This window comes from Mycobacterium sp. UM_CSW (genome assembly GCF_000455205.1).
GTDB lineage: Bacteria > Actinomycetota > Actinomycetes > Mycobacteriales > Mycobacteriaceae > Mycobacterium.
On record NZ_AUWQ01000010.1, the window covers coordinates 1 to 115,343 of the forward strand.

A 115,343-nucleotide genomic window follows, 5' to 3' on the forward strand; every position below is an offset into this window, starting at 1 on the left:
GGTCGCCACCATCGGGGCTCAGTCCGGTGCGGCCCGGTGGTGCGCGGAGCGCCTTTCCAGCCCCTCCAAACCCCGAGCCAGCCGCAACACCATGTCGGAGAACAGGGCGTCGGTGTCGATGTCGTCCATGACGCCGGTCATTTCCAGCAACACGAAGCCGTGCATCGCGGACCAGAACTCCAGCGCGGCGTGGAACGCCTCGACGCCGTCCAGACCGTAGGACGCCAGCACGGCGATCACCGGGGCGGCCGCGCCCCTGGTGGCGGCCGCGTACTCGGGGTCGTCGCCGCCGAGCGGCATCCGGGTGAAGGCCGAGTACCGACCGGGGTGGTGATGGGCGTAGCTGCGGTAGGCGGCGGCCATGACGAGCACCGCGTCGTCGCGGGCGCGCCCCTCCCCGACCCGGTTCAGCATCGTGATGATGTCGTCGATGACCCGGATCCGGACCGCCCGGCGCAGGTCTTCCAGGCTGTCCACGTGGTTGTACAGCGACGGCCCCTTGGTGCCCAGCTGCGTGGCCAGCGCGTTGATGGTCAGCGAGTCCCAGCCCTCCCGGTCCAGGAAGGTCAGCGCGCCGTCGACGATGCCGTCGCGGCTCAGTTTGGCCGGGCGGGACCCCGACTTCCCGGCGCGCTGGCGCCCAGCCGCCGACGGCGGTTCCGGAGCTGCCATGCGATCGCCCTTCGATTGATCCCGGGTGGGGTTAACTAATGACTCTAGTTGACGGGGGCCGGGAAACTCGTAGGCTCATTCGAGCGGATTCACCCGTGTTAAGAGGGGGCGTGCAGTGAACTGGACAACCGTCGCCGGGCCGCTGGTCACCTGCGCCGTCATCGTCGCCGTCCCCGCGCCGGCCGCGGACGCCAAGAACGGCGACACCCACGTCACCGGGCAGGGCGTCGACCAGACGCTGGACTGCAACGACGCCACCCTGATCGTCAACGGCACCGGGAACACCGTCAACGCCAAGGGAAACTGCTGGGCCGTCACGGTGATGGGGTCGGGCAACACCGTCATCGCGGACTCGGTCACCCACGACATCACCGTGTACGGATACGACGAGACCGTCTTCTACCACGGCGGCTCGCCGATCCTGTGGGACCGCGGGCGCGAACTGGGCATGACCAACCGGCTCCAGCAGGTGCCGGGCTGAGGCACGGCACCTTCAACTCCGGAATCGAGGATCCATGCGCGACCACACCACCGACCGCTCGTCCAGGCTGGCCGCGCTGGCCCTCGCGGCCTTAGTGCTGGCGGGCTGCAGCTCGACGGCCAATCCGCCCGGCGGCACCACCGCGACCACGACGAAGAGCACCGCCACCACGACGAGCGGCGCCGCGGCGCCGACGAGCTCGGGTGGGGCGAGCACGACCGCCTCCGTCGAGATCGGGAACTCGTTGAACTACGGGTCGATGGGGACCACGGCCACGCTTGATTGCGCGAACGGCAAGTCGCTCAACGTCGGTGGCTCTAACAACACGCTGACCGTCACCGGCACCTGTGTGACGGTGACCATCGGCGGTGCGAACAACAAGATCACGATCGACAAGGTCGACACGCGCATCAGCGTGGTGGGGTTGAACAACACCGTCACCTACAAGGACGGCGAGCCGAAGGTCGACAACCTCGGCTCGGGCAACTCGATCAGCAAGGGCTAGGGCTGCCAGGCTAATTCGCCGCCGCGCCGTGGCGCCCGGCCCCCGCGGCGAACCTCCCGGCCCCTTCGGCCGCCTCCGCGGCGACGCGCGCGATGCTGGCGAATTCGAAGTCGATCGCCTCCGATTCCGGCCTGCCCCACTGCGCCAGCGCCGAGAGCCGATCCGACCGCAGGCACTGTTGCGGCAGGGCCGCGAGCTCTGCCGCCAGTTCTTCGGCCGCTTGGCGCGCTTGGCCTTTGGGCACGACGCGGTTGGCCAGCCCCATGGCCAGCGCCTCGTCGGCCTGGACGCCGCGGCCGGTGAGGATCATGTCCATGGCGCGGCTCTGCCCGATGAGCCGGGGCAGCCGCACGGTGCCGCCGTCGATCAGCGGGACTCCCCAGCGCCGGCAGAACACGCCGAACACGGCGTCCTCCTCGGCGACCCGCAGGTCGCACCACAGGGCCAGCTCCAGGCCGCCGGCGACGGCGTAGCCGCTCACCGCGGCGATGACCGGCTTGGACAGCACCATCCGCGTCGGCCCCATCGGCCCGGGGCCGGTGCGGTGCACGGCGTTGGCGTCGGGCGTGCCGAAGGACTTCAAATCGGCTCCGGCGCAAAAGGTTCCGCCGTCGCCCCACAGCACCGCCACCGATGCGGCGTCATCGCGCTCGAACTCCTCGAACGCGGCGAAGAGCGCCGCCGCGGTGGGGCCGTTGACGGCGTTGCGCGCCGCCGGCCGATCGAGGATGACCGTGGTCACCGGACCGTTTCGCTCGATACGCACCGGGTCGCTCATTTTGCCTCCACTAGTCGGGGTAGGTTGCGTCGCTGCGCCAGCTCGGTGGCGAAGTCGTGGTAAGCGTCGCGCAGCCGCTCGCCGGGCCAATCGGCGGGCAGCAGTTCGGCCGGCAACATCGGATCGGTGAGCAGGTGGCGCACGATCGCCGCGGCCGCGAGGAACCGGCCCGGAATGTCCGACGCGGTCGCCATCTCACCGAGCAGCCGATGGCCGGTTTCGGCCCACCCGGGCAGGTCCCACAGCTCGCCGGCCAGCTCGGCGGGTGCGTCGTCGCGGGCCCGGAGCGTCCGCACCCGGGCCGCGACATCCGGGTCCAGCTCCGAGGCCAGGTTGTCGGGCCGCAGCCAGACGCCTTCGCGGAGCTCGCCAAAGCGGTTGTCGTGCATGGCGGTTCGCAACGCCGCCCGGGTGCGGGCGTCGCCGCCCACGCTGGTCACGATCAGCACCAGCCAGTCCCCGCGCCACGGCCGGGTTTGGGGGCGCATGGCATCGTCCTGCCGGCGTTGGCGCGCCAGCAATCGATCCGAGAGCCGGTAGCCGTCGGCGGACCGGATCAGGTCGCCCGCGCCGACCATGCGGGTCAGCGCCACCCGAAGCGCGGTCTCCTTGATGCCGAAATCGGCAGTGAGACCGATCAATTCGCCGGCCGTGGCGCACGCGGGGTGGGCGCCGAGCAGGACGCTGAGCACCACCGAGCGGGCCGTCATGTCCGGCATGGCTTACACCTGTGACGCTTCCCGGCCGTGGTCGCCGAAGGGCTCGTCGCGATGCCGGACCGCCTCCCGGAAGCCGTGCTCGACCGCATCGGCCACGAAGGCGTGCCCCTCGGGGGTGTGCCGCGCGACCCCGTCGAACACCGTGCTGACCATCCTGCTGGTGGCCACTCCCTGTTGCAGCAGAGCCGAATTGAGCGAGAGCTTGACCATGATCAGCTGGTTGACCGGCACGGCGGCGATCCTTTCGACCAGCCGCTCGGTCCGCTCGTCGAGGTCCTCGGGGGCCGGGGCCTCCACCGCCAGGCCCCACTCGGCGGCCTGCGCGCCGGTGATGCAATCGCCGGTGAGCAGTAGGCGTTTCGCGCGCTGGTCGCCGAGCCGGTGGGCCCACAGACCGGCCGCCGGGACGCCCCACACCCGGGTCGGCGGGTAACCGATCTTGGCATCGGCAGCGGCGATCACCTGGTCGGCGTGCAGCGCGATGTCGGTGCCGCCGGCCACGCAGTACCCGTGAATCTTGACCACCGTCGGCTTGTCGGCGTGCATCAGGCTGGAGAACCCGCGCACGAAGCGGCTCATCATCTGGTAGTCGATCATCGGGTCCCACGGCTGATTCGGCAGGTGGTTGATGCCTTGGGTTTTCCCGTCCAGCACGGTGCCCTGATAAGCGCCGGTCCCCCCGGCCGACCCGGTGCGATCGGCGTAGGCGGACAGGTCGAAGCCCGCGCAGAAGCCCTCGCCGCGCCCCGACACGAGGATGACGTGGACGCTTGGGTCGAGATCGGCGCGCTCCACCAACGCCGAGAGCTCGAGCGGGGTGTCCGCGACGATCGCGTTGCCCTTTTCCGGCCGGTTGAAGGTGATGCGCGCAACCCGATCGGTGACCTCGTAGGTCATCGTCTTCAGGTTGTCGAAGTCGACCGGCCTGATGGCGTGAGTCATGCGCGCCGCTCCTCCTCATCGCTACGCTCTGCATCGTCGCTGGCGCGAGTCATGTTGTGGCTCAGCCCTTTACGAGGGCACGCTCGAGAATCGGTGCGAGGTCGAGGCCCGTGGGCATCGTGCCGAATGCGCCGCCCCACCGGCCGTCGAGCCGGGTCGCCAGGAATGCCTCGGCGACGGCGGGGTGGCCGTGGCGCACCAGCAGCGAGCCCTGCAGCGCCAGGCAGATGTCCTCGGCGACCTTGCGGGCGCGGTAGGCGATGTTGTCCAGGTCCGCCAGGTGCTGACGCAGCCTTTCGACGTGGCCGTCCAGCCGGCGATCCTGACCCGCGGTTTTGCCCAGCTCGCCGAACAGCACCTCGACGCACTCCGGGCGAGTTGCCATGGCGCGCAACGTATCCAGCGCACTGACGTTGCCCGACCCCTCCCAGATGCCCATCAGCGGCGCCTCGCGGAACAGTCGCGGCATGCCGGAGTCCTCGACGTAGCCGTTGCCGCCCAGGCATTCCAGCGCCTCGGCGGCGTGCGGGGTGGCGCGCTTGCAGACCCAGTACTTGCTGGCGGCCAGGCCGATCCGGCGCAGCAGGGCCTCGGTCGCATCGCCCCGGATCGCGTTGTCGGTGGCGCCGGCCATCCGCATCGCGACGATCGTGGCGGCCTCGGCCTCGACGGCCAGGTCGGCCAGCACGTTGCGCATCAACGGCTGGTCGATCAGGTAGGCGCCGAACGCCTTTCGGTGCTGGGCGTGATGGATGGCGCGGGTCAGGCCGGTGCGCATGCTGGTGGCAGAGCCGAGCGTGCAGTCCAGCCGGGTGAGGTTGACCATCTCGATGATGGTGGGGACGCCGCGGCCCTCTTCACCCACCAGCCACGCGACGGCGCCGTCGTACTCCACCTCGCTGGAGGCGTTGGCATGGTTGCCGAGCTTGTCCTTGAGCCGCTGCAGGAACATCCGGTTGCGGGTGCCGTCCGGGAGGATGCGCGGCAGCAGGAAGCAGGACAACCCGCCCGGCGCCTGCGCCAGCACCAGGAAGATGTCGCACATGGGCGCCGAGGTGAACCACTTGTGGCCGGTCAGGCTGTAGCTGCCGTCACCGTTCGGGGTCGCCTGGGTGGTGCCCGCGCGCACGTCGGAGCCGCCCTGCTTCTCGGTCATCGACATGCCCGCGGTGATGCCGGCCTTCGTGGTGGCCAGTTTCAGCTCGGGGTCGTACTCGCGACTGGTCAGCAACGGCTCGTAGACGGCCGCCAGTTCGGGGTTGTAGCGCAGGGCCGGGACGACGGCGTACGTCATCGAGACGGGGCAGGTGTGTCCGGGCTCGACGTTCCAGACCGACATCTTGGCGGCGCGCACCACGTGCGCGCCGGGGCGCGCGTCCGCCCAGGGCGCCGCGTGGATGCCGTGGCCGATCGCCGCGCGCATCAGCTCGTGGTAGGCCGGGTCGTACTCGATCTCGTCGATGCGGTGCCCGTACTGGTCGTGGGTGTGCAGCACCGGCCGGTTGCGGTCGGCGAGCTCGCCCCACCGCTGCGCCTCGCGGCTGCCGGCGAGCGCCCCGAGCTCGTTCACCTCTTCGGCGCCCCACTGCCCGCCCTCGCGGATCAAGGCCTCGACAAGAACGGCAGACGTGGCCGGGTTGTAGTTCTCCAGGGGCGGAACCTGGTTGGTCACGACATGGGTATCAGGCATGGGTTCATGTTACATTTTTCCGACAGTCGCACAAGAGCTGTAATGATCAGCGTGGGTGCGCCGCGAAGAATTGCCAAAGCGTCTGGGTCGCGAACGGCGGCCACTCGTGGCCGCCGCGGTCGACGGTGACGAGGACGACGCCACGGTTGTCCGCGCACGACGCCGCCGAGGTGGTGACGGGGCCGCTGGTGGTCGCGGTCGCGGCGCCGCATTGGTCGAGGTTGCGCCAGAACGCGTTGACGTCGGGCACCGACGGGCCGTTGATGACGCTGAAGCCCTGCCCGCCGGCGTACGGGACGAGCCGATCGGCGGTGCCGTGAATGTGGACGACCGATGTCGGGCGCGGGCTGCGGCACGTGTTCAGCTGGGTGCCGGCAACCGGGCCGATCGCCGCGAAGATGTCCGTGGTGCACGCCAGCGTGAACGACATGATGGCGCCGTTGCTCATGCCGGTGGCGTAGACCTTGGCGTGGTCGATGCCGACGTTGCGGGCGATGTCGGCGACGACCGCGCTGATGAAGGCGACGTCGTCGACGCCTTCCCGGCCCGGCCGGCCGCAGCAACCCTCCCCGTCGACGTTCCAGGCCCGGTCGAGCCCATCCGGATAAGCGACGACGAATTTTGCCGAATCGGCCAAACCGTCCCAGTCGTAACCCCTTTCGGCTTGCGCGGCGCTGCCGGAATAGCCGTGCATGACGACCACCAGCGCGGCCGACGCGGGCGCTCCCGCGGGCTTGTAGAGCCGATAGTCGCGATCGTGGCCGCCGACGTTGAGGTGGTGCAGGCTGGTGCCGGTGACGAAGCCCGACGGGAGCTCGCGCCACGGCGCGCAACCGGCGACCAGCAGGACCACGCCGAGAAGCGCCGTGAGCCGACCGCGCATGGGCTCGCGGATCAGCCGCCGGTGTTTTCCCGCAGGAACGCGATGTCGTCCTTGCGGCCCTCGTCGGCGGTCTCGCAGATCACCGGCGCGTCGGCGGCCTTGACCACCGCGACCAGCAGGTCGGGATCGATCTGACCAGTGCCGAAGTTGGCGTGCCGGTCGGCGCCCGAGCCCGCGGCGTCGCGCGAGTCGTTGCAGTGCACCAGGTCGATGCGGCCCGTCAGCGCCTTGATCCGGTCGACCGCGTCGATCAGCTCCTCACCCGCGGCCCACGCGTGGCAGGTGTCCAGGCAGAAGCCGATCCCCTTGTCCCCGATGTGATCCCAGAGCCTGCCGATGGTGTCGAAATAGCGGGCCATGGCGTGGTCGCCGCCCGCGGTGTTCTCCAGGTACACCTGCACATCGGATTGGAGGTAGTCCAGCGCCTTGACCCAGCGCTCGAACCCGGCCTCCATGTCGTCGTCGTCGGCGTGACCGCCGTGCACGATCACCGCCGTCGCGCCGATCTCCGCCGCCGCGTCGCAGGTGTCCTGCAGGATCTTGCGCGACGGGATGCGGATGCGGTTGTTGGCCGAGGCCACGTTGATGAGGTACGGCGCGTGGACGTACAGCGGGATGGTCGACGCCTTCAGCGCCTCGGCGTCGTCACGCGGCTTGGGCTTCTTCCAGCTCTGCGGGTTGCCGAGGAAGAACTGCACCGCGTCGGCGCCGTCGGCCTGCGCGGCGGCCAGGGGGTCGTCGGAGTGGACGTGCGAACCGATGAGCACGAGGGCCAGTGTAGTAAGCGCGGCCGACGCGAGCGTCACGCCAGCGTGACATTGGGACGCCAGAGCCACGCTGGCGTGACACTCGGCGGGTACGAAAAAGCCCCGGGCCGAAACCCGGGGCTTTTTCTGTGTGGACTAGCGGTAGTCGGAGTACCCGTAGTCGTCCAGCGGAACCGCGGCTCCGGTGGCCTGGCCGAAGTCCGGGCTGTAGTAGTGATCCTCGTAGGACGGGATCGTGTACGCCGCGGCGCGGGCCTCCTCGGTGGGCTGCACCTGGATGTTGCGGTAGCGGTTGATGCCGGTACCGGCCGGGATCAGCTTGCCGATGATCACGTTTTCCTTCAGACCGTTGAGCTTGTCGCTGCGGCAGTTGATCGCCGCATCGGTCAGCACTCGCGTGGTCTCCTGGAACGACGCCGCACTCAGCCACGAGTCGGTGGCCAACGACGCCTTCGTGATACCCATCAGCACCGGACGGCCGGCGGCGGGCTCGCCGCCCTCGGCCACCACCCGGCGGTTCTCCGCCTCGAACTCCGCGCGGTCAATCAGCGAGCCGGGCAGGAACTCTGTCGAGCCCGAGTCGATGATGGTGACGCGGCGCAGCATCTGGCGAACGATCACCTCGATGTGCTTGTCGTGGATCGACACACCCTGGGCGCGGTAGACCTCCTGGACCTCGCGGACCAGGTGGATCTGCACCTCGCGCGGGCCCTGCACGCGCAGCACCTCGTGCGGGTCGGCCGAGCCCTCCATCAGCTGCTGGCCCACCTCGACGTGGTCGCCGTCGGACAGCACTCCCTCGGACCCGTCCTCGTGCTTGTACACACGCAGTCGCTGCCGCTTGGAGAGCTTGTCGTAGACGACCTCCTCGCCGCCGTCGTCGGGAACGATGGTGATCTTGTAGAACCGCTCACCGTCCTCGAGGCGAACCCGGCCGGTGACGTCGGCGATCGGCGCCTTGCCGCGCGGCACGCGGGCCTCGAACAGCTCCTGAACCCGGGGCAGACCGCCGGTGATGTCCTCACCGACACCACCCTGGTGGAAGGTCCGCATCGTCAGCTGGGTGCCGGGCTCGCCGATGGACTGCGCCGCGACGATGCCGACGGCCTCGCCGATGTCGACCAGCTTGCCGGTGGCCATCGAGCGTCCGTAGCACGTCGCGCAGACGCCGGTGCCGGTGGTGCAGGTGAGCACCGAGCGCACCTTGACCTGCGTGATGCCGGCCGCCAGCAGCGCGTCGATCTCCGGGTCACCCAGGTCCTCGCCACGCGCGACGACGACGTTGCCCTTCTCGTCAACCGCGTCGGTGCCCAAAGTCCGCGCGTACGCCGAGGTTTCGATGTACGGGTCGCGGATCAGCGTGCCGTCGGGCTGACGCTCGGCCAGCTCGACGACGATGCCGCGCTCGGTCTCGCAGTCGTGCTCGCGGACGATGACGTCCTGGCTCACGTCCACCAGACGACGGGTCAGGTACCCGGAGTCGGCGGTACGCAACGCGGTGTCCGCCAAGCCCTTTCGAGCGCCGTGGGTGTTGATGAAGTACTCCAGCACCGTCAGGCCCTCACGGAACGAGGACTTGACCGGACGCGGGATGAACTCACCCTTCGGGTTGGTCACCAGGCCCTTCATGCCGGCCAGCGTTCGGGTCTGGGTGAAGTTACCCGTGGCACCCGAGTCGACGATCGTGATGATCGGGTTGTCGGCCGGGTAGTGCTCGCGCAGCGCCTGACCGACCTCGTCGGTGGCTTCCTTCCAGATCTCCACCAGCGCCTCGTTGCGCTCGTCGTGGTTCAAAGCGCCACGCTGGAACTGCTTTTCGACCTTGTCGGCGCGCTCCTCGTACTGGTCGAGGATCTCCTTCTTGCGCGGCGGCACCAGCACGTCGGCCATCGAGACCGTGACACCGCTGCGGGTCGCCCAGTAGAACCCGGCGTCCTTGAGCTTGTCCACGGTCTGCGCGACCACGATCATCGGGTAGCGCTCGGCCAGGTCGTTGATGATCGCGGCCTGCACCTTCTTGTGCATCTGCTTGTTCACGAACGGGTAGGCCACCGGCAGCAGCTCGTTGAACAGCACCCGGCCCAGCGTGGTCTCGGCCATCCAGGAGTCGCCCGGCTGCCAGCCATTGGGGAACAGCTCCGCCTCGATCTCGGCGGGCGGGCGCAGCTGGGTCAGCCGCACCTTGATCTTGGCCCGCACCGACAGCACACCGCGGTCCGACGCCATGATCGCCTCGGCGGGCGAGGAGTACACCCCGACCTCCGGCTGGTCCTTGGCGGCCGGTGAGTATTCGCCGGTGTCGCCGTCGACCTCGGTGGTCAGGTAGTACAGCCCGGTCACCATGTCCAGTCGGGGCATGGCCAACGGGCGGCCGGACGCCGGCGACAGGATGTTGTTCGACGACAGCATCAGGATGCGGGCCTCGGCCTGCGCCTCGGCGCTCAAAGGCAGGTGCACCGCCATCTGGTCACCGTCGAAGTCGGCGTTGAACGCCTCACACACCAGCGGGTGCAGCTGAATCGCCTTGCCCTCCACCAGCATCGGCTCGAAGGCCTGGATGCCCAGCCGGTGCAGGGTGGGGGCGCGGTTCAGCAGCACCGGGTGCTCGGCGATGACCTCTTCGAGCACGTCCCACACCTGGGGACGCTGGCGCTCGACCATCCGCTTGGCGCTCTTGATGTTCTGCGCGTGGTTGAGGTCGACGAGCCGCTTCATCACGAAGGGCTTGAACAGCTCCAGCGCCATCAGCTTGGGCAGGCCGCACTGGTGCAGCTTGAGCTGCGGGCCGACCACGATGACCGAACGGCCGGAGTAGTCGACACGCTTACCGAGCAGGTTCTGGCGGAACCGGCCCTGCTTGCCCTTCAGCAGATCCGACAGCGACTTCAGCGGACGGTTGCCCGGCCCGGTGACCGGGCGGCCGCGACGGCCGTTGTCGAACAGTGCGTCCACGGACTCCTGCAGCATCCGCTTCTCGTTGTTGACGATGATCTCGGGCGCGCCGAGGTCGATCAGCCTCTTGAGGCGGTTGTTGCGGTTGATCACGCGGCGGTACAGGTCGTTCAGGTCGCTGGTGGCGAACCGGCCACCGTCGAGCTGGACCATGGGGCGCAGCTCCGGCGGGATCACCGGCACCGCGTCGAGCACCATGCCCATCGGCGAGTTGCCCGACTGCTGGAAGGCGGCGACCACCTTGAGGCGCTTCAGGGCGCGAAGTTTCTTCTGCCCCTTGCCGTTACGGATGACGTCACGCAGCGAGTCGGCCTCGGCGTCGATGTCGAAGTTCTCGATCAGCTTCTGGATCGACTCCGCGCCCATCGCACCGGTGAAGTACTCGCCGTAGCGGTCGACGAGCTCGCGGTAGAGGTTCTCGTCGACGATCAGCTGCTTGGGGGCCAGCTTGGTGAAGGTGTTCCAGATGTCCTCCAGCCGGTCCAGCTCGCGCTGGGCGCGGTCGCGGATCTGGCGCATCTCGCGCTCGCCGCCGTCGCGAACCTTGCGTCGCGCGTCGGCCTTGGCGCCCTCGGCCTCCAGCTCGGCCAGGTCCGCCTCGAGCTTTTGCGCACGCGCCTCGAGTTCGGCGTCGCGCTGGTCCTCAACTCCCTTGCGCTCGACCATCATTTCGGCCTCGAGCGTGGACAGCTCGTTGTGGCGCATCTCGTCGTCGACGGACGTGATCACGTACGCGGCGAAGTAGATGATCTTCTCGAGGTCCTTGGGCGCCAGGTCGAGCAGGTAGCCCAGGCGCGACGGCACACCCTTGAAGTACCAGATGTGCGTGACGGGCGCCGCCAGCTCGATGTGGCCCATCCGCTCGCGGCGCACCTTGGCGCGGGTCACCTCGACGCCGCAGCGCTCACAGATGATGCCCTTGAAGCGGACGCGCTTGTACTTGCCGCAGTAGCACTCCCAGTCCCGAGTCGGTCCGAAGATCTTCTCGCAGAACAGGCCGTCCTTCTCCGGCTTCAGCGTGCGGTAGTTGATCGTCTCCGGCTTCTTGACCTCGCCGTAAGACCATTGCCTGATGTCCTCCGCGGTGGCCAGGCCGATACGGAGTTCATCGAAGAAGTTGACGTCGAGCACGTAACTCCCTTTCCCCTTGCGGGTTTAGATACCAAAACTAATAACTGCCAGGTCCGCTAAGCCAGATCTTCGACGGACGCGGATTCGTTGCGGGACAGGTTGATTCCCAGGTTGGCGGCGGCCCGCTCAAGGTCCTCGTCCTCGCCCTCGCGCAGCTCGATGGCCGCGCCGTCGGACGAGAGCACCTCGACGTTGAGGCACAGCGACTGCAGCTCCTTGAGCAGCACCTTGAACGACTCGGGGATGCCCGGCTCGGGAATGTTCTCGCCCTTGACGATCGCCTCGTAGACCTTGACCCGGCCGACGGTGTCGTCGGACTTGATGGTCAACAGCTCCTGCAGCGTGTACGCCGCGCCGTAGGCCTGCATGGCCCAGCACTCCATCTCACCGAACCGCTGGCCACCGAACTGCGCCTTACCGCCCAGCGGCTGCTGGGTGATCATCGAGTACGGGCCGGTGGAGCGGGCGTGGATCTTGTCGTCCACCAGGTGGTGCAGCTTCATGATGTACATGAAGCCGACGGTCACCGGGTACGGGAACGGCTCGCCGCTGCGGCCGTCGAACAGCACCGCCTTGCCGTCGCCGTTGACCAGCACCTCACCGTCGCGGTTGGGCAGCGTGGCCGACAGCAGCCCCTGCAGCTCGGCCTCCTGCGCGCCGTCGAACACCGGCGTGGACACGATGGCGTTCGGCTCGGCGTGCAACAAGTCCTCCGGCAGGTTGGCGGCCCAGTCGGGAACGCCCTTGCCGGTGTCGACCTTCCAGCCGCTGTGCGCGCACCAGCCGAGGTGCGTTTCCAGGATCTGGCCGATGTTCATCCGTCGCGGCACACCGTGCGTGTTCAGGATGATGTCCACCGGGGTGCCGTCCGGGAGGAACGGCATGTCCTCGACCGGCAGGATCTTGCCGATCACGCCCTTGTTGCCGTGCCGGCCGGCGAGCTTGTCGCCGTCGGAGATCTTGCGCTTCTGGGCCACGTACACGCGGACCAGCTCGTTAACCCCGGCCGGCAACTCGTCGTCGTCCTCGCGGGAGAACACCCGGATGCCGATGACCTTGCCGGACTCGCCGTGCGGCACCTTCAGCGAGGTGTCGCGGACCTCGCGGGCCTTCTCACCGAAGATCGCCCGCAGCAGCCGCTCCTCCGGGGTCAGCTCGGTCTCACCCTTCGGGGTGACCTTGCCGACCAGGATGTCGCCGTCGCGAACCTCGGCCCCGATCCGCACGATGCCGCGCTCGTCCAGGTCGGCGAGGACCTCGTCGGAGACATTGGGGATGTCCCGGGTGATCTCCTCGGCGCCCAGCTTGGTGTCGCGGGCATCGATCTCGTGCTCCTCGATGTGGATCGAGGTCAGCACGTCCTCTTCGACCAGGCGGTTGGAGAGGATGATCGCGTCCTCGTAGTTGTGGCCCTCCCACGGCATGATCGCCACCAGCAGGTTCTTGCCCAGCGCCATCTCACCGTTCTCGGTGCAGGGGCCGTCGGCGATCACCTGGCCGGCCTCGACGCGGTCGCCCGCGTCGACGATCGGCGACTGGTTGGCGCAGGTGCCGTGGTTGGAACGGGCGAACTTGCGCATCCGGTAGGTGTGCCGGGTGCCGTCGTCGGCCATCACGGTGATGTAGTCCGCGGAGACCTCCTCGATCACCCCGGCCTTCTCCGCGACGACGACGTCGCCGGCGTCGATCGCGGCACGCAACTCCATGCCGGTGCCCACCAGCGGCGCCTCGCTGCGCACCAGCGGAACCGCCTGGCGCTGCATGTTGGCACCCATCAGGGCGCGGTTGGCGTCGTCGTGCTCGAGGAACGGGATCATGGCGGTGGCCACCGACACCATCTGGCGCGGCGACACGTCCATGTAGTCGACCTCGGACGACGGCACGTACTCGACCTCGCCCGCCTTGCGGCGGACCAGGACGCGCGGCTCGACGAACCGGCCGCTTCCGTCGATCGGCGAGTTGGCCTGCGCCACCACGTGGCGGTCCTCCTCGTCGGCGGTCAGGTACACGATCTCGTCCGTGACCACGCCGTCGACCACCTTGCGGTACGGCGTCTCGATGAACCCGAACGGGTTGACCCGCGCGTACACCGAAAGCGAGCCGATCAGACCGATGTTCGGACCCTCCGGGGTCTCGATCGGGCACATGCGGCCGTAGTGCGACGGGTGCACGTCACGGACCTCCAGGCCGGCGCGCTCACGGGACAGACCGCCGGGGCCCAGCGCCGACAGGCGGCGCTTGTGGGTCAGACCCGACAGCGGGTTGTTCTGGTCCATGAACTGCGACAGCTGGCTGGTGCCGAAGAACTCCTTGATCGCGGCGACCACCGGCCGGATGTTGATCAGCGTCTGCGGCGTGATGGCCTCGACGTCCTGGGTGGTCATCCGCTCGCGGACGACGCGCTCCATCCGGGACATGCCGACCCGGATCTGGTTCTGGATCAGCTCGCCGACCGTGCGCAGCCGGCGGTTGCCGAAGTGGTCGATGTCGTCGGTCTCCACCGGCACCTCGACGCCGCCGGGGACGGTCATCACCGACTGCCCCTCGTGCAGGCGAACCAGGTACTCGATGGTCGCGACGACGTCCTCTTCGGTCAGCGTGGTCGTCGTGATCGGGTTCTCGGTGTTCAGGCCGAGCTTCTTGTTGACCTTGTAGCGGCCCACTCGGGCCAGGTCGTAGCGCTTCTCCTTGAAGAACAGGTTCTCCAGCAGGGTCTGCGCGGACTCCTTGGTCGGCGGCTCGCCCGGACGCAGCTTGCGGTAGATGTCCAGCAGCGCCTCGTCGGTGCCGGCGGTGTTGTCCTTCTCCAGCGTCGACATCATGATCTCGGAGAAGCCGAACCGCTCGGTGATCCGCTCGGTGGTCCAGCCCAGCGCCTTGAGCAGCACGGTGACCGGCTGGCGGCGCTTGCGGTCGATGCGCACGCCGACGGTGTCGCGCTTGTCGACGTCGAACTCGAGCCAGGCCCCGCGGCTGGGGATCACCTTGACGCTGTGCAGCGTCTTCTCGGTGGACTTGTCGATCGTCTCGTCGAAGTAGACGCCGGGCGAGCGCACCAGCTGGCTGACGACGACGCGCTCGGTCCCGTTGATGATGAAGGTGCCCTTCTCGGTCATCATCGGGAAGTCGCCCATGAACACCGTCTGGCTCTTGATCTCGCCGGTGTTGTTGTTGATGAACTCGGCCGTGACGAACAGCGGGGCCGCGTAGGTCATGTCCTTGTCTTTGCACTCGTCGACCGGCGCCTTGACCTCGTCAAAGCGGGGATCGGAGAAAGACAGCGACATCGAGCCCGAGAAGTCCTCGATCGGCGAGAGCTCGTAGAGGACCTCTTCGAGGCCGCCCACCGGGTTGGCCCCTGCCGTGCTTCCCGCGCGGGCCATTGCGCTCTCGCGCCAGCGCGGCGACCCGATCAGCCACTCAAAGGAGTCCGTCTGCACGTCGAGGAGCCCCGGAACCTCAAGCGGTTCGCGGAGCTTGGCGAAGGAAACTCGGTTGGGTGCTCCGGGCACGGAGCCATTGGTGGAATTTGAGTCTTTGGAACTCTGGTGGCGACTCTTGCTCTGGCGGGAATCTGCCAAGATGCGTCCTTCCAGCACCTCGTGCGACTCACGGCCCCGGGGAAACCGGCTGCGTTCGCCGCATCAATTTGTCGGTACGGCTGGCGAACGATCTGCCCGGATCTCACGCGCGCAACTAAATAGCTAAGCCGCGGGAGGGGGCTCAGGCTAAGACCACAGTGTCAGTGGCGGGTGAGGTGGGCAGGAGGTAGCCAGCGCAACGTCCAACAATAGCGCAGGACCGCGCATTCCTCAACTACCCACAACAATCAACCCAGGGACATCGGCGCTGGCTCGCGATCTCGACTTCCCGTGGGTACATGCTGCCCAACAGACTGACCCGTTTAGGCCCGGTCGTCAAGAGGGCGGGGCGGCAAGTTGCACCGTGTTATCGCGATATTCGGAAATTTTTACGACCCGCCGAACTCGTTGGCCTTGAACCGGTGGGTGCCTTCGAGGTCGTCGAGAATCGCCGCCTGGGCATTCTTGGGCAGAGTGTGCAGGATCTCGCGCACCCGGGCCTGGCGCCGCGCGACGGCCTTGCGCTCCGGCATGCCCGGCGTCGCGGTGATCTGCGGCGGCACCCCCTCGATCTCCTCGACGCCGCCGGCGTGGTGGCCGGCATCCAGCAGGGCCTGCTCCTCGGCCATGGTGGCCTCGTCCTTCTCCTCGGACATGCCGATCGGCCCGATGCGCCGGCCGTTGAGGAACTGGCGCACGACGGGCTCGTCGCTGGTCAGCAGCACCTCCCGCGGCCCGAACATGACCAGCTTGCGACGGAACAGCATGCCCATGTTGTCCGGCACCGTGCGGGCGATGTTGATGTTGTGCGTCACGATCAGGACGGTGGCGTCGATCTGGGCGTTGATGTCGAGGATCAGCTGGCTCAAATACGCGGTACGAACCGGGTCCAGACCGGAGTCGGGCTCGTCACACAGGATGATCTGCGGGTCCATCACCAGCGCCCGGGCCAGGCTGGCGCGCTTGCGCATACCACCGGAGATCTCACCGGGGAACTTCTTCTCATCCCCGCCGAGGCCCACCAGGGTCAGCTTCTCCATGACGATGTCACGGATCTCGCTTTCCTTCTTCTTTGTGTGCTCGCGCAACGGGAACGCCGCGTTGTCGAACAGGTTCATCGAACCGAACAGCGCGCCGTCCTGGAACATGACGCCGAACAGCGTGCGAATCTCGTAGAGCTCCTTGGCCGAGCACTCGAGGATGTCGGTGCCGTCGATCATGATCGAGCCGCGCTCCGGGCGCAGCAGACCGATCAGCGACTTCAGGAACACCGATTTGCCGGTACCCGACGGCCCGAGCAAGACGCTGACCTCCCCGGCGGGGATATCCAGCGTCACGTCTTCCCAAATCCTCGAGGGACCGAACGACTTCGTGAGTCCCCTCACCTCAATTGCGACGCCCATGGGGAATCCTTCCGTCGACGCTCGTGCCCGCCACCTGCCCTTTTGTGTGGCATCAGTCACTGTAGCGCACGTCAGGCACCCCGCATCAGGCTTGGATCGGACCGCTGACAAAAATTGCCCGACCTGAGACTCGGCTCCTCGCCCCTATTCGACGCGAGTGTTAGCCGGAGGGCGCCCAGTTGCCGTGGAAGCCCATCGGGACCCGCTGCGGCAGGTGCACGGTAGCCACCGATTCGAGGGTCTGCGCATCCAGCAGCACCAGCTGCCCTTCGTCGCGGCCGCGGTGGTAGCCGTAGCCCATCAGGATGCCGTCGTCCTCCGTGGCCGCCGCGGGGTTCGGCACGAATGACATCTCGCCGAGCAAAAGCTCGGGATCGAGTGGGGCCACCGTGGCCGACCCCGTGACGTAGTCGTGCTTGTACAGCGGTGCCTCTGCGCCCTGGAAGGACGCGCCGACGGTGTAGCCGTAGCGGTGCCGCCCGCCCAGCAGAGTCTCGTTGATCCTCGGGAATTCCTGGGGCCGGTCGTCGCGGCATTCGGTGGCCACCGCGCCGGTCGCCAGGTTGATTGTCCAGCGGTCCAGCCTGGGCGCGGTGTCGCCGGGGCCGCGCCGGTCGCGGTCGAACATCCGCGCGTAGCGCACCACGTCGAGCACCAAAACCTCTGCGCCGTCGTGCATTTCGGAGTAGGCGTTGAGCGGGTGGTAGACGTAGCAGGGTTCGATGTCGAACCAAAGGACGTCGGAGTTGGTGCCCTCGCGGGGCATGACGCCGATGCGCGCCGGGTAGTTGGGGTTCCAGGCGTACGGCATCCGGTCGTCGTGCTTCGGGTTGCGGTTCATCATCGCGGTGATCGGGCCCGGCACCCGGACCCGCCCGATCAGCGACTGCAGCGCCAGCCGGGCCGGCACGCCCAGCCAGCGCGGGACGTTCGCGGGCAGCACCTGCACCGGGTCGAACGTCACCGGCAGGTCATAGAGCACGACGTATTTGTCGGTCAGCGAGAAGTCGTGCATCATCGGCGACCCGGACACCTCGATGTCGACCGTGCGGCGGGCCCGCCCGCGGTTGTCGATCACCGAGTACTGCACGGTGCGCCCGCGCGCGAAAGAGTAAGACACGGCGTGCAATTCGCCGGTGTGCGGATCGCGGTGCGGATGGGCGGCGTACCCGCCCTCCAGGGTGCCGTCGAAGTCGCAGGTTCCGATGGTGTCGAGCTCGTCGGTCAGCTCGTAGTTGGCGGCGCCGCCCTCGACCAGCGCCAGGGTGCGGCCGGCGTGTGTCAGCACGTTGGTGTTGGCGCCGAAGGACAGCATGCCCGCCCGCGGGTTGAGGCGGTCCGGCGCCGGCTCGCCGAGGGTGGCGCACACCGAGAGGCTGCGCACCCAGCGGTTGCGGTACCACTGGGCCTTGCCGTCGCGCAGCGCGACCCCGTGCACCATGCCGTCGCCACTGAACCAGTGATAGGTGGCCGGGTCGACCTCTTCGGCCGGGTTCGGCCCGTTGCGCAGGTAGCGCCCGTCGAGGTGCTCCGGGATGTGCCCGGTGACCTCCAGGTCGGTCGCGGTCACCTCGGCGCCCACCGGCGCCAAAACGCCCTCGAGGTAGGGATTCGCGGACGTGACGGTTTCGGTCGTCGTCATTGCTGAGCTCCTATAACATTGTTATTTCAGCGTTATTGTGACCGTACGCGCCCGATGAGAAGATGGCAACAATGACTTCAGAGCTTGAGCCCGCCGTACGCGGCGTCCGCGACGAGTTGCTCGACGCCGCCGTCAGACTGCTCGACGAAAACGGGCCCGACGCGCTGCAGACCCGCAGGGTGGCCGGTGCAGCGGGGACCTCGACGATGGCGGTCTACACCCATTTCGGCGGGATGCGCGGGCTGATTGCCGCGGTCGCCGAGGAGAGCCTGCGCCAGTTCGACGCCGCGCTGGCGGTGCCCGAGACCGACGACCCGGTGGCGGACCTGGTGGCCATCGGCAGGGCCTATCGCGGCTACGCGATCGACCGCCCCCACATGTACCGGCTGATGTTCGGCACCACCAGCGCCCATGGCATCAATGCTCCGGCGGGCAACGTCCTGAAACTGACGGTTGCCGAGATCGAGCGGGACATCCCGAGCTTCTCGCATTTGGTGCGTGCGGTCCGCCGGTCGGGGCTGACGGGCCGGATCAACGTTGGCGGCGCCGACGACGAGTCGGTGGTCGCCATAGCGGCCCAGTTCTGGGCACTGATGCACGGTTTCGTGTTGCTCGAACTCGCCGGGTTCTACGGCGACGACGGCACGGCGGTGCGGCCGGTGCTCGGCGCGCTGTTCACCAATCTTCTTGTCGCGCTGGGAGATTCGCCCGAACGGATTCGGCAGTCGTTCCGCGCGACGTTCGGCGCGGGCTGAGCGCACGAAACCCCCGGGACCGCAGTCCCGGGGGTTGTCGCGACGCAGAACTACTTGACGGTGACGGTGGCGCCGGCGGCCTCGAGCTTGGCCTTGGCCTCGTCGGCGGCCTCCTTGGCCACCTTCTCGAGCAGCGGCTTGGGCGCGCCGTCGACGAGGTCCTTGGCCTCCTTGAGGCCCAGGCCGGAGACGATCTCGCGGACCACCTTGATGACGCCGATCTTCTTGTCACCGGCGGCCTCGAGGATGACGTCGAACTCCGACTGCTCCTCGGCGGCCTCGGCGGGCGCGCCACCCGCGGCCGGACCACCGGCGGCGGCGACGGCGACCGGGGCGGCGGCGGTGACCTCGAAGGTCTCCTCGAACTTCTTCACGAAGTCCGAGAGCTCCAGCAGGGTCATTTCCTTGAACGCGTCGAGCAGGTCGTCGCTAGAGATTTTGGCCATGGTGTGGGTCCTTCCTTGTTTTCCTAAGTTGCGGGTTGGTTGTTATTCGGCTTCGGCCGATGCTTCGGGGGTTTCCTCGGCGGGCGCCGCGGGTGCCTCGGGTTCCGCGGGTTCCTCCGCAGCCGCTGCGGCAGGCTCCGGCGCAGCGGCTTCGGCGGGCTTCTTCTCCTGCAGGGCGGCCAGCAGCCGGGCCATCTGGGAGGCCGGGGCGGCGAACAGGCCGGCCGCCTTGGCCAGGTTGCCCTTCATCGCGCCGGCCAGCTTGGCCAGCAGCACCTCGCGGGACTCCAGGTCCGCGATGCGCTCGACTTCGGAGACGCTCAGCGGGTGGCCATCCATGTAGCCGCCCTTGATGACCAGCGCCTTGTTCTCCTTGGCGAAGGTCTTGATCGCCTTGGCGGCGTCGACCGGCTCGCCGCTGACGAACGCGATGGCCGTCGGGCCGGCGAACAGCTCGTCGAGGCCCTCGATGCCGGCGTCGGCGGCGGCCCGCTTGATCAGCGTGTTCTTGGCCACCGTGTAGGTGGCCGATCCCGCCAGCGAGCGGCGCAGCTCGGCCAGGTTGGCCACTGTCAAACCGCGGTACTCGGTGATCAGGGTGGCCGTCGAGTCCTTGAACTGCTCCGCGATGTCTGCAACGGCGGTGGCCTTGTCAGCCCTGGCCATGCATGCCTCCTGAGGTCAAAGTTGTCGGTGATTCACCGGCGAACGCCTCGAAACGAAGTACGCCCCGGCGCAGGAAGCGGCCGGGGCGTGAATATGCACCGGCGTGCGCCGGTGTACTGCCTCGTCCTCCTGCGCGGGCCGCCGGGATGTTCCCGGACCTTCAACCGATTGCTCGGTGACCGACGGTCTTCGGTGGATCGGCCACCAGGATAGCCCGACGCCCCGCGGTCAGCCAAAACGGCTACGCGAGCCCGGCCAGCCTGGCCGCGCCGATCAGGCCGGCCTCGCCGCCCAGCGCCGCGGGCACCACCCGCAGGCCGGCCAGGAACTGCAGCCCGGCGTACTCGGCCAGCGCCGCCCGCAGCGGGCCGAAGAGCAGGTCCCCGGACTTGGCCACACCGCCACCGATGACGACGAGGTCGAGGTCGCAGACGGCTCCCACGGACGCGATCATCGCCGCGAGCGCGGTGGTGCCCCGGCGAAACGCCCGCTGCGCCACCGGGTCCCCGGCCGCCGCCGCGGCGGCCAGGTCCCGGGCGCCGGCGCCGGGCGGCGCGGCCCACCCGTTTTCCCGCGCCCAGCGCACCATCCACGGTCCGGACGCGACGGTCTCGACGCAGCCGCGCCCGCCGCACGCGCACGGTTGGCCGTCATCCTCGACCACCACGTGACCGACGTGGCCGGCGTTGCCGGTGCGCCCGGTGTACGGAACGCCGTCGAGCACCAGTCCCCCGCCCACGCCGGTGGACACCACCATGCCGAGCATGAAGCGGGCGTCGCGGCCCGCCCCGAGCCAGTGCTCACCGAGCGCCATGCACACGCCGTCCCCACCGAGGCGCACGGGCACGCCGGGGACCTCGGCCGCGACGCGGTCGCGCAGCGGGAAGCCGCGCCAGGCCCGGATGTTGACCGGGCTGACGGTTCCGGCGGGCAGGTCGATGGGGCCCGCCGAGGCGATGCCCACCGCGGTGACGGCGCCGTCGGCGACGCGCAGCGTGTCGGCGACGATCGCCGCGACCTCGGCCCACACCTCCTCCGCGGAGCCGCCGGGCGGGGTGGGCCGGATGGCGGTGTGTACCAGCGCGCCGCCCGGATCGATCAGGCCGGCGGCGATCTTGGTGCCGCCGATGTCGAGGCAGAGCGTGAGGGCGGCCATCAGTGGCGGTGGGTGTTGTCGGGTTGGCGTGGGTCGCCCGGGTGCTCGTAGCCGGGGGCGAGGCGGACGAGCTCGGCCCGTCGCGCGTCCAGCCACACCCGGAAGGCGCGCCGGCGCGCGGCGCCCCGCAGGTTCTCGGCGATCGCCGCGCGCACCTCCGCCAGCGGCGGCGCGGCCTGCGCGGGGGCCCGCCAGCCGTGGGGTCCGGGGAGTGGCGCGGCGAAGCGCAGCGGGTTGCGGGCGTGGTAGTCGGCCACCTCGTCGTCGCCGACCCCGATCGCGGCGGTGACGTCGGCGAACAGCGCGCGCGCCAACGGGTCTGCCAGCGCGGCGGCGGCCACGCTGCCGATCTCCAGCCGCGCGGTCGCGTCGGGCAGCAGCTCGGCCTCGGCGGGCGCGCCGGCGGCGGTAAGGCCGCGGGCGGCGGCCTCGGCGGCGACCACCCGCTCGGTCACGATCAGTTGGGTGAGCCAGCGCCGCAGCTGCCTGCCCTCCGAGGTGCCCCTCGCCGGCAGCGCGGCCGCCCCACGCCCGCGGCGCAGCTGTGCCTCGGCCGCGTCGACCTCGTCGACGGGCACCGGGTCGCCGGCCACGGTCGCCACCGAACCGGCGCTCATGTCACCGTCACCCGCACCGCCGGCGAGTACACCAGCCGGCCCGCGCAGCCCACCCGGACCAGCGCCCACCACTGGCCGGAATCCAGCCACGGCGGCGGGCTCAGCTCGAAGCCGAGCTCGACCGTGCCGCGGGCGGGCAGCACGGCGCCGAGCGCGGCGGGCCCCATCCACTCCCAGGTGCCCCAGGGGCTGATCAGGTGCGCCTCCAGCGCCAGCGCGGCGCGGGCGTGGGTGCCGACGGTCACGGTCAGCCGGGCGGTCTTGCCCGCCGCGAGCTCGACGTCGCGCGGCCCGTCGACCAGGTACACCAGCTCGCGCCCATCGACGTCGGCGTGCGCGCCGACCTGCACCACGCACACGTCCTCGACCTCCTGTCGCCACGCCGCCGGGACGTCCCCGGTCAGGCACAGCCGGGCGCGCAGCGGGTAGAGCCCGGGCTGCGCGCGCGCCGGGATCCGCACCGCCACGTCGGCCTCGCGGTGGTCGCCCGCGTGCAGCGTGAACGGCAGTTCCGCCGGAGTGGCCGACCAGCCGTCCGGGCACAGCACCGTCGCCTCGCCGTCCAGCGTGGCGTCGGTGCAGTCGCCGGCCACCGTGAGCCGCAACGCCACCTCGCCGCCCGGTTCGGCGGTCACGCGCTGCGGGTGCAGGTGTGCGACGGCCGGCAGCCCACCAAGCGGCGCGGGTCCGCGGTTGTGCAGCCAGTAGCGCGCGTAAAGCGGCTGGGCGGCCTCGGCTTCCGGCGCCAACCGCTCGAAACCAGTTGCTGCGCTTTGCGTTTCGAGGCGGGCCAGCACGGTGGCCACCTGATAGCCGTGCAGGTCGACCGGTTCCGCGCGTCGGTGCCGCTCCTCCAGCAGGTCGGCGTAGGCGAGCCCGCGCACCGCGGCCACCTCGGAGCCGAGGGTGACGCGGGTGCGCTGCCCGGTCGTCTGCACCAACCTCAGGGCCACCGCGCTCGGATCGACGGGCCGGTCACTGCCTGCGGCCAGCGGGTTGCCGGCCGCCTTGAGGGCGGCCAGCTGGACCGAGCCGGCGGGCTCGACGCTCAGCAGCGACCCGGTCGACGGCAGCACACCCTTCCCTTCGCCGGGGACGACTGCGAGCAGCGGATGGCCGAATTCCGCACTGCGCGCCGGGATCTCGGCCTCGCGCCAGTCGCCGTCGCCGCAGGCCAGCGCGTAGTCGAAGACGTGGGTCCAGTGCTGGAGCTGGAAGTTCGAGCCGTCGGGCGCGGTGCGGCGCGGATCGTCGATCCAGGTGCCCGACGGCCAGCCGGTGCAGGACCGCATCAGCGCGGTGTGCAGCGTCCCGTCGGTCTCGACGGCGAAGCTGGGCACCCCGCGGTTGAGCAGTGCGACGGTACGGGATTCGAAGGGTTCCAGGCCCGACGGCAGCCGCTGGTTGACCGCGATCTCGGCATCCTCGAGGTCGTCGACCAGCGACGCAATCGCGGCGGCCAAGCCGTCCTCGTCAGCCGCGTCGACCACCAGGACCGGCAGCGCGCGGGGCGCGCGCAGGTCCGCGCCGGGCACCCAGGCCGCGGCCAACGGCGTGGCGGCCGGCACCCAGACCCTGGCCCGCCCCGTCTCCGCCAGCTGGCGCTCGAGTTCGGCCGAGTATTCCGGGTTCGCTTGCACCAGAACGGCTTTGGCAAACGCGTTGCGGTCCGGCCCGCCCAGCGCGATCCGGACGTCGGGCAGGTTCGAGTCGACGTCGAGGCAGCCGTAGCGCGGCTTGTCGGCGCCGCTGCAGGTGGCCGTGACGCCGGCGCGCACCAGCGCGACCATCAGCTCGCGCGCCAGCGGCCCGGACACCGCCTCCGCCGGCGACACCACCTCGGCCACCGACACCGCACGAATATCGGCGCCGACCCGAATCCGGACCGCCGAGGACAGGCCGAACCAGCCGTAGGCCGGGTTGTCCAGCGTCCACAGGTGTCGCGCGGTGTCCACCGAGCGCGCCCCGTCATGCAGCAGCGCGAAGCCCCGCCCGACGACGGCGTCGCCCACCTCGCTGACCGGCATGGCGCCCGGCACCGGGCACGGCCAGCGCAGCCGCAACAAGCGGTCCTCGCCGGTGAATTCGTCGATGGCCGTGCGGCAGTCGAGCCGCGCCAGCCCGTTCCACAGCGTCAGGGTTTGCGTGTAGCGCAGCTGATCGCCGATGCGGCCGTGCACCACCAGGCGCTGACCGAGCGGGCCCCGGTAGGCCCGCACCCGCGCCGGCGACTCCGAGGAGCACACCACCGGCCCCTTGGGCAGCAGGTGCCAAGGACCCTCCCCCTGCCTGGGATGCGACGGGTATTCCTCGTAGAGGTCCAGCTCGTTGCCGAGGCGGCCCGCCGCGATCAGTTCCCGGTCGCCGGAAACCAGTGACACGATCCCCCCGCCGCGCGCCGGGTCGGCCCGAAGCCGGGAGTGCTCGTTGCCGATTTCGTCGCCGGGCATCGGTTCCCAGCCGGCGGCTTCGCCCGCCGGCACCAGTCGATAGGCCCGCCAGCCCAGCGACGGCACGTCGCGCGCCAACCAGGTGACCGACCGCCCGTCGTCCTCCACGTGCGCCGGCAGCTCGGTGCCGTCGGGATCGAGCACGCGCACCCCGGCGCTGAGCGGCGCGCCGAGCCGGGCGGTGACGATGTCGGTCCGCTTGTGCGCCAATGGGTTCCACACAACCACATCGCCCCCGGCCCGACCGTCCACTAGGGCCGACAGCAGCGCCAGCGAGTTGTCCCGGGCGGCGCGGCCCAGCTCCCACGCGTCGCGCCAGCCGGTCAGCAGGTCGAGGTAGACCTGGTCGGACTCCGAACCGGTGATGGCGTCGTGGTGCGCGCCGTAGGCCAGCTGCACCCACGCCTTGGCCAGCGCGGCCTGCGGGTACTCGGCGCCGGTCAGCAGCGCGGCGAACACGGCGAAGCGCTCGGCGGCAAGCACGGCGTTCTCGGCGGCCCGGTTGGCCTGTTTGGTGTCGATGTAGGACACGTCCTTGCCGGTGTAGATCGGGTTCATGTCCCGGGTTTGCGGCGACGGCTCGCAACCGCGCTGCGCGAGTTCGGCGCGCACCGCCGCGAAGAAGTCCCGCGGGATCGCGCACACGAACCGCGGCCAGGTGTAGCGGGCCGCCCAGTCGCGATGGATCGCGGTGACCCACTTGTTGGGCGGCGTGTAGTCGGTCCCGACGGGAAGCAGCACGTTGCGCGTCAGGGCGACCTTCTTGAGCCGATGGAACAGCGCGAGCGTGGCGCCCTCGGCCTCGGCGAGCGAGGCCGACTCGTCCATCCCCCAGCCCGCCCCGTAGTGCGCGGGCATGTAGTGGGTGAGCAGCCCGCGGCCCGACGGCGCGATCCACTCGAACTCGCTGCCGAACTGCATGGCTTCGACGTCGCCGCCCGGGCCCCATTGGTGGTGCGGTCCGCGCGCCCACGAACTGGACGTCAGGCCGGCGTCGGCGGCCAGCCCGGGGAATTGCGGGTCGTGGCCGAACACGTCGAGCTGCCACGCGGTGGCCGGGTCGGCGCCGAGGACACCGCGCTGAAAACCCATGCCGTGCACCAGGTTACGAATCGTCGTCTCCGGGCTGGTGAGGTTGGTGTTGGGTTCGTTGTAGGTGCCGCCCATCACCTCGACGCGCCCCTGCGCGATGAACCGGCGCAGGTCGGCGCGGTCCTCGGGGTGGGTGTCCCAGTACGGCTTGAGGTAGTCCACCTCGGCCAGCACGAACTTGTACTCGGGCTCGCGGCGGGCCATCTCGAGGTGCGCTCGGACCAGCGCGAAGCCGTTGGCCTGCCGCCCCGGTGGGTCTTCGGCCCATTCGCTGGTGTAGGCGCCCTGGGTGTTCCACCAGACCGGGTCGTAGTGAAAGTGACTGACCATGAACATGGTCCAGCCGGGTTCGGCGATGTCGAACTCGAATGGCCTGCTGACGCGCCCGGCGTGCGCCCGCGCGGCTCGGCGCTCGCCGACGACCGGGCGTTCGACCGCGACCGGGACCTCGACGACGTCGCTCCCGGGCCGGGCGATGGCCTCCCCGCTCAGGCCGTCGCCGTCGATGCGGATCGGTGTCGGCTCGGCGCAGCCCGCGACGCCGATGCGCGCGAGCTGCAGCGGCGCGTCCGGCGGCCCCACGAACAGCTCGGTCGAGCCCGCCGAAATCACCTGCATCCCCGCACCTTACGGCGCAACCGGCCGACGTGTCGGCATCTCGACCTAGGATCGGGCCATGCCCGCACTCGCCCCGCCCGTCACCGACGAACGCAACGCCCTGCGCGAATTCCTGGCGTTCCACCAAAGCGCCTATTTCGCCGTCTCGTACGGTCTCACCGACGAGCAGGCCCGCTCCACGCCGTCGGTCAGCGCGCTGTCGGTCGGCGGGCTGGTCAAGCACGTTACGGCCATGCAACGCAACTGGATGGCCCGCGTCGCCGCCGCGCCGGACCTGCCGCCGAAGGATCCCCGGCCGTTCGAGCAGATCGCCAAGGAGTTCGGCGACCAGCACGTGATGCGACCCGACGAGACGCTGGCCGGGCTGCTGCGGGCGTTCGAAACGCAGAACGCGGAGTCGCTGCGGCTGGTCGAAACCGCCGACCTCGACGCCACGGTGCCCGTGCCGCAGGACATCCCCTGGTTCCCGAAGGACCAGAAGGCGTGGTCGGTGCGCTGGGTGATCCTGCACGTGATCAACGAGCTGGCCCGCCACGCCGGGCACGCCGACATCGTCCGGGAATCCATCGACGGCGCCACCATGTACGAGCTGATCGCCGGGCTGGAGAATTGGCAGATCGAGGGATGGGTCCAGCCCTGGCGCAAATAGGTCAAATCGAAAGCGGCATCGCGCGCCGCGAGACGCCGCACGGCCCGGTCGAGCTCTACTACGAGGATCTCGGCGACCCGGCCGCGCCGCCCGCGCTGCTCATCATGGGCCTGGGCGCCCAGCTGCCCATGTGGCCCGACGGGTTTTGCGCGCAACTCCTCGACGCGGGTTACCGCGTCATCCGCTTCGACCACCGCGACACCGGGCTGTCGGCCAAGATGCACGGGCTGCGGGCCGCCGGCTCGGTGTACCGGCGCGTCGGGCGTTACCTGCTGGGCCGGCCCAGCCCGGTGCCCTACACGCTGATCGACATGGCCGGCGACGTGGTGGCCTTGCTGGACCATCTGGGCGTCGGCCGGGCGCACGTGGTGGGCGCCTCGCTGGGCGGGATGATCGCGCAGATCGTGGCCGCCACCGAGCCGCACCGGGTGGCGTCGCTCGGCATCATCATGTCGAGCACCGGCAAGCCGTTCGCCGCGTTGCCGGCCTGGCGCGTCATCAGGCTGGCCTTCGATCCGCCGCCCAAGGACGCCTCGCCCGAGGAGAAATTGGCCTTCGAGGTGCGCAACGTCGCGGTGTTCAACGGCCCCAACTTCCTGCCGCCCGAGGCCGAGCTGCGCGACCGGGTGCGCCAACTCGCCGACCGCTGCAGCTACCCGCCGGGCATGCTGCGCCAATTCGACGCCGTGCTGGGCACCGGCAGCCTGCTGGGTTACAGCAAGGCGATCACCGCCCCGACCGTCGTGCTGCACGGTTCGGCGGACCCGATGGTGCGGCCGCGCAACGGGCGCGCCGTCGCCGCGGCCATCCCCGGGGCGCGGTTCGTGGTGATCGACGGGATGGGACACGACCTCCCCAAACAGGTCTGGCGGCCGATCATCGAAACGCTCACCGAGAACTTCGCGCTCGGCGACTGCGCTGATAGTGGCGACCCGCTTCGCCCGGCTGCGCCGCGCTCGCGATCGCCACGCCGGTGAGCGCGCTCACAGGAATTGGGACTTGACAGTCTCGATTTGGCAGACTGCACAGATGACTACTACCAAGCACCGCGAGGTGGCCAAGCTCGACCGGGTGCCGTTGCCGGTCGAAGCGGCCCGGGTAGCAGCCACCGGCTGGCAGGTCACCCGCGCCGCCGCAAACATCCTCACCAAGCTGCCGAGCAAGGGGCCGTGGCAGCAGAAGGTGATCAAGCAGCTGCCCAACACGTTCGCCGACCTGGGTCCCACGTACGTGAAGTTCGGGCAGATCATCGCGTCCAGCCCCGGCGCGTTCGGCGAGTCGCTGTCGCGCGAGTTCCGCGGCCTGCTCGACCGGGTGCCACCCGCCGACGCCAAAGAGGTGCACAAGCTCTTCGTCGAGGAGCTGGGCGCCGACCCCGCCGAACTGTTCGCCAAGTGGGACGAAACGCCGTTCGCGTCGGCGTCGATTGCGCAGGTGCACTACGCCACCCTGCACACCGGCGAGGAGGTCGTCGTAAAGATCCAGCGGCCGGGCATCCGCCGCCGGGTCGCCGCAGACCTGCAGATCCTCAAGCGCTTCGCCCAGGCGGTCGAGCTGGCCAAGCTCGGCCGTCGGCTCTCGGCCCAGGACGTGGTCGCCGACTTCTCCGACAACCTGGCCGAGGAGCTGAACTTCCGCCTCGAGGCGCAGTCGATGGAGGCCTGGGTGTCGCACCTGCACGCCTCCCCGCTGGGCAAGAACATCCGGGTGCCGCAGGTGCACTGGGACTTCACCAGCGACCGGGTGCTGACCATGGAACGCGTGCACGGCATCCGCATCGACGACGTCGCCGCCATCCGCAAGGCCGGCTTCGACGGCACCGAGCTGGTGAAGGCGCTGTTGTTCTCCCTCTTCGAGGGCGGGCTGCGGCACGGGCTGTTCCACGGTGACCTGCACGCCGGCAACCTCTACGTCGACGATCAGGGCCGCATCGTGTTCTTCGACTTCGGCATCATGGGCCGCATCGACCCCCGCACCCGCTGGCTGCTGCGCGAGCTGGTGTACGCGCTGCTGGTGAAGAAGGACCACGCCTCGGCCGGCAAGATCGTGGTGCTGATGGGCGCCGTCGGCACCATGAAGCCCGAGGCCCAGGCCGCCAAGGACCTGGAGCGCTTCGCCACCCCGCTGACCATGCAGACGCTGGGCGACATGTCCTACGCCGACATCGGCCGGCAGCTGTCGACGCTGGCCGACGCCTACGACGTCAAGCTGCCCCGGGAGCTGGTGCTCATCGGCAAGCAGTTCCTCTACGTCGAGCGGTACATGAAGCTGCTCGCCCCGAAGTGGCAGATGATGTCGGACCCGCAGCTGACGGGTTACTTCGCCAACTTCATGGTCGAGGTCAGCCGCGAGCACCAGACCGACGTGGAGGTCTAGGGCTGCCCGATGGAAATCCGCACCGGCACCGCGATCTCGGGCGACGTCAAGCTCTACTACGAGGACATGGGTGACGTCGACGACCCGCCCGTGCTGCTGATCATGGGTCTGGGCGCGCAGCTGCTGCTGTGGCGGACTGCGTTCTGCGAGAAGCTCGTCGGCCAGGGGTTGCGGGTCATCCGGTACGACAATCGCGACGTCGGCCTGTCCAGCAAGACGCCGAAGTCGGGCGCCGGCCAGCCCATGGTCCCGCGGCTGCTGCGGTTCTGGTTCGGGCTGCGCGCCGAGGCGGCCTACGCGCTGGAAGACCTGGCCGACGACGCGGCCGCCGTGCTGGATCACCTGGGCATCGAGCGCGCCCACATCGTCGGGGCGTCGATGGGCGGCATGATCGCGCAGGTCTTCGCGGCGCGATTCGCCGAGCGGACCAAGAGCCTGGCGGTCATCTTCTCCAGCAACAATCGCCCGTTCTTGCCGCCGCCCGCCCCGCGCGCCCTGCTTGCGGTGCTCAAGGGGCCGCCGCCCGGCTCGCCGCTCGACGTGATCGTCGACAACGTCGTGCGGGTCACCAAGATCACCGGCAGCCCGCGCTACCGCGCGCCCGAGGAGCAGGTGCGCGCCGAGGCGGTCGAGGGTTACGAACGCAGCTACTACCCCTGGGGCGTCGCCCGGCATTTCAGCGCGATCATGGCCAGCGGCAGCCTGCTGCGTTACAACCGGCGCACGGTCGCGCCGACCGTGGTGATCCACGGCCGCGCGGACAAACTGATGCCACCCTCCGGCGGCCGCGCCGTCGCGCGCGCCATCGACGGCGCTCGACTAGTCTTGTTTGACGGCATGGGCCACGACCTGCCTCAGCAGTTGTGGGATCGGCTGATCGGCGTGCTGACTAGCAACTTCGCCGACGCCAGCTAGAGGCCAGGCTCGGCCGGTTTCCGGAGCGCTTTTGTGATTTCACGGACGCTCTTACCCCGTTGTACGGTATGGCGTTGGGAGGATGTCGAATAATGGCGGAGCTGGAACCGTATTACGCAGACTCGCAAGCGGCGTACGACATTTCGGACGACTTCTTCGGTCTGTTCCTTGACCCAACCTGGGTCTACACCTGCGCATACTTCGAGCGCGACGACATGACGCTCGAAGAGGCACAACTCGCCAAATTGGATCTGGCGCTGGACAAGCTGCAGCTTCAGCCCGGCATGACGCTGCTCGACGTCGGGTGCGGCTGGGGCGGGGCGCTGGTCCGCGCGGTGGAGAAGTACGACGTCAACGTCATCGGACTTACCTTGTCCCGCAACCACTACGAGCGCAGCAAGGCCAGGCTTGCGGCCATCCCAACGACACGACACGCCGAGGCGCGGTTGCAGGGCTGGGAGGAGTTCGACGAGCGGGTCGACCGGATCATCACGATCGAGGCCTTCGACGCCTTCCACAAGGAGCGCTACGGCACGTTCTTCGAGCGCTCGTACGACGTCCTCCCCGACGACGGTCGCATGCTGTTGCACAGCATCTTCACCCATCCACAGACGTACTGGCGCGAGCACGGCATCAAGGTGACGATGAGCGACCTGCGATTCTTTCGCTTTCTCGGAACGGAGATCTTTCCGGGCGGCGGGATGTGCAGCGAGGCCGACATCGTCGACAATGCTCGAGCCGCTGGGTTCACGGTCGATGAGATCCAATACCTGCATCCGCACTACGCGCGGACGCTCGACATGTGGGCGGCCAATCTGCGGGGCAATCGCGAACGCGCGATCGCCATTCAGTCCGAAGAGGTCTACGACCGCTACATGCGCTATCTCACCGGCTGCGCGAACCTCTTCCGCAAAGGCATCTCCAACGTGGGTCAGTACACCCTGACGAAGTGAGGTGGCCGGCCGGCACCGAGGGAGGAACATAACGCCATGGCCAAGGATCTGACGCCGCACTTCGACGACGTGCAGGCGCACTACGACCTATCCGACGACTTCTTCCGCCTGTTCCTCGACCCGACCCAGACGTACAGCTGCGCCTACTTCGAGCGTGACGACATGACGCTGGAAGAGGCGCAGCTCGCCAAGATCGACCTGGCCCTGGGCAAGTTGGGCCTGCGGGCGGGCATGACGCTGCTCGACGTCGGCTGCGGCTGGGGCGCCACCATGCGCCGGGCGATCGAGAAATACGACGTCAACGTCGTGGGCCTGACGTTGTCGAAAAACCAAGCGGCCCATGTGCAGAAGTCGTTCGACGCCATGGACAGCCCGCGCAGCAAGCGGGTGTTGCTGGCCGGCTGGGAGCAGTTCGACGAGCCCGTCGACCGCATCGTGTCGATCGGCGCGTTCGAGCACTTCGGCCACGACCGCTACGACGATTTCTTCAAGCTCGCACACAGAGTCCTCCCCACCGACGGGGTGATGCTGCTGCACACGATCACCGGGCTGACGGGCCCGCAATGCGCCGAGCGCGGCATTCCGCTGACGTTCGAGACGGCGCGCTTCATCAAGTTCATCGTCACCGAGATCTTCCCGGGCGGGCGGTTGCCGTCGATCGAGATGGTCCAGGAGCGTTCGGCGCAGGCGGGGTTCACGTTGACGCGCCGGCAGTCGCTGCAGCCGCATTACGCCCGGACCCTCGACCTGTGGGCCGCGGCCCTCGAGGCGCACCGGGACGAGGCCATCGCGATCCAGTCCGAAGAGGTCTACGAGCGGTACATGAAGTACCTGACCGGTTGCGCCGACGCGTTCCGGATCGGCTACATCGATGTCAACCAGTTCACTCTGGAGAAATAGCGGTACCGCCAGAAACCCGGGGCACGCGGTCGTAAATGCAAATTATGCGGCTCCGCCCGGTGTAGGGTCCCCCGGGGATGGACACCTGGTCCAGGTGTGCGTCCATCGGGAGGGCACATGTCTGACAAATCATCGGTCCCCACACGCACGCGATCCAATATCAGCGATGTCCAGGCACATTACGACCTTTCGGACGAGTTCTTTGCACTGTTTGTCGACCCAACCCGCACCTACAGCTGCGCTTACTTCGCGCGCGAGGACATGACCCTGCAGGAAGCGCAGTTGGCCAAGCTCGACCTGACGCTGGACAAGCTGGGGCTCGAGCCCGGCATGACGCTGCTCGACATCGGCTGCGGCTGGGGCTCGACGATGAAACGCGCCATTGAGCGCTACGACGTCAACGTCGTCGGGCTGACCTTGTCCAAGAACCAGCATGCGTACTGCCAACAACTGCTCGATGGCGTCGACAGCACGCGTTCGCGACGGGTGCTGCTGCGGGATTGGGCAGAGTTCGGCGAGTCGGTCGACCGCATCGTCGTCATCGAAGCGTTGGAGCACTTCGGCTTTGACCGCTACGACGATTTCTTCAAGTACGCCTACGCGGCTCTGCCGGCCGACGGTGTGATGCTGCTGCACACGATCACGGGGTTGCACGGAAGGCAGCTCATTGAGCGCGGCATACCAGTGACGATGGAATTGGCCAAGTTCATCAGGTTCATCGTGACCGACATCTTCCCGGGCGGCCGGCTGCCGACGATCGAGAAAGTCCAGGAACACTCGGAGCGGGCCGGATTCAAAATAACCCGCATGCAGTCACTGCAGCCGGACTTCGCCCGGACCCTGGATTTCTGGGCCGAGGCGCTCGAGGCGCACAGGGACGAGGCCATCGCGATCCAGTCCGAAGAGGTGTACGAACGGTACATGAAATATCTGACCGGCTGCGCCAAGGGATTCAGGACCGGCTACGTCGACTGCGACCAATTCACGCTCGTGAAGTGACCTTGGGTATCGTTGCAGGCCAGACAACGCCACGCGGCATACCTGCAGTTCAGGCGGCGAACGTGATTTCAGGAGAGCAAGACGAGAATGGCTGAGCAACCGAGCCCGACGAAGACGCGGACGCGCTTCGAAGACATTCAGGCGCACTACGACGTCTCCGACGACTTCTTCGCCTTGTTCCAGGACCCGACCCGGACCTACAGCTGCGCCTACTTCGAGCCGCCGGATTTAACCCTCGAGGAAGCCCAGCTGGCCAAGATCGATCTCAACCTGGACAAGCTCGACCTCAAGCCGGGCATGACGCTGCTCGACATCGGCTGCGGCTGGGGGACCACCATGAAGCGCGCGGTCGAGAAGTACGACGTCAACGTAATCGGCCTGACGCTGTCCAAGAACCAGCACGCCCGCAGCGAAAAGGTGCTTGGGGCGCTCGACACCGGCCGCTCGCGCGAGGTTCGCCTGCACGGCTGGGAGGACTTCACCGACCCGGTCGACCGGATCGTGTCGATCGAGGCCTTCGAGCACTTCGGGCATGAGAACTACCCCGACTTCTTCAAGCGGTGTTTCGACATCATGCCCGACGACGGCCGGATGACCATTCAAAGCAGCGTGAGCTACCACCCCTACGACATGGCCGCCCGCGGCAAAAAGATCACTTTCGAGACGGTGCGGTTCATCAAGTTCATCGTCACCGAGATATTCCCGGGCGGCCGATTGCCGTCCACCGAGATGATGGTCGAGCATGGCGAGAAGGCCGGTTTCGTTGTTCCCGAACCGCTTTCGCTGCGGCCGCACTACATCAGAACGCTGCACATGTGGGGCGATGCGCTCGAAGCCAACCGGGACAAGGCCATCGAAATCACCTCCGAAGAGGTCTACGAGCGGTACATGAAGTACCTGCGCGGCTGCGAGTACTACTTCGACTACGAGTTGCTCGACTGCAGCCTGGTGACCTACCTCAAGCCGGGTGCCGTCTCCGCCTCCTAAGTTTTCCGCGGCGACTGTCGGATCGGGGCTGCGCCGTTCGTCGAGTAGGTAGAGAGTGGAACACGGGGTTTCGCTCACTACCGGAGGTGACGACAAATGCAGTACGTAGCACTGTTGATCAGCCAGGAGCAAGACCGCTCACCTGACGACGCGGCCGCCGCGATGGCCGAATGGGAGAGCTTCCACGCCAAAGCCGGGCCCGCGATCAAATCCGGGGATGCGCTGGCCCCCGCCGCCGCGGCGGTGGTCATCACCGGTGGCGCGGACGCGCCGGTCGTCACCGACGGCCCGTTCGCCGAGGCCGCGGAGGTGGCCTGCGGCTTCTACGTGTTCGAAGCGGAAAACCTCGACGAGGCGCTGGCGCTGGCGCGCGATGTCCCGCTCGCCAAGTTCGGCGCGGTGGAGGTGTGGCCCGCGGTCCACTCGGTTGACCTGTCCCGCAAGCTCACCGGCAACGACTGGCTCGCGCTGCTGTTGGAGCCGGCCGAATCCGCACACACGCCGGGCACACCGGAGTGGGAGGCCGTGGCCGCGAAGCACGCCGATCTGCACGCGGCCGCCGGCGACCACATCATCGGCGGTGCCGCGTTGCACGACCGGTCCACGGCGACGACCGTGCGGGTGCGCAACGGCGAGGTCCTGATTACCGACGGCCCGTATGTCGAGGGAGCCGAAATCGCCACGGGCATCTACCTGCTCGGCGCCGCGGATCGCGACGAGGCCGTCAAGGTCGCGTCGATGATCCCCGCCTCGACCGTGCAGTTGCGGCAGCTGGCCGGGATCTCCGCGCTCTAGCCCAGCCGATGACAGGCCTGGACGGCGTCTTCCGCCGGGAGTGGGGTCCGGCCGTCGCCGCGCTCGCGCGGTGGTCCGGCGACCTCACGGTTGCGGAGGACGCCGTCCAGGAGGCCTGCGCCGAGGCGCTGCACACCTGGTCTCGCGACGGCGTGCCCGACAGCCCCGGCGGCTGGCTGGTGACCGTCGCCCGCAACCGCGCGCGGGACCGGCTGCGCCGCGAATCGGTGCGCCCCGGAAAGGAATTGGCGGCTGTGGTGGACGAGATTCGGGCGCGCACCGATCACACCGACCCGCACCCCGTCGTCGACGACGAGCTGCGGATGATGTTCACCTGCGCGCACCCGGCGCTGGACCGGCCGTCGCAGCTGGCGCTCACGCTGCGGTTGGTGTCCGGGCTGACCGTCGGCGAGATCGCCCGCGCGCTGCTGCAGAGCGAGGCGGCCGTCGGGCAGCGAATCACGCGCGCCAAGAACAAGGTTCGGCACGCCAACATCCCGCTGCGGGTGCCACCCGCCGAGCTGCTGCCCGAGCGCACACCGCATGTGCTCGGCTGCATCTACTCGGTGTTCACCGAGGGCTATTGGTCGACCGCCGGCCCGTCGGCGATCCGCGACGAACTGTGCGACGAAGGGGTCCGGCTGGCACAGGAGCTGTGCGGGCTGATGCCGCACGAGCCCGAGGCCCACGCGCTGGCCGCCCTTGTGCTGCTGCACGATTCGCGGCGCGCGACCCGGGTGGACGCCGACGGGCTGCTGGTGCCGCTCGAGGAGCAGGACCGCCGCCGCTGGGACCGCGGCCGCATCGCCCGCGGGCTGGACCGGTTACGGCGGGCCGAGGGATCGACCGGCCCTTACCTGCCGCAAGCGGTGATCGCCGCGCTGCACGCGACGGCGCCGTCCTGGGAGCAAACGGATTGGGTCACCATCTGCGCGGCCTACGACCGGCTGCTGTCGATGACGGACTCCCCGGTGGCCCGCGCCAACCGCGCGATCGCGATCGGCTTCCGCGACGGCCCCGAGGCGGGCCTGGCGGCGCTGGACAGGGCGGCGGACGATCCCCGGCTGGGCCGCTCGAATCTCGTGGCGACGCTGCGCGCCGATCTGCTTCGGCGCGCGGGACGGCCCGCCGAAGCCGTGCAGTGGTACCGAACGGCGTTGCAGTCCAACGGCTCCGAGCCGGGCCGCGAGTTCCTGCGGCGCCGCATCGCCGAGTGCGGCGGTTAGGCCGCCGCGAAATCAGGCCTCGCGATCGATGGTCGGCTGCGTTCGTCGGCGCCCTGAGGCGCCGACTCACTACGCCTCCGCGAAGTTGCGGGTGACGGCCGGGTCCACCGGGATGCCCGGGCCCGTGGTCGTCGACACCGTGATCTTCTTCAGGTAGCGCCCCTTCGACGACGACGGCTTGAGCCGCAGCACCTCGTCGATCGCGGCGCCGTAGTTCTCCGCCAGGCTCTTCTCGTCGAACGACGCCTTGCCGATGACGAAGTGCAGGTTGGCCTGCTTGTCCACCCGGAAGTTGATCTTGCCGCCCTTGATGTCGGCCACGGCCTTGGCGACGTCGGGCGTGACGGTGCCGGTCTTGGGGTTCGGCATCAGGCCGCGCGGACCCAGGATCCGGGCGATGCGGCCGACCTTGGCCATCTGGTCGGGGGTGGCGATCGCGGCGTCGAAGTCGAGGAACCCGCCCTGGATCTTCTCGATCAGGTCGTCGCTGCCGACGATGTCCGCGCCGGCGGCCTGCGCCTGCTCGGCCTTGTCGCCGACGGCGAAGACCGCGACCCGGGCCGTCTTACCGGTGCCGTGCGGCAGGTTGACGGTGCCGCGGACCATCTGGTCGGCCTTACGCGGGTCGACGCCGAGCCGGATCGCCACCTCGACGGTCGCGTCCTGCTTGGCCGACGACGTCTCCTTGGCGAGCTTGGCCGCCTGAAGCGGGGTGTACAGGTTGTCGCGGTCCACCTTCTCGGCGGCGGCGCGGTATGCCTTGCTGTTCTTGCTCATTGATTCATCCAATCTGGTGTTGGGTCGTGGTTAGCGGGCCGAAGCTGGCCCTCCCACGAGGTCTGATTTGTCGGATTCCTCCTCGGGCCGTACCGGCCCGCATCGTCACCCGACGAGTGGTGCTATTCGACGGTAATGCCCATCGACCGGGCGGTACCGGCGATGATCTTGGCGGCGGCGTCGATGTCGTTGGCGTTGAGGTCCGCCTTCTTGGTCTCGGCGATCTCTTTGACCTGATCCCAGCTGACCTTGGCGACCTTGGTCTTGTGCGGCTCGGCCGAGCCCTTGCCCACGCCGGCGGCCTTGAGTAGCAGCTTGGCGGCCGGCGGCGTCTTGAGCGCGAAGGTGAAGCTGCGGTCCTCGTAGACCGTGATCTCCACCGGGATGACGTTGCCGCGCTGGTTTTCAGTCGCGGCGTTGTACGCCTTGCAGAACTCCATGATGTTGACGCCGTGCTGGCCTAGCGCGGGGCCGACCGGTGGGGCGGGGTTGGCCTGCCCGGCCTGGATCTGCAGCTTGATCAGCCCGACGACCTTCTTCTTCGGGGCCATGAGATGTTTTGGTTCCTTCCTTGCTACTGGGCTGAATTCGCCCGGCTAGATCTTCGAGACTTGGCTGAACGTCAATTCGACGGGGGTTTCGCGGCCGAAGATCGATACCAGCACCTTGAGCTTCTGCTGTTCGCCGTTGACCTCGCTGATGGTGGCCGGCAACGTCGCGAACGGTCCGTCCATGACCGTCACCGATTCGCCGACCTCGTAGTCGACCTCGACGGTCGGACGCTCCAGGCCACCGGCCTCGGCGACCGTGGCGGTGCTGGCTGCGCCCTTGGCGGCCTTCTTCGCCGCCCCCCGCGGCAGCAGGAACTTCACCACGTCGTCGAGCGCCAGGGCCGACGGGCGCGATGTCGCGCCGACGAAACCGGTGACGCCCGGGGTGTTGCGCACCGCGGCCCACGAGTCGTCGGTCAGATCCATCCGCACCAGGATGTAGCCCGGCAGTACCTTGCGGTTGACCTGCTTGCGCTGGCCGTTCTTGATCTCGGTGACCTCTTCGGTGGGCACCTCGACCTGGAAGATGTAGTCGCCGACGTCCAGGTTCTGCACGCGGGTTTCCAGGTTGGCTTTCACCTTGTTCTCGTAACCCGCGTAGGAGTGGATGACGTACCAGTCGCCGGGCTTGCTGCGCAGATCCGCCTTGAGCGCGGCGGCGGGGTCGTCCTCGACCTCCTCGCTCGGCTCGGCCTGCGCCTCCTCGCCGGGGGCGTCGGTGGTCTCGAGGGTCTCGGGGGCCTCGCTGGTCTCGGCGGCCTCGGTGGTCTCGGCGACGTCTTGCACGTCGACCGCTTCACCCGCGGACGTGTCACCGTCGAAGGTAGTCACGGTTTTCGGTCCTTCCTATAACTCAAGCTCAGCCGAACACCAGCAGCACCAGTTTGGCCAGGCCGAAATCAGCCAGGCCGACCAGCGCCACCATGAACGCCAGGAACGCCAGCACCACGGAGGTGTAGGTGAGCATCTGCCGGCGGTTGGGCCAGATCACCTTCCGCATCTCCGCAACGACCTGCTTGAGGTAGTTGTAGACGAATGCGATCGGGTTGACCGAACGGGCGCCGGGCTTCTTCGCGGTCTTGGCCTTGGCCGTCCGAGCCGTCCGGCCCTTCTTGGCCTTGCCCTCCTTGGCGACCTCGACCTCGTCCGGCGACTCCGCGTCGACGGACGAACCCGAGTCGTCGGCCACGCGTTGCCGCGTCCGCTTGCCGGTCGGCCGTTGGGGCCGGGTCACCACGGCCGTCCGACCACCGCTGTCGCGGCTCTCGTCAGTGTCGCCGCCGTCGCGTGCGGCGTCGTTGGCTGCGTCGCCCTCGTCGCTCACCGCATGCTCCTTTGTTTGCTAGTTTCCTGCGAGCCGTCCCGCATGATGGGGCACTTCTTCCAGTGTCCACCATGGCACGGTCCGCATGTGTCCGTCAGCAGGGGCGACAGGACTTGAACCTGCAACCTGCGGTTTTGGAGACCGCTGCTCTGCCAGTTGAGCTACGCCCCTTCGCGGTTGGCAGGCCAACCTGCGCTTACCTGCCGGGGCTTACATGACAGGCGCGCTCCCCGATTACTCGAATCCCGGAAAGCGCGCTGATGCTGGGAAAACCCCGAGGTCCGAGTGTACATCGGCCTGGGAGTCAGATACTAATTACGCGGTTCTGACGACCTGGCCGGTTTCCTTGTCCCACCTGAGCTGGATGGAATTGTCGCCCTCGTGGCCCATCAGGGTGGTGTAGGCGAGCAGCAGCACCTCGCCATTCTCGTTTGTGCAGGTGTTCTTGGTGACGACGATGTCGGCGCCGAAACGCTCGTCCACCGATTCGATGTCCATACGACCGAAGAGCTTGTGGCCGACCAGCAAGGGCGTGTGGTACTGGAATCGCTGGTCGACCTGGACGATCTGCATGGTCTCCATGCCCACATCGACGTTCCGGAAGAAATCGTCCTGGATGATCTTCGCGAAGATCGACACAAAGGTGAGCGGTACGACCAAGGCGTCGTACCCCAACTCGGCGGCCGCTTGCTCGTCGAAACAGGCCCGGTCGGTGCACTTGATCGCCCGCGCAAAGGCGCGATTCTGCTCCCGGCCGATCTCGAAGTAGTCCGGGTATATCCACGTCATCCCTCGGACGTCGGTTTTGAGAGCCATGGATTACGCCAGCTTGGCCGACGCGATCGCCCGACCGAAGATCTTCTTGCCGCCGGTGGTGGCCGTGAGGGCGATGGTGACCGACTTGCTGTCCGGATCCACCGATTTCACCCTGCCGCTGAAGACCAGCTCGGCACCCTTGCCGTCGTTGGGCACCGGGACCACAGCCGTGAACCGCACGTTGTATTCCGTGACGGCGCCGGGGTCGCCGACCCACGACGTCACGTAACCGCCGCCGATGCCCATCGTCAGCATGCCGTGCGCGATCACCGTGTCCAGCCCGACGACCTTGGCGATGTCGTCGTCCCAGTGGATCGGGTTCAAGTCGCCGGAGACTCCCGCGTAGTTCACCAGGTCCTGACGGGTCAGTGGGTACGTCTTCTCCGGCAGCCGGTCCCCGACCTTCACCGAACTGAACTCACGCAGCGCCATCAGAAAATCCCGCCTCCCCATTTTCGCCGGCACGGCCCGCCAGGGTCGTGTAGGTCTCCTGCACGATGTCACCTGCCTCATCGGTGATGATGTTCTTGGTCACGATGATCTGGGTGCCGTGCGCCTCGCGCATCGAGTCCAACCACACATCGCAGTAGAGCTTGTCACCCGCCACGATCGGCTTCGCGAACTTCAGCACCTGGTCGACCTGGACGATCTGCGCTTCCTCGACCGAAATGTTGGCGTATTGGAAGAACGCCGACTGGGCCTTATAGCCGAAAACGCAAATGAAGGTCAGCGGGGCCACCAGGGCCTTATAGCCGAGCTCGGCGGCGGCGTCCTCCTCGTAGAACGACTTGTCGTCGTTTTGCACCGCCACCGCGTACTCGCGGATCTTCTCCCGCTCCACGACGTAGTAGTCGGGGTAGCGGTAGTGCATCCCGACGATGTCTGCGCTCAATGACACAGGTCTAGAACCTACCTAGCCAATCTCGATGAATGCCTCGGGGCTACCGCGTCTCCCGGTGGGGCTGGTGCTTGCCGCAGTTCGGGCAGAACTTATTCAGCTCCATGCGGTCGGGGTCGTTGCGGCGGTTCTTCTTGGTGATGTAGTTGCGGTGCTTGCACACCTCGCATGCCAAGGTGATCTTGGGCCGCACGTCGGTACTGGAAGCCATGTCCGTTCTCTCTCAAATCTCTCGCGTCGCACTGTTGTGCTGTTGCCTTGTAGCGATGGCCGGACTCGAACCGGCGACCTAACGATTATGAGTCGTTCGCTCTAACCGACTGAGCTACATCGCCTCTGGTCCACCCCGCTTCGGGGTGTTGGCCGCCTGCCTGCTCGGCGTCCGCCGAGCCCCCTAACGGAATCGAACCGTTGACCTTTTCCTTACCATGGAAACGCTCTACCGACTGAGCTAAGGGGGCCGTTCACCCAAGCGACGGTCCAGTCGCGGGCCAAAAAGAGGGTACAGCCTGGGACGCAACGTCACCAAACCACCGACGTGGCCCTGGTCGGCTTCCGAGACGAGTTGGCGGGCGGTGCGGTAATCGATCACCCGCCCTCGCCGTGACGGGGTTGCCACGCGCTGAGATCGCTGAACTCGTCGTACTCCTCGCCGTCCTTCTCTTCCGGGTCCGACTCACCAAGCAAGGTCCGCAACGCGAGATGAACGGCCTCGCGGGTGTCGGCCAGATGGAACCGACGTATCGCCTCTTGGACCAGCTCGTCGTCGATTTCGATCTCGACCTTCCTCATGGGCCAACAATACCCACTGAGGGTGACCGGAACCGAGCGGCGAGTCGCGGACGAGCCACTAGTCTGGTCGGGTGTCAGAGGACCGGTTGTACTTTCGCCAACTGCTCTCGGGTCGCGATTTCGCCGCCGGTGACATGTTCGCGACGCAGATGCGCAACTTTGCCTACCTGATCGGGGACCGCCAGACCGGCGACTGCGTGGTGGTCGACCCCGCGTATGCCGCCAGTGATCTGCTCGACGCGCTCGAGGCCGACGGCATGCACCTGTCCGGCGTGCTGGTGACGCACCATCACCCCGACCACGTGGGTGGCTCGATGATGGGGTTCCAGATGGAGGGCCTGGCCGAGCTGCTGGAGCGGGCGGCCGTCCCGGTGCATGTGAATACGCATGAAGCCGTGTGGGTTTCGCGGGTCACCGGGATCGGCCTCGGCGACCTCACCACCCACGAGAGCCACGACAAGGTCGGCATCGGCGATATCGAGATCGAGCTGCTGCACACGCCGGGGCACACCCCCGGCAGCCAATGCTTCCTGCTCGGCGACCGCCTGGTCGCCGGTGACACGCTGTTCCTCGACGGCTGCGGGCGCACCGACTTCCCCGGCGGGGACTCCGACGAGATGTACCGCAGCCTGCAGCGGCTCGCCGCGCTGCCGGGCGACCCGACCGTCTTTCCGGGACACTGGTATTCGGCCGAGCCGAGCGCTTCGCTGTCGGAGGTCAAGCGCACAAACTATGTGTATCGCGCCGCCGACCTCGATCAGTGGCGAATGTTGATGGGCGGGTAATTGACGTGGGCAATTTTATGGGCCGAATACCTCTACGATCGGTTCAGCGAAAATTTCCCGCCAGATCACTGTGATATAAGCGGAGGGTGGATTCAATGGGGTGGATCCAGGGCGGCTGGCACGGGGTGACAAATGTGGGGTCCAGCACCTGGTTGGCGTGGGCGGCGTGGGCCGCGATCTTGCTGGGTGTCGTCGCGCTGATCTTCACAAATCGCCAGCTCAGACTCAACCGGCGGGTGGCCGCGGAGCGGATCCGACCGCACGTCGCAATGTTCATGGAACCGCATCCCGCCGACTGGCACGTTATCGAACTCGTGGTCAGGAATTTCGGCCAGACGGCGGCCTACAACATCCGTTTTTCATTTCCGAATCCGCCGACGGTGGCCGAATACGAAAACGCCGCCGACGGCTACGCCGACGTCGCAGAACTGCAGCTTCCGAGCGAGTTGCCGGTGCTCGCGCCCGGGCAGGAATGGCGCATGGTGTGGGACTCGGCGCTCGACCGCGCCGAAATCGGAACCGGCATCGAATCCCGCTTCACCGGGACCCTGATCTATTACGACCGCCCCGACAAGCCGCGCGGTTGGCGGTTCTGGCGGGGCGAGCGACCCGCCCTGCAGACGAGCGTGGTGCTGGACTGGGATGCCCTGCCGCCGGTCCAGCGCATTGAGTTGATGACGACGCACGACCTGGCGAAACGGGAAAAGCAGAAGCTGGAGCTGTTGCGCGGGCTGCTGACCTACTTCCACTACGCGAGCAAGGAGACGCGCCCCGAGGTGTTCCGCAGCGAGATCGAGCGGATCAACGGCGCCGTGCAGGAGACGCAGGAGCGCTGGCGCACCCGGCTGCTCGACCAGCCCACCGACGTCAGCGTGCGCTGGGGCAACGCCGAAGCGGATCTGGCCAAACACCGCAGCCAGCACGTCTGACGCGGGGATAAAAGGAGCAACTTATGAGCGGCCCGGTCCACTACAGCAAGCAGGACTCCATCGCGGTCATCAGGATGGACGACGGCAAAGTCAACGCGCTGGGCCCGACCATGCAGCAGGCGCTTAACGAGGCGATCGACCGGGCCGACAGTGACAACGCCGGGGCGCTGGTGATCACCGGGAACGACCGGGTGTTCAGCGGCGGCTTCGACCTGAAGATCCTGACCTCGGGCCAGGCGCAGCCCGCGATCGACATGCTCCGGGGCGGCTTCGAGCTGGCCTACCGGCTGCTGTCCTACCCCAAGCCGGTGGTGATGGCCTGCACCGGCCATGCCATCGCGATGGGCGCGTTCCTGCTGTCGTCCGGCGACCACCGGGTGGCCGCCCACGCCTACAACATTCAGGCCAACGAAGTCGCGATCGGCATGGTCATCCCGTACGCGGCCCTGGAGATCATGAAACTGCGGCTGACACAGTCCGCCTACCAGCAGGCCGCCGGGCTTGCCAAGACGTTCTTCGGCGAAACCGCCCTCGCGGCGGGCTTTGTCGATGAAATCGTGCTGCCCGAGATCGTGGTCAGCCGCGCCGAGGAGGCCGCGCGTGAATTCGCCGGCCTGCACCAGCACGCCCATGCCGCAACCAAATTGCGCGCCCGCGCCGAGGCGCTCAAAGCCATCCGCGCCGGAATCGACGGAATAGAGGCCGAATTCGGGCTCTGAGCCGCGGGCGCTGATGAACCGAGCATGCGAACGCGGTGGCAGGTAAAAGACCTGGCCACCGCGTTGCTCGCCTCCTCGTGGCCAGTGTGACACGGACGGCGCGCGCCGTCACTTCACCTTCGTGGGTCAGTCGTCCGCCGACGTCCACTGGTAGGGAAGGAATTTCCCGTCGAATGTCACCACCACCCGGTCACCCGAGGCGTGCGGCCGCTTTTGCAGGTCGACGCTGAAGTTGATCGCGCTCATGATGCCGTCGCCGAACTGCTCGTGGATGAGTTCCTTGATGGCGCCGCCGTACACCTGGAGGGCTTCGTAGAAGCGGTAGATGGTCGGGTCGGTCGGCACGGCGGTGGGCAAGCCGCCGCGCATGGGCGGGGCCGCCAGCACGGGCACCGCCGACTCGTCGAGGCCGAGCATTTCGACGAGGACCTTGCCGAGCTCGGCGGGGATCGGGTGCTGGCCCAGCAACGCCGACGTGGTCCATAGCACCGGCCTGTCGATCGCGTCGGCCAGCTCCTGCCAGGTCAGCCCCCTGGCCAACCGCGCGACGACGACCTGTTCGGTGAGTTCGTTTCTCGTCATGCGTATCAGCATTGCACTGGTTTGGTACAGGCTCATGTCGGCGGACAACCACGCTCTGCGAATCTGATATCGCCCGCGATATCGACTTCTGCGGCGACCTATATCCCCTACCTGCCGAGCCTCACTCCGGTTTGGTGGCCGTGACGAGGCGAGTCGAAAACCAGGGGCCGCCGTACCACATGCGCCATCCCAGGTTGCGCCGCTTGATGTTTCGCCAGCCCAGCTCGCGCAGCCGGTCCGCGTGGTTGCGGGTCTCCCACAGGTCGGCGATGGCGAGCCGACCGCCGGGGCGCAGGACGCGAACCGCTTCATCGAGGGCTTTGCGCCGCCCGGCGCGAGTCGGGATGTTGTGGATCGCCAGGTTGCTCACGATGACGTCCACGCTTTCGTCGGCCAGCGGCAGCGCGGTCATGTCACCGGTGCGCACCTCGACGCGGTCGGCGACTTGTTCCAGCGCCGCGTTGGCCAGCGTGGCCTGCTGCGAGTTGTCGGTCTGGTCCGCCCGCCACAGGTCGACACCGATCGCCCGGCCCCGCGGCAGCCGCTTGGCCGCGGCCATCAACACCGCGCCGCGCCCGCACCCCAAGTCGAGCACCGTCTCGTCGCCGCGCAGCCGCAGCTCGTCGAGCACCCGGTCCCAGACGACGAACTTCCCCGAGCGCGTCGCGTAGATGTACCAGAACATCGCCACCAGCATGGCCGCGGCCGATCCCCCCGCCAGCGCCGCCCTCGCCCGCCTGCCGCGTGCCCAGCTGAGCCCGGCCCACCCGGCCAGGGCGGCGGCCTGCGCGACGACGCCGATGCCTTGGGCGCGCGCCGAGAGGGTCTTGAACGAGCCGTCGATTCCGTAGTCGCCGCGGTGATCATGCACGAGCACAAGCGTATTCGGCCGCTGCGCTCACCACCGCCCGTGGTGAACGACCTCCGTGAACGGGCGCCGATTCGGCTTGCGGATCGGGGTGAGCGGACGGTCGGCGGGATACCCGACGCCGAGCAGGAAGGCCACCTGGTGGTCGTCGGGCACGCCCAGGATGGCGCGCGCCTTGTCCTGATCGCCCACCGACGAGTGGCCCGTCCCGATGCCCAGGTCGGTGGCCGCAATCATCATCGCCATCGTGGCCTGGCCGATGTCGTAGGTGTCGGTGACCAGCCTGCGCTGGTCCGGCGGCTCGGGCACGACGATGGCGATCGCGGCCGGGGCCGCCGCGATGTGACCGGCGCCCTGCCACACCGTGGACAGCTGCTGCAGCTGATCACGATCGGTGACGATGACGAAGTCCCACGGCTGCCGGTTTTTCGCCGAGGGCGCCCGCCAGCCGGCCTCGGCGATGCGGTTCAGGTCTTCCTCCGACACCGGCTCCGGTTTGTACTGCCGCACATTGCGCCGCGCGCTGATCGCGTCCCAAGCTTCCATAACCGTTTCGAACGGCATGTCGGCGCAGAATCATCCCCGCCCGTCGGTGCGGCGTTCTATGGTGGCAGCGCAATGGCCCTCCATCTCCACCGCGCCGAACGCACCGACCTGCTCGCCGACGCTCTCGGCGCCCTGCTGGCCAACCCCCAGGCCGACCCGTTCGCCGAGGAGCTGGTGCTGGTGCCCGCACGCGGCGTGGAGCGCTGGCTTTCTCAGCGGTTGTCGCACGTGCTGGGGTCCGGGCCCGGCGGCGGCGACGGGGTGTGCGCGGGGGTGGCGTTCCGCAGTCCGGCGTCGTTGATAGCGGAAATTACCGGCACCGTCGACGAGGACCCGTGGGCGCCGGAGGCGATGACGTGGCCGCTGCTGGAGGTCATCGACTGCAGCCTCGACGAGCCGTGGTGCGTAACGCTGGCAACACATTTGGGCCACTTCCACACCGGCGAGGAGTCGGAGCTGCGCCGGGCCCGACGGTATGCGACGGCGCGCCGGCTGGCGGGGCTGTTCGCGTCGTACGCCCGGCAACGGCCGCAATTGCTCGCCGACTGGCTGGCGGGCGATACGGAAAACTTGGACGAGGACCTGCGCTGGCAGCCGGAACTGTGGCGGGCGCTGGTCGGGCGCGTGCAAGCGGACCCCCCGCACGTGCGCCACGAAAAGACCGTCGGGCGGCTGCGCGAAGGGCCGAGTGACCTGCCGGCGCGGCTGTCGCTGTTCGGGCACACCCGCCTGGCGTGCACCGACGTGCAGTTGCTCGACGCGCTGGCGACCCACCACGACCTGCACCTGTGGCTGCCGCATCCCAGCGACGAACTCTGGCGGGCGCTGGCCGGCGCCCACGGCGCGATTCCCCGCCTCGCCGACGTCAGCCACCGCGACGTGCGACATCCGCTGCTGGCGACGCTCGGGAGAGACCTGCGCGAGCTTCAACGCGGCCTACCGACGGATCCGCGGACCGACGAATATCTTCCCGGCCCGGGGCGTCCCGACACGCTGCTCGGCTGGCTGCAGTCCGACATCGCGGCCAATGCCGTTCGGCCCCAAGGGCGCAAGCTCGCCGCGGACGACCGCTCCGTCCAGATACACAGCTGCCACGGCCCGGCCCGCCAGGTCGATGTGCTGCGCGAGGTGCTGCTCGGCCTCCTGCAGGACGACCCGACGCTTCAGCCGCGCGACATCCTGGTGATGTGCCCGGACATCGAGACCTACGCGGCCCTGATCGTCGCCGACTTCGGCCTCGGCGACGTGGTGCACGGCGCGCATCCCGCCCACCGCTTGCGGGTGCGGCTTGCCGACCGCTCGCCGATCCAGACCAATCCGCTGCTCGGCGTGGCCGCGCAGCTGCTGGCGCTGGCGGGCAGCCGGGTGACCGCCAGCGAGGTGCTCGACTTCGCCGAGGCCGCACCGGTGCGCGCCTGCTTCGCCTTCACCGACGACGACCTGGAGGCCATCGCCCGCTGGGTTCGGCAGGCGAACATCCGGTGGGGCTTCGACCAGGAGCACCGGCGGCCGTATCACGTCGACTTCGTGCACAACACTTGGCGTTTCGGCATCGACCGGGTGCTGACCGGGGTCGCGATGTCGGACGACTCGCACGCCTGGATCGACGCCACCCTCCCCCTCGACGACGTCAGCAGCAACCGTGTCCAGTTGGCCGGGCAGTTGGCCGAATTCGTCTGCCGGCTGCAACACGTCGTCGACTCGCTCACCGGGGCGCGGCCGCTGCGCGAGTGGCTGGCCGCCCTCACCGAGGGGATCGCCCTGCTGGCCCGCGTCGACGATTCGGACCTCTGGCAGACCAGCCAGATGCAGCGCGAGTTCGCCCAGGTGCTGGCCGACGCCGGCACCCGCGCGGGCACCGTATTGCGGCTGCCCGACGTCCGCGCCCTGCTCGACCGGCATCTCTCCGGGCGCCCGACTCGGGCCAACTTCCGCACCGGCACGCTGACGGTGTGCACGATGGTGCCGATGCGCTCGGTGCCGCACCAGGTGGTGTGCCTCGTCGGCCTCGACGATGGGGTGTTCCCGCGCCTGGGCGTCGTCGACGGCGACGACGTGCTGGCGCGCAACCCGATGACCGGTGAACGCGACATCCGTTCGGAGGACCGGCAATTGCTGCTCGACGCCATCGGCGCGGCCACCGAGAAGCTGGTGATCACCTATACCGGCGCCAACGAGTACTCCGGCCAGGCGCGCCCGCCGGCGGTGCCGCTGGCCGAATTGCTGGACACCCTCGACATGACCGTTCCGGACGGCGTCCGCGAGCGCGTCCTCGTCGAGCATCCGTTGCAGCCGTTCGACATTGACAATGTCAAGCCCGGCGCGCTGGTGCCCAAGGTCCCGTTCAGCTTCGACAAGACCGTGCTACGCGCGGCGCGGGTGGCCGGCGGCCAACGGGGCGAGCGGCCCCCGTTCATCTCCGGGCCGTTGCCGCCACCGCCGCCCGACGACGTGATCCTCGCCGACCTCGTCGACTTCTTCAAGGATCCGGTGAAGGGCTTCTTCCGCGCCCTGGAATTCACACTGCCCCGCGACGTCGACGGGGTGCAGGACGCCATGCCCGTGGACCTCAACGCCCTCGAGGAGTGGACGGTCGGCGACCGGATGCTCGGCGACATCCTGCGCGGCATGACGCCCGACGACGCGCGCCAGGCCGAGTGGCGCCGGGGCACGCTGCCGCCGGGCCAGCTGGGCTGGCGCAAGGCGGCCGAGATTCGCGATCAGGCCGCCCTGCTCGCGACCGCAGCGCGGCGACATCGGCGGGCGGACGCACGAGCCTACGACGTCGACGTCGAGCTCGGCCCCGGGCGCCGCCTCACCGGCACGGTGTCGCCCGTGTACGGCGATCGCCTGGTGTCGGTCACCTATTCCAGGCTGGACGGCAAGCACCTGCTCGAGTCGTGGATCCCGTTGCTGGCGTTGATCGCTCACGACCCGGGCCGCGACTGGACGGCGGTGTGCCTCGGCCGCGCCCGGCGGGGCACCACCCCTCGGGTGGAGGGGCTGGGGCGGCCGGCGGGCGATCCCGTCGATGTCTTACGCGAGCTGGTGGCGATCTACGACGCCGGGCGTCGGGAGCCGATTCCCTTGCCCGTCAAGACATCCTATGCCTGGGCGGCCGCCCGGCACTGCGGTGACGACCCCGTCCGCGAGGCCGAATATCGCTGGAAATCCGGTAACTATCCGGGCGAGAACGAGGCCCCCGCGCACGTGCGGGCCTGGGGCCGCAACGCGCGGCTGGAGGACCTGATGAAGGCCCCGCGTCCCGGTGAGGAGTACGACGGCGAAGACACCCGGCTCGGCGCCTACGCCGCCCGCCTCTGGCTGCCGATGCTGCGCGCCGAGCGGAGGCCGACCTAGATGGAGCGCTTCGACCTGCTCGGCCCGCTGCCCGCCGACCGCTCGACCACGGTGCTGGAGGCCAGCGCGGGAACCGGCAAGACCTTCGCGCTGGCCGGGCTGGTGACCCGCTACCTCGCCGACGGCGCGGCGACGCTCGACCAGATGCTGCTCATCACCTTCGGCCGGGCCGCCAGCCAGGAACTGCGCGAGCGGGTGCGGTGTCAGATCGTCGCCGCCGTAACGGCATTCGAGGACCCGCGCTTGGTCGGCGACAATGAGTTGGTCGCGCACCTGGTAGACGGCACGGACGACGAGCGCGCGGCGCGCAGGCAGCGGCTCCGAGACGCGCTGGCCGGATTCGATGCGGCGACCATCGCGACCACCCACCAGTTCTGCCAGCTAGTGTTGCGCTCGCTCGGCGTGGCCGGCGACACCACCGCGAACGTGACCCTGATCGAGAGCCTCGACGAGCTCGTCACCGAGATTGTCGACGATCTGTACCTGTCCCACTTCGGCCAGCAGCGCGACGATCCGCCGCTGGCGTACCGCGAAGCGCTGCGCCTGGCCCGCGAGGTGGCCAACAACCCGTCGGCGCAGCTGCGGCCGCTGGACCCCCAACCCGGCTCGCGGGCGGCGGTGTGCGTCGCATTCGCGAAAGATGTTCTCGCCGAGCTGGATACCCGCAAGCGGCAGTTGGGCGTCCTGAGCTACGACGACCTGTTGAGCCGGCTGGCGGACGCGCTGGCCACCGGCGACTCACCCGCCCGCGTGCGGATGCACCAACGCTGGCCGATCGTGATGGTCGACGAGTTCCAGGACACCGACCCGGTGCAGTGGCAGGTCATCGATCGTGCGTTCAGCGGGCGCTCCACCGTCGTGCTGATCGGCGACCCGAAGCAGGCCATCTACGCCTTCCGCGGCGGCGATATCGACACCTACCTGCGGGCGGCCGAGACCGCGGGCGAGAAGAAGACGCTGGGCACCAACTGGCGCAGCGACGCGGCGCTGGTCGAACGCCTGCAGGTGGTGCTCCGCGGCGCCCAGCTCGGCGACCCCGCGATCGTGGTCGGCGAAGTCGAGGCGCACCATCGGGGTCACCGCCTTGCCGGTGCCCCCCACAACGATCCGTTCCGGTTGCGGGTGGTGCCGCGAACGGCGTTGGGCCGCAGGGGTTTGGCGAACATGCCGATCGAGGATTTGCGGCGGCACATCGGCGCCGACCTGGCCGCCGACATCCGAGCCCTGCTCGCGACCGGGGCGACATTCGACGGCGAGCCGCTGCAGGCCCGCGACATCGCCGTGATCGTGGAAAGGCATAAGGATGCCGCCGCCTGCTTTCGGGCGCTGTGCGATGCGGGTATTCCGGCGGTGTACACCGGCGACTCCGACGTCTTCACGTCGGACGCTGCCGAGGATTGGCTGTGCCTGCTGGAGGCGTTCGATCAACCGCACCGGCCCGGCATGGTCCGCGCCGCGGCGGCAACGATGTTCTTCGGCGAGACCGCGGAATCGCTGGCGGCCGGCGGTGATGCACTGACTGACCGCGTCGCGGAAACGTTGCGGGAGTGGGCGGGGCATGCCCGCGAACGCGGTGTCGCCGCGATTTTCGAGGCCGCGCAGCTGCTGGGCATGGCTGATCGCGTGCTGTCCTGGCAGGACGGCGAGCGCCACCTGACCGACCTGGCGCACATCACGCAGTTGCTGGGAGACGTCGCGCACCGCGAGCACTACAGCCTGCCCGCGCTGCGCGACTGGCTGCGCCGCCAGCGCGACGAACGCAGCGGCTCGACCGAACGAAACCGGCGGCTCGACAGCGACGCGGCCGCCGTGCAGATCATGACGGTCTACGTCAGCAAGGGGCTGCAGTACCCGATCGTGTACCTGCCGTTCGCATTCAACCGCAGTGTGCCGAAACGCGACATTGTGCTGTTCCACGACGACAGGGTGCGCTGCCTGCACGTCGGGGGCAGCGACAGTCCCGACTTCCCGAGGGTCGAGACGCTCGGGCGGCAGGAGGACGCCGGCGACGCGAGCCGGCTCACCTACGTCGCGATGACCCGGGCGCAGTCGCAGGTGGTCGCGTGGTGGTCGCCGGCCTACGACGAGCCCAACGGCGGCCTGTCACGGCTGCTGCGCGGCCGCCGGCCGGGCGAGTCGTTCGTCCCCGACCGCTGTGAGCCCGCCAAGATCTCCGACGACGACGCGTTGGCGCGGCTGCGGGAATGGGAGGCGGCGGGCGGCCCGGTGATCGAGGAGTCGGTGGTGGCCCGGGCCCTGCCGTCGATGCCGCCCGAGCCGGTGCCGTGGGACCTGGACTACCGCCACTTCCACCGCACCATCGACACCGACTGGCGGCGCACGTCCTACTCGGGTCTCATCCGGGTGACGGAAACCTCAGTCTCGGCCGGGGTGAGCAGCGAGCCCGAGATCACCGAGCTCGACGACGAATCCGGCGCAGTTCCGTTGTCGGAGAACGCCTCCGGGCCGCAGCTGCCCTCGCCGATGGCAGACCTGCCGACGGGCGCGAAGTTCGGCACCCTGGTGCACGCGGTGCTGGAGACCGCCGACCCGCTGGCCGCCGATCTGGCGGCCGAACTGGAGTCTCAGATTCGGAAGCACTCGGTGTGGTGGCCGGTCGAGGTGGCGCCCGAGGTGCTGGCCGGTGCGCTGGTGCCAATGCACGACACCCCGTTGGGCCCGCTGGCCGGCGGTTTGACGCTGCGGCAGATCAGACTGCGGGATCGGTTGCGGGAGTTGGATTTTGAGTTCCCACTGGCCGGTGGCGATCTGCGGGTGGCGGCACCGGAGATTCTGCTCGCGGATGTGGGGGCGTTGTTGCGCGAGCAGTTGCCCGCCGGCGATGCGCTGGCCTCCTACGCCGATCGGTTGACGGGTCCGGTGCTGGGCGGCCAGTCGTTGCGCGGCTACCTCACCGGCTCGGTCGATGCCGTGTTGCGCATTCCCGACGGCGCGGGGCATCGCTATGTGGTGGTGGACTACAAGACCAACTGGCTCGGCGATCCGGAGCGGCCGCTGACGTCCGCGGATTACGACCGGCCGCGGCTGGCCGAGGCGATGCTGCATTCCGACTACCCGCTGCAGGCGCTGCTGTACAGCGTTGTGCTGCACCGGTTTCTGCGGTGGCGGGTGGCCGATTACGATCCCGCCCGGCATCTCGGGGGTGTCCTCTACCTCTTTGTGCGCGGGATGTGCGGGGCGGACACGCCTGTCGTCGACGGGCATCCGTCCGGGGTGTTCAGCTGGCGCCCGCCCTCGTCGCTGGTTGCGGGGTTGTCGGATCTGCTCGACGCGGGCAGGGCGGCCGCGTGACGGTGCAGGCGACCGACGCCGAGGGATTACTACGGCCATTCGGCGATGCCGGCGTCTTCGAGGCGGCGGATGTCCATGTGGCGCAGCGCCTTACCGCGCTCGCCGGCGAGCCCGACGAGCGGGTGGCGTTGGCGATCGCGCTCGTGGTGCGCGCGCTGCGGGGCGGTTCGGTGTGTGTGGACCTGCGGGCGGTGGCGGCGCAGCTCGGCCTGGCCGAGCTGCCGTGGCCCGGCGCCGACGATTGGCTGACCGCGGTGCGGGCCAGCCCGCTGCTCGGATCGCCGCCCGCGCTGCGGCTGTTCGGTGACCTGCTCTACCTGGATCGGTACTGGCTCGAGGAGGAGCAGGTGTGCGCTGACCTGTTGGCGCTCTCGGTGTCCGGGTCGGTGGGCGGCGTGCCTGCCCTGGAGCGGCTTTTCCCGTCGCCACGGTACGACGAGCAGCGAACGGCCGCCGAAATCGCGCTGTCGCAGGCGGTTACGGTGCTGACCGGCGGCCCCGGCACCGGCAAGACCACCACGGTGGCGCGGCTGCTGGCGCTGCTGGTCGGCCAGGCCGAGCTCGCCGGCGTTCCGCGGCCCCGGATCGCGCTGGCCGCGCCGACCGGCAAGGCCGCGGCGCGACTGGCCGAGGCCGTGGCCGCCGAGGTCGAGAATCTCGACGACGCGGCGGACCGGGCGCGCCTGGCCGGCCTGCGGGCTACCACGCTGCACCGGCTGCTGGGCGCGCGGCCGGATACCTCGGTGCGGTTCAAGCACAATCGCGGCAACCGGCTGCCGCACGACGTGATCGTCGTCGACGAAACGTCGATGGTCTCGTTGACCATGATGGCCCGGCTGCTGGAGGCCGTGCGCCCGGACACCCGACTCATTTTGGTGGGCGATTCCGACCAGCTCGCCTCGGTGGAGGCCGGCGCCGTGCTCGCGGACCTGGTGGAGGGGCTGGCCGCCCGCCGCGACATCCGGGTGGCCGCCCTGCGCACGCCCCACCGATTCGGCGAGTCGATCGGCGCGCTGGCCGAGGCGATCCGGACCGGCGACCAAGACCGGGTGGTGGCGCTGCTGCGTGCCGGCGGGGAGCACGTCGAGTGGATCGACTCCGACCACCCGGCCGATCGGTTGCGCGACGTGCTGGTCTCCCACGCGCTGCGGGTGCGGGAGGCCGCGGTGCTCGGCGCCGCCGGGGCGGCGTTGGCGACGCTCGACGAGCACCGGCTGTTGTGCGCGCACCGGCGCGGACCGTACGGGGTGTCGTACTGGAACCGGCAGGTGGAGCGCTGGCTCACCGAGGAGACCGGTCAGCCCGCGTTCTCGGCGTGGTACGCCGGCCGGCCATTGTTGGTGACCGCCAACGACTATGGGCTCAAGGTCTACAACGGCGACACCGGGGTGGTGGTGGCCGGCCCCGACGGGCTGCGGGCCCTCATCGCCGGGGCCACCGGACCGCTGGACTTCGCCCCCAGCCGGCTGTCGGACATCGAGACCATGCACGCCATGACGATCCACAAGAGCCAGGGCAGCCAGGTCGCCGAGGTGACGGTCCTGATGCCGCCCGAGGATTCGCGGTTGCTGACCCGAGAGCTGTTCTACACCGCGGTGACCCGCGCCAAGGTCAAGGTCCGGGTGGTCGGTTCGGAGCCGTCGGTGCGCGCCGCGATCGGTCGGCGGGCGGTGCGGGCGAGCGGGCTGGCGCGCCGGCTGCAGGACGCGGCGAGATGACAGCGAGATGACTTAGCCCCCGCGAGTGTGGGCCCTACGCACGAATTCGAGGCCGATTACGTACTTAAGGCCCACACTCGGCGGCGGGGCCGGGTGCGGAAGAATTGCCAACAGCATGGTCGACAACGAGGAATCCCCACCTGTATCCCGGCGCCGCCACATCATCCGGCTCGCGGTGTTCGGCGCATTCCTGGCCACGATGTTCTACCTGGTGGCCGTGGCGCGGGTCATCGACATCGAGGCGATACGGCGCGCGGTCTCGGCGACGGGGCCGGCGGCGCCGCTGGCCTACGCCGTGGTGTCGGCGGTCCTCGGCGCGCTGTTCGTGCCGGGTTCGATTCTGGCGGCGGGCAGCGGGATGCTGTTCGGTCCGCTGCTGGGGGTCTTCGTGACGCTGGGCGCGGCAGTGGGCACCGCGGTGGTCGCGAGCCGCGTCGGCCGCCGGGCCGGCCGGGACAGCGCGCGGTCCCTGCTGGGGCAGCAACGCGCCGAGCGCATCGACGCGATGATCGAACGGGGCGGGCTGTGGGCGGTCGTGGGGCAGCGATTCGTACCGGGCATCTCCGATGCGCTCGCCTCCTACGCGTTCGGGGCTTTCGGCGTTCCGTTGTGGCAGATGGCGGTGGGCTCGCTGATCGGTTCGGCGCCAAGGGCTTTCGCTTACACCGCGCTGGGCGCCTCTATCAGGCACCTGTCGTCGCCGCTGGCGTATGCGGCGATCGCGGTGTGGTGCGTGAGCGCCATCATCGGCGCGTTCGCGGCGCGGCACGGATTTCGGAAATGGCGGGCGCATGCCCGGGGCGGTGCCGACGAAAAGGCGTAGGCGTTTCAGCCCGCCGGTCCCAGCATCTGCTGCCAGCCCTCGTCGCCGATATGGGTCGAATTCGCAACGGAATACACGACACCGTCGGGCCCGACGACCTTTCCGCTTCGCACGTCGTACAGCGCCGTGGGCAGCGCGCTCGGGGTGTAGAAGCACGGGTTGGGCTGCTGGCCGTTGCACTGGACCGTGCCCGAGCCCGGCCGCTGCAGCGGATCGCTGACCGGCGGCGGGGTGCCCGGCAGCCGGTCAGCGGGTAGCGGGTTCTGGCCGTTGTCGACCGACGGCGCCGGGATCACCTGACCCGGTTTCACCGGTTGGTCGCACCGCGCGGCCGGCGCCGGGCAGGTGAGGATCTGGTCGGGGTCGCCGTACCAGGGGTTGGTGCCGAGCGGCACATACGGCTCGGTGCTGCGGCACTCGCGCGGGGTCGCCGCCCGCTTGCCGGGCACGTCGACGCACGGGTAATTCCGCGCTCCGCGAACCACATTCGTCGCGTCCATGGGAATTTTGCAGTAGGTGCCGGCCGGGAGCGGCGCGCCGCTGGTGTCGGCCGGGGCGCGCCACTCCGACGCGGGCAGGAAGCCGGTCAGGCACGGCGGTGGCTGGTTGAGCGCGATGGCGCCGACGCCGAGCGCCGCCTGTCCGGGGGAGTTCGCGGTCACCGACTGGGCGATGGCGCCCGATTGCGGCAAGAACACCATCGCCTGCTCGACGCCGTTGTGATAGCGCTTGAGCATGTCGATGACGACCTCCAGGTTGGCTAGCGTCTGCGGCAGCGCCTCGCGCACATCGCTGAACGTGGCGTTCACCTGCTCGGCGGTGGGTGGCGCATTGGCCAGGATGCTGCGCACCGCCTGATCCTGCTGGGCGGCCTGCGCGGTCAACGTGTTCAGGTTGGCGGCCCAACGCCTGATCGTGTCTGCCGAATCGGCCTGGCTGTCGATGACGGGCGCCGAACGCGCGATGATGTCGTCAACGTCGCCGATGCTGCCCCGGAAGTCGTGGGCGATCGCTTGGGTGGCGTCCACCAACCGCCGCAGCGCGGGCCCCAGCCCGCCCAGGGCCTGTGACGCCTCGTACAAAACCGACTGCACCTTTTCTCTGGGCAACACCGCCAACGCGCGGTTGGCGGCGTCGAGCGCCGGGCCGATCTGGCTGGGCACAGTACTTTTGGTGATCGTCTGCCCGTTTCGCAGGTACGGACCGCGGTTGGCGGTCGACACCAGGTCGATGTATTGCTCGCCGATCGCCGAGACGGAGTGCACATTGGCCGACGCGTCGGCCGGTATCTGGTAACGGTTGTCGACGCTCATGGTCGCGCGCGCCCCCCGCGCGGTCGGCTCGACACCGGTGACCTTGCCGATGGTGATGCCCCGGTACGTGACGTTGGCCGTGCGGTAAAGCCCGCCGGACTGCGGCAATTCGGCATAGACGGTGTAACGGCCGACGCCGGCGAGGCTGGGAAGCCGCAAGTAGTACAAGCCCAGGACGAGGACGGCGGCCACCGCCACCCCGGCCAACACCACCAGCTGCGTTCTGACGATGCGGGGCAACATCTTTCATTCGCCCCTTTCCACCAGCGGCCCGCCCGGGGCGTCGTTGGGGTTGGGCGTGTAGCGTACGTCCGGGATCATGGTGTTCGGGTCCCGACCCCACGCCTGCTCGAGCGCCCGCAGCGCCCCGGAAAATCCCGTTCCGCTGAGCATCGCGTTGTCGAGGCTGGACAGCGTCAGGTCGAGTACGGGCGACAGGTTGACGTAGTCCCCGCGGATCACCTGCGTGATGTGGTCGATGTTGAACGGCGCAGTGAGGCCCAGTTTCAGCGCCCCAACCACGTACGGCGAAGCCAGGCCGAGCTGGCTGAGCGGCCGCTGCAGCGATTGCAAGCTCCGGTTCAGGTTGGGCCGGGTATCGGCCAGCGCCCGGTTGGCGACGTCGCTGAACCGCCCCAGGGATTCAGTGGCGTCGGCGAAAAGATTGCGGGTGTCGGCGAAATGCTGGATCAGGGGCGGGATTTCGGTGAGCACCTTTTCCAGGGTGTCGTCGCGGTTCGCGACGATGGTCAGCAGCTCGTTGGTCGAATCGATGGCGCGGATGAGGTCGTCGCGCTGGCGGTTCAGCTCGGCGACGAATGTGTCCAGCCGCGTGAGTAATTCGCGGACCTGACCGGCGTGACCGTCGAGGACATTGACAACCTCGGTTTGGATCGCGTCGAGGTTTGCCAGGCCGCCGCCATTGAGGATCACCGCGACGCTCGCCAAGGTTCGTTCGACGGTGGGGTAGGCCGACGAGTTCTTCAGGGCGATGGTGTCGCCGCTCCTCAACGGTTGCGCCGACGGGTTTTTCGGCGCGGCCAGCTCGACGTGCTGGGTGCCCAGGAGGCTCGTCTGGCCGATCTTGGCGGTCGCGTTCGCCGGCAGCCGCACGTCCGGATCGAGGTCGAGCGTCAGGGTGGCGATCCAGTTCTTCAAGGCGATGGCGCGCACCGTGCCGACCCACACGTCGGCGACCCGTACCCGGCTGTTGGTGTTGAGCGCCAGCGTGTCTGGCATTTGCACGTAGATGGTCATCCGGTTGGCGCCCGTGCCGCGCCCGACCGGCAGCGGCACGTTGGCGATGCCCTGCCAGGTGCATGAGGTCAGCACCACCGGGATCAGCAGGAGGGCCAGCACCAGCGCCAGCCCGCGGCGAACCGCGCTCACGCCGCGCCTCGCTGCCCTACGGCTCGGCTTGTCGTTCGCGCGAACCGCGCTCACGCCGCGCCTCACCGGCCCGCCCCCGACTCGTCATAGGCGTTGGGCGGTCCGGGCAGGTTGGTTCCCGGCGGCGGGGGCCCGGCGTCGGGACCGCCCATGAGTTCGGCCAGCGAGTCGGGCGTCAGCATGTCGGCCGTGAACGGCTGAACCTGCGTGCCCTGCATCCCGGGCGCGACGACCCAACCCGGTTCGTGGTTGCCGTGCGAAAACGGTGTGTCGCGCGAGAAGATCCCCGGGACGGTGGTGTCCTTGTATCCCGGCGGCGGATGCAGCCGCTCCTCGGAGTACGCCACCTCCTTGGGCAGGGTGGCCGCCGAGTTGAACGGGTTCAGGCCGAACGGCAGGTAGTTGAACTTGATGGCGTCCAGCACCGGCGCCAGATACTGCGCGCACAGCTCCGCCGAGTCCTGGTAGCCCAGGCGGCTGCCGGCCTGGATCGCACTGCAGATGAACTGAATCGGGTTGGCGAAGTTGGTGAACTCGAACAAGCCCACCAGCGAGCTGTGCAGGGGGTGGTAGAGGTTGTTGAAGTTGCCGGCGAAGGTGGGCAGCACGTGCAACGCGGTCTCCAGGCCGTCCCGCGCCTCGGGTTGCAGGAGGGTCGTGGTCACGTCGGCGAGGTTGCCGACGTCGTGGGTCAGCGCGGACCTGTTGTCGTTCACGAACTTTCGGGCGGCCGTCAGCACGTCGTCGAGGTGGGTGACCGTGTCGGCCACGTCATGGTCGGATTTGGTGAACCAGCCGGTGAACTCGGCGAGGTCGTCATTGAGTGCGACGAACTGCCGATCGTTCTGGTACAGCGCTGTGACGAACTGGGCGAGGCTTCGGGTGATCGCGACGAAGTCGCCCCTGCCCTCGTTGAGCGCGGTCAACGCCCGCGACAGGCTGTTCAGGGTTTCGTTGACCTGCTTGCCCTTTCCGGCCAGGTTGTCCGCGGCCGATTCGATGATGTCGCCGAACGGCCCCCGCGGTTGCTGGGGTGTCGGGCCGAGCTGACGCAGGATGCCGTTGATGGAATCGCGCAGCTGGTCCCATTCGACGGGCACCCGGGTGCGCTCGATCGGGATCACATCGCCGTCGCGCAGCACGGGCCCGCCGGTGTAGGGCGGTGACAGCTGGATGGTGCGCGAGGCGACCAGGCTGGGGTTGAGGATCGCCGCGGTAGCCTGGGCCGGCACCATGTATTCGTTGCTGTAGTGCAACGTGACTCGCATCTTGTCGCCGTCCGGCTCGATCTTGTCGATCGCGCCAACCCGCACCCCCATGATCTGAACTTTGTCGCCCGGGTACAGCGCGAGGGTCTCGGGGAAAAACGCGACGACGGTCGTGTTGGTCAGTCTGCGGTACAGCTGCGCTCCGGCGACGGCCGCGATGAAGACGAAAACCGCCGCCAGCGACGCGACCACCATGACCCGGCCGGACACTTTCGGCAGTTTCAGGTTGCGGATGTCGAAGATGGTGCTCATCGGGTGCCTGTCCCTTCGGTGCGAGCCCCCGGTGGTGCGTGCGCCGGAAGCGGCACCGGGGTGCCCGGAACGACCGGCGGCGCCTCCCCCGGCCGGCCCGCGCTCGGGATGCCGGGTGTGGGCGCTGGGCCGTCGGGGTTTGGCTGCGACGTCTGAACGTCCAGCGGCGCCGGGAAGCCGCCGAGGACCGGGCCGAACGGTCCTTGATCGGAAAGCGCGCACGGCAACGGATTTCCGGGCCGCGGTGGGCTGTCGGCGGCGGGCGCGTACGAGCACGGCGATCCCGGCGGGACGGCCGGCTGCGGATGGTCCGGCGTGCCCTCCAGGACCGGCGGCGCCGCCGGGGGTGCGCCATTGGGGAACCGGCCGCCGTTGGGGTCGGGCCAGCGGAACTCCGGCAGCCCGGCGCCACGCCAGAAGTTCTCCGGGTCGATGCCCCGCTTCTTGAACGCGGCGTCGACCCAGGGCTGAAGGATCTGATAGGGCAGCAGATTGGCCACGATCGCCTTGAAGTACGGACCGGAGGCGACGGCCTCGGTCAGGGACGCGGTGTACCGGCTGAGCAGCACCAGCACGTCGGCCAATTCCGTTTTGCGCTTGACCAACTCGTCGCTGACGGTGCCCAACTGCTGCAACACGCGATTGGCGTTGGGGTTTTCGTTGATCAGCGCCGACACCTGCGTCGACACGGCTGACACGTTGCTCAGCAGAACGCTCAGCGCCTGGCTGCGCTGCCGGAACGCGGCCAACAGCGTCTTGGCATTCACTAACAACCCGTCGACCTGCTGGCTGCGGTCGCCGAGCACGCGAACTACCTTGTCGGCGTTGGCCAGCAGCTGCTTGATCTGCTCGTCCCGCCCGCCGAGGGTGTCGGAGAACTTGGCGATGCCGTCGAGGGCGGCGCTCAGGTGCGGCGCCGTCTGATCGAACGTCTCGGACAAGACGTTCAGCGACCGTTTGACGGCGTCGATGTCCCAATCTGTCGCGGCCTTCGTGACGTCGACGAACGCGTCGTAGATCTGGTAGGGCGTGGTCGTCTGCCCCGACGGGATAACCCCGTTGGGCGGCAACGCATCCGCGCCACGGTTTTCGATCGCCATGTTCTTGCGGCCGAGCAGGGTGTCGGTGCGGATCGCGGCGCGGCTCTGCTTCCCGATCGTCCTTCCAGGCATCGAAAACCCGATCAGGACGCGGTCGCCGTGGATGGCGAGCGAGCGCACCAGGCCGACGTTCACCCCGGCGATCTCGACCTTGTCGCCCGAGCTGATGCCGCCGGTGTCGGCGAACTGCGCGTAATAGGTGGGCGTGGCGAACAGCATCGGCACGCTGGTAAAGCTCTGGCCGACACCGACGACGAGCAGCGTGACCAGCGCGCCCATCAGACCGACGCGGGTGCGGTTGAACTCCGTCAGCGTCCTCATTGCGGCGTGCACCTCCCGGTGGGCTGCCCGAAAAGCTTGATGGTGCGCACCGGACCGCCAGGCTGTAATCCGTTGACCTTGATCGAGATATCGCACAGGTAGAAGTTGTAGAAGTCGCCGTAGATGCCACCCGCTCGGCCGATGACGCGGAACGCGTTGGGCAGCTTGGCCAGCACGCCGTCCAGGGTGGGCAGGTCGTTGATGAGCGGCTGGGCAATGCCCTCGAGGCGCTCGAGGGTGCCGTGCAGCAGTGGCCGGTCCTCACCCAGCAGGTCGGCCAGGGTTCCGGCGGCGTCGCTGATGTGTGCCGCCGCGGCGGCCAGCGGATCGGCCCGGTTCTTCAGTCCGGTGATCAGCAGGTCGAGGTTGTCGACCGTCCGGTCGAAGTCCTTCTGATGCTTGACGGTGGTGGCCAGCACGGTGTTGAGGTTGGTGATGACCTCGCCGATCGCCTTGTCGCGGTCGGCCAGCGCCGCGGTCAGTGCGGCGGTCTGGTCGAGGATGTCGTTGATGGTGGCGCCCTGCCCCTGGAACACGGTGATGATCGACTGGGCGATGCTGTTGACTTTGTTCGGGTCCAGCGCCTTGAAAAGCGGACGGAACCCGCCGATCAGTGCGTCCAGATCCAACGCCGGCTGGGTGTGCTCGAGCGGGATCGTGCCCCCCGGCGCCAGCCGCTGTCCGCTGTCGCCGTGTTTGAGCTCCAGGTAGCGGTCACCGATCAGGTTGAGGTAGCGGATCGACGCGGTCGTGGCCCGATCGAGCGGCAGCGCGCGATCCACGTTGAACTCCACCAACACTCGGGCGTCCCGGTCGATCAGCGTCACCTTCGAGACCTTGCCGACCTCCACCCCCGACGCGCGGACGAACTGCCCGGCCCGCAGCCCGCTCGCGTCGGTGAACACCGCCGAGTACCCGGTGGTGTGGCCGAATCGGACCTGGCCGAAGACGATGATGATCATCACGGTGAACATCAGCAGCACCAACCAGAAGATGCCGAGTTTGACAGCGGTGCCGGTGGTTCTCATGGGTTGATCGTGTTCTCCCCGTATTGGCGGCCCCAGACGTACTCGGTCGCCAGTGGCTGGCCGAGCTCGATGTGGTTGTACGGCACGAGGCTGGCGCCGGTGTCCATCACCAGATACGGGGCCGGCCATAACTCCCGGGTGATCTTCTGCCAGCAGCCCGGCCGGCCCCCGGGCCCGCCGCGGGCGTTCACCCGCGGCAGATTGTCCGGGTAGACATAGGGATTCGGTGCCCCGATGAGCGACCCGGCGGCCGACAGCGAATAACCGTTGCCGCCGGCCGCTTTGGCGACCTCGGGCGCGGCGTCGTGGAAATTGCGGATGGTGCAGAACGTTTCGGGGCTGTAGGTGTCGAGCAGTTCGGCGGTGGGCACCAGGTCGGCGGCGCCCCGCGCCAGGTACGGCCCGCCCTTGGCGAAGAGCTCCTCGCCGGTGTGGCCGACGCCCACCGCCGCCAACAGTGCGGCGTCCAGGTCGCCCTGTTGCCGGGTCAGCGTGCGCGCGATGGTCACCGCGTTCCGCAGGAAGTCCCACAAGTCGGGCGAGGCGCTGGTGTACACGCCGGCCAGATCCGCCAGCCGCCGCACGTCGTAGCGGATCTGCGGCATCCGCGGATTGAGTTGTGCGAGAATCTCGTTCCCGTTGACGATCGACTCTCCGAACTTGACCCCGAGGCCGTCCAGCGCCTGCGCCAGCGCGGACAGCGTCGCGTTCAGTTCGATCGGATCCACCTTCTCGGATATCGAGGTGACCGTCTCGAACAGCGTGTTGAATTCGGTGGTCACCGAGCGCACATCGATCACGTCGTGGGGCGAGATGCGCCGCGGTGCCGGGTCTTCCGGCGAGATCAGGGACACGTATTTGTTGCCGAACAGGGTGGCCGCCTCGATGTTGGCCACGACGTTGGCCGGAATCAGGTTGAGGTAGCGGGGATTCACGTCCAACACCAGCTTGGCCGCCGGCCGGCCGTCGCGCTCGATCTCCGAGATGCCGGAAACCCGGCCGATTTCCACGCCGTTGTAGGTCACCTTCGACCCCTGCTCCATCACCAGCCCGGCCCGCGAGGCCACCATCGTCAGTTGCGTCTTCGGCGTGAAGTCGCCCCGAAACTGCAGGTACACCAGGGCGAGTACCAGCCCGCAGCCAAGCAGCAGGATCACACCCTCGACGTACACCCACGCGCGTCGGTTCTTCCGCGTCGCCGGCCGGGACATTGCAGTCATGGGCGTTACACCGTGAGATTGAAGTTGGGGTCGACGCCGTAGAGCGCCAACTGGGCCAGCAGGACGACTACCACCACCGAGACCAGTGAGAATCGCATCGAGCGACCCACCGCCTGGCCGACGCCCACCGGGCCGCCGCTGGCGGTGTAGCCGTAGTAGCAATGGGTGATCATCACGACCACCGCGATGATGACGACCTCGAGAACCGACCAGCCGACGTCCTCGGGCCGCAGGAAGGTGCGGAAGTAGTGCTCGTAGGTGCCGTTCGACTGGCCGTAGAACACCGTCGTGACGACCTGGCCCGAGGTGAACGCCATGTCGAGCGCCAGCGCGTAGAGCGGGACGATCACCGCCAGCCCGCCCAAGATCCGGGTGGAGACCAGAAACGAGATCGATTTGATGCCCATGACTTCCAGGGCGTCGATCTCCTCGCTGATCCGCATGGCGCCCAGCTGGGCGGTGGCGCCGGCGCCCACCGTGGCGGCCAGCGTGACCCCGGCGACGATGGGCGCGGCGATGCGGGTGTTCGCCAGTGCGGCAAAGAATCCGGTGAATGCCTCGACGCCGATGTTGCCCAACGACGCGAAGCCCTGGATGGCGATCAGCGAACCGCCGGACAGGGTGACGAAGCCGATGATCGCGACCGTCCCGCCGACGACGGCCATCGCGCCGGTGCCCATGCCTATCTCGGCGATCAGCCGCAGCGTCTCCCGGCGATAATGCCGCAACGCCCACCCGATCTCGCCGACGCTGATCCGGGTGAACCTCGCGAAAATCCCTATCTGCCAGAGCCTTCGGGTCGCGCCGCCGCCATAGCGGTTGAGGTTGGCGACGGTCCGTGGGTAACGGGACCGGAACACGGCTGCACCCGACACGTCAGCGCCCCGTCCCGAACCGCACGCCGATCGTGGTCAGCACTACGTTGACCGCGAACAGCGCGATCACGCACAACACCAGCGTCTCGTTGACTGCGGTTCCGACTCCCTTTGGCCCGCCCTTCGTGGTGAGACCCCGATAGCAGCCGACCAGGCCGGCGATGGTGCCGAACGTGGCCGACTTGACCACCGAGATAACCACCTCGGGCAGGCCGGTGATCAGGGTGAGGGTGCCAACGTAGGCGCCGGCCGAAATGTGTTGGATGTAAACGCCGAAGATGAACCCGCCGACCAGGCCGATGGTTATCACCGCGCCGTTGAGCAGGGTGGCGACGATGGTCGCGGCGACGACTCGAGGCACCACCAGCCGGTGGATCGGGTCGATGCCCAGCACCTCCATCGCGTCGATCTCCTCGCGGATGGTGCGGGCCCCCAGGTCGGCGCAGATCGCGGTGGACCCGGCGCCGGCGATCACCAGCACCGTGGTCAGCGGCCCCAGCTGCGTGACCGCACCCAGCGCCGCGCCCGCACCGGAGATGTCGGCGGCGCCGAACTCCGCCAACAGAATGTTGAGCGTGAAGATGATGAGCACGGTTAGCGGGATCGCGACCGCCAGGGTAGGCAGCAGCGAGACGCTGGTGATGAACCAGCCCTGCTCGATCGTCTCCCGCCACTGAAAGGGCCTGCGAAACAGTGCCTTTCCGGTCAGCACGCAGGTTCGGAAGAAGCCGCCGATCGCGTCGATGCCGGGCTGAACCTGGCCCCGCAGGTAGGCGGCGATCACGGTGTGGGTGCTCATCGCCGTTTCCCCCGGCGGTCGAGCGCGGCCGTCATCGAGGTGTTGGCGAGTTCGAGTAGGTCCTGGGCGGCCTTCTTCGCCGCGGCGGGATCGCCGGCACGGATCGCGTCGGCCAATCTCCGGTAGGCGTCCGGCCGTTTGACGTCGGTTGTCACCGCGCCGGCCAAGGCGTCGAGGGCCGGCTCGTACGCGGCGCGAAAAGCGTTGTACATCAACCGGAAAACGATCGAACCGGCTCCGTCGACCACGTGATCCCAGAATGCGAGCGTGCCGCGTTGCCACTCGACCGGGTCTTTTTCGCGCTCGAGGACGCCCAACGCTTCCTCGAGCGATCCGGCCAGTTCGAGTCCGCGTTGTTCGGCCGCCAGCTCCGCGACCTTCGGGCCGATGCGCAGCCGGGCCTCCAGCATGCTGTGGAACACGGTGAGGTCTAGCTCGCCGTTGCGAAACAGCAAGCGGGGCAGCAGGTCGAGGCCGGCGTGCCGGCGGAAATCACGCACCGTCGTGACGCCGCCCTGGCGCACCTCGACCAGGCTCGCCGCCGAAAGCCGCTTGAGCGCCTCACGCACGGCCGGCCGCGATACCCCGAAAACCTCGGCCAACCGGCGCTCACTGGGCAAGGCCTCACCCGGCTGCATCTCGCCGCTGAGCACATCCGTGGCGATCTGCTCGAACACCTCTTCCGGCACCGATCGGCGGATCACCGGCTGCAGCGCCATGGGTGAAAGTGTGACCGGGCAGAGGTCAGACGTCAAGTGGTCAGACCAGTGTGTCGCGAACTCATTCCGCTTCGCGCGCGGCGCAAAGCCGCTACGCGCGTTGCGCGGCCACGAACAAGTTCCCCGGCACCTGGTCGGCGACCTCGTCGGGAGCCTTGCGGCCGTAGGAGGCCATCAGCTCGTCGGCCGGCTTCACCGTCACGGCCCAGCCGTGGCGAGCGAACCAGTCGCCGACCTCTTCGCGCTCCTCGAAGTAGAACAGTTCCTCGTTGTTGGGGATCTGGCGCTGCGGGTCCAGCTTGGTCACCAGTGCGCGGATGCGCTCCATCCGCGCGCGACGGTTCGCGCGGAACTCGGGGTCGAGGAACTTCGGCCCCAGCGCTTCCACGGCGACCCGGCTGCCGTCGGCGGCGAGCGCGTCGACGCGTTCGAAGAGGAGGTCCTGGGCCGCGGCGGGCAGATAGGGCATCAGGCCCTCGGCCGACCAGGCGCTGGGCGCCGAGGCCTCAAAACCGGCCTGCCGCAACGCCGTCGGCCAGTCCTGACGCAGGTCCACCGGGACGGCGATGCGGTTGCAGGCGGGCTGCGCCCCGTGCTCGTCCAACGTCGACGATTTGAACTCCAGCACCCGCGGCTGGTCGAGCTCGTACACCGTGACGCCGTCCGGCCAGGGCAGCCGCCACGCGCGCGAGTCCAAACCCGCCGCCAAGATCACCGCCTGGCGGATGCCCGCCTCGCTCGCGTCGACGAAGAACTGGTCGAAAAACGCCGTGCGGCAAGCCATGTAGCCGACCATCGCCTTCATCTGCAACTGCAGACTCGGTTCGGCCTGCAGGACCTCGGCGGGCAGCTGCGACGCGGAATACCAGTTCCACAGCCCGTCACCGGCGGCGTTCAGGAAGACCCGGGCGAACGGATCGCTGATCATCGGGTTGTCGCTCTCGGTTTCCACCGCGCGCGCCGACGCCACGCCCAACGCCGTCGCCCCCACGCTTTCGGTGATCTCCCAGCTGTCGTTGTCGGTCCTTGCCACGCTCACTCCCTCTCGCTGCGCTCGGCGGCCACGAAAAGCGTCTTCGGGGCGGCGTCTTCGACGTCCTGCGGGGGCCGACGGTCGTAGCGGGCCATCAGCTCCTCAGCCGGAGTGACCGTGACGTCCCAGCCGTGCCGGCGCAGCCAGTCCCCCACGTCCTCGCGCTCCTCGAAGTACCACAGGTCCTGGACGTCGGGGATTTCGCGGTCGGGCTCCAGCCTGGCCATCAGGTCGCGGATCCGCTGCATCGTCTCCCGTTGCTTCGCGTGCGCGGCCTCGTCGAGGAAGTCCGGACCATGCGCTTCCACGGCGATCCGGCTGCCGGCGGCGCCCAGCGCGTGGACGCGCTCGAAAAGCAGCTCCTCGGCCGCCGCCGGCAAGAACGGCAGCAGCCCCTCGGCCGACCATGCGCTCGGCACCGACGAGTCAAACCCCGCCTGCCGCAACGCGGCCGGCCAGTCGTGGCGCAGGTCGATCGGGACGTGCACCAGGTTGCACGTGGGCTCGGCGCCGTGCTCGCGCAGCGTCGAGGACTTGAACTCCAGCACCCCGGGCTGATCGAGCTCGTACACCGTGACGCCATCGGGCCAGGGCAGCCGCCACGCCCGCGAGTCCAGGCCCGCGGCCAGGATCACCACCTGGCGCACGCCCGCGCGGGTCGCGTCGAGGAAGAACTGATCGAAAAACGCCGTCCGGGCGGCCATGTAGTCGACCATTCGCTTCATCCGCGGCACCAGGTCCGGTTCGGCCTCGGCGATCTCGGCGGGCAGGTCGGGCGCCGCGAACCAATTCCACATTCCCTCGCCGGCGGCGTCCAGGAAGACCCGCGCGAACGGGTCGCTGATCAGCGGGTTGTCGCTCTCGGTTTCCGCCGCGCGGGCCGCAGCCACGCCAAGCGCCGTGGCGCCGACGCTCTCGGTGATCTCCCAGGTGTCGTTGTCGGTTCTGGTCACCCTCGTGTCCCCCAATTCGACTAGCTCAACTATCTATATACCTTCGCCGACCCTACGCGCGTCTCATGTGAACAAGCTGTCCGCGAGGTTCATCCACGCTGGCGCCCAGGTATCCGGTTAAGGTCTCGACATGCGGGTTGACGGGCGCGAAATCAGCGTTTCGGGCAACCTGCTGCAACCGATCACCCGGCGAACCAACGACATCCTTCGGCTCGCCGCGACCGTGGTGTTCTTCGCGATCGTGATCGCCGGCTCGCTGATCACCCGGCCGCAATGGGTGGCGCTGGAGAAGTCCATCTCGGAGATCGTCGGGGTGCTGACGCCAACCCAATCCGATCTCGTGTACCTGGTATACGGCATCGCGATCCTGGCTCTGCCGTTCGCGATCATGATTGGTTTGATCGCCGCGCGGCAATGGAAAATGCTCGGCGCCTACGCGGCCGCGGCTCTCCTCGCGGTACTCCCGCTCTCGATAAGCGGCACCGGCATCTCGGCGCCGCGTTGGCATTTCGACCTCACGGACCGGCCCCAAACCGCCCTGGCCCAGATCCTCGACGACCCGCGGTGGATCGCGATGCTCGCGGCCGTCCTGACCGTCTCGGGTCCCTGGCTGCCCGCTCGCTGGCGGCACTGGTGGTGGACGCTGCTGCTGGCCTTCGTGCCGATCCACCTGTTCATCAGCGCCATCGTCCCGGCGCGCTCGTTGCTCGGGCTCGCGGTCGGGTGGTTCGTCGGCGCGCTGGTGGTGCTGGTCGTCGGCACCCCCGCCCTCGAGGTGCCCCTGGAGGCCACGGTGCGCGCGCTGGCCAAACGCGGATGCATGGTCTCCGAGCTTCGGGTGGTCCGGCCCGCCGGACCGGGGCCGCTCGTGCTGTCGGCGGCCTGCTGGGATTCCGATTCGGCCGCCGACGAGGCGCTGATCGAATTGTACGGCCCGCACCAGCGCAGCGGCGGCGCGTTGGTTCAGCTGTGGCGCAAGCTGCGGCTGCGGGCCAGGGAGACCGCGCCCCTGGTCGCGTCGATGCGCCGCGCCGTCGAGCATCGCGCGCTGATGGCCATCGCCGTCGGGGACCTGGGCCTGGCAAACACGTCGACCATCGCCGTGGCCCCCCTCGACCGGGGCTGGATGTTGTACTCCCACAAGCCCATTCGAGGGACGATGCTCGACCACTGCGCCATGACGACCCCGGTCGAGCGCTCGTGGGAATCGCTGCGCACCCTCAACGACCACCAGATCTCCCATGGCGACCTGCGAGCGACCACGATCACCGTCGACGACGGCACGGTCCTCTTCGGCGGGTTCGGCAACGCCGAGTACGGGGCCACCGAGACCCAGCTCCAGTCCGACATCGCACAACTGTTGGTGACGACGTCGGCGCTGTACGACGCGGAGTCCGCGGTGGGCGCGGCGATCGACACGTTCGGCAAGGACACCGTGCTCGCCGCTTCGCGCCGGCTCACCAAAACGGCTATGCCCAAACAGATCCGGCGATCGATCGTCGATGCCGGCGCCGTCATCTCCGGCGCCCGCGCCGAGGTGAAACGTCAAACCGGCGCGGACCAGATCAAGACCGAAACGATCACCCGGTTCACCCGCAGGCAGGTCATTCAGCTGGTGCTGCTGGTCGCACTGGTCTACGTCGCGTACCCGTTCATCAGCACCGTGCCGACCTTCGTTTCCCAGGTGAGTAGGGCGAACTGGTGGTGGGCTCTGTTGGGCCTGGTGATATCGGCGCTGACGTACGTGGGCGCGGCCGCCGCCTTGTGGGCGAGCGCCGACGAATCGGTGGTCTTCTGGAAGCTGTCAATAGCCCAGGTGGCCAACACTTTTGCCGCGACGACGACACCGGCCGGGGTCGGCGGCCTCGCCCTCAGCACGCGGTATTTGCAGAAGGGCGGCGGGCTGTCCGCGGTGCGGGCCACCACCGCGGTGGCGATGCAGCAAGCGGTGCAGGTGATCATGCACCTGGTGTTGCTGATCCTGTTCAGCACCGTCGCGGGCGCGTCGATGGACCTTGGGCACTACGTCCCGAGCGCCACGGTGCTGTACCTGATCGCGGGTGTCGCGCTGGGCATTGTCGGCACCTTTCTGTTGGTGCCGAGGCTGCGCCGGTGGCTGGCGACCGACTTGCGTCCCAGGGTGAAGGAGGTGGCCGGCGACCTCGCTGAGGTTGCCCGGGAGCCAAAGCGGCTGGGGTTGATCGTGCTCGGTTGCGCCGGGACGACTCTCGGTGCGGCGCTGGCGCTTTGGACCAGCGTCCAAGCGTTCGGCGGCGGCGCCTCGTTCGTCACCTGCACGGTGGTGACGATGGTCGGCGGAACGCTGGCCTCGGCCGCCCCGACACCCGGCGGTGTCGGCGCCGTCGAGGCCGCCCTGATCGGTGGCCTGGCCGCGTTCGGCATCCCCGCCGCCGTCGGCGTGCCGTCGGTCCTGCTCTACCGCGTGCTGACCTGCTGGCTGCCCGTGTTCGCCGGGTGGCCGGTGATGCGGTGGCTGACCGAGAACGAAATGATCTGACCGGGCTCAGGGCTCGTCGGGACTGCTGCGAACGAGCACGGAAACGACTGACCCCCTGACGGTTTCGCCGGCCGCAGTGCTGAGGAACACCGCGTAGTACTGGTCGGGCACCGACTGCGCCACCGCGATCTGAACCTCCGCCGTGGCCGATCCGTCGGCGCCGAATTGACCGGACGAGGGCGCCACCGTGACCCCCGCGTCGGAGGACGTGCCGGTGATGCGGTAGCGGTCGGCGCCGTCGACCATCCGTTGCAGGTCGACCTTGACGGTGCCCGTATGCCCGGGCGCGATCGCGACGATGGGTCGCGAGACGTTGACGGTCACCGCCGAGCTTCCCGCACCGAACGACGGCGGCGCGGAGGACTCGGCGGTGCCCCACGCCTTGTTCGGGTAGGCAGCCAGTGAAAACTTCAGCTCTCCCCCGTCGCGGACGACGCGCTCCGGGATCCACGTGCGGTCGGTGGCCTCCCCGTCGACGGACAGGCCACCGATGTATTTCAGGCGGTGCGGTCCGGACGCGCCCGGGGCGGAGATCCGGATGAAACCGCCTTGCGGAAGGGCGATTACGGCGCGGTCGAACAGCGGCGTGGCCACGGTGAGGATCGGCGTCCCCGGGGTGCTCGGGTACAGGCCGAGCGCGGCCCAGACGTACCAGCTGGACAGCGCGCCGAGGTCGTCGTTGCCGGGTGCACCGTCGGGCGTCGGGCCGAACAGTCCGCGGACCCGGTCGACCGTGAGCTGAGTCTTCCAGGGCTGGCCGACGTAGTTGTACAGCCAGGGCACCCCGAAGCCCGGTTCGTTGCCGGCCCACAGATACGGCTCCTTGGGACCCACGTTCAGCTCTTCGGTGAGCCGGTCGAGCCGGCCGGCGACGGTGCTTCGGCCGCCGAGAGCGGTCACCAGGCCGGCGACGTTCTGCGGCACCCACCAGAGGTACTGCTCGGCGTTGCCCTCGTCGAACCCCTCCTGGCCGAAACCCGAACCGGACTCTACGAATCCCGGGCCCGGGGGGAAGAATCCCATCGCGTTGCGGGGCGAGATGTACCGGGTGCTGGGGTTGAACAGGTTCTGCCAGTACTGCGCCCGGTACTGGAATTCGGCGGCCGTCGCCGCGTCGCCGAGCGATTCGGCGAAGCGGGAGATGGCGAAGTCGTCGACGGACCATTCGAGCGTGATCGAAGCGCCCGCGCCGAACCCCGCCGTGTCCGGTAGGTAACCCAACCGCAGATAGGTGGCGATGCCCGGTCGCTCCACGTAGCCGTCCAACCCGATGCCGCCCTCGGTCGCCGCGCGCACCATGTAGCGCAATGCCGTACGGGCGTCGAAGTCCTTGGCGCCGAAGGTGTATAGGTTCGCGATGAGCGGTACCACGCTGTCTCCGGTCATCTCGCCGGTTGCCGAATTCGCCAGCGCCCAACGGGGAAACGAACCGCTCTGCTCGGCGTCGTTGACCAGCGACTGGGCCATGTCACTGGCCTGCTTCGGGAAGAGCAGCCCCTGCAGGGCGGCCAGGCCCCGGTAGGTGTCCCAGTCGGAGAAGTTGGCGTACTGGGTGCGCCCCTTTTCCACGGTGTGGATGAGGCCGTCGAAGCCGATGTAGCGCCCGTCGGCGTCGTTGAAGGTGTTGGGGTGCAGCAGCGAGTGGTACAGGGAGGTGTAGAAGGTGTCCAGGTTGCCAATGTTGCGCCCGGCCACCGCGATACACGACAGCGTGGCATTCCATTCGGAAGCCGCGGCCGCGCGCACCTGGTCGAAGCCGGCTCCGCCCTCGGCCGCGAGGTTCGCGCGCGCGCCGTCGATGCCGACGTAGGAGATCGCGGTCCGCACCTCGATCGCCGAGCCGGGCGGGAACTCCACGTAGCCCCCGCTGTAGGGCGACGCCGCGGTGCGGGCGCCGGCGACCACCGAATAGCCGTCCCAGGCGCCGTAGGAGATGAACGGCCGGCTGAACTTCATCGCGAAGTACACCGTGTAGGTGTTCCTCTTGCCGCAGAACCCGCCGCTGGTCGCCCATCCGGTGATCGTGGTGTTGTCCTCGCCGATCTGGATGGTGGCGCGCGAGTTGCCCGCCAGCGACGCACCGCTACGCACGTGGAACAAGGCGGGTCGGCCGTTGCGCGGGTAGCGGAAGCGGCCGACGCCGGTGCGGGTGGTGGCGGTGAGTTCGGCGGTCACGCCGGTGCCGGGGAACCGAACCGTGTAATACCCGGGTTGGCCCTGCTCGGTGTCGTCGTGGGCGATCCGTTCCCACGCGTTCCACGGCTGCGCGCCGATCGGTGTGGTGGTCGGCAGCATCGAGATGTCGCCGAACGCGGCGCAACCCACCGAGGCGTGCGTCATGCTGAACCCGCTGGAGCGCGAGTTGTCGTAGTTGTAGCCGGCGTAGTTGCCGACGGTGTCCGGCGAATACTGCACCATTCCAAACGGCGCGGAGGCGCCGGGAAAGTTGTTGATCTCCCCCACGGTCTCACCGCCCGTCCCGGTACCGATGAGGGTGTCGACGTGGTCGACGGGATCGGTCACGAGCGGGGGTTCGCCGTCGTAGGCGATCGGCGGGGCCGCCGCGACGAACGTCAGGAACACGGCGCCCGCCGCGACCAACGCGATGAGGGCCCGATAACGGGCGCGTGACCGCATAGCTGTTCTCTTACTGCATGACCGCCGCTTCGCGGGTTATTTCGGCGATGCCGGGGGTTCGGAGAAATTCACTAGCAACGTTTGCCACCTTCGTCGGCTAGTCTCATTCCGCGTGGCTGGCGCTGGTACCGGCCCAATCTTCGGGAGGTTTGCTTATGAAACACTTGACCGCAGCAACCATTACCGTGGCGCTGAGTCTGGCGCTCGTAGCGTGCGGCTCTAGCAACAAATCATCGCCGTCGACGTCGACATCCACTTCGACGTCAACGTCGACTTCAACGACCACCTCGAAAACCTCTTCGACGCCGAGCGCGCAGGGCGGCCCGACGATCGCCGACTACATTCGCGACGCCCACATCACCGAGACCCCGGTGCACCACGGGGATCCTGGGCCCAACGTCGACCTGCCGGTGCCCGCGGGCTGGCAGATCAACCAGAACGCCGGCACGTCGTACGGCGGCATCGTTTTGGCGCAGCCGTCCAATCCGTCCGATCCGCCCACCATTTCGGCGCTCTATTCGAAACTGACCGGTGACGTCGACACGGCGAAGATCATCCAGTACGCCCCCAACGAGCTACTCGGACTTCCCGGCTATCAGGGCACCGGCAACGGCGCGGCGTCCACGCTCGGGGGTTTTCAGGCCTGGCAGCTCAAGGGCTCCTACCAGAGGGACGGCAAGACGCGGGCCGTCGCACAGAAGACGGTGGTCATCCCCAGCCAGGGCGCGGTTTACGTGCTGCAGCTCAACGCCGACGCGCTGCAGGCCGACGAGGCGCCGTTGATGGATGCCGCCAACATCATCGACGACCAGACGACCATCACCCCCTGATCGTCGGCCGCCTTTCGGGCCGCCGCGGCGGTGAACTCCCTACGCCGCGGCGCCCGATTGGCCTTACGGTGTTGGCATGCCAGAACAGTCGCACGCGATAGACGCCGCGCACCCCCCGTCGGCGCTACTGCGTCTCGTCAACCCCGTGCTCGGGTTCCTGCTCCGCACCCCGCTTGCCGGACCGGCACGCAAGCAGCTGATGGTGTTGAGCTTCACGGGGCGAAAGACGGGGCGGGAGTTCACAATTCCCGTGAGCGCCCACGTGATCGACCATGAGCTGTATGCGCTGACCGGCGCCCCGTGGAAGCAGAACTTCCGCGGCGGCGCGGCCGCCAACGTTGTCTACGACGGCAAGACGACGGCCATGCGCGGCGAGCTCATCCGCGACCGCACCATCGTCTCGGACCTATTCCACCGCTGCGCCGAGTCCTACGGCGTGCAGCGCGCTCAGCGAATGATCGGACTGAAGTTCCGCGACGAGCGCATCCCGACCCGCGAAGAGTTCGCCGAAGCCGTCGACCGGATGCACCTGGGGGCGGTCCGCTTCACTCCGGCCGGCTAGCCGCGCGCAGGTGGGCGGTGAGCAGCCGCTGGTCGAATCGCGAGTGCGAGGTGATGGCCTCCTTGCCCAACGCGGCGAAGTCCTCGGCGATCTGCCGCGCCAGCGGCCATAGCTTCATATTGCGCGCCTGGGAAAGCGATTTGAGCAGATTGAAAGCCGCATCCTCGTCGATGCCATAGACCAACATGAGCATGCCCTTGGCTTGGTCGATCACGCCGCGACGCTCGGCGATCGCTGCGACTTTCGCCGTGATGGCGTCCTCGGATTTTCTGGTGGGCGCCGGCGTGACGTCGATGTAGAAGCCGTGGGTGCCGATCACCTCGCCGGCGTCGTCGCAGAATTGATCGCCCACCACAACCACATGGTGGACGGCGCCACGGGTGTCGACGATGCGGTGCCGCGCGCTGAACGGCTGACGGTTCTTGACCATGTCGTCGATGGTCGCGGCCACTTGGTGACGATCGTCGGGGTGCTTGTGCGATAACACCAAGTCGGTGGTCGGAGTCACCGTTCCGGGCTCATAGCCGTGCATGCGCTGCACCTGTTCGGACCATTCCCAGCGTCGGTCTTCGAAATAGAAGCGGAACCAGCCGGCGCACTGCGGTGTACCGCCCGCCAGCGCCTGTTCGACGGCCGCCGCTTGGCCGTCTAGTTGCCAAGCCATGGCGCCCGTCCCTGCAAGAGTGCGTCACGTTGCCGCAGCCGACGCTCTGAGAGGCGACACAGTTCGCGGGATCGATCCACCTGCTGCCGCGCGCGTTGCAAGGATTTTGCGACGGAAATCTGCAGCGACCGGCTGGCCTCGGCGCTGTCCCGTGTCCCCACGAAGCTTCGCCCAACGGTTTGGCGCAGCGCGGCGGTCCGGCGGGCCGTTCGCGCCCGGTGAGCCTTCTGCCGGCACGCCGACGAGCAGTAGATCGCGTCCGACCGCCCGGAGAAACCGGCGCCGCACATCGAGCACGCACCCCTGGTCATAGCCGTTACGTTACAGCTATGGGTGTCGTAACGGCTAGCGTCACCGCTGTCGGCGGTTGCGCTCGGCCACTCTGCGGTAGGCCTGGTCGAGATCTGCCGCGGGGGCCTGCGAGCCGGCGATGCTCTGTTCGGCGGCGAGTGCGGGTTCGACGACCGCCGCCGATCCCCGCCGATAGATCTCCTTGAGCCCCCGCATGGTGATCGTCGGCACGGCCGCAATCTGGGCGGCCAGTTCGAGCGCGCGGGGCAACAGGTCGGCGTGGGCGACGACCTCGGTGACCAGCCCGATTTGTTCGGCCCGCCGGGCGTCGACGATCTCCCCCGTCATCGACATGCGGCGCGCCATCGCCGCGCCGACGAGTTGCGGCAGCCGAGCGGTCATGCCGCCGCCGGGCAGGATGCCCACCTGCGCGTGGGTGTCGCCGAAGATGGCGCGCTCGGAGGCGATCAGAAAGTCGCAGCCGAGCGCGATTTCGAGGCCCCCGGTGAACACCGGGCCGTTGACGGCGCCGACGACGGGTGTGCGCATCTCCCCAACGCGGGCGACGCAGTTATGTGTTTCGTACACCGCGAAGTAGTCCGGGCCCCTGGCCGCTGCCTCCTTAAGATCGACTCCCGCGCAGAAGGCGGGGTCGGCACCCGTCAGCACGACGACGGCCACGCCCTCGTCGTCGTCGGCGGCGCACAGCGCGTCGAACAGCGACTCAACGAGGTTGCGGCTCAACGCGTTACGCGCGTCGGGCCGGTTGAGGGTGAGCACTCGGATGCCGTCGTGGTCGGCCGATGCAAGCGGCTGCGTCACGACTCCCCCTCCGGCCCCGCGCCCGCGCCCGCGCGGGTCCGGGTGATGATCGGCCGTGGGTGACCCGCGGCGAGCGCCGTCCGCCGCACCGAGTCGGCGACCGCGTCCGCCCGGCGCTCCGGCACCAATGCGATCACGCAGCCGCCGAACCCGCCGCCGGTCATCCGGGCGCCCAAAGCGCCGGCGCCCACAGCGGTATCGGCGATGAGATCGATGTGTTCGGTGGTGATCTGGAAGTCGTCGCGCATGGAGACGTGCGAGGAGGTCAAGATGTGGCCGGCCTCGATGAAATCCGAATTGGCCAATGCCGCAACAAAATCCAGCACCCTGCCGTTCTCGGTGAGGACGTGGCGCGCGCGGCGGGCATCGATCGGGTTGCCGACGGCGCTCAACTCCGCGCGTCCGCGATCCCAGACTTCCCGCAACGACGACGCCCGCAAGTCGGCGGCCGCGCGCTCGCAGGACTTGCGGCGGGCGGCGTATTCGCCGCCGGCGTGGCTGTGCCGGGCCCTGGAGTCGATCAGCAGCAGCGCGACCCCGGACGCTTCGGGGTCGAAGGCCACCGGCGTGAGGCTGAGGTCGTGAAAGTCGATCAGCAACGCCGTCGACGGCTGCCCGAACAGCGAGGCCAGCTGGTCGAGCAAACCCGTTGGGGCGCCGACGTAGTCGTTCTCCGCGCGCTGGGCCAGCCGCGCCTGCTCTTTTTCGTCGATGCGCATGCCGGCGGCCGCCGCGATCGCACCGAGGACCGCGCATTCCAGCGCCGCCGACGAGGACAGGCCCGATCCCATCTCCACGTCGCTGGTGATCCACATCGTGCCGCCGGGTATCGGTTGGCCGGTTTGACGCAGCGCCCACACCACCCCCGCAACGTAAGCGGCCCAGTCGGTCACCTGACCGGGAAAGGTGTCGAGTGGAAATCGCACCGCGCCCTGCGCGCGCTGGCTGTGCACGGTGATTCCATCGGTGCGGTCGGGCGTGAAGGTCACCACGGTGCGCTGCGGCAGCGCGATCGGCAGCGCGAAGCCGAGGTTGTAGTCGGTGTGCTCGCCGATCAGGTTGACCCGCCCGGGGGCGGAGTAGCGGACCGTCATCCGAGCTCCCGCAGCCGCGCGGCGACGGCCTCGGGCGTGACGTCGCTGATGAACGCGTCCATCGCCGACTCGGAGGCCGCCAGGTACTTGAGCTTGGTCGCGCTGCGCCGGATCGACATCAGCTCGACGTGGAAGTAGCCGTCGTCCTGGGCGTCGGTGGCGGCGAACTGGTGCAGCGCCGAGATGTAGGGCAGCGGGGTCGCATACATCCGGTCGAACCGCCCGAGCACGTCGAGGTAGATGTGCGCGAACGCATCGAGTTCGTCCTCGCGGAGCTCGACGAGGTTGTGCACGAACCTGTTCGGATACAGGTGCACCTCGACCGGCCAGCGCGCCGCGAACGGCACGAACGCCGTGAAAAGCTCGGTGCGCGCGACGATGCGAGAGCCGTCGGCCACCTCGCGCGCCAGTAGGTCGGCAAAGAGGTTGGAGCCGTGGCGCATTCGGTGCTCGCGCGCCTGCGCCAGCATGGCGGCGGTTCGCGGCGTCGGGAAGGGGTAGCCGTAGATCTGGCCGTGCGGGTGGGTCAGCGTTACCCCGATTTCCTCGCCGCGGTTTTCGAAACAGAACACCTGCTCGATGCCCGGTGTGGCCATCAGGTCCGCGGTGCGATGCCGCCACGCCTCGATCACCAGCCGGGCGTGCGCCGGTTCCAACTCCGCGAACGACCCGGCGTGGTCGCTGGAAAAGCAGATCACCTCGCAGCGGCCGTGGCCCGGGGCGCAGACGAAGCCGTCACCGTCGGGCGCACCGACGGGCTGCCCGCCGCCGGACAAGCTCGGGAACCGGTTTTCGAAAACCACGACGTCGTAGTCGGGGGCGGGCACCTCACTGGTCAGGCCGCTCGGTCCCGGACACAGCGGGCACTGGTCGGCGGGCGGCTTGTAGGTGCGGTCCTGGCGCAGCGCGGCGACGATCACCCACTGCCCGGTCGAGCGGTCGAACCGCAGCTGCGACTGGTCCGGGGCCCGCGGCGGCAACGGCCTGCGGTCTTCGACCGGCGCCGGGCGGTGGCCGGGCAGCGCGAAGAACAGGAGGTCCCGGCCGTCGGCCAGCGTTGCCCGCGTAGGCGCCCTCACGACGTCGAACACTAGCCTGGGCCGCCCGGCGCGGTTCGGGTAACCATGGGGTGTCCGGCCGACGAGAGGGGTCATCGCATCACTGTTCTCTACCAACGGGCCCGAGACTGGTGGATCGGGTCGGATCCCGGCCTGCTGCGGCTCCGGATGGCGACGCGCACCACCGCCGCCCTCGGTTGTTCGCTGCTGATCATGTACCTGGTGACCAAGGCGGCGGGCCAGCCGTTGACGGTCGCCCTGCTCGGTGTCGTCATCACCATGGTCGCGGCGCGATCGGTCAACGAGCCCGACCCCCGTCGGCAGCGGGTCACCATGGCGCTGCTGCCGCTGCCCGCCGCGGCGTCCATCACCGCCGCCGCGGCACTTGCGCCGCACCCGGTGGCCAGCGATGCCGCGTTCGTGGCCGTGGTGTTCGCCGCCGTCTACGTCCGCCGCTTCGGGCCTCGCGGCAGGGCGTTGGGCATGGTCGCGTTCATGTCCTATTTCTTCACTCTGTATCTGCGGGCCCGCATTTCGGAGTTGCCCTGGTTGATGGGCGCGGTGCTGGTCGGGACGCTGTGCACGTTCGTCATGAGCGCGTACGTCCTGCCCGACCGGCCCGAACGCGTGCTGAGCGCCACCGTTCGGGCGTTGCGGGCGCGGATGGCGATTGTCGTCGACACCACCGCCGACGCGGTGCGCACCGGCCGGTTCGACGAACGCCGCCGCCGCCGCATGCGTGCCCGCACCATCCGGCTCAACGAGACGGCGCTGATGGTGCAGGGCCAGATCGAGGACAAGGCAGATCCTGCCGTGCTCTGGCCCGGGGTCACCAGCGAACAACTGGCCCCGTGGCTGTTCGACGCCGAGCTGGCCATCGAATGGGTCGCCACGGCGGGTCGACGGGCGGCCGCGCTCTCCGCCGACATTCCCGTCAGCACCCGCGTCGAGCTGGTCGGGGCGCTGGCACAGCTGGCGCGGGCGATCCGCACGCCGCAGGGCGACGGCCTGCGCCGGGCCGCGAGCCAGGCGCAGCGGATCCTCGACGAGTACGCGGACGTGGCCGAGGTACGCCGGCTGGCGCTGGCGATCATCAACGCGGCCAGGGCGACGGCCGAGGTCCGGGCCGTCGTCGAAGGTGCCGCCGCCGCGCGGGCGGATGCGCTGCAGCGCGCGGAGGACGTGCCGGCCCCGGCGCCGGGCGGTGCCGACCTCGGCGCCGCCGAGCGGGGCCTGCGCCCGACCACCCGGCAAGCCATCCAGGTGTCGGTCGCCGCGTCGCTGGCCATCGTCACCGGGGAGCTGGTGTCACCGGCCCGCTGGTATTGGGCGGTGATCGCGGCGTTCGTGATCTTCGCCGGCACGAACTCCTGGGGCGAAACCCTGACCAAGGGTTGGCAGCGGCTGCTCGGCACCCTGCTGGGCGTGCCCTGCGGCGTGCTGGTGGCCACGCTGTTCACCGGGAACACCACCGCCTCGCTGGTGGCGATCTTCGTCTGCCTGTTCTGCGCCTTCTATTTCATGACCGTCACGTACAGCCTGATGACCTTCTGGATCACCACGACGCTGGCGCTGCTGTATGGCCTGATGGGCCAATTCTCCTTCGGCGTGCTGATGCTGCGGATCGAAGAGACCGCGATCGGGGCCGTCATCGGCGTGGCGGTGGCCATCCTGGTGCTGCCCACCCACACCCGGACGACGATTCGCACGGACAGCCGCGCGTTCTTGACGGCCTTGTCCGCGCTGATCGAGATTTCCACCGCGACGATGTTCGGCGGCGACGAGACGGTGAGCCCGACCGAGCAGGCGCGCCAACTCGACCGGGCGCTGCAGCAATTCCGGGTCAGTGCCAAGCCGCTGCTGGCCGGGGTGGCCGGGCTCGCCGGCCGGCGAAGCATCCGGCGGGCCTTGCGGATATTCGCCGCGTGCGATCGTCACGGGCGCAGCCTGGCGCGCAGCGCCGAGCAATACCAGGATCCGATCGGATCGGAAAGCCTGGCAACGGATTTCATGGCGGCGGCGGCGCAAACCCGAAGCAATATCGATGCACTGTGCGCCGCGATCGACGGCGCCGAGGGCGTCACCGTCAACTCCGCGACCGACGATCTGGACGCCGCCGAGACCGCGGCCCGGCACCAGGACGGCGACGGCGAGCTCGGCGCCGATGCCCGGCGGTTTCTCACCGCCGTGCACGCGCTTCGCCAAATCGATCGGGCGATCATCACGGGGGCCACCAACCTCGGCGCTCGCGAGGGCTACAGCCCGGGCAGGCAGGCGGGGAAGATGCACGGCGAGGTGGGCGGGGTCTGAACTTTCCTGAGCAGATCCGCCAGGTGGACGAGCGACGGCAACAGGATCGCGTCCACCCCCGCCTTTTGATCCTGGGGCAGGTTGCGGCTGTCCAGGTCCACCTTGGTGACCTGCTGCTGCAGGCCCGCGATCCGCTGGTTTCGCTCGGCCGGGGTGAGGCTTTCCCAGCTGGCGTCGAGGTCCGCGATCTGGCGCCGCAGCTCGTCGGCCTCCGCGAAGGGATCCCCCTGAGCGGGCGGCGGGCGCAGCGGGTAGGTATGGCCGGGCGCGGGCTGAACCGGCTCGTCGGCCCGCGCGGGACTCGACGCCGCCAGCGTCCCGGCCACCAGGGTTGCCACAGCAATTGTCGTGACTCTCCTTGAGAAGAAACGCATTTGGTGTCCCCTCCGCACTACGGCGCGAACGCGCAGATCAATCCGAGCACCCGCTCGCACTCCTCGCGGGTGCGGAAGACGGGTGGGGGCGGCGGCGGGGGAGGTCCCTCGACGATGTTGTCGGGGCAGCCACCGTAGTACCCGGGTGGGCACTGCTCGTGATAGACGTGGCAGACGTTCAGGTCCCACCCGGTGGCCCGCAAACCGGGCCACACGTAGTCGCCCGGACACCAGCGCATCCCGGGACCGTGGTAGCACCCCGTCCTCGACGAGCAGTGGTCGTCGTCGGCGTGGGCGGTGCCCGCGGGCGCCCCCGCTGCGGCCACCGCCAAGCCGGCCGAGACGAGGACTCCGGCGAGGGCTCGCTTCATGCAGTTAGGTTGCGGCACACCGCTTGCCAAATTTTCGCCGATTTCTTGCGGAATTCTTGCGTTGGCCGATGACGGCGCGACTGCCGGCGCCTGACAAGATTGCGGGCATGACCGAACCGGCGATGGCCCGCGTGGCGGTCTACCTCGACTTCGACAACATCGTGATCTCGCGGTACGACCAGGTGAACGGGCGCAACTCGTTCCAGCGGGACAAGGCCGCCGGGCTCGAGCAGCATGCCGATCGGCTGGGCCGGGCCACGGTCGACGTCGGTGCGATCATCGACTTCGCGTCGTCGTTCGGGACGCTGGTGCTCACCCGCGCCTACGCGGACTGGTCGGCCGACGTCAACGCCGGCTACCGCGGACAGCTGGTGGCCCGCGCGGTCGATCTGGTCCAACTGTTCCCGGCGGCGGCCTACGGCAAGAACGGCGCCGACATCCGGCTGGCCGTCGACGCGGTCGAGGACATGTTCCGGCTGCCCGACCTGACCCACGTGGTGATCGTGGCCGGCGACTCCGACTACATCCCACTGGCCCAGCGCTGCAAGAGGCTCGGCCGGTATGTGGTCGGCATCGGGGTGGCCGGCGCGTCGAGCCGGGCGCTGGCGGCCGCCTGCGACGAATTCGTCATCTACGATGCGCTGCCGGGGGTTCCGGTGTTCGAGCCCGAGCCGGCCGGCGCCGGCACCCAGGCCGCCAAACCGAAGAAAGCAAGCGGCCGCGGCAAGGCGGACAAGCGCGAGGACCCTGAGGAGCCACCCGACCCGCAGGCCGCCGCCACCGCGCTGCTGACGCGCGCGCTGCAAATCGGGCTGGAGAAAGACGACGCCGACTGGCTGCACAACTCGGCCGTCAAAGCGCAAATGAAACGGATGGACCCGTCGTTCAGCGAGAAGTCTTTGGGATTCCGGTCATTCAGCGATTTCCTGCGTTCGCGGTCCGACGTCGTCGAGTTGGACGAGAGCTCCACGACCCGGATGGTGCGGTTGCGCGGTAAGGACTAAGCGCCTCCCCTACGCTGACGACCGTGACACGGGAAGCGATCCAACCGCGACGCTCATGGCCCGCCTGGCTCACCCGCAACGTCCGGGTGCTCTCCGGGGTGTCGTTCTTGCAGGACGCCGCCAGCGAACTGCTGTATCCGCTGCTGCCGATCTACCTCACGGCCGTGCTCGGTGCGCCGCCGTCGGTGGTGGGAGCCGTCGAAGGCGTCGCCGAGGGCGCCTCGTCGCTCACGAAACTGGCGGCGGGACCGCTGGGCGACCGGTTTGCGCGGCGCCCGCTGATCGCCACCGGTTACGGGATGGCGGCGCTGGGCAAGATCATCATCGCGGTGGCCGGGGCGTGGCCGGGCGTGCTGGCGGGCCGCGTCGTCGACCGGCTCGGCAAGGGCATTCGCGGCGCCCCGCGGGACGCGTTGCTGGTCGACGGCGTGGACGAGGCGCAGCGCGGCCGGGTCTTCGGCTTCCACCGCGCGATGGACACCTTGGGCGCCGTCGTCGGTCCGCTGCTCGGGTTGGCGGGCTACGAACTGCTCGACCACCGGATTCCGCCGTTGCTGTATGTCGCCATCGTGCCCGCCGTCCTGAGCGTGGCACTCGTCTTCCTCGCGCGAGAGCGCAGCCGTCCCGCCCCGCGACCGCAGCGGCAGTCCATGTGGGCCGGCGTGCGCACCTTGCCGCGGCCCTACTGGCGGGTCACCGCACTGCTCATCGGCTTCAGCTTGGTGAATTTTCCGGACGCCCTGTTGTTGTTGCGGCTCAACGAGATTGGCTTCTCGGTGATCGAGGTGATCCTGGCCTACGTCGGATACAACGCGGTGTACGCCCTGGCCAGCTACCCGGCCGGGTCGCTCGCCGACCGCATCGGCAAGCCGGCGTTGTTCGGGATCGGTCTGGCGTTCTTCGCGATCGGCTATACCGGGCTGGGGCTGACCACCGACCTGGTGACGGCATGGCTGCTGATCGGCGCCTACGGCGTGTTCACCGGGTGCACCGACGGCGCCGGGAAGGCCTGGATTTCGGGTCTCGCCGGCAAGGAGCATCAGGCGAGCGCCCAGGGCGTGTTCCAGGGCGCCACCGGCCTGGCCGTGCTGGTGGCCGGGTTGTGGGCGGGCTTTTTGTGGGGTTCGAACGGGCAACTGCCGTTGCTCATTTCGGGAATCGCGGGCGGTGTGTTCGCGGTCGTGCTGCTGGGCGGCCAGCTGGCCCGCGCCACGAAGCAGGGGTGACCTTCAGGCGGCAATACACCCGGCACGATTGTGTATGGCGAGCTACTGGCAAAGTTCTATTGGGCACCCGATGTCGTTGACAGCCGCGCGGCGTGGCCATACATTCTGAGAAACTCGTCGCGAGGAGACCGTCATGACCGTCGGTGCCGCTCCCCCAAGCGTTTTCGATGCCGGCCTGCCGACGCTGGAGTACGACGCCGAGGAATCTCCCGCCGACGTCTATCCCCGCCTGCAGGCGGCGCAGCGGCAGGCGCCGGTCGCGCTCGGGCCGCACGGGCCCGAGGTGCTGTCCTATCACCTGGTGCGGTCCGTCCTTCGGGACCCACGGTTCCTGATCCCGCCCGGCATCAACCTGCTCGTCCAGGGCGTCACCTCGGGGCCGTTGTGGGACAAGGTCGTCAACAGCCTGCTGTGCCTGGAGGGCGACGAGCACCATCGGCTGCGCAGCCTGACGTCCAAGGCGTTCACGCCCCGCGCGACGCTGCGCCTGCACGACACCATGGTCGCGGTGATGAACGAACTGGTCGACCAGGTCATCGACGCGGGTCGCTGCGACGTCGTCACCGACCTCGCCCGCCCTTACCCCGTCCCGATCATCTGCGCGTTGCTCGGCGCGCCGCGCGAGGACTGGCAACAGTTTTCGTCGTGGGCCGACGACGTCTTCAAGGCCTTCAGTTTCACCGTCGATCTTCGCGAAGTCGAACCGGTCGTGATGCGCGCGTGGCGGGAGCTCGACGACTACGTCGACGACATGGTCGCCCGGCGCCGGAACAGCCTCACTGACGACCTGCTGTCCGACCTCATTCGCGCCGAGGACGACGGCGACCGGCTCAACGCGGCCGAACTGCGCATGCTGGCCGGCGGCCTGCTGCTCGCGGGCACCGACACCACCCGCAACCAGGTGGCCGCCTCGGTGCACGTCCTGTGCGAACACCCCGACCAGTGGGCGCTGCTCAAGGGGAACCCGGAGCTGGCGATGCTCGCGGTGGAGGAGACCATGCGCCACTCGCCGATTGCGAGCGGAACCCTGCGGCTGGTGGCCCAGGACGCCGAGCTGGACGGCTACCTCTTCCCCGCCGGCACCATGGTCCTGGTGAATACCGCTGCGGCCAACCGCGATCCGGCGGTCTACGACGAGCCGGACCGCGTCGACATCACCCGCCAGGGGGCGCCGCCGATCCTGACGTTCGGCGGCGGCGCGCACTACTGCCTGGGCGCCAACCTGGCCCGGCGTGAGATCGCCGAGGCACTCAACGTGATCGCGGCCCGGCTGCTGAACCCGCGCATAGCCGGGCCGGTGCCGTGGAAACCGATGGTCAGTTTGAGCGGGCCGCTGAGCCTGCCCATCGAGTTCGACAGGTAGGGACGGCCTCTGCGCGAGCAGACGCAGAATCGCATGATTTCGCCCGCAGGGATGCGATTCTGCGTCTGCTCGCGGTCATTTGATTGGCGGACGAATCGACGCCCAGGGATGCGCCGATTCCAGTTGCGCCGCAACACGAATGAGCACATCCTCGCAGCCGTAGGCGGCGGCGAGCTGGACACCGATCGGGAGGCCTTCGGCGTTGCTGTGCAGGGGCAGGCTGATGGCCGGCTGGCCACTCATGTTGAACGGCGGCGTGAAGACCGCGAACTGGCCGGCGCGGCGCATGGGCGCCGTCGGGTGCGCCGGGTCGTTCTCGAATTCCGCTAGAGGCAGCGGCGGTTCGGCCACCGTCGGCGTGAGCAGTAGGTCCCAGCCGTCGGCCCACCATTGCTGCAGCGCCCTGCGGAAGCCCCACACCGCCTCCTGGGCGACGGCGTAGTCGATCGCGGTCAACCGCTGCGCGCGCTCGACGTGCACCCAGTTGACCGGCTCGATGTCATCGGCCGTCACCTCACGTCCGAGCGTCTGGCCGAACCCCCGAGCCGCCATCGCCAACTGGGTTGCCCACAACGCCATGAACTTTGTCACCAAGGAGGTGTCGGCGAGGCAGGCCGGCCAGGCCGGCTCGACAGTGTGGCCGAGGCCCTCCAGCATCGACGCCGCGGCGCGCACCGCCGAGACGCAGTCGTCGTGCAGGAAGTCACCGCGCGGGTGCACGTCGAGCAGCCCGATGCGCAACCGGCCGGGGTCGGCGCCGACCTCGTCGGCGTAGGGGCGTTGCGGCGGCGGGGCGATGACGGAGTCGCCGACACCGGGGCCGCGCACCGCGTCGAGCAACCGCGCCGTGTCGCGCACCGTGCGGCTGACGCAGAGCTCGACGCCCAGGCCGGTCTCGGCGCGGACGGGGCCCGTCGTGATTCGTCCCTGGCTCGGCTTGAGGCCCACCAGCCCGCAGCACGACGCCGGGATTCTGATGCTGCCGCCGCCGTCGGAGGCGTTGGCGAACGGCACCATCCCGACGGCCACCGCCGCCGCGGCACCGCCGCTGGAGCCGCCCGGCGTGCGGTCGAGCGCCCACGGGTTGCGGGTCGCTCCCCAGGCCAGCGGCTGTGTGGTGGGCAGGCTGCCCATCTCGGGGCTGTTCGTCCGCCCGGCGATCACCAGGCCGGCCGCCTTGAACCGGGCGACCAGCGTCGTGTCGGCCGCGTCGATCTTGGCCGCCTCTTTCAGCGCGACGTTGCCATTCGACATGGTCTGGCCGGCGAAGCTCGTGTACAGGTCCTTGAGCAGGAACGGGACGCCTTGAAACGGGCCGTTGGGCAGGTCGGGGCCGGCGGCCACGGCTCGGGCGTGATCGAACCACTCGATGACGACCGCGTTCAGCGCGGGGTTCGACCGCTCGATGCGTTCGATCGCCGCCTCGAGCAGCTCACCCGGCGTGACCTCGCCCTTTGCCACCAGCGCCGCCTGGTCCGTGGCGTCCATCCAGCGGGTCTCGTCGGCGAGGCTACTCATGGCTTTTGGTGTACCACGTGTGACCAAGACGCCCGCGCACAATTCGCGGTCGGTCCGGGCCGGCTTTACGCTCGGTGGTTACAGGAAGTTAACGGGGGTTTTGTTGATGCGTGGGATCCGGGGGCGGACTCTGCCCGCACACAGGCTTGCCCTGGCGGCGGCGGGCTGCGCCGTCGTCGCGTCCTGTTCGGCAACGGTGGACCCGCCCGCGGCCACGCCGACCACCTCGAGCTCGACCTCGTCGACCACGGCCAACGCGGCGCCCGCGCCGCCCCCGGTGACCGGCCCGTTGGAACGGGACTGGAAGAGCTACGGCGGGACGGCCTACGTGGGGTGTCCGGAGAAATTCGTTGAACGCAAGTCGGCGCTCGAGGACATTCGCCCCAAGGTGTTCGACACCAAGACGGGTCAGTACGTCGTGCCGGGCGTGCCCACGGTCCCGGCCGGCGAGACCCTGTCGGGCGGCATCTGCGCGCTGACGGGGACGGCCGACAACATGAGGGTCGTTTACGTGGTGACGACGACTAAGGCGGCGCAAGGCTCGCAGCCCGAAGTCGCCAAGGCCACGGCCTACGCTTTCGACCTCAAGACGAGCCAGCCCCTGGTGACCAAGGAGCTGGCGCCGCCGGCGCCCGACCTGAAACTGACGGCGGCGAACGAGTGGGGTCTGGCGGCGACCGCCACCGGTGTGGCGTGGGTGAACGCGTTCACCGACGGGCACAGCGCGGCGTCGCCGCCGCGGACCGTCATCCTTTCCGGGACCGATCTGTCGATGATGTGGAACGACCCGCAGCCCGGCCGGGTGTGGCAGGACGTGCTGTCGTTCCAGCGCAACACCGACGCGGCCAAGGCGTCGGGAGCGGAGCTGCGCCGGCCGAGCGGGGAAGCGATCTATCAGGACAACGACATCTGGACCGTCGACGGCGAGTTGTCGGACGGCCCGGACGCGCTGGTGAAGATCACCCACTGGGATTCCTACAACCCCCCGGTGGTGTCGACGATGTTCTACGACCTGAACGCGAAATCCCTTATCAAGGTTGGCGATTCGGATCGGGTTTCCGGCGGTGGATTGTCCGCCACGTTGTCGGACGGGAAATTATTCGTCGACGCCCTCAAATCGGACAATTCGCAGTTCGGGTTCGGGGTGTGGAACCTGCACACCCAGCACTGGGATCTGTTGAAGACGCGCGATGACGCGAAGAAGATGTCGATCGCGAAACTGGCGTACTTCCAAGACCACCTCTACATCACGAACGTCGGCAACAGGTACGCCGTCCTGGCCCTGCCCGCCCCCGATCCGGTCGCGACGACATGGTCGGTCCGGCCGTTCGCGCGGATCTCGGGCTGGACGCTGGTGTGCCGCGGCGAGAACGCCGCCGCCCTGAACGGGGACTGCAAGGACATCGTGATGGTGCAGGACCAGGACGGGCACTTCCCCGGCCCCTGGTTCTGAGTCAGCGAAAGCGGACGTTGAGCGTCGCCATCCCGAAGATCTTCTGCCCACCGGACTTCGCCGCGACCACGACGACACCGCTGCGGGTCTCCGGGTCCAGGGACTTGATCCGCCCGGTGAACTCGATGTCGGCGCCCTCGGCGGCCGACACGATCGCGGGCTGGGACAGCCGCACCGCGTACCGGGTGACCGCGCCGGGATCGCCCGTCCACGCCGAGGCGAATCCCGCGCCCAGGCCCATGGTGAGCATTCCGTGCGCGATGACGTCGGGCAGGCCGGCCAGCTTGGCGATGCCCTCGTCCCAGTGGATCGGGTTGGCGTCGCCGGCCACGCCGGCGTAGTTCACCAGGTCGCCGCGGGACAGTCGGGTGTGGTGGGTCGGTAGCTCGTCGCCCACCTTCACGTCCTCGAAGGACGGCGTGCGCGGCGTGCGGGTGGCGCCGCCTTGCGCGACCCGAACCTCACCCTCGGGGCGCACCGTCTTCTGATATCCGGCAGCGCCTTCGCCGATCGCGACGATGTCCACGTCGTGCATCATGATTTTTGGCACGGCCAGCTTGATCGCCGGATCGACGTCTTCGGCGGTGATGCCGACGACGGTGGTGTGCAGGGTGTGCACCCGCTCGCCCTCGGTGTCGGTGAAGGTGTTGGTGACGGTGATGAAATCTCTGCCGGCGGTCCTGCGCACCGACGTCAACTCGACGTCGACGAGCAGTTCGTCACCGGAAACGATCGGGCGGTGCTGCTCAAACACTTCTTCGGTCTGCAGGTAGGTGTCGTAACCGACGACCACCGACTCGAACATCCGGCGGTTGCAGGTCATGCCGGGGACCGACGTGAACGTCAGCGGCGCCACCAGCCCGGAATAGCCCAGCTCAGCGGCGGCGGCGACATCCCAGTGCGCGGGGTGATAGTCCTGCACCGCGCGGGCGTATTCGCGCACCTTCTCGCGGCCGACCACGTAGGTGCCGTCCATCTGGTAGTAGTGGCCGACCCGCGATTCCAGCGCCGGCGCATCCGCTGCTGCGGTCATGAATGCTCAACTTTCCTGCCGGCTTGTTCACTGAGGCCGGCCGGAACACCCTAGCGCGCCGGGGTCGCAGCTACGGACATTCGCCTCCGCCGTCCAGATACCTTATTATCTGCGTATGCATGCAGATAGCCATGCCCACGACCATGGTCACGAACACGCCCACGGCATTCGTGGCATCGTGGCGCAGCTCTTGGTCCCGCACAGCCACGACGCCGCCGACAGCGTCGACACCGCCCTGGAATCCAGCGCCATCGGCATCCGAGCGGTCAAAGTCAGCCTGGTCGGGCTGGGCGCGACCGCGATCGTGCAGGTGGTCATCGCCGTCGTCTCCGGATCGATCGCCCTGGCCGCCGACACCATCCATAACTTCTCGGACGCCCTGACCGCGGTCCCGCTGTGGGTCGCGTTCGCGTTGGGCACCCGCCCGCCGACGCGGCGCTATACCTATGGCTACGGCCGGGCCGAGGACATCGCCGGCCTGTTCGTCATCGGCATGATCACGCTGTCGGCGATCATCGCCGGCTACGAAGCCATCCTCCGTTTGATCCACCCCGTCGCCATCGAGCACGTGGGCTGGGTCGCGGCCGCCGGCGTGATCGGCTTCCTCGGTAACGAGGTCGTCGCCCTGTACCGGATCCGGATCGGGCGCCGGATCGGCTCGGCCGCCCTGGTCGCCGACGGCCTGCATGCCCGCACCGACGGATTCACCTCGCTCGCCGTGCTTTTCGGCGCCGGCGGCGTCGCCCTCGGCTACCCGCTGGCCGACCCGATCGTCGGCCTGGTCATCACGGTCGCGATCCTGGCCGTGCTACGCGGTGCCGTGCGCGACATCTTCCGCCGGCTGATGGACGCCGTCGACCCGGAGCTCATCGACACCGCCGAAGCCACGCTGGCCGCGCGGCCCGGCGTCCGCAGCGTGCGCAGGGTTCGGATGCGCTGGATCGGGCACCGCCTGCACGCCGACGCCGAGCTGGACATCGATCCCACCACCAGCCTCGAGGACGCCCACCGCATCGCGCACGACGCCGAACACCAGCTCACCCACGCCGTGCCCCGGCTGGACAGCGCGCTCGTGCACGCCTACCCGGCGCACACCGGCTAAGTGAAGCCGAGGGCCTGCGGCACCATGTAGAGCCCGAAGCCCATCACGACCAGGCACAGGGCCCACGCGATGTATTTGCGAGGACCGCGCATGCGCCACTCCTCGGGCAGCGCACGGGATTCCAGCGCCAGCAACAGGCCCAACACGATGGGCAGCAGCAGGGCATTCATCACCTCGACGTCGACGGCGAGGTTGACCAGGTCGACGCTGGCCAGCACGAGCGCGGCGCCGATCACGTGCGCCAGCCCGTACGTGATGTAGAACTTGGCGGTCGCCCGGTTGGGCCGCTGGTTGAGGGTGTGCTTCCAGCCGAACACCTCGGACAGTCCCCAGGCCCCGGCGAGGGACGCGACGATCGCGGCGACCAGCGCCGCGCCGAGCATGCCCAGCCCGAACAGGACGGTGCCGCCGACGCGGCCCAGGTACGGCGTGAGCGCGTTGGCGATGTCGCCGACGGTGTTCAGTGCGGCCTCGCCGCCATGGGCCCCGATCGTCGAGGCAACGGTGACCACCACCGAGATCATGATCAGCTGGGTCAGCACGGCGCCGGCGGCCGTGTCGTGGCGCGCCTGGCGGATCGTGGCCACCGACAGGTGCTTATCGACCACCGCGCCCTGCTGGTAGAACACCATCCAGGGCATGATCACGGCGCCGACGTTGGCGGCGATCAGCAGCAGATACGACGAGTTGCCCAGCGGCATCGACTTCAGGCCCTCCACAAAGGCTTTGGGCTCGGGCCGCGACATCACCATGGCGACCAGGAACGCCAGTTCGGCCGAGCCGATGATGAGGCCGATGCGTTCCACGCGCCGGTAGCTGCCGGTCAGCGCCAAGGCCAGCAGCGCGGCGGTCGCGATCGGGATGCTCACCCAGCGCGAGACGCCGAACAGCTCTCCGACCCCGGCGACGCCGGCGAACTCGGTGAGCAACGCCCCGATCGCCGACGCGAACAGAGTGAACGCCGAAATCCACGCCCAGAAGCGGCCGAACCGTTCCCGGATCAGCGCGCCGTGCCCCTTCTTGGTGACGATGCCCAGCCGCACCGTCATTTCCTGAACGACATAGAGGATCGGCATCAAGATCAGCTGCGGCAGCACCATCCGATAGCCCCACTGGGCGCCGGATTGCGACGCGGTGATCAGCGACCCGGCGTCCGTGTCGGCCAGCATCACGACCAGCCCCGGGCCCCACACCGTCAGCAGTCCCCAGCGCAGCCAGCGACCGCGGCGCGAAGCCGGTTCGGGCGGCTGGTCCGACGCGTCGGCCACCGGTGTGGTTGTTTCGGTCACCCTCGGCTAGCTCCTTCGTGCGGCGGCAGCGACAGACCCATCCAACTTAGCCTTACCTAACCAGCCGGTGTCAACGCTCCCGGTTTGCGGTTACCGTTGCCCGCTATGGGTGCATTGGACGGGCGCGTGGCGCTGATCACGGGAGCGGCAAGGGGACAGGGGCGCGCGCACGCCCTGGCACTGGCGGCCGAAGGCGCGGACATCGTCGCCGCCGATGCGCCCGGGCCGATGGTGGACCTGACCTACCCGCTCGGCACCGAGGACGACCTGCGAGACACGGCCAAGCGAGTCGAAGAACTCGGCAAGCGTTGCCTGCCAATAACTCTCGACGTGCGCGACTCGGCGCAGGTCGACGCCGCGGTGCGGCAGACCGTGACAGACATGGGTGGCCTGCACATTGTGGTGGCGAACGCCGGCATCGTCAGCACCGGCCCCCTGGAGCAGGTGAGCGACCAGGTCTGGCAACAGCTGCTCGACACCAACCTGACCGGTGTATTTCACACGCTGCGCGCGGCCATCCCGGTGATGCGACGCCAGCGCTTCGGCAGGATCGTGGTGACGTCCTCGATGGGAGGCAGGATGGGCATCCCCGAGTTGGCGGCATACAACGCCACCAAGTGGGGCATCATCGGCCTGGCCAAATCCGTCGCCCTCGAGGTCGCCAAAGAGGGTGTGACGGTGAACGTGGTGTGCCCGACGACAACCCAGACACCGATGGTTCAGCCCTCCGAAAGTGACGAGGTTCCGGACGATTTGGTGCGCCGGATGATGAGGGCCAACCCGATACCTCAGCCGTGGCTGCAACCCGAGGACGTCAGCCGCGGGGTCGTGTACCTGGTCACCGATCCCGGAGTCATCACCGGCAGCGTCCTCGAGATCGGCCTCGGCGGCAGCGCGCGCATGCATTAGTCCGATGGTGGCGACCTCCGGTCGGTTCGCCGTTTCTCAGCGCAACGAAACGCGTCGAGACAGCTGCGGCACCGCAGGTTGCGCCGAGATCGCTGTTCTCCACTCCCGGTGCGCAGCAGCCTTCACCGGGATTGAGGGAACGTTGTGAACGTCGCCCCGGGCCGCGCAAGTAGGCCCTGACCTCAGTGGCAGGTACAGGATTCGAACCTGTGTAGGCGTAAGCCGACGGATTTACAGTCCGCTCCCATTGGCCGCTCGGGCAACCTGCCGCCAGACAGGTTACAACGAACGGGTAGACAAGGCACAAACGGCTATCACGCGAGAAGGGACGGATCGAATGGCGGACTCATCGTTCGACATCGTCAGCAAGGTCGATCGGCAGGAGGTCGACAACGCGCTCAACCAGGCCGCCAAGGAGCTGGCCACCCGTTTCGACTTCCGCGGCACCGACACCAAGATCGAGTGGAAGGGTGACGAGGCCATCGAGCTGACGTCGTCCACCGAGGAGCGGGTCAAGGCCGCCGTCGACGTCTTCAAGGAGAAGCTGATCCGCCGCGACATCTCGATGAAGGCCTTCGACGCCGGCGAGCCGCAGGCCTCCGGCAAGACGTACAAGGTCAGCGGCACCCTCAAGCAGGGCATCAGCAGCGAGAACGCCAAGAAGATCACCAAGCTGATCCGCGACGAGGGCCCCAAGAACGTCAAGACGCAGATCCAGGGGGACGAGGTCCGCGTCAGCAGCAAGAAGCGCGACGATCTGCAGGCCGTTATCGCGCTGCTCAAGCAGGCCGATCTGGACGTGGCGCTGCAGTTCGTCAACTATCGATAGGTATGGACACCCCCGTCCGATCCGCGAGCCCAACGCCACTGCGAAATTTCGCGCCCTTTCTCGCAGTGTCGTTCGGCTCGCGGTGGTTGTCGAAGCGAGGTCCACGATGACGGTGACTCCGCAGCAGGTGGACCAGTTCGACGTCATCATCGTCGGCGCGGGGATCTCGGGCATCGACGCGGCCTACCGGATCACCGAGCGCAACCCGGGCGTTAGGTACACCATCCTGGAGCGGCGCGCGCAGATCGGCGGCACCTGGGACTTGTTCCGCTACCCCGGCGTTCGCTCCGACAGCAGCATGTTCACGCTGGCGTTTCCGTTCGAGCCGTGGAACCGGAAAGAGGGGATCGCCGACGGCGGCCACATCCGCGAGTATCTGAGCGCCACCGCGCGCAAGTACGGCATCGACCGCCACATCCGCTTCAACAGCCGTGTCCGCGCGGCGGATTGGGACTCGTCCACCGACACGTGGACGGTGACCGTCGAACAGGACGGGGCGAGTAGGACTTTGCGGGGGCGGTTCGTGTTCTTCGCCAGCGGCTACTACAACTACGACGAGGGCTACATGCCCGAGTTCCCCGGCATTGAGCACTTTGGTGGCACCGTCGCGCATCCCCAGCGCTGGCCCGAGGATTTGGACTACACCGGCAAGAAGGTCGTCGTCATCGGCAGCGGGGCGACCGCCGTCACGCTGATCCCGTCGATGGCCGAACGCGCAGGAAAAGTGACCATGCTGCAGCGATCGCCGACGTATCTGGTCTCGGCGTCCAAGTACGGCAAGGTCGCCCCGCTCGCTCGTAAGCTGTTGCCGCGCGGGGCTTCCCACCTGCTGCTCCGGACGCACACCGCGCTGATGGAGGCGGTGTTCGTTTTATTGTCCGGCAAGGCGCCGGGTTTCGTGAAGTGGCTGCTGCGGCGCAGGGCGATGAGCAAGCTGCCCGACGGCTATGCGGTCGACGTTCATTTCAAGCCCCGGTACAACCCGTGGGACCAGCGGATGTGTCTGATTCCCGACGCCGATTTCTTCAACGCGATCAAAGCCGGCCGCGCCGAGGTGGTCACCGACCGCATCGACCACTTCGATGCCACCGGGATCGCGCTCGAATCCGGTGCACACCTCGACGCCGACATCATCGTCACGGCGACCGGCCTGCAACTGCAGGCGCTGGGCGGGGCCGCCATCAGCCTCGACGGCGAACCGGTCGATCACCGCGACCGCTTCGTGTATAAGGCGCACATGCTGGAAGACGTGCCGAACCTGTTCTGGTGTGTGGGTTACACCAAGGCGTCGTGGACGCTGCGCGCCGACATTACCGCCCGGGCGACGGCAAAGTTGATGGCGCACATGGCTTCCCACGGCTACACGCACGCCTACCCACACCGGGGCAACGAGCCGATGGACGTCAAGCCGTCCTGGGACATCAAGGCCAACTACGTGAAGCGGTCCGGCCACGCGCTGCCCAAATCGGGCACCCGTCGGCCGTGGAACGTGCGGCAGAACTACTTCGCCGACGCCCTCGACTACCGCTTCGACCGCATCGAGGAGTCGATGGTGTTCGGCCGCGCGTCCGACCGGGCGTCGCTCGCGGGGTGAATTCGCGTCCCGCAATTGGGGCAGAACGTTTCGGCGGGGTGGTGTTCGGCCCCGCAGCTCGAGCAGAAGTGCGGTTCGGTCTCCGTCGGCGGTTCCGGGGGCTTGCGCGTAAACGGCCGGAAAGCCGAGATCCTGACCGGGGATAGCAGCGGCCGGCGCCCCCGAACCACCAGGAGTGTGAATCCCGCGCCCGCGGCAAGCACCAGCGCGACGCCACCGACGATGTACCACAACAGGTTTGCGCCGCTGAGCACCGAGAAGTCACCGTGCTGCTGGCGCAGGTTGGCCGCGCTGGTGCGGAGATCAGCCAGCCCGGGATAGTCGGGTGACATCGACAGCGTCTGGTCGAAGTCGTCGATCGCCTCGGTGTATTGGCCCGCGTAATAATGCTTGAGGCCCTTGCGGTAGTACGCGTCGGCGGGGCCCAACGTCGCCTTGACGCCCTTGCTCGCCATTATCGCGGCGAGGCCGTCGGCGGGCGCGATGAAGTTGAACGCCTGCGGTTCGCCGACGGGGGCGAAGCTGTTGATGCCGATCACCTTGCCGTTGAGGTCGACGGTCGGGCCACCGCTCATGCCCTCCGAGACCGCGGCATCGATCTCATACTCGGCGGCCGAACCCATGGTCGACTTCTTGCTGACCTTGCCGCTCTTGTTCGTCGGGTCCAGCGAGGGACCGGTGATGTTCTCGGTGCTCTGCGAAAACCCCACCGCCAGAACCGATGTGCCGATGCTGACGTCGGCGTCGGTCGCGAGCTCGGATGACGGCAGGTTGTGCTTGTCCACCTTGAGCAGGGCCACGTCGCCCTTGCCGAGCGGCCGGAAATCCACGACGCTGGCCGCGAGCTTGCCGGCGAGCTTGGTTCCGGTGCCGTACGACAGCGCCAGGCTGATTTCGGGACCCCGGTCGGGGGTCTCCCCTTCCACCCGCGCGTTCTTGCGCAGCCAGTCCAGGGTCGTGGCGGGATCCCGCGATTCGGGCGCGTCGGGGAACTGGGTGATGTATTCCTTGGCCGCGCGCTTGAGGATCAGCAGCTTGGCGCTCTCGGAATCGACGCAGTGTCCGGCCGTGGCCACCCAGCCGTCGGGGTTGACGACGAAACCGGTGCAGCTCCAGGTCGCGATGAACGGCATGGTGGTACCGGGGCCGAACTGAGACAGGATCTGGCCGTCGGGCAGCCGGACCGCGCCGTAGCTCTGGCCGGCGAGGTACATCACCGCCGGCCGGATCATGGCTGCCGCCCGTTCCTCGGGGTTGACGTGCGGACGGCCGTCGTCCGCGGCCGCGATGCCGGGCGAGCCGACCAACGCCCCAAGAACGGCCGCCGACAGCAATGCGGACACGCGGCCGCAACGGGCGCGTCCGGACATGCATCCTCCTCGTATGAACCTGTCCCTTGACGATCGGGCACGCCGGGCGGCGGAGGTAGGGGCGGAAGTCCTCTGCCGTCGGGTCCTTGGTTCCGAGAAACGCACAGTTGGTGAACTGCTTCTAAATCTCCGATGGCGGCAATACTGTGATCGCCATGGCTATGCGTGAACCGAACGTTGTCGTTCTCGGTGGCGGATCATGGGGAACCACCGTCGCGTCGATCTGCGCGCGCCGCGGGCCGACGCTGCAATGGGTGCGTTCGGAGGAAACCGCCAACGACATCAACGACAACCATCGCAACACGCGCTACCTCGGCGAGGGTGTCGAACTGAGCTCGACGCTGCGCGCCACCAGCGATTTTGCCGAGGCCGCCAGCTGCGCCGACGTCGTCGTCATGGGCGTGCCGTCGCATGGCTTCCGCGGGGTCCTCACCGAACTGGCCAAGGAGCTGCGGCCCTGGGTGCCGGTCGTCTCGCTGGTCAAGGGGCTCGAGCAGGGCACCAACATGCGGATGTCGCAGATCATCGAGGAGGTGCTGCCCGGCCACCCGGCGGGCATCCTGGCCGGGCCGAACATCGCGCGCGAGGTGGGCGAGGGCTACGCCGCCGCGGCGGTGCTGGCGATGCCCGACCAACACCTGGCGACCCGGCTGTCGGGCCTGTTCCGCACCCGGCGGTTCCGCGTGTACACCACCGACGACGTCATCGGCGTCGAGTTGGCCGGCGCGCTGAAGAACGTCTACGCCATCGCCGTCGGGATGGGCTATTCGCTGGGGATCGGGGAGAACACCCGCGCGCTGGTGATCGCGCGTGCGCTGCGCGAGATGACGAAGCTCGGGGTGGCTATGGGTGGCAATCCCGACACCTTCCCCGGGCTGGCGGGGCTCGGTGACCTGATCGTGACCTGCACGAGCCAGCGCAGCCGCAATCGCCACGTTGGCGAACAGCTCGGCGCCGGCAAGCCGATCGACGAGATCATCGCCTCGATGAACCAGGTCGCCGAGGGCGTCAAGGCCGCCAGCGTGATCACCGAGTTCGCCAATGAGTTTGGCCTGAACATGCCCATCGCCCGCGAGGTCGACGCGGTGATCAACCACGGCTCGACCGTCGAGCAGGCCTACCGCGGCCTGATGGTCGAGGTTCCGGGGCACGAAGTCCACGGGTCGGGCTTCTGATTCGTCAACCAAACAGCTCGTAACGAAATTATTTGCATTCCATATGCGCCCGCGCGGTCGGCTTGACCCGCGCTTCGTCGCGCCAATACCGTCGAACGAGGCAGCCAGGCCCTGACGGCCGGATCGCGCAGTTGTAATCGCCTGTGCGCCAACAAGCTACGCCGTCGTAGCCAAGTGCAATTACGGGGCTCGGAACATTCCCCGCTTACACCCAACGAGTGGAAAGCGACCGATGCAAGACATTCAAATGGAACGCATACGATCCATCCTCCGACACGACCTGCCCTCGTCCCTGGTGGTTTTCCTGGTCGCACTGCCGTTGTCGCTGGGGATCGCGATCGCCTCGAACGCGCCGGTGCTGGCAGGGCTGATCGCCGCGATCGTGGGGGGAATCATTGTCGGGTCCCTCGGCGGATCGCCGCTGCAGGTGAGCGGTCCCGCCGCCGGCCTGACGGTGGTGGTCGCGGGCCTCATCTCCGACTTCGGTTGGGGCGTAACGTGTCTGATCACCGCCGCCGCGGGCGTGCTCCAGATTCTGTTGGGCCTCAGTCGTGTTGCGCGCGCCGCGCTGGCGATCTCACCGGTCGTCGTGCACGCCATGTTGGCCGGAATCGGGATCACCATTGCGCTGCAGCAGGCGCACGTCTTGCTGGGCGGAAAATCCAAAAGCACGGCCTGGCACAACCTGATCGGCCTGCCCGGCCAGATCATCGATGCACATCGGCCCGGGGCGCTGCTGGGCGCGCTGGTGATCGTCATCCTGATCGCCTGGCGCTGGGTACCGGCTCGGCTGCGCTTCGTGCCGGGACCGCTGGTGGCCATCGTTGCGGTGACGGTGATCTCGCTGGTCTTGCCGTTCCATGTGCGGCGGATCGAGATCGACGAGTCGCCGCTGAATGCGCTGCGGCTGCCCGACATTCCGCACGGCAACTGGGGCGCGGTGGCCATCGGCGTCATCACCGTCACGCTGATCGCCAGCGTGGAAAGCCTGCTGTCGGCGGTTTCGGTGGACCGGATGCACAATGGCCCGCGCACCAACTTCGACCGCGAGTTGATCGGGCAGGGCACCGCGAATTTCGTGTCGGGGACCATCGGCGGCCTTCCGGTAACCGGTGTAATCGTCCGCAGCTCAACCAATGTCAACGCGGGCGCCAAATCCCGCGCCTCCTCGATCATGCACGGCGTGTGGATCCTGCTGTTCACGGTTCCGTTCGCGGAACTGGTCGAGCAGATCCCGACGGCGGCGCTGGCCGGCCTGCTGATCGTCATCGGCATTCAGCTGCTGAAGCCGGCGCACATCGAAACGGCAATGAAGCACGGGGATCTCGCCGTCTACGTCGTGACCGCGGTCAGCGTCGTCTTCCTCAACCTGCTGCACGGGGTGATGATCGGGCTCGCCCTGGCCGTCGTGTTGACCGGATGGCGGGTGATCCGGGTCAAGGTCGAGGCCACGCCGGTGGGCGACGACTGGCGGGTGGTGATCGAGGGTCCGGCCTGCACCTTCCTCGCCCTGCCCCGGCTGACCCGCGTGCTGGCGTCCATCCCGACCGGAGCCCTTGTCACGGTGGACATTTCGACTCAGTACCTCGACCATGCCGCGCATCAGGCGATTACCGATTGGCAGCGCCAGTACGAGGCGACGGGCGGCACGGTGCGGATCGAGGGGTTGGCCGAGACCGGCGGGCGCACGGGTGATCTGGTCGAGCACCAAAGGCCCGAAGCCGCCGCCTGATTGGCTACTGCTGCCCCGGCGGCCCGTCCAAGCCAAGCAAGATGCCGCCGGTCCCGCCGACTCCGGGTGACTGCTTCACTGGGGCTTGTCCGGAACTTCCGCCGACGCCGCCGTTGCCGATCAGCTGTGCATTGCCGCCGTTGCCGCCGAAGCCACCGACAATCCCGCCGACACCGCCTTCGCCGCCGGCGCCGCCGTTGCCGATCAGCGCGCCCTTCCCACCGTTGCCGCCGTTGCCGGCATTCGCGATGACGGATTCGCCGCCGGAGCCCCCGGCTCCACCATCGCCGAATACCAAACCGGCGGCTCCGCCGTCGCCTCCGTCTCCTGCGCGGCCACCTGCCCCGCCGATCCCGCCGGCGCCGCCGTTCCCGCCCAGCAGGCCGCCAGCGCCGCCGGTACCCCCGTGACCGCCGAAGGCGAAGCCGGAGGTGGTCAGAGCGGCCCCGCCGGCACCGCCGGCGCCGCCGGACGCGAGGAACCCGCCCGCCCCGCCGGTTCCGCCGGATCCGCCGACTCCATCTCCGATCGAGTTTCCGAACGAGGCGCCGCCGGCGCCCCCGGCCCCGCCGGCGGCAAACAACCCCCCGGCACCGCCCGCGCCACCGTTGCCGCCAAGGTCGAGTGCCGAGCCGCCGGCGCCTCCGACGCCGCCGCGCGCAAACGCGCCGCCGGCCCCGCCCGGGCCACCGTTTCCTCCCGAGGCGGTGTTGCCGTTCGTTGCGCCGCCGTTCCCGCCGGCCCCGCCGGCGGCGAAGAGCCCACCGGCACCACCGGCTCCGCCGCTCCCGCCACTTAACCCGCTCGTCCCGAAACCGCCGATTCCCCCGGCGCCGCCGTGGCCACCGAGCAATCCGCCCGCCCCGCCGTTGCCGCCGTTGCCGGCGGCGTTGATCGCGCTTGAGGCCCCACCGACCCCTCCGGCGCCGCCGGTGCCACCGAAGAGTCCGCCCGCGCCGCCGTTGCCGCCGTTGTGACCGGATGAGCCGGATCCGCCCGCCCCGCCATTACCGATCAACCACCCGCCATCGCCGCCGTTCGCCCCTGAGCCCGGTGCGCCGTTGGCGCCGTTGCCGATCAACGGCCGCCCGGTGAGCAGCTGGCTGGGGGTGTTGATGACGGCGAGGATGTCTTTCTCGAGGATCTGCAGCGGGCTGGTGTTGGCCGCCTCGGCGAGGGCGTATTGCGCGCCGCCGGCGTTCAGCAGCTGAGTGAACTGCTGATGAAACGACGCCGCCTGGGCGCCGAGCGCCTGATAGGCCTGCCCGTATTCGGCAAACAGCGACGACACGGCCGCCGAGACCTCGTCAGCTCCGGCGGCGAGGATGTCCGTCGTCGGCGCGGCGGCGGCCGCATGCGCGGCGTTCAGCGTGTCGCCAAGGGTTTCCAAATCCCCGGCCGCCGAGGTAAACATCTCCGGAATCGCCACTAGCAAAGACATCGTTTCCTCCGACCTTCGGGACCAGGCGAGCGCGTGAGTCAGAGGTTAGGGGCGATCGGCGCCGAGCGAATCAGGGAATTCCCTATAGTTTCGGCGCCTACCCGCGCGCCATCGCCTCGAGCCGGCGGATGCGGTCCTCGATCGGCGGGTGCGTCGAGAACATCGAACCGATCCGCTCGCCCGCGCGGAACGGGTTGGCGATCATCAGGTGCGCCTGGCTGGCCAACTGCGGTTCGGGCGGCAGTGGTGCCACCTGAACCCCGCCCGAGATCTTGCGCAACGCCGACGCCAGCGCCAGCGGGTCACCCGTCAGCACGGCGCCCGACTCGTCGGCCTGGTACTCGCGCGACCGGGACACGGCCAGCCGGACCACGGTCGCGGCGATCGGGCCAAGCAACGAAACCAGCAGCAGTGCAAAGGGATTCTCGCCCTCGCGGTTTCCGCCGCCGAAGAACATCGCCATGTAGGACAGGGCGGTGATCACCGATGCCATCGCCCCGGCAATGCAGGAGATCAGGATGTCGCGGTTGTAGACGTGCGAAAGCTCATGGCCCAGCACGGCGCGCAGCTCCCGCTCGTTGAGGATCCCCAAAATGCCCGTGGTGCAGCACACCGCCGCGTTGCGCGGGTTGCGTCCGGTGGCGAACGCGTTGGGCGCGTTGGTGTCGCTGATGTACAGCCGCGGCATCGGCTGGTGCGCAGCCGTGGCCAGCTCGCGCACAATCCGGTACATCACCGGCGCCTGCAGCTCGGAAACCGGCTGCGCGTGCATGGCCCGCAGCGCCAGCTTGTCGCTGTTGAAGTACGTGTAGGCGTTCATGCCGATGGCGAACAGCACCGCCAGCCACATCGCCGTTCGGCCGAACAGCGAGCCGACAAACACGATCAACGCGGACATGCCGACCAACAGGGCGAAGGTCTTCAGCCAGTTGGCATGCGGATGCCAGGTCATCGATGTCCTCCTAAGGCATTACCTATCGCCCATTGAACGCCCAAAGAGGCGGTCGAGGTTCCGCTGACCCGCTAACCGTGCCGGCTCACCGTGTAATCGACCAGCGTCTGAAGGGCACGCCGCCCGGGGAGATCGGGCAATAGGTCCAGCTCCCGGCGCGCCTGCGCCGCGTACTGCACCAGGAAATCCTTCGCCTTGGCCATCCCGGGTGACGCCCGTAACAGCGCCAGAGCCTCGGCCACCGCCGCGTCGTCCTCGACGGGCCCGGACAACAGCTCGCGCAGCCTCGGCGCCTCGGGTCCCGTCTCCCGCAGCGCATAGAGCATCGGCAGGGTGTGCACCCCTTCGCGGATATCGGTCCCGGGCAGCTTGCCCGACTCGTCGGAGTCGCTGTCGATGTCGATGATGTCGTCGGAGATCTGGAACGCCGTGCCGACGACGCCGCCCAGGCGGCTCAGCCGCTCGACCTGGTCGGCGTCGGCGCCGGAGAACATCGCACCGAACTGCCCCGCCGCGGCTATCAGGCACGCCGTCTTCTCGTACACCACCTTCAGGTAGTGCTCGACCGGATCCGCCCCCTCCGCCGCCCCGCGACCCTCGCGCATCTGGCCGGTGACCAGCTGGGCGAACGTCTCGGCGATGAGCCGCACCGCATCCGGACCCAGCCGGGACACCAGCCGTGACGCCGTCGCGAATAGATAGTCACCGGCCAGGATCGCGACGTTGTTGCCCCAGCGTACGTTGGCGGTGGGCGTGCCCCGACGGACCTCGGCCTCGTCCATCACGTCGTCGTGGTAGAGCGTCGCCAGGTGCACCAGTTCGATGACCGCGCCGGCGATCGTCACCTCCGGGGCGTCCGGCTTGGGTCCGAGCTGCGCCGACAACACGGTGAACAACGGCCGGAACCGCTTGCCGCCGGCCTTGAACAGGTAGGTCAACGAGTCGGTCATCACCGCGTCCGCGCTGCGCAGCTCGGTGTCCATGAGCTGCTCGATCCGCCCGACACCGTCCCGCACGGTCGCGGCGAAAGCGGCATCTCCGAAGTCGATGCCCGCCACCACCGTCGCCGGAGTACTCACGCGACCAACATACTGGTGAGCGTGAACGTCGGAGCCGACCTGGTGGTCGTGGGCGCCGGACCTGCCGGTTCGGCCGCGGCCGCCTGGGCCGCCCGCGGGGGCACCGACGTGCTGGTCATCGATTCCGCCAGCTTCCCCCGCGACAAGGCCTGCGGCGACGGCCTGACCCCGCGCGCCGTCGCCGAGCTCGAACGCCTGGGGCTGGGCGACTGGCTCGACACCCGCATCCGGCACCGGGGCTTGAGGATGAGCGGATTCGGCGGCGAGGTGGAGGTCGACTGGCCGGGCCCGTCGTTCCCGTCCACCGGCAGCGCGGTGGCCCGCCTCGAGCTCGACGACCGGATCCGCAAGTGCGCCGAGGATTCCGGGGCGCGGATGCTGCTGGGCGTCAAAGCCGTTGCCGCGCATCATGACTCGTCGAGGCGGGTGGTATCGCTCAAGCTGGCCGACGGCACCGAGGTGGGATGCCGACGGTTGATCGTTGCCGACGGCGCCCGCTCGCCGCTGGGCCGCAAGCTGGGCCGGCGCTGGCATCAGGAGACGGTCTATGGCGTCGCCGCCCGCGGGTATCTGACCACCCCCCGCGCCGACGACCCGTGGCTGACGTCGCACCTAGAACTCCGCTCCCCGGATGGCGCCGTGCTGCCCGGCTACGGCTGGATCTTCCCCCTGGGCAACGGCGAGGTGAACATCGGCGTCGGGGCGTTGTCGACCTCGAAGCGGCCGGCCGACCTGGCGCTGCGCCCGCTGATCTCGTACTACGCCGACCTGCGCCGCGACGAGTGGGGCTTTTCCGGCGAGCCGCGGGCGGTGTCGTCGGCGCTGCTGCCGATGGGCGGCGCGGTCTCCGGCGTGGCCGGGCCGAACTGGATGCTGATCGGCGACGCTGCGGCCTGCGTCAACCCGCTGAACGGCGAGGGCATCGACTACGGCCTCGAGACGGGGCGGCTGGCCGCCGAGCTGCTGGACTGTGCCGACCTGTCGCGGGTGTGGCCGTCGCTGCTGCAGGACCACTACGCCCGCGGCTTCTCGGTGGCCCGCCGGCTGGCGCTGCTGCTGACCTTCCAGCGGTTCCTGCCCACCACCGGGCCGATCGCGATGCGCTCATCGCGGCTGATGACCATCGCCGTGCGGGTGATGGCCAACCTGGTCACCGACGACGACGCCGACTGGGTGGCGCGGGCCTGGCGTAGTGGCGGGCGGCTGTCGCGGCTGATGGATCGCCGAACGCCGTTCAGCTGAGTTCGGTTCGCGAGCTGGGGGTACCTCCCGCTTGCGGGGGAACGCAAAAGTCCCCATTTCGCAGCCGAATTGGAGGCTTTTGTGTCTGTTCGCCGTATCAACCCTATTGACATGTATCAACCTGATTGATATATCTAGGGCATGACTCAACCAACCGATTTCGAATTCGAAAGCGCCTATCGCGGCGAATCACCGTTCGGTGCGGGCGTGCGTCCGCCGTGGAGCATCGGCGCCCCGCAACCCGAGCTGGCCGCCCTGATCGAGCAGGGCAGGTTCCACGGCGACGTGTTGGACGTGGGCTGCGGGGAGGCCGCGATCTCGCTGGCGCTGGCCGAGCGCGGATACACCACGGTGGGGCTCGACCTCTCGCCCACCGCGATCGACCTGGCGCAGCGCGAGGCCGAGAAGCGGGGCCTGACCAACGTCACCTTCCAGGTGGCCGACATCAGCGACTTCACCGGTTTTGACGGCCGGTTCGGCACGATCGTCGACTCGACGCTGTTCCACTCGATTCCGGTCGAGGCACGCGAGGGGTACCAGCAGTCGATCCGGCGGGCCGCCGCACCGGGCGCCTCCTACTTCGCCCTGGTCTTCGACAAGGCCGCGATCCCCGAGGGCCCCATCAACGCCGTCACCGCCGACGAGCTGCGCGACGTGGTGGCCAAGTACTGGGTCGTCGACGAGATCAGGCCGGCGCGCATCTACGCCAACCTGCCCGAGGGCGCGGTCGTGGACCTGCCGTTCGTCGACGTGCGCGACGAGCCCGACGGCCGCAAGTCGGTGGGCGCCTGGCTGCTCTCCGCGCACCTGGGCTCCTAGAACAAACCCGGTGTATAGTCCGGCTAATGAAGGCTTCGAGGCTGGCTTCTCTCATCGCCATGGCGGGCGCCGCTGTCGCACTGGCGGCGCCCGCGCAGGCCGATGACTACGACTACGTGTTCAAGAGCACGGTCAACAAGTTCGGCGTGTACGGTCCGCAGGACCAGCTCGCCTGGTTGGCGAAGATCAGCTGTGAGCGGATCGGCCGGGGCGTGGACGGCGACCCGTACAAGTCGGCCACCTTCGTCCAGCGCAACCTGCCCCGGGGCACCACCGAGGGCCAGGCGTTCCAGTTCCTGGGCGCCGCGATCGACCACTACTGCCCCGACCAGGTCGGCTTCATCCAGCGGGCCGGCAGCTAGACGCGATCCGGCTTGTACCCGGCGTGCAACGCCACGATGCCGCCGGTCAGGTTGCGCCAGCGCACCGCCGACCACCCGGCCGCTGAAATTCGGTGCGCCAGCGTCGGCTGGTCGGGCCAGGCCCTGATCGACTCCGCGAGGTACACGTAGGCGTCGGGGTTGGACGACACCGCCCGCGCCACCCTCGGCAGCGCCCGCATCAGGTACTCCTTGTAGACGGTGGCGAAAAGCGCGTTGGTGGGCGTGGAGAATTCGCACACCACCAGCCGGCCGCCGGGCCGGGTGACGCGGAACATCTCGCGCAGCGCCGCCTGCTGGTCGGCCACGTTGCGCAACCCGAAGCTGATGGTGACCGCGTCGAACACCGCGTCGCCGAACGGCAGCTTGGTGGCGTCACCGGCGACCTTCGGCACCTGGCGACCCGCCCCCGCCGCGAGCATCCCGACGGAGAAATCCGCGGCCACGCACCACGCCCCGGATTTCCTCAGCTCCACGGTCGACACCGCGGTGCCCGCGGCCAGGTCCAGCACCCGCTGGCCCGGGCCGAGCCGCAGCGCCGAGCGGGTAGCCCGCCGCCAGTACCGGTCCTGCCCCAGCGACAGCACGGTGTTGGTCACGTCGTAGCGGCGGGCGACCCCGTCGAACATCGATGCGACATCCCGGGGGTTCTTGTCCAACGCCGCGCGGCTCACCGCCCCGACGCTACCGGGTCAATATTGTCGGTACCTTCGCTGGACGTGTTCCTGGCGGACCCGGATCTGCTCTCGGCGCTCCTCGGGAGTGACGGCGCGGGTGGTCGCCGGAAGGTGTTGACGCACGTCGGCCAGCGGCACCTTGGTGACCGTCGCCTTCGGCAATTGGGGCGGGGGCGTGGAGTACGTCCACCGCAGGGCCAGAAACCCGCCGCGGTGCCCAGCGGTGTCGAGCCAGTTCGGCACGCCGGGGTCGCGGTGGGCGACCACGTAGCGGAAGGTCCCGTCCGGGTCCGGCTCGGCCTGAAACCCGTTCAGGCTGCTGATGTGGTTGGCGTAATCGAGTGACTCGCCCCAGAGGTTCGACAGGTGAAAGCCCATGTAGGCCGGCGCCACCGGGACGGCGACCTCGATGAGCAGGGCCTCGTCTTGCTCGAGGTCGAATACGCCGCCGGAGTAGACGTTGGTGCTTTGCCCGCCGCCCATGGCGAGGTTGGCGAGCGCCGGCTCGTTGAGGGCGTTGCGCGGCATCAGGGTGAACCCGTCACCGTTCTTGTCGCCGTGCGCCTCCAACACCACGTCGTAGAACTCGTTCCAGAACCTCATCTGGTTTTCCACGATCGAGCCGACGCGACGGAGGTGATCGGCCGCCGCGGCCGGGTCGAGCGGCGCCGGGCTTTCGCCCTCCTTGCCCAGCTGCACGATGTGCAGCTCGGGTGATTCCTCGCGTTCCCAGTCGTGAAAGAGTATGCGCGCGATCAGAAATCGTGCCGTTTGGGTGCCGTCGTCCGTGGCCGTGGCGATGAAGTTGCCGGTGCGGCCGGCCGGCCGCCGGGGAGCCAGCAGGATCTCGAAGCGACCGTCGTCGTCGACGACGAGGTCGGCGAGGTCCAACGATCCGGTGACGGCGCGCCCGCCCGGGACGAGCTCGGCGAGGCTGCCGGTGTCGCCGGCGTACACGGTGTGGGCCTCAAAGATGATGTACTGCGGGGCCTTTCGGCGGTCTCCGACGGCGAGCCGGCCGCGCACCCGGTAGTCCTTGGCGCCGTCGATGGCGGCCGAAAGGTACAGGGCGTCGGCGTTGTCGATGGTGGCCTTGTCGAGTGGTTGGATGGCGCGCCGGAAATACGGGAACTCGGGATCCTCGAAGAACGCCCGCTCGATGGCGCTGAACACGAAGCCGAGCAGGTAGCGGTGCCCCTCCGCCAGGCCCTGTTCGGTCGGCGGTGGCGCGTGCAGCTCGTCGGAGTCGACGGCGTCGCGGGCCCGGTTGAGGGCGTCGATCATGTCCGCCCAGGCCGCGCGGAGTTCGACCCGGGTCGATTCAGTGGACATTCGCGTCCTCTCCTTCGGTGTCCCACTGGTATTCGTCGAACAGGGCGGCCAGGCGGGTGTGGATCTCGCGGGGGTCGAGGCCGAATTCCTCGAGGCTGTAGCGGTGGGCCGATTCGTGCCCACCGCCCGCCGACCGGAATGCCTTGGCGGCCTTCGGTCCCAGGTCGAGCTCCAGTTCCCGGTAGATGCGGCGCATGGTGTCCTCGGGTTGCGCGATCAGCTCGCGATAGTCGACGACGACCGAGCGAACCTCGGGGTGCCTGGCCAGAACGTCAAGCGGGCGTTGGTAGGTGTCGAACGATTGATCGGCCAAGACGCGCAGCGACTTCGCGATCAGGCGTTCGTCGCGCCCGCGCAGGCCCCATTCGGTCTTCAGCATCTTGAGCAGGCTCGGGATCGTCTCGTCGGGATTACGCATGGGCACAATGAATCTCGCGTCGGGGAATGTCTCGATCAGGGATTCGACGCGCCCGCAGAAGGTGGGGTTCTTGCTGAGGTGTGTGCCGCCGCCGTTGAGCGCGATTTGTCGCCGGACGCATTCGGAGTAGAAGTCCATCACCCGGCGCCGCTTGCGTTCGGGCCATTGGTCGACGTGGTAGAAGTCGAGCTCACCCATGAAGGGGAATATCACGATCCAGAAGCCCGAGCACAGCGACCAGGTGAGAAAGAAGTCGTCCTCTTCGGGGACGAAGAAGCCGGTCTTGTGCATGTCGTCGGTCGCGGCGAACCGTTGCTCCTCGATCTCGTCGAGGCGGTGGCGCAGACGCCTGCCGAACACCGCGGCATCGACCCGAAACAGCAGGCGCAGCAACCGCTTTTCCAGCAGCGACGGGAAGAACAGCTCGTACATCAGGGCATAGCTGAACTGGGGGTCGGCGGCCATCAGCCGATGCAGGTAGGTCGTGCCGCTTCGGGCGTGCCCGATGCAAAACGTCGGCCCGGTCACCCGCGTGCGGCGCAGTGTTGGGAAGAGGATCGGGTCGAGGGCGAAGCACACGGCGTGGATGGCGGCGACGAGCGGAACGCCGAGGAGGAATGCGAAGTAGCGCGACCAGCGCTTCGACGCCGGTGGATCCCGGCGCAACAGCCCGAGCATCGTCCGGTAATTGGGCCAGTCGAAGTAGAAGCGCGTGCCCGGCATGAAACCTCCTCAGCGCGAGCTGATTTCGGGCAGGCTATCGCCATATATTTGACATTGTCAAGTATATCTTTGATACCGTGACGGCTGTGACGTACGCGCCCAAGCTGGACTCCGTGGATTCCATCAGCGCTGCGCTTTCGCGAGTGGTGCGGCTCAGCGTGAGTCGTTCGGCGTTCGCGCGGCAGGCGTCGGCGGCGGACACCGAGCTGTCACAGCCGTCGTACATGCTGCTGCGCGTGTTGATCGATGAGGGACCCCTGCCGATCGGGCGCCTGGCGACCATGGCGCACATGGACGTCGGGATGGCCACTCGCCGGGTGCGGGCGCTGGCCGACGCGGGGCTGGTGACGCGGCGCGCCGATCCGGGAGACGGGCGCGTATCGGTGATCGCGACGACGCCGGACGGCGAACGCGCCGCGGGATCGCTGCACGAGGTGCGACGGGAGCACCTGGCCCGGGCGCTTTCGGGTTGGTCGGCGGCCGAGCTCCAGCAGTTCGACCGGCTGTTGACGAAGTTCCTCGAGGACACGACGAAGACACCGATCAAGGCCTAGCGGCTCCGCGGGAATGGGACGCCGGTGAATGCGTTATAGGGCTGCGTGAGCGAAAAAGTTTGGTTTATCACCGGTACATCACGAGGCTTCGGACGAGACTGGGCGATCGCCGCGTTGGAGCGCGGCGACAAGGTCGCCGCGACGGCACGCAACATTGCGACGCTGGATGACCTGGTCGACAAGTACGGCGACGCGCTGCTGCCGATTCAGTTGGACGTCACGGATCGCGACGGGGACTTCGCGGCGGTCAAGCGGGCCCACGATCACTTCGGGCGCCTGGACATCGTCGTGAACAACGCCGGCTACGGCCACTTCGGGTTCATCGAGGAGCTGTCCGAGCAAGAGGCGCGTGCCCAGATCGAGACCAACGTGTTCGGCGCGCTGTGGGTGACCCAGGCGGCGTTGCCGTACCTGCGCGAGCAGCGCAGCGGGCACATCATCCAGGTGTCCTCGATCGGCGGCATCGTCGCGTTCCCGTTGGTCGGCATCTACCACGCGTCGAAGTGGGCGCTGGAGGGCTTCTCGCAGGCGCTGGCCCTGGAGGTCGCGCCGTTCGGCATCCACGTCACGCTCGTCGAGCCGGGGGGCTTCGACACCGACTGGGCGGGAGCGTCGGCCAAGCACTCCGAGCCCCTGCCGGCATACGACGAGGTTCGCGCCGCCGTCCTGGCTGAGCGCAGCAAGCGATGGGCCAGCCCTGGCGACCCGTCCGCCTCGGCGGCCGCGCTACTAAAGGTGGTGGACGCCGACGAGCCGCCACTGCGGGTGTTCTTCGGCGCCAGCCCGCTGCAAACGGCGAAGGCCGATTATGAGAGCCGGCTACGCAATTGGGAGCAGTGGCAGTCCGTCGCGGAGTTGGCGCAGGGGTAGCTCACTGCCCCTGCGCGTAGCGTTTCGCGAACATCCGCCGCCGGGCGAAGGGCGACAGCACGGCCTCGTAGTGGCCGAGCAGCTCGTCGCAGATGACCGGCCAGCTGCGCCCGAGCACGCTGCGCCGCGCGGCCGGCGCGTAGCGGTGACGTTCGGCGATCAGGTGCTCGACCGCGTCGGGTAGGCGCGCCTCGAATTCGTTGACTTCCAACAGCAGACCGGTGCGGTACGGGGCGACGAGGTCGCGCGGTCCCCCGGCGTCGGGGGCGATCACCGGCAGTCCCGATGCCAGCGCCTCCTGCACGACCTGGCAGAACGTCTCGTGCTCACCGGGATGCACGAAGACGTCCATGCTGGCGTACGCGGCGGCAAGTTCCTCGCCGTACAACGCGCCGGTGAAAACCGCTGTGGGCATGGCGGATTGCAGTTTCGCTTGGTCGACGCCGTCGCCGACGATGACGACCTGAACGGAATCGTTGGCGTTCAGCGCGACCAGCCGCTCGACGTGCTTCTCCGGGGCGAGCCGGCCCACGAACCCGACGATCGGCTTGCCGGCCGGCGACCACCGCCGCCGCAGCGCCTCGTCGCGCCCCGACGGCGCGAACCGCAGCACGTCGACGCCGCGCGCCCACCGGTGCACACGCGGGAACCTATGGGCGACAAGCGAATCCATCGTCACGCTGGACGGCGCCAGCGTACGGTCGGCCAGGCTGTGCAGGTGACGAAACCAGGCCCACGCCGCACGCGTCGTCATCGGAATGCCGTAGCTCTCCGCGAAACCCGGGACGTCCGTCTGGTACACCGCGACCGTCGGCACGCCCAGCCAGCGGGCCGCCTTCACCCCGCCGTACCCGAGCAGCGCCGGCGAAGCCAGGTGCACCACGTCGGGATCGAATCCCCGTAGCACGCTCACCATTCGGGGCATGGGAACCCCGAGCGGCAACGTGGTCACCTTGGGGAACATTCGCGACGGCACCCGATGCACCCGGATGCCGTCGTGAATGCGGTCCGCCCGCGGCTGACCCGGCGGGTTGTCGGGGGCGATGACTAGGGCTTCGTGGCCGGTGCGACGCAGGTGCTCCAGGACACGCAGCACTGAGTTACTGACGCCATTGACATTGGGGAGGAAGGACTCGGCGACGATTGCAACGCGCACGACACCACGATCTCAGCGTCGCCTGTCGATTAGGTTGCCTCCGGGAATACGTCGTGCGAAATTTGCTGGTCGGGCGCCGCGGCGCGGCGGTCCAGCCACCTGTCCAGCAGCGCAAGCCCAGTCAGCGCGGCCGCGGCGACCAGCCAGGCCACCACCGCGATGGATCCCGCGGGAATGATCGCCAGCCCGGCGTTGCGGTGCTGGACCCTAACCAGATTCGGGTCGTTCTTGTTGTATTCGACGTAGATCCGCATGCCGGTGGCCAATTCGGACGGATACAGCACGCCGAGCTCGGGCCGGTAGGTGACGCGGTCGGGTGTGACGAATTCGATGGTGGAGCGGCGTGGCCCGGCGCTGAGCACCTCCGCCTGCGCCACCCCCATGTGATGTCGGATCGCAAGGTCGTCACGCCACGCCCCGGCCACCAGTAGCAGCGACTGCAACGTCACCAGGCCGGTGACGATCAACACCGCGATCCGCAACCAGCGCAACGCAATCCTGGCCCGCGTTTTCGGGGGCGAGTCGCTGCGTCCATGAATGAGTATGTGCAGCAACGCTTTTAGTTTGATCACAGGGCAGCCTTGATGGCCGCGTGCAGTTGCCGCAGCGACGAGCGGTCCGCCTTGACCTCGAGCACCCGCATGCCCGCCGCCGGGTCGTCGAGGGCCGCGGCAAGCTCGTCGACCTCGATCTGGCGGCTCTCGACGTGATAGGCGCGGCACAGCGCGCCGACGTCGACGTCGTGCGGGGTGCCGAAGATCCGCGAGGACACGTCGGAGAACCTCGGGTCGCCCTGCTCGAGCAGTTCGAAGATGCCGCCGCCGTTGTCGTTGGACACCACGATCGTCAGCCGCTGCGGCGTCGGCTCGGTGGGGCCGATCAACAGGCCGGAGCTGTCGTGCACGAAGGTCAGGTCGCCGATCAGCGCCACGGTGCGTCCGTCATGCGCTAAAGCCGCCCCGATCGCGGTGGATACCGTGCCGTCGATGCCGGCGACCCCGCGGTTGGACCGCACCTTGATGCCGTGGGTGTTCAGGCCCACCAGCGCCGCGTCGCGGACCGGGTTGGACGCGCCGAGCACCAGCTGGTCACCGGGGCGCAGCGCGTCGGCCACGGCCGCGGCGACGTGCAGCCCGGTGGTCAACGGGTGCGCCTCGAGCTGCTCGCGGACGGCCCGGTTGGCGTGCCGGTTCAGCTCCGCGCACCGGTGCAGCCACGCCGGGTGCGGCTCGCCGGTGGTGACCGCCCGCGTGCCGGTGGCCTGCGAGTTTCCGGAGACGTCGGGCCAGCGGGGACCGGTGGTCAGCGCGTAGACCGGCACCTGCGGGTCGGCCAGCAGCGCGGACACCGGCCGGTGCAGCGTCGGGCGCCCCAGCATGATCACCTGCTTCGGGCGCAGCAGCGGCAGCGTCAGCGGGTGCAGCGGGTTGGGCACCGGGCGGCCGGAAAATGAGGTCGGCTCGGCGACGGTGGGCAGCAGCTCGAGGTTGGGGTGCGTGCCCGCGCCGTGCCCCGCGATGACGACCGTGTCGGGCGACAGGTCGATCTCCAGCGGTTGGTCGAACGTGACGGGCGGAGTGTAGGTCCAGGGCCTGCCGCCGGGCCGGCCCTGCGGGACCACGGCGCCGTGGGGTTCGCGATCGGGCACCAACGGTTCGCGCAGCGGGATGTCGAACTGCACCGGGCCGGCGTTGGCGGTGCGAGATCCGGTGGCGGCGGCCAACACTCGGCAGGTGGCCGATCGCCAGGTGGCGTTGAGCGAATCCATCCGCTCGGGCGCGCCCTCGGCCAGGCCCAGGCTGATGGTGGCGCGGACCTGGGTGCCGAAGTAGCCCAGCTGCTCCATGGTCTGGTTGGCGCCGGTGCCCAGCAGTTCGTAGGGCCGGTTGGCCGACAGCACGATCAGCGGCACCCGGGCGTAGTTGGCCTCGACCACGGCGGGGCCCAGGTTGGCCACGGCGGTGCCCGACGTCATCGCGACGCAGACCGGCGCGCCCGCCGCGATCGCCAGCCCGATGGCCAGGTAGCCGGCGGTGCGCTCGTCGATGCGGACGTGCAGCCGCAGGCGTCCGGCGCGGTCGGCGTCCTGCAGCGCGAATGCCAGCGGCGCGTTGCGTGACCCGGGGCACAGCACCACGTCGCGGACACCGCCGCGGATCAGCTCGTCAACGACGACGCGGGCCTGGGTCGTCGAGGGGTTCACTCCTACAGCGTGTCACAACCGGCCGGCACGGCCGTCTACCAGTGGCTTCAGGCTCGTACGGTCGCGAAGAACTGCAGCGCCGCGGTGTTGACGGCCTGCGGCCGCTCCAAAAATCCGAGATGGCCGGCGTCGGGGATCTGCAGGTAGCGGCCGTTTGGCATGGCGTCGGCGACCTCCCGTCCCAGGTAGGCCGGCGTCACGATGTCGTCGGCGAAGCCCATCACCAGCACCGGCGCCGCGATGCTGCGGTAGGCGGACAGTCGGTTGGTCTGCGGGGAGACATACATCTGGGTGCGCAGTCCCGGGGTCTGCTTGACCGGCCAGGTGCAAAACATCGCGATCCAGTCGTCGACGGCAGCGTCGTCGTTGAGTGTCTTGCGCGAAAAGCTTTCCAGCAGACGGTTTCTCGCGTCGAGCAGGGGCGGCACCGTGACCCCGGAGGCGTGCAGCTCGACCTCGGCCTCGTGGAAGAACTGGCGCGCACGGTCCAGGCGGCCCCGGGTCGCCATCAGCACCGCCGAGCTGACCAGCTCGGGCCGCGCCACCATGAGTTCCTGCGCGATGAACGCGCCCATGGACACCCCGACGACCCGCGCCGGGGCGGCGCCCAGCGATTCGATCAGCGCGGCGGTGTCGGCGACCATGGTCTGCGTCGTGAATCCCTCGGCGTTTTCCGTGTCGCCGACCCCGCGGTTGTCGAAGGTGATGCAGCGGTACCCGGCCGCCAGAAAGGCCGGGACCTGATGCGGGTGCCAGGTGCGCCCGGCGCCCCCGCGGCCGGCGATGAAGACGACGGGCTCACCGGAGCCGCGGTCGTCGTAAGCCAGATTGATCATCCGGACGACGGTACAAGCAGCGGATGGCAGGCCCTGACCCGGTCGATCCACCACTGCCGCCGCTCGGGTGGCGCGGCCAGCGCCCGCAGCCGCGCCGGGTCCGGTGTGACCGGCCCGACCGGCAGGTAGCCGTCGACGGGCGGGGCGACGTCTGCGACGTCCTCCACGAAGAGCCCGCCGGTGCCCAGCCCGCAGGCATGGCCGAGTTGCGGCAGGGCGGCGGCGGCGGTCAGGCCATGGCTGATGCCGACCGCCGAATCCAGCGCGCTGGAGACCACGACGGGGATGTGGATCTGGGCGGCGATGGCCAGCAGGGCCGAAATCCCGCCCAGCGGAGCGACTTTCAGCACCGCGATGTCGGCGGCGCCGGCGCGGTCCACGGCCAGCGGGTCGTCGGCCTTGCGGATGCTTTCGTCGGCCGCGATGGGCACGTCGACCTGAGCGCGCAGGGCGGCGAGTTCGCCGACCGTCGCGCAGGGCTGCTCGAGGTACTCCAGCGGGCCGTCGGCCGTCAGGGCGGCCGCCGCCGCTGCGGCTTCCTCGACGCTCCAGCCGCCGTTGGCGTCCACCCGGACGGTGGCGACCAGCTCGCGGGCCGCGTTGACCCGCGCCACGTCGTCGGCCAGGGTCTGCCCCGGCTCGGCGACCTTCACCTTGGCCGTGCGCGCCCCCGGAAACCGGGCCAGCACGTCGCCGACCTGGGCGGCGGGGACGGCCGGCACGGTCGCGTTGATCGGGATGCGGTCCCGGCGCGCCGGCGGCGGCGGCAGGTACGCGCCCTCGACCGCCGACGCCAGCCAGTGCGCGGCCTCGCGCGGCTCGTATTCGACGAAGGCGCCGAACTCGCCCCACCCGGCGGGACCCTCGATCAGCGCGAGTTCGCGGGTGGTGATGCCGCGGAAGCGCACCCGCATCGGCAGCGCGACCACGTGCAGGCGGTCCAGCACGTCCTCGAGCGCGGGTATCACTGGCCGTAGACCTGGCGGCCCGCCAGATACGTCGCGCGCACCTCGAGGTCGGCGATCTCTTCGGGCGGCACCGTTCGGGGGTCGGCCGACAGCACCACCAGGTCGGCGTACTTGCCGACCTCCAGCGAGCCGATGACGTCGTCGGAGAACAGCTGCCAGGCGGCGTCGATGGTCTGCGCGCGGATCGCCTGTTCGACGGTCAACCGCTCCTCGGGCGCCAGCACCCGGCCGCTGGGCGCCGTGCGGGTCACGGCGACGCTGATATTGCGCAGCGGCTCCTCGGGCGTCACCGGCGGATCGTTGTGCAACGAGATCCGCATGCCGCTGGCCACCGCGGAACCCGCCGGCATCCAACGGGATCCGCGCTCGGGGCCGAACAGTCCGTCGACGATGACGTCGCCCCAGTAGTGGATCTGGTCGACGAAGATGCTGCAGGTGACGCCGAGGTCCGCGGCCCGTCGAAGTTGCTCGGGCCGGATGGCGCCGACATGTTCGAGGCGTAGCCGGTGGTCGTCGCGCGGGTGCCGCTTGAGCGCGTCCTCGTAGACGTCCAGGATCGTGTCGACGCCGGCGTCGCCCTGCACGTGGCAGGCCATCTGCCAGCCCGACGGGTAGTAGGCGCCGACGATCTCGGTGAGCTGTTCGGCGGTGTAGTTGGCGCAGCCGCAGGAACCGGGCGGCACCCCGATGGTGCGGGTGGCGTCGGTGTCCAGGTACGGGAACGACAGGGCGATGTTGCCGATCCACGGCGAGCCGTCGACCCAGATCTTGATGCCGACCTGGCGCAGCATGTCGTCGCCCTGGCCCGGGGTCGCGGCGGTGGACATCTGCGGGTTGGACACCTCGTAGGTGCGCAGCCGCACCGTCAGCCGGTCGCGCAGCTGCTCGATCAGGGGCCCGAAGTTCGGGTCGAACGCCATCTCCGAACAGCTGGTCAGCCCGGCCCGGTTGAGCCGGGCGCACTCGGCGAGCAGCATCGCCGGGTAGCTGTCGGCCTGGATGGCGCCGCCCAGCAGGGGAAACACCGCGGCGATTTCCTCGGCGGTGCCGTCGAGTTCCCCGTCGGCGGCGCGACCGTATTTGGCGCCCTTGGGGTCAGGGGTGTCCCGCGTCAGTCCGTTGAGGCGGGCGGCGCGCGAATTGAAGAAGGCCTTGTGACCGGAATTGTGGATGATCACCAGCGGCCCGTCGGGGGCGATCTCGTCGAGCCACGCCAACGTCGGCTGCGGGAGCCCGGGCTGCAGCAGGGCATCCCAGCCGTTCAGGTAGGCGCCGGCCGGTCCCCGTGCGGCGGCCTCCCCGCGGATCGCGGCGACGACGTCGTCGGCCTTGGGGACGGTGACCGGCCGGATGTCGACGATCCGGTCCGACAGCGCCACGGCCTCCATGAGCGGATGGCCGTGCGCCTCAACGAATCCCGGCATGAGGCAGCCGTCTCCGATTTCGACGCTTTGGGTGCCGGGGCCGATGTACGGCTCGACCTCTGCGCGGGTGCCGACGGCGACGATCCGGCCGCCGGCCACGGCCAGCGCCTCGGCCGTGGGCCGCGCGTCGTCGACGGTCAGCACGGTCCCGGTGACGACGAGGTCTGCGACGGCCATGAGCACGAATGCTACGGGTCGGAGGGTCCGGCCCAGCCGAATTGCAACACGTTCTAGTCTTGCCCCTATGAGTGACAACGACCTGTTGCGCAACCCGACCCACAACGGCCACCTTTTGGTGGGGGCGCTCAAGCGCCACAAGAACCGG

101 protein-coding genes, 4 tRNA genes and 1 pseudogene (1 of these 106 running past the window's edge) are annotated in these 115,343 nt (G+C 68.7%); 40 read left to right on the plus strand and 66 right to left on the minus strand.

The features are described 5' to 3' along the window. Nucleotides 1-18: 18 nt before the first annotated feature. On the minus strand, nt 19-672 hold the full coding sequence (locus N415_RS03665; protein WP_068177331.1) for a TetR/AcrR family transcriptional regulator: 654 nt from the start codon (nt 670-672) through the stop codon (nt 19-21). A 115-nt stretch (nt 673-787) separates the two neighbouring features. Between N415_RS03665 and N415_RS03670 the strand changes: the two genes are divergently transcribed. After that, a complete protein-coding gene (locus N415_RS03670) occupies nt 788-1,153 on the plus strand; it encodes a DUF3060 domain-containing protein (RefSeq protein ID WP_068177332.1) in 366 nt (121 codons plus the stop codon). Nucleotides 1,154-1,187: 34 nt separating this feature from the next. Further along, complete coding sequence (locus N415_RS03675) at nt 1,188-1,658, plus strand: DUF3060 domain-containing protein (RefSeq protein ID WP_068177333.1); 471 nt, start codon at nt 1,188-1,190, stop codon at nt 1,656-1,658. A gap of 10 nt (nt 1,659-1,668) precedes the next feature. Here the strand turns inward: N415_RS03675 and N415_RS03680 are convergent, their stop codons facing one another. From N415_RS03680 to N415_RS03725, 10 genes are all read right to left on the minus strand, one after another. Continuing rightward, nucleotides 1,669-2,436: a crotonase/enoyl-CoA hydratase family protein gene (locus N415_RS03680; protein ID WP_068177334.1), complete on the minus strand. Its 768-nt coding sequence runs from the start codon at nt 2,434-2,436 to the stop codon at nt 1,669-1,671. Continuing rightward, nucleotides 2,433-3,155 (minus strand): PaaX family transcriptional regulator C-terminal domain-containing protein, encoded by a 723-nt coding sequence (locus tag N415_RS03685; RefSeq protein WP_068177335.1) that lies wholly within the window; start codon nt 3,153-3,155, stop codon nt 2,433-2,435. Before N415_RS03685 ends, N415_RS03680 begins: the two co-directional genes overlap by 4 nt. 3 nt (nt 3,156-3,158) lie before the next feature. Further along, complete coding sequence (locus N415_RS03690; RefSeq protein WP_068177337.1) at nt 3,159-4,097, minus strand: crotonase/enoyl-CoA hydratase family protein; 939 nt, start codon at nt 4,095-4,097, stop codon at nt 3,159-3,161. A 61-nt stretch (nt 4,098-4,158) separates the two neighbouring features. After that, entirely contained in the window at nt 4,159-5,787 is a 1,629-nt protein-coding gene (locus N415_RS03695) for an acyl-CoA dehydrogenase family protein (RefSeq protein ID WP_068177339.1), read from the minus strand. A gap of 46 nt (nt 5,788-5,833) precedes the next feature. Further along, a complete protein-coding gene (locus N415_RS03700) occupies nt 5,834-6,670 on the minus strand; it encodes a PHB depolymerase family esterase (protein WP_068177341.1) in 837 nt (278 codons plus the stop codon). 11 nt (nt 6,671-6,681) lie between these two features. Next, nucleotides 6,682-7,437, minus strand: coding sequence for a deoxyribonuclease IV (locus tag N415_RS03705; protein ID WP_068177343.1), 756 nt, complete (start codon nt 7,435-7,437; stop codon nt 6,682-6,684). A gap of 135 nt (nt 7,438-7,572) precedes the next feature. Next, the gene (locus N415_RS03710) at nt 7,573-11,520 is read right to left on the minus strand and encodes a DNA-directed RNA polymerase subunit beta' (RefSeq protein ID WP_068177345.1); all 3,948 of its coding nucleotides are present in this window, start codon (nt 11,518-11,520) and stop codon (nt 7,573-7,575) included. A gap of 56 nt (nt 11,521-11,576) precedes the next feature. Further along, entirely contained in the window at nt 11,577-15,101 is a 3,525-nt protein-coding gene (locus N415_RS03715; RefSeq protein ID WP_152531231.1) for a DNA-directed RNA polymerase subunit beta, read from the minus strand. A gap of 389 nt (nt 15,102-15,490) precedes the next feature. After that, nucleotides 15,491-16,504 carry an ABC transporter ATP-binding protein gene (locus N415_RS03720; protein ID WP_068104611.1) on the minus strand — a complete coding sequence of 338 codons (1,014 nt, stop codon included), beginning with the start codon at nt 16,502-16,504 and terminating at the stop codon, nt 15,491-15,493. A gap of 160 nt (nt 16,505-16,664) precedes the next feature. After that, on the minus strand, nt 16,665-18,146 hold the full coding sequence (locus N415_RS03725; RefSeq protein ID WP_068177348.1) for a carotenoid oxygenase family protein: 1,482 nt from the start codon (nt 18,144-18,146) through the stop codon (nt 16,665-16,667). A 71-nt stretch (nt 18,147-18,217) separates the two neighbouring features. Here N415_RS03725 and N415_RS03730 point away from each other — a divergent pair, with 71 nt between their 5' ends. Beyond that, nucleotides 18,218-18,901: a TetR/AcrR family transcriptional regulator gene (locus N415_RS03730; protein ID WP_068177350.1), complete on the plus strand. Its 684-nt coding sequence runs from the start codon at nt 18,218-18,220 to the stop codon at nt 18,899-18,901. 50 nt (nt 18,902-18,951) lie between these two features. Here N415_RS03730 and rplL read toward each other — a convergent pair whose 3' ends face one another. From rplL to N415_RS03755, 5 genes are all read right to left on the minus strand, one after another. Then, complete coding sequence (rplL, locus tag N415_RS03735) at nt 18,952-19,347, minus strand: 50S ribosomal protein L7/L12 (protein WP_068133400.1); 396 nt, start codon at nt 19,345-19,347, stop codon at nt 18,952-18,954. A gap of 42 nt (nt 19,348-19,389) precedes the next feature. Continuing rightward, nucleotides 19,390-20,013 carry a 50S ribosomal protein L10 gene (gene rplJ, locus N415_RS03740; protein ID WP_068177352.1) on the minus strand — a complete coding sequence of 208 codons (624 nt, stop codon included), beginning with the start codon at nt 20,011-20,013 and terminating at the stop codon, nt 19,390-19,392. A gap of 241 nt (nt 20,014-20,254) precedes the next feature. Further along, nucleotides 20,255-21,169 carry an ROK family protein gene (locus N415_RS03745; protein ID WP_068177354.1) on the minus strand — a complete coding sequence of 305 codons (915 nt, stop codon included), beginning with the start codon at nt 21,167-21,169 and terminating at the stop codon, nt 20,255-20,257. Continuing rightward, nucleotides 21,169-21,786: a malonyl CoA-ACP transacylase gene (locus N415_RS03750; RefSeq protein WP_068177509.1), complete on the minus strand. Its 618-nt coding sequence runs from the start codon at nt 21,784-21,786 to the stop codon at nt 21,169-21,171. The genes N415_RS03745 and N415_RS03750 overlap by 1 nt, the downstream gene beginning before the upstream one ends. Next, nucleotides 21,783-25,946: an NEW3 domain-containing protein gene (locus tag N415_RS03755; protein WP_068177356.1), complete on the minus strand. Its 4,164-nt coding sequence runs from the start codon at nt 25,944-25,946 to the stop codon at nt 21,783-21,785. Before N415_RS03755 ends, N415_RS03750 begins: the two co-directional genes overlap by 4 nt. A 58-nt stretch (nt 25,947-26,004) precedes the next feature. Between N415_RS03755 and N415_RS03760 the strand changes: the two genes are divergently transcribed. From N415_RS03760 to N415_RS03805, 10 genes are all read left to right on the plus strand, one after another. Then, nucleotides 26,005-26,595 (plus strand): DinB family protein, encoded by a 591-nt coding sequence (locus N415_RS03760; RefSeq protein WP_068177358.1) that lies wholly within the window; start codon nt 26,005-26,007, stop codon nt 26,593-26,595. Continuing rightward, nucleotides 26,571-27,572, plus strand: a complete 1,002-nt coding sequence (locus N415_RS03765; RefSeq protein WP_081665053.1) for an alpha/beta fold hydrolase — start codon at nt 26,571-26,573, stop codon at nt 27,570-27,572. Before N415_RS03760 ends, N415_RS03765 begins: the two co-directional genes overlap by 25 nt. 52 nt (nt 27,573-27,624) lie before the next feature. Then, entirely contained in the window at nt 27,625-28,971 is a 1,347-nt protein-coding gene (locus N415_RS03770) for an AarF/ABC1/UbiB kinase family protein (protein ID WP_068177359.1), read from the plus strand. Nucleotides 28,972-28,980: 9 nt separating this feature from the next. Further along, nucleotides 28,981-29,886: an alpha/beta fold hydrolase gene (locus tag N415_RS03775; RefSeq protein ID WP_068177361.1), complete on the plus strand. Its 906-nt coding sequence runs from the start codon at nt 28,981-28,983 to the stop codon at nt 29,884-29,886. 92 nt (nt 29,887-29,978) lie between these two features. After that, nucleotides 29,979-30,839 (plus strand): cyclopropane mycolic acid synthase family methyltransferase, encoded by an 861-nt coding sequence (locus N415_RS03780; RefSeq protein WP_068177363.1) that lies wholly within the window; start codon nt 29,979-29,981, stop codon nt 30,837-30,839. Between the two features lie 36 nt (nt 30,840-30,875). Then, nucleotides 30,876-31,739, plus strand: a complete 864-nt coding sequence (gene mmaA2 / locus N415_RS03785) for a cyclopropane mycolic acid synthase MmaA2 (RefSeq protein ID WP_068177365.1) — start codon at nt 30,876-30,878, stop codon at nt 31,737-31,739. 117 nt (nt 31,740-31,856) lie between these two features. Continuing rightward, a complete protein-coding gene (locus N415_RS03790; RefSeq protein ID WP_068177367.1) occupies nt 31,857-32,738 on the plus strand; it encodes a cyclopropane mycolic acid synthase family methyltransferase in 882 nt (293 codons plus the stop codon). Nucleotides 32,739-32,825: 87 nt separating this feature from the next. Beyond that, complete coding sequence (gene mmaA4 / locus N415_RS03795) at nt 32,826-33,725, plus strand: hydroxymycolate synthase MmaA4 (RefSeq protein ID WP_068177369.1); 900 nt, start codon at nt 32,826-32,828, stop codon at nt 33,723-33,725. Nucleotides 33,726-33,821: 96 nt separating this feature from the next. Next, nucleotides 33,822-34,520 (plus strand): YciI family protein, encoded by a 699-nt coding sequence (locus tag N415_RS03800; RefSeq protein WP_068177370.1) that lies wholly within the window; start codon nt 33,822-33,824, stop codon nt 34,518-34,520. An 8-nt stretch (nt 34,521-34,528) separates the two neighbouring features. Then, complete coding sequence (locus N415_RS03805; protein ID WP_068177373.1) at nt 34,529-35,746, plus strand: sigma-70 family RNA polymerase sigma factor; 1,218 nt, start codon at nt 34,529-34,531, stop codon at nt 35,744-35,746. Nucleotides 35,747-35,815: 69 nt separating this feature from the next. On the opposite strand, the gene rplA is transcribed toward N415_RS03805, so the two are convergent. The 12 genes from rplA to N415_RS03865 form a co-directional block, all read right to left on the minus strand. Further along, a complete protein-coding gene (gene rplA / locus N415_RS03810) occupies nt 35,816-36,523 on the minus strand; it encodes a 50S ribosomal protein L1 (RefSeq protein ID WP_068177375.1) in 708 nt (235 codons plus the stop codon). A 122-nt stretch (nt 36,524-36,645) separates the two neighbouring features. Beyond that, nucleotides 36,646-37,074: a 50S ribosomal protein L11 gene (rplK, locus tag N415_RS03815; RefSeq protein WP_066907205.1), complete on the minus strand. Its 429-nt coding sequence runs from the start codon at nt 37,072-37,074 to the stop codon at nt 36,646-36,648. Nucleotides 37,075-37,119: 45 nt separating this feature from the next. Further along, complete coding sequence (gene nusG / locus N415_RS03820; RefSeq protein WP_068177377.1) at nt 37,120-37,905, minus strand: transcription termination/antitermination protein NusG; 786 nt, start codon at nt 37,903-37,905, stop codon at nt 37,120-37,122. Nucleotides 37,906-37,933: 28 nt separating this feature from the next. Beyond that, nucleotides 37,934-38,398: a preprotein translocase subunit SecE gene (secE, locus tag N415_RS03825; RefSeq protein WP_068177379.1), complete on the minus strand. Its 465-nt coding sequence runs from the start codon at nt 38,396-38,398 to the stop codon at nt 37,934-37,936. A gap of 98 nt (nt 38,399-38,496) precedes the next feature. Continuing rightward, nucleotides 38,497-38,569: transfer RNA gene (locus tag N415_RS03830), tRNA-Trp, on the minus strand. A gap of 144 nt (nt 38,570-38,713) precedes the next feature. Beyond that, complete coding sequence (hadC, locus tag N415_RS03835) at nt 38,714-39,214, minus strand: (3R)-hydroxyacyl-ACP dehydratase subunit HadC (protein ID WP_068104644.1); 501 nt, start codon at nt 39,212-39,214, stop codon at nt 38,714-38,716. Between the two features lie 3 nt (nt 39,215-39,217). Then, on the minus strand, nt 39,218-39,646 hold the full coding sequence (gene hadB, locus N415_RS03840) for a (3R)-hydroxyacyl-ACP dehydratase subunit HadB (protein ID WP_068177381.1): 429 nt from the start codon (nt 39,644-39,646) through the stop codon (nt 39,218-39,220). Further along, nucleotides 39,633-40,112: a (3R)-hydroxyacyl-ACP dehydratase subunit HadA gene (hadA, locus tag N415_RS03845; RefSeq protein WP_068104648.1), complete on the minus strand. Its 480-nt coding sequence runs from the start codon at nt 40,110-40,112 to the stop codon at nt 39,633-39,635. Before hadA ends, hadB begins: the two co-directional genes overlap by 14 nt. A 43-nt stretch (nt 40,113-40,155) precedes the next feature. Next, complete coding sequence (rpmG, locus tag N415_RS03850; protein WP_068177383.1) at nt 40,156-40,323, minus strand: 50S ribosomal protein L33; 168 nt, start codon at nt 40,321-40,323, stop codon at nt 40,156-40,158. A gap of 50 nt (nt 40,324-40,373) precedes the next feature. Next, nucleotides 40,374-40,447 (minus strand) — tRNA-Met (locus N415_RS03855). Nucleotides 40,448-40,500: 53 nt separating this feature from the next. Continuing rightward, nucleotides 40,501-40,573 (minus strand) — tRNA-Thr (locus N415_RS03860). A gap of 127 nt (nt 40,574-40,700) precedes the next feature. Next, complete coding sequence (locus N415_RS03865; RefSeq protein ID WP_068104650.1) at nt 40,701-40,904, minus strand: type II toxin-antitoxin system VapB family antitoxin; 204 nt, start codon at nt 40,902-40,904, stop codon at nt 40,701-40,703. A gap of 71 nt (nt 40,905-40,975) precedes the next feature. Between N415_RS03865 and N415_RS03870 the strand changes: the two genes are divergently transcribed. From N415_RS03870 to N415_RS03880, 3 genes are all read left to right on the plus strand, one after another. Beyond that, nucleotides 40,976-41,689 (plus strand): MBL fold metallo-hydrolase, encoded by a 714-nt coding sequence (locus tag N415_RS03870; protein WP_068177385.1) that lies wholly within the window; start codon nt 40,976-40,978, stop codon nt 41,687-41,689. Between the two features lie 95 nt (nt 41,690-41,784). Beyond that, a complete protein-coding gene (locus N415_RS03875) occupies nt 41,785-42,618 on the plus strand; it encodes a hypothetical protein (protein WP_068177388.1) in 834 nt (277 codons plus the stop codon). A gap of 23 nt (nt 42,619-42,641) precedes the next feature. Continuing rightward, nucleotides 42,642-43,337, plus strand: coding sequence for a crotonase/enoyl-CoA hydratase family protein (locus N415_RS03880; RefSeq protein ID WP_068104656.1), 696 nt, complete (start codon nt 42,642-42,644; stop codon nt 43,335-43,337). Between the two features lie 126 nt (nt 43,338-43,463). Here N415_RS03880 and cynS read toward each other — a convergent pair whose 3' ends face one another. The 3 genes from cynS to N415_RS03895 form a co-directional block, all read right to left on the minus strand. Beyond that, nucleotides 43,464-43,931: a cyanase gene (cynS, locus tag N415_RS03885; protein WP_068104729.1), complete on the minus strand. Its 468-nt coding sequence runs from the start codon at nt 43,929-43,931 to the stop codon at nt 43,464-43,466. Between the two features lie 109 nt (nt 43,932-44,040). Next, on the minus strand, nt 44,041-44,790 hold the full coding sequence (locus N415_RS03890) for a class I SAM-dependent methyltransferase (protein WP_068177510.1): 750 nt from the start codon (nt 44,788-44,790) through the stop codon (nt 44,041-44,043). A 27-nt stretch (nt 44,791-44,817) separates the two neighbouring features. Continuing rightward, a complete protein-coding gene (locus N415_RS03895; RefSeq protein ID WP_068177390.1) occupies nt 44,818-45,333 on the minus strand; it encodes a nitroreductase family protein in 516 nt (171 codons plus the stop codon). 72 nt (nt 45,334-45,405) lie between these two features. Here N415_RS03895 and recC point away from each other — a divergent pair, with 72 nt between their 5' ends. From recC to N415_RS03915, 4 genes are all read left to right on the plus strand, one after another. Beyond that, nucleotides 45,406-48,693, plus strand: coding sequence for an exodeoxyribonuclease V subunit gamma (recC, locus tag N415_RS03900; RefSeq protein WP_068177392.1), 3,288 nt, complete (start codon nt 45,406-45,408; stop codon nt 48,691-48,693). Then, nucleotides 48,694-52,005, plus strand: a complete 3,312-nt coding sequence (gene recB, locus N415_RS03905; RefSeq protein ID WP_068177393.1) for an exodeoxyribonuclease V subunit beta — start codon at nt 48,694-48,696, stop codon at nt 52,003-52,005. Then, nucleotides 52,002-53,723 (plus strand): exodeoxyribonuclease V subunit alpha, encoded by a 1,722-nt coding sequence (gene recD / locus N415_RS03910; protein ID WP_068177395.1) that lies wholly within the window; start codon nt 52,002-52,004, stop codon nt 53,721-53,723. The genes recB and recD overlap by 4 nt, the downstream gene beginning before the upstream one ends. 115 nt (nt 53,724-53,838) lie before the next feature. Further along, complete coding sequence (locus N415_RS03915; RefSeq protein WP_068177397.1) at nt 53,839-54,546, plus strand: TVP38/TMEM64 family protein; 708 nt, start codon at nt 53,839-53,841, stop codon at nt 54,544-54,546. Nucleotides 54,547-54,551: 5 nt separating this feature from the next. Here the strand turns inward: N415_RS03915 and N415_RS03920 are convergent, their stop codons facing one another. The 11 genes from N415_RS03920 to N415_RS03970 all read right to left on the minus strand — a co-directional run bounded on the left by N415_RS03920 (nt 54,552) and on the right by N415_RS03970 (nt 66,816). Then, entirely contained in the window at nt 54,552-56,102 is a 1,551-nt protein-coding gene (locus tag N415_RS03920) for an MlaD family protein (RefSeq protein WP_068177399.1), read from the minus strand. A 3-nt stretch (nt 56,103-56,105) separates the two neighbouring features. Further along, entirely contained in the window at nt 56,106-57,248 is a 1,143-nt protein-coding gene (locus N415_RS03925) for a virulence factor Mce family protein (protein ID WP_193376401.1), read from the minus strand. Nucleotides 57,249-57,310: 62 nt separating this feature from the next. Then, nucleotides 57,311-58,768, minus strand: coding sequence for a virulence factor Mce family protein (locus N415_RS03930; RefSeq protein WP_068177403.1), 1,458 nt, complete (start codon nt 58,766-58,768; stop codon nt 57,311-57,313). Then, on the minus strand, nt 58,765-60,189 hold the full coding sequence (locus N415_RS03935; protein ID WP_068177404.1) for an MCE family protein: 1,425 nt from the start codon (nt 60,187-60,189) through the stop codon (nt 58,765-58,767). The genes N415_RS03930 and N415_RS03935 overlap by 4 nt, the downstream gene beginning before the upstream one ends. Beyond that, a complete protein-coding gene (locus N415_RS03940) occupies nt 60,186-61,217 on the minus strand; it encodes an MlaD family protein (protein ID WP_068177406.1) in 1,032 nt (343 codons plus the stop codon). The genes N415_RS03935 and N415_RS03940 overlap by 4 nt, the downstream gene beginning before the upstream one ends. After that, nucleotides 61,214-62,428: an MCE family protein gene (locus N415_RS03945; protein ID WP_081665054.1), complete on the minus strand. Its 1,215-nt coding sequence runs from the start codon at nt 62,426-62,428 to the stop codon at nt 61,214-61,216. Before N415_RS03945 ends, N415_RS03940 begins: the two co-directional genes overlap by 4 nt. A 14-nt stretch (nt 62,429-62,442) precedes the next feature. Next, the gene (locus N415_RS03950; RefSeq protein ID WP_068177409.1) at nt 62,443-63,312 is read right to left on the minus strand and encodes an ABC transporter permease; all 870 of its coding nucleotides are present in this window, start codon (nt 63,310-63,312) and stop codon (nt 62,443-62,445) included. Nucleotide 63,313: 1 nt separating this feature from the next. Next, nucleotides 63,314-64,111, minus strand: coding sequence for an ABC transporter permease (locus N415_RS03955; RefSeq protein ID WP_068104685.1), 798 nt, complete (start codon nt 64,109-64,111; stop codon nt 63,314-63,316). Continuing rightward, on the minus strand, nt 64,108-64,830 hold the full coding sequence (locus N415_RS03960) for a FadR/GntR family transcriptional regulator (RefSeq protein ID WP_068177411.1): 723 nt from the start codon (nt 64,828-64,830) through the stop codon (nt 64,108-64,110). Before N415_RS03960 ends, N415_RS03955 begins: the two co-directional genes overlap by 4 nt. A 91-nt stretch (nt 64,831-64,921) precedes the next feature. Beyond that, nucleotides 64,922-65,863: a class I SAM-dependent methyltransferase gene (locus N415_RS03965; protein ID WP_068177413.1), complete on the minus strand. Its 942-nt coding sequence runs from the start codon at nt 65,861-65,863 to the stop codon at nt 64,922-64,924. Between the two features lie 2 nt (nt 65,864-65,865). Then, nucleotides 65,866-66,816 carry a class I SAM-dependent methyltransferase gene (locus tag N415_RS03970; protein WP_068177415.1) on the minus strand — a complete coding sequence of 317 codons (951 nt, stop codon included), beginning with the start codon at nt 66,814-66,816 and terminating at the stop codon, nt 65,866-65,868. Between the two features lie 130 nt (nt 66,817-66,946). On the opposite strand from N415_RS03970, the gene N415_RS03975 reads away from it, so the two are divergent. Next, nucleotides 66,947-69,334 (plus strand): lysylphosphatidylglycerol synthase transmembrane domain-containing protein, encoded by a 2,388-nt coding sequence (locus tag N415_RS03975; RefSeq protein ID WP_068177418.1) that lies wholly within the window; start codon nt 66,947-66,949, stop codon nt 69,332-69,334. A 6-nt stretch (nt 69,335-69,340) separates the two neighbouring features. On the opposite strand, the gene N415_RS03980 is transcribed toward N415_RS03975, so the two are convergent. Beyond that, nucleotides 69,341-71,971, minus strand: a complete 2,631-nt coding sequence (locus N415_RS03980; RefSeq protein WP_068177420.1) for a GH92 family glycosyl hydrolase — start codon at nt 71,969-71,971, stop codon at nt 69,341-69,343. Nucleotides 71,972-72,126: 155 nt separating this feature from the next. On the opposite strand from N415_RS03980, the gene N415_RS03985 reads away from it, so the two are divergent. Next, nucleotides 72,127-72,801 (plus strand): LpqN/LpqT family lipoprotein, encoded by a 675-nt coding sequence (locus N415_RS03985; RefSeq protein WP_068177422.1) that lies wholly within the window; start codon nt 72,127-72,129, stop codon nt 72,799-72,801. A 76-nt stretch (nt 72,802-72,877) separates the two neighbouring features. Next, on the plus strand, nt 72,878-73,363 hold the full coding sequence (locus tag N415_RS03990; RefSeq protein ID WP_068177424.1) for a hypothetical protein: 486 nt from the start codon (nt 72,878-72,880) through the stop codon (nt 73,361-73,363). Here N415_RS03990 and N415_RS03995 read toward each other — a convergent pair. The 4 genes from N415_RS03995 to galT all read right to left on the minus strand — a co-directional run bounded on the left by N415_RS03995 (nt 73,347) and on the right by galT (nt 77,325). After that, entirely contained in the window at nt 73,347-74,027 is a 681-nt protein-coding gene (locus tag N415_RS03995; RefSeq protein ID WP_068177426.1) for a PAS and ANTAR domain-containing protein, read from the minus strand. The genes N415_RS03990 and N415_RS03995 overlap by 17 nt on opposite strands. A 351-nt stretch (nt 74,028-74,378) precedes the next feature. Next, nucleotides 74,379-75,140 carry an enoyl-CoA hydratase gene (locus N415_RS04000; protein ID WP_068177428.1) on the minus strand — a complete coding sequence of 254 codons (762 nt, stop codon included), beginning with the start codon at nt 75,138-75,140 and terminating at the stop codon, nt 74,379-74,381. After that, the gene (locus N415_RS04005; protein WP_068177429.1) at nt 75,137-76,234 is read right to left on the minus strand and encodes a galactokinase; all 1,098 of its coding nucleotides are present in this window, start codon (nt 76,232-76,234) and stop codon (nt 75,137-75,139) included. The genes N415_RS04000 and N415_RS04005 overlap by 4 nt, the downstream gene beginning before the upstream one ends. After that, a complete protein-coding gene (galT, locus tag N415_RS04010) occupies nt 76,231-77,325 on the minus strand; it encodes a galactose-1-phosphate uridylyltransferase (protein WP_239645443.1) in 1,095 nt (364 codons plus the stop codon). The genes N415_RS04005 and galT overlap by 4 nt, the downstream gene beginning before the upstream one ends. 135 nt (nt 77,326-77,460) lie before the next feature. Between galT and N415_RS04015 the strand changes: the two genes are divergently transcribed. After that, complete coding sequence (locus N415_RS04015) at nt 77,461-79,602, plus strand: FUSC family protein (RefSeq protein WP_068177512.1); 2,142 nt, start codon at nt 77,461-77,463, stop codon at nt 79,600-79,602. Here the strand turns inward: N415_RS04015 and N415_RS04020 are convergent. Next, nucleotides 79,548-79,940: a lipase chaperone gene (locus tag N415_RS04020; RefSeq protein ID WP_068177432.1), complete on the minus strand. Its 393-nt coding sequence runs from the start codon at nt 79,938-79,940 to the stop codon at nt 79,548-79,550. The two genes, N415_RS04015 and N415_RS04020, sit on opposite strands and share 55 nt — an antisense overlap. Before the next feature lie 53 nt (nt 79,941-79,993). Further along, complete coding sequence (locus N415_RS04025; protein WP_068177434.1) at nt 79,994-80,347, minus strand: hypothetical protein; 354 nt, start codon at nt 80,345-80,347, stop codon at nt 79,994-79,996. 107 nt (nt 80,348-80,454) lie between these two features. On the opposite strand from N415_RS04025, the gene N415_RS04030 reads away from it, so the two are divergent. The 3 genes from N415_RS04030 (at nt 80,455) to N415_RS04040 (ending at nt 83,940) form a co-directional block, all read left to right on the plus strand. Next, nucleotides 80,455-81,351 (plus strand): NYN domain-containing protein, encoded by an 897-nt coding sequence (locus tag N415_RS04030; protein ID WP_068177514.1) that lies wholly within the window; start codon nt 80,455-80,457, stop codon nt 81,349-81,351. A 23-nt stretch (nt 81,352-81,374) separates the two neighbouring features. Continuing rightward, nucleotides 81,375-82,577, plus strand: a complete 1,203-nt coding sequence (locus N415_RS04035; protein WP_239645441.1) for an MFS transporter — start codon at nt 81,375-81,377, stop codon at nt 82,575-82,577. Between the two features lie 133 nt (nt 82,578-82,710). Next, nucleotides 82,711-83,940 carry a cytochrome P450 gene (locus tag N415_RS04040; protein WP_068177437.1) on the plus strand — a complete coding sequence of 410 codons (1,230 nt, stop codon included), beginning with the start codon at nt 82,711-82,713 and terminating at the stop codon, nt 83,938-83,940. Nucleotides 83,941-84,015: 75 nt separating this feature from the next. Here N415_RS04040 and N415_RS04045 read toward each other — a convergent pair whose 3' ends face one another. Then, the gene (locus N415_RS04045; RefSeq protein WP_068177439.1) at nt 84,016-85,458 is read right to left on the minus strand and encodes an amidase family protein; all 1,443 of its coding nucleotides are present in this window, start codon (nt 85,456-85,458) and stop codon (nt 84,016-84,018) included. A gap of 106 nt (nt 85,459-85,564) precedes the next feature. Here N415_RS04045 and N415_RS04050 point away from each other — a divergent pair, with 106 nt between their 5' ends. Further along, entirely contained in the window at nt 85,565-86,911 is a 1,347-nt protein-coding gene (locus N415_RS04050) for a hypothetical protein (RefSeq protein ID WP_068177441.1), read from the plus strand. A gap of 1 nt (nt 86,912) precedes the next feature. Here N415_RS04050 and N415_RS04055 read toward each other — a convergent pair whose 3' ends face one another. Further along, nucleotides 86,913-87,944 (minus strand): fused (3R)-hydroxyacyl-ACP dehydratase subunits HadA/HadB, encoded by a 1,032-nt coding sequence (locus N415_RS04055; protein ID WP_068177443.1) that lies wholly within the window; start codon nt 87,942-87,944, stop codon nt 86,913-86,915. 115 nt (nt 87,945-88,059) lie between these two features. Here N415_RS04055 and N415_RS04060 point away from each other — a divergent pair, with 115 nt between their 5' ends. Continuing rightward, nucleotides 88,060-89,046 carry a cation diffusion facilitator family transporter gene (locus N415_RS04060; RefSeq protein ID WP_068177445.1) on the plus strand — a complete coding sequence of 329 codons (987 nt, stop codon included), beginning with the start codon at nt 88,060-88,062 and terminating at the stop codon, nt 89,044-89,046. Here the strand turns inward: N415_RS04060 and N415_RS04065 are convergent. Beyond that, nucleotides 89,043-90,335, minus strand: a complete 1,293-nt coding sequence (locus N415_RS04065) for a divalent metal cation transporter (RefSeq protein WP_068177448.1) — start codon at nt 90,333-90,335, stop codon at nt 89,043-89,045. The genes N415_RS04060 and N415_RS04065 overlap by 4 nt on opposite strands. A 105-nt stretch (nt 90,336-90,440) precedes the next feature. Here N415_RS04065 and N415_RS04070 point away from each other — a divergent pair, with 105 nt between their 5' ends. After that, nucleotides 90,441-91,244 (plus strand): mycofactocin-coupled SDR family oxidoreductase, encoded by an 804-nt coding sequence (locus N415_RS04070; RefSeq protein WP_068177450.1) that lies wholly within the window; start codon nt 90,441-90,443, stop codon nt 91,242-91,244. Nucleotides 91,245-91,430: 186 nt separating this feature from the next. On the opposite strand, the gene N415_RS04075 is transcribed toward N415_RS04070, so the two are convergent. Next, nucleotides 91,431-91,513, minus strand: a tRNA-Tyr gene (locus N415_RS04075). Between the two features lie 68 nt (nt 91,514-91,581). On the opposite strand from N415_RS04075, the gene N415_RS04080 reads away from it, so the two are divergent. Continuing rightward, a complete protein-coding gene (locus N415_RS04080; protein ID WP_068109396.1) occupies nt 91,582-92,073 on the plus strand; it encodes a YajQ family cyclic di-GMP-binding protein in 492 nt (163 codons plus the stop codon). Between the two features lie 106 nt (nt 92,074-92,179). Further along, nucleotides 92,180-93,667 carry an NAD(P)/FAD-dependent oxidoreductase gene (locus tag N415_RS04085; RefSeq protein ID WP_068177451.1) on the plus strand — a complete coding sequence of 496 codons (1,488 nt, stop codon included), beginning with the start codon at nt 92,180-92,182 and terminating at the stop codon, nt 93,665-93,667. Here the strand turns inward: N415_RS04085 and N415_RS04090 are convergent. After that, nucleotides 93,595-95,037 (minus strand): trypsin-like peptidase domain-containing protein, encoded by a 1,443-nt coding sequence (locus tag N415_RS04090; protein WP_068177453.1) that lies wholly within the window; start codon nt 95,035-95,037, stop codon nt 93,595-93,597. The two genes, N415_RS04085 and N415_RS04090, sit on opposite strands and share 73 nt — an antisense overlap. 149 nt (nt 95,038-95,186) lie before the next feature. Between N415_RS04090 and N415_RS04095 the strand changes: the two genes are divergently transcribed. Together N415_RS04095 and N415_RS04100 are read left to right on the plus strand one after the other, a co-directional pair. Continuing rightward, a complete protein-coding gene (locus N415_RS04095; protein ID WP_152531235.1) occupies nt 95,187-96,212 on the plus strand; it encodes an NAD(P)H-dependent glycerol-3-phosphate dehydrogenase in 1,026 nt (341 codons plus the stop codon). A 232-nt stretch (nt 96,213-96,444) separates the two neighbouring features. Next, a complete protein-coding gene (locus N415_RS04100; protein WP_068177455.1) occupies nt 96,445-97,944 on the plus strand; it encodes a SulP family inorganic anion transporter in 1,500 nt (499 codons plus the stop codon). A 22-nt stretch (nt 97,945-97,966) separates the two neighbouring features. On the opposite strand, the pseudogene N415_RS04105 reads toward N415_RS04100, so the two are convergent. The 3 genes and pseudogenes from N415_RS04105 to grcC1 form a co-directional block, all read right to left on the minus strand. After that, nucleotides 97,967-99,385 (minus strand): annotated as a pseudogene (locus N415_RS04105) (PE family protein); the annotation flags it as partial. 97 nt (nt 99,386-99,482) lie between these two features. After that, nucleotides 99,483-100,337 carry a zinc metalloprotease HtpX gene (gene htpX / locus N415_RS04110; RefSeq protein ID WP_068177459.1) on the minus strand — a complete coding sequence of 285 codons (855 nt, stop codon included), beginning with the start codon at nt 100,335-100,337 and terminating at the stop codon, nt 99,483-99,485. Nucleotides 100,338-100,408: 71 nt separating this feature from the next. After that, the gene (gene grcC1, locus N415_RS04115; protein WP_068177462.1) at nt 100,409-101,416 is read right to left on the minus strand and encodes a nonaprenyl/(2E,6E)-farnesyl/geranylgeranyl diphosphat synthase; all 1,008 of its coding nucleotides are present in this window, start codon (nt 101,414-101,416) and stop codon (nt 100,409-100,411) included. A 15-nt stretch (nt 101,417-101,431) separates the two neighbouring features. On the opposite strand from grcC1, the gene menJ reads away from it, so the two are divergent. The 3 genes from menJ (at nt 101,432) to N415_RS04130 (ending at nt 103,839) form a co-directional block, all read left to right on the plus strand. After that, a complete protein-coding gene (gene menJ / locus N415_RS04120; RefSeq protein ID WP_152531233.1) occupies nt 101,432-102,658 on the plus strand; it encodes a menaquinone reductase in 1,227 nt (408 codons plus the stop codon). Nucleotides 102,659-102,799: 141 nt separating this feature from the next. Beyond that, complete coding sequence (locus tag N415_RS04125) at nt 102,800-103,477, plus strand: class I SAM-dependent methyltransferase (RefSeq protein ID WP_068177463.1); 678 nt, start codon at nt 102,800-102,802, stop codon at nt 103,475-103,477. 26 nt (nt 103,478-103,503) lie between these two features. Next, complete coding sequence (locus N415_RS04130) at nt 103,504-103,839, plus strand: DUF732 domain-containing protein (RefSeq protein ID WP_068177465.1); 336 nt, start codon at nt 103,504-103,506, stop codon at nt 103,837-103,839. On the opposite strand, the gene N415_RS04135 is transcribed toward N415_RS04130, so the two are convergent. The 3 genes from N415_RS04135 to N415_RS04145 are packed head-to-tail and all read right to left on the minus strand — an operon-like array spanning nt 103,836 to nt 107,007. After that, nucleotides 103,836-104,531, minus strand: coding sequence for a demethylmenaquinone methyltransferase (locus N415_RS04135; RefSeq protein WP_068139389.1), 696 nt, complete (start codon nt 104,529-104,531; stop codon nt 103,836-103,838). The genes N415_RS04130 and N415_RS04135 overlap by 4 nt on opposite strands. Before the next feature lie 18 nt (nt 104,532-104,549). Then, nucleotides 104,550-105,866: a DUF1214 domain-containing protein gene (locus tag N415_RS04140; RefSeq protein ID WP_068177466.1), complete on the minus strand. Its 1,317-nt coding sequence runs from the start codon at nt 105,864-105,866 to the stop codon at nt 104,550-104,552. Next, on the minus strand, nt 105,856-107,007 hold the full coding sequence (locus N415_RS04145; protein ID WP_068177467.1) for a sulfotransferase: 1,152 nt from the start codon (nt 107,005-107,007) through the stop codon (nt 105,856-105,858). Before N415_RS04145 ends, N415_RS04140 begins: the two co-directional genes overlap by 11 nt. A 77-nt stretch (nt 107,008-107,084) precedes the next feature. Here N415_RS04145 and N415_RS04150 point away from each other — a divergent pair, with 77 nt between their 5' ends. Beyond that, nucleotides 107,085-107,561, plus strand: a complete 477-nt coding sequence (locus tag N415_RS04150; RefSeq protein ID WP_239645442.1) for a MarR family transcriptional regulator — start codon at nt 107,085-107,087, stop codon at nt 107,559-107,561. Nucleotides 107,562-107,606: 45 nt separating this feature from the next. Further along, complete coding sequence (locus N415_RS04155) at nt 107,607-108,431, plus strand: SDR family oxidoreductase (RefSeq protein WP_068177469.1); 825 nt, start codon at nt 107,607-107,609, stop codon at nt 108,429-108,431. Nucleotide 108,432: 1 nt separating this feature from the next. On the opposite strand, the gene N415_RS04160 is transcribed toward N415_RS04155, so the two are convergent. Genes N415_RS04160 through N415_RS04185 form a run of 6 tightly spaced genes read right to left on the minus strand, consistent with a single transcriptional unit; the run spans nt 108,433 to nt 115,195 of the window. After that, nucleotides 108,433-109,587, minus strand: a complete 1,155-nt coding sequence (locus N415_RS04160) for a glycosyltransferase family 1 protein (RefSeq protein WP_068177470.1) — start codon at nt 109,585-109,587, stop codon at nt 108,433-108,435. 29 nt (nt 109,588-109,616) lie between these two features. Further along, entirely contained in the window at nt 109,617-110,159 is a 543-nt protein-coding gene (locus N415_RS04165; protein WP_068177472.1) for a DUF3592 domain-containing protein, read from the minus strand. Beyond that, the gene (gene menD, locus N415_RS04170) at nt 110,156-111,790 is read right to left on the minus strand and encodes a 2-succinyl-5-enolpyruvyl-6-hydroxy-3-cyclohexene-1-carboxylic-acid synthase (RefSeq protein WP_068177474.1); all 1,635 of its coding nucleotides are present in this window, start codon (nt 111,788-111,790) and stop codon (nt 110,156-110,158) included. The genes N415_RS04165 and menD overlap by 4 nt, the downstream gene beginning before the upstream one ends. A gap of 47 nt (nt 111,791-111,837) precedes the next feature. Beyond that, nucleotides 111,838-112,626, minus strand: coding sequence for an alpha/beta hydrolase (locus N415_RS04175; protein ID WP_068177476.1), 789 nt, complete (start codon nt 112,624-112,626; stop codon nt 111,838-111,840). Next, complete coding sequence (locus N415_RS04180; RefSeq protein WP_068177478.1) at nt 112,623-113,594, minus strand: o-succinylbenzoate synthase; 972 nt, start codon at nt 113,592-113,594, stop codon at nt 112,623-112,625. The genes N415_RS04175 and N415_RS04180 overlap by 4 nt, the downstream gene beginning before the upstream one ends. Continuing rightward, nucleotides 113,591-115,195, minus strand: a complete 1,605-nt coding sequence (locus N415_RS04185; RefSeq protein WP_068177480.1) for an amidohydrolase — start codon at nt 115,193-115,195, stop codon at nt 113,591-113,593. The genes N415_RS04180 and N415_RS04185 overlap by 4 nt, the downstream gene beginning before the upstream one ends. A gap of 67 nt (nt 115,196-115,262) precedes the next feature. On the opposite strand from N415_RS04185, the gene fadD8 reads away from it, so the two are divergent. Further along, nucleotides 115,263-115,343 carry the beginning of a fatty-acid--CoA ligase FadD8 gene (fadD8, locus tag N415_RS04190; RefSeq protein ID WP_068177483.1) on the plus strand. The gene runs 1,524 nt beyond the window's last position, so the window shows 81 of its 1,605 coding nt (coding positions 1-81); the start codon lies at nt 115,263-115,265; the stop codon falls past the right edge of the window.

What these genes read in the sequence shown, in the direction of transcription:
- N415_RS03665 (WP_068177331.1), bottom strand. Translation starts at nt 672, where the DNA reads ATGGCAGCTCCGGAACCGCCGTCGGCGGCTGGGCGCCAGCGCGCCGGG.
- N415_RS03675 (WP_068177333.1), top strand. Translation starts at nt 1,188, where the DNA reads ATGCGCGACCACACCACCGACCGCTCGTCCAGGCTGGCCGCGCTGGCC.
- N415_RS03680 (WP_068177334.1), bottom strand. Translation starts at nt 2,436, where the DNA reads ATGAGCGACCCGGTGCGTATCGAGCGAAACGGTCCGGTGACCACGGTC.
- N415_RS03685 (WP_068177335.1), bottom strand. Translation starts at nt 3,155, where the DNA reads ATGCCGGACATGACGGCCCGCTCGGTGGTGCTCAGCGTCCTGCTCGGC.
- N415_RS03690 (WP_068177337.1), bottom strand. Translation starts at nt 4,097, where the DNA reads ATGACTCACGCCATCAGGCCGGTCGACTTCGACAACCTGAAGACGATG.
- N415_RS03695 (WP_068177339.1), bottom strand. Translation starts at nt 5,787, where the DNA reads ATGCCTGATACCCATGTCGTGACCAACCAGGTTCCGCCCCTGGAGAAC.
- N415_RS03700 (WP_068177341.1), bottom strand. Translation starts at nt 6,670, where the DNA reads ATGCGCGGTCGGCTCACGGCGCTTCTCGGCGTGGTCCTGCTGGTCGCC.
- N415_RS03720 (WP_068104611.1), bottom strand. Translation starts at nt 16,504, where the DNA reads ATGGGCGTCGCAATTGAGGTGAGGGGACTCACGAAGTCGTTCGGTCCC.
- N415_RS03725 (WP_068177348.1), bottom strand. Translation starts at nt 18,146, where the DNA reads ATGACGACGACCGAAACCGTCACGTCCGCGAATCCCTACCTCGAGGGC.
- N415_RS03730 (WP_068177350.1), top strand. Translation starts at nt 18,218, where the DNA reads ATGACTTCAGAGCTTGAGCCCGCCGTACGCGGCGTCCGCGACGAGTTG.
- rplL (WP_068133400.1), bottom strand. Translation starts at nt 19,347, where the DNA reads ATGGCCAAAATCTCTAGCGACGACCTGCTCGACGCGTTCAAGGAAATG.
- rplJ (WP_068177352.1), bottom strand. Translation starts at nt 20,013, where the DNA reads ATGGCCAGGGCTGACAAGGCCACCGCCGTTGCAGACATCGCGGAGCAG.
- N415_RS03745 (WP_068177354.1), bottom strand. Translation starts at nt 21,169, where the DNA reads ATGGCCGCCCTCACGCTCTGCCTCGACATCGGCGGCACCAAGATCGCC.
- N415_RS03750 (WP_068177509.1), bottom strand. Translation starts at nt 21,786, where the DNA reads ATGAGCGCCGGTTCGGTGGCGACCGTGGCCGGCGACCCGGTGCCCGTC.
- N415_RS03755 (WP_068177356.1), bottom strand. Translation starts at nt 25,946, where the DNA reads ATGCAGGTGATTTCGGCGGGCTCGACCGAGCTGTTCGTGGGGCCGCCG.
- N415_RS03760 (WP_068177358.1), top strand. Translation starts at nt 26,005, where the DNA reads ATGCCCGCACTCGCCCCGCCCGTCACCGACGAACGCAACGCCCTGCGC.
- N415_RS03765 (WP_081665053.1), top strand. Translation starts at nt 26,571, where the DNA reads ATGGGTCCAGCCCTGGCGCAAATAGGTCAAATCGAAAGCGGCATCGCG.
- N415_RS03770 (WP_068177359.1), top strand. Translation starts at nt 27,625, where the DNA reads ATGACTACTACCAAGCACCGCGAGGTGGCCAAGCTCGACCGGGTGCCG.
- N415_RS03775 (WP_068177361.1), top strand. Translation starts at nt 28,981, where the DNA reads ATGGAAATCCGCACCGGCACCGCGATCTCGGGCGACGTCAAGCTCTAC.
- N415_RS03780 (WP_068177363.1), top strand. Translation starts at nt 29,979, where the DNA reads ATGGCGGAGCTGGAACCGTATTACGCAGACTCGCAAGCGGCGTACGAC.
- mmaA2 (WP_068177365.1), top strand. Translation starts at nt 30,876, where the DNA reads ATGGCCAAGGATCTGACGCCGCACTTCGACGACGTGCAGGCGCACTAC.
- N415_RS03790 (WP_068177367.1), top strand. Translation starts at nt 31,857, where the DNA reads ATGTCTGACAAATCATCGGTCCCCACACGCACGCGATCCAATATCAGC.
- mmaA4 (WP_068177369.1), top strand. Translation starts at nt 32,826, where the DNA reads ATGGCTGAGCAACCGAGCCCGACGAAGACGCGGACGCGCTTCGAAGAC.
- N415_RS03800 (WP_068177370.1), top strand. Translation starts at nt 33,822, where the DNA reads ATGCAGTACGTAGCACTGTTGATCAGCCAGGAGCAAGACCGCTCACCT.
- N415_RS03805 (WP_068177373.1), top strand. Translation starts at nt 34,529, where the DNA reads ATGACAGGCCTGGACGGCGTCTTCCGCCGGGAGTGGGGTCCGGCCGTC.
- rplA (WP_068177375.1), bottom strand. Translation starts at nt 36,523, where the DNA reads ATGAGCAAGAACAGCAAGGCATACCGCGCCGCCGCCGAGAAGGTGGAC.
- rplK (WP_066907205.1), bottom strand. Translation starts at nt 37,074, where the DNA reads ATGGCCCCGAAGAAGAAGGTCGTCGGGCTGATCAAGCTGCAGATCCAG.
- hadC (WP_068104644.1), bottom strand. Translation starts at nt 39,214, where the DNA reads ATGGCTCTCAAAACCGACGTCCGAGGGATGACGTGGATATACCCGGAC.
- hadB (WP_068177381.1), bottom strand. Translation starts at nt 39,646, where the DNA reads ATGGCGCTGCGTGAGTTCAGTTCGGTGAAGGTCGGGGACCGGCTGCCG.
- rpmG (WP_068177383.1), bottom strand. Translation starts at nt 40,323, where the DNA reads ATGGCTTCCAGTACCGACGTGCGGCCCAAGATCACCTTGGCATGCGAG.
- N415_RS03865 (WP_068104650.1), bottom strand. Translation starts at nt 40,904, where the DNA reads ATGAGGAAGGTCGAGATCGAAATCGACGACGAGCTGGTCCAAGAGGCG.
- N415_RS03875 (WP_068177388.1), top strand. Translation starts at nt 41,785, where the DNA reads ATGGGGTGGATCCAGGGCGGCTGGCACGGGGTGACAAATGTGGGGTCC.
- N415_RS03880 (WP_068104656.1), top strand. Translation starts at nt 42,642, where the DNA reads ATGAGCGGCCCGGTCCACTACAGCAAGCAGGACTCCATCGCGGTCATC.
- cynS (WP_068104729.1), bottom strand. Translation starts at nt 43,931, where the DNA reads ATGCTGATACGCATGACGAGAAACGAACTCACCGAACAGGTCGTCGTC.
- N415_RS03895 (WP_068177390.1), bottom strand. Translation starts at nt 45,333, where the DNA reads ATGGAAGCTTGGGACGCGATCAGCGCGCGGCGCAATGTGCGGCAGTAC.
- recC (WP_068177392.1), top strand. Translation starts at nt 45,406, where the DNA reads ATGGCCCTCCATCTCCACCGCGCCGAACGCACCGACCTGCTCGCCGAC.
- recB (WP_068177393.1), top strand. Translation starts at nt 48,694, where the DNA reads ATGGAGCGCTTCGACCTGCTCGGCCCGCTGCCCGCCGACCGCTCGACC.
- N415_RS03915 (WP_068177397.1), top strand. Translation starts at nt 53,839, where the DNA reads ATGGTCGACAACGAGGAATCCCCACCTGTATCCCGGCGCCGCCACATC.
- N415_RS03920 (WP_068177399.1), bottom strand. Translation starts at nt 56,102, where the DNA reads ATGTTGCCCCGCATCGTCAGAACGCAGCTGGTGGTGTTGGCCGGGGTG.
- N415_RS03930 (WP_068177403.1), bottom strand. Translation starts at nt 58,768, where the DNA reads ATGAGCACCATCTTCGACATCCGCAACCTGAAACTGCCGAAAGTGTCC.
- N415_RS03935 (WP_068177404.1), bottom strand. Translation starts at nt 60,189, where the DNA reads ATGAGGACGCTGACGGAGTTCAACCGCACCCGCGTCGGTCTGATGGGC.
- N415_RS03940 (WP_068177406.1), bottom strand. Translation starts at nt 61,217, where the DNA reads ATGAGAACCACCGGCACCGCTGTCAAACTCGGCATCTTCTGGTTGGTG.
- N415_RS03945 (WP_081665054.1), bottom strand. Translation starts at nt 62,428, where the DNA reads ATGTCCCGGCCGGCGACGCGGAAGAACCGACGCGCGTGGGTGTACGTC.
- N415_RS03955 (WP_068104685.1), bottom strand. Translation starts at nt 64,111, where the DNA reads ATGAGCACCCACACCGTGATCGCCGCCTACCTGCGGGGCCAGGTTCAG.
- N415_RS03960 (WP_068177411.1), bottom strand. Translation starts at nt 64,830, where the DNA reads ATGGCGCTGCAGCCGGTGATCCGCCGATCGGTGCCGGAAGAGGTGTTC.
- N415_RS03975 (WP_068177418.1), top strand. Translation starts at nt 66,947, where the DNA reads ATGCGGGTTGACGGGCGCGAAATCAGCGTTTCGGGCAACCTGCTGCAA.
- N415_RS03980 (WP_068177420.1), bottom strand. Translation starts at nt 71,971, where the DNA reads ATGCGGTCACGCGCCCGTTATCGGGCCCTCATCGCGTTGGTCGCGGCG.
- N415_RS03985 (WP_068177422.1), top strand. Translation starts at nt 72,127, where the DNA reads ATGAAACACTTGACCGCAGCAACCATTACCGTGGCGCTGAGTCTGGCG.
- N415_RS03990 (WP_068177424.1), top strand. Translation starts at nt 72,878, where the DNA reads ATGCCAGAACAGTCGCACGCGATAGACGCCGCGCACCCCCCGTCGGCG.
- N415_RS03995 (WP_068177426.1), bottom strand. Translation starts at nt 74,027, where the DNA reads ATGGCTTGGCAACTAGACGGCCAAGCGGCGGCCGTCGAACAGGCGCTG.
- N415_RS04005 (WP_068177429.1), bottom strand. Translation starts at nt 76,234, where the DNA reads ATGACGGTCCGCTACTCCGCCCCCGGGCGGGTCAACCTGATCGGCGAG.
- N415_RS04015 (WP_068177512.1), top strand. Translation starts at nt 77,461, where the DNA reads ATGGCGACGCGCACCACCGCCGCCCTCGGTTGTTCGCTGCTGATCATG.
- N415_RS04025 (WP_068177434.1), bottom strand. Translation starts at nt 80,347, where the DNA reads ATGAAGCGAGCCCTCGCCGGAGTCCTCGTCTCGGCCGGCTTGGCGGTG.
- N415_RS04030 (WP_068177514.1), top strand. Translation starts at nt 80,455, where the DNA reads ATGACCGAACCGGCGATGGCCCGCGTGGCGGTCTACCTCGACTTCGAC.
- N415_RS04040 (WP_068177437.1), top strand. Translation starts at nt 82,711, where the DNA reads ATGACCGTCGGTGCCGCTCCCCCAAGCGTTTTCGATGCCGGCCTGCCG.
- N415_RS04045 (WP_068177439.1), bottom strand. Translation starts at nt 85,458, where the DNA reads ATGAGTAGCCTCGCCGACGAGACCCGCTGGATGGACGCCACGGACCAG.
- N415_RS04050 (WP_068177441.1), top strand. Translation starts at nt 85,565, where the DNA reads ATGCGTGGGATCCGGGGGCGGACTCTGCCCGCACACAGGCTTGCCCTG.
- N415_RS04055 (WP_068177443.1), bottom strand. Translation starts at nt 87,944, where the DNA reads ATGACCGCAGCAGCGGATGCGCCGGCGCTGGAATCGCGGGTCGGCCAC.
- N415_RS04060 (WP_068177445.1), top strand. Translation starts at nt 88,060, where the DNA reads ATGCATGCAGATAGCCATGCCCACGACCATGGTCACGAACACGCCCAC.
- N415_RS04070 (WP_068177450.1), top strand. Translation starts at nt 90,441, where the DNA reads ATGGGTGCATTGGACGGGCGCGTGGCGCTGATCACGGGAGCGGCAAGG.
- N415_RS04080 (WP_068109396.1), top strand. Translation starts at nt 91,582, where the DNA reads ATGGCGGACTCATCGTTCGACATCGTCAGCAAGGTCGATCGGCAGGAG.
- N415_RS04085 (WP_068177451.1), top strand. Translation starts at nt 92,180, where the DNA reads ATGACGGTGACTCCGCAGCAGGTGGACCAGTTCGACGTCATCATCGTC.
- N415_RS04090 (WP_068177453.1), bottom strand. Translation starts at nt 95,037, where the DNA reads ATGTCCGGACGCGCCCGTTGCGGCCGCGTGTCCGCATTGCTGTCGGCG.
- N415_RS04100 (WP_068177455.1), top strand. Translation starts at nt 96,445, where the DNA reads ATGCAAGACATTCAAATGGAACGCATACGATCCATCCTCCGACACGAC.
- htpX (WP_068177459.1), bottom strand. Translation starts at nt 100,337, where the DNA reads ATGACCTGGCATCCGCATGCCAACTGGCTGAAGACCTTCGCCCTGTTG.
- N415_RS04125 (WP_068177463.1), top strand. Translation starts at nt 102,800, where the DNA reads ATGACTCAACCAACCGATTTCGAATTCGAAAGCGCCTATCGCGGCGAA.
- N415_RS04130 (WP_068177465.1), top strand. Translation starts at nt 103,504, where the DNA reads ATGAAGGCTTCGAGGCTGGCTTCTCTCATCGCCATGGCGGGCGCCGCT.
- N415_RS04140 (WP_068177466.1), bottom strand. Translation starts at nt 105,866, where the DNA reads ATGTCCACTGAATCGACCCGGGTCGAACTCCGCGCGGCCTGGGCGGAC.
- N415_RS04145 (WP_068177467.1), bottom strand. Translation starts at nt 107,007, where the DNA reads ATGCCGGGCACGCGCTTCTACTTCGACTGGCCCAATTACCGGACGATG.
- N415_RS04175 (WP_068177476.1), bottom strand. Translation starts at nt 112,626, where the DNA reads ATGATCAATCTGGCTTACGACGACCGCGGCTCCGGTGAGCCCGTCGTC.
- N415_RS04185 (WP_068177480.1), bottom strand. Translation starts at nt 115,195, where the DNA reads ATGGCCGTCGCAGACCTCGTCGTCACCGGGACCGTGCTGACCGTCGAC.